The sequence below is a fragment of the Achromobacter marplatensis genome (assembly GCF_049060505.1).
In the GTDB taxonomy this organism is placed as follows: domain Bacteria; phylum Pseudomonadota; class Gammaproteobacteria; order Burkholderiales; family Burkholderiaceae_B; genus Achromobacter; species Achromobacter marplatensis_A.
On the sequence record NZ_JBMGRB010000013.1, the window covers coordinates 1 to 115343 of the forward strand.

Here is a 115343-nt window from a genome sequence, read left to right on the forward strand (position 1 = left end):
ACGTCTGTGAAAGTAGGTCATCGTCAGGCTTTTATTACGCAAAACCCCACAGGTGATCCTGTGGGGTTTTGTCTTTGGGCGAACGGATTGCGATGCACGCAACCCGGGGCTGCGGCTAACGATCAGCGGAATTTATCAGCGCGGTCAGCACGTGATCGCACCAAGCGCCGTTTATTTGTAGATAAGACCGAGCTTCTCCTTCTCGCTGGAATCCCAAGCGGGATAGCAAGCGGGCGCTGCGCGTATTCTCCGGGCGGTAGTTCGCCATGATCCGGTGCAACTTCATGTTTTGGAAGACGTGCGCAATTGCGGCGGCCAGACCCTCGTGCATCAAACCCTGGCCTTGGCATCGTTGGGCAATTGAGTAGCCCAGATGGCACGCTTGGAACGCGCCCCGGACGACATTGGTGAAGTTGCAGACGCCAATGAGTTCGTCGGAATCTGGGCCAAACATCAACAAGTGAAGCGCGTCTTCGTTTATGTTTCGCTGGGCCATCGCTTGTAGCCGTTCGGCGACCGCATAGGGTTCAAAAAAAGCCGCATGGCGCAACGGTTCCCAGGGTTGCAGATAGTTTTGATTTTCCAGCAAATAGGTCCGAACGCTGGCGGCATGGGACACCGCTGCGGGGACTAGGCGTAGCCTTGGCGTGCTGAACTCAGTGAGCGACAAGCGCGGCCTTGGCGTAATGGCCCTGCTGGAGAAAGCGGTGGGAAGGGGAATCATGATGCCTTTTCGGTGGGGAGCGGGCAGCCCTGCTCAATCCTGGCCGCGCAAGTACTGTTGGCGATCGATGCCGTGGCGCTGGAGTTTGTCGTAGAAAGTCTTGCGGGGAATGCCAAGCGCCTCAAGCGTGGCTTTGATGTCGCCTTGGTGCGTGGAGAGCGCATCGCGTATGAGTTGCGCTTCGAAACGCTCGATCCGCTCCGGCAGGCTTTGTGCGGCATCGTGCGCGGTGGGGGTGTCGAAAGCCGGGCTGCCCAATACGCCGAGGACCACGCGTTCAGCGAAATGGGCGAGTTCCCGGACGTTCCCCGGCCAGTCGTGCGTCATGACGTACTGCCTGATCGAGGGAGGCATGTCCGGAATATCGCGGTTGAAGCGGCGCGAGGCATGGCCGAGATAGTGCGCAAAGAGCAGGGGGATGTCGTCTCGGCGTTCGCGCAACGGCGGAATCCGGATCGTGACGACATTGAGTCGGTAGAACAGGTCTTCGCGGAACTTGCCCCGGATGGCGGGGCTGCCCAAGTCTTCCTTGGTGGCCGCCACGATGCGCAGATCCAGATTCCGGACGTCATTGCTGCCTAGTGGCGTGATCTGGCGAGATTCCAGCACACGCAGCAGCTTGACCTGCACGGACAAGGGCATGCTTTCGATTTCGTCCAGGAATAACGTGCCGCCGCTGGCGTGTTCGATGCGGCCAATGCGTTTTTTATGCGCGCCGGTAAAGGCGCCGGGCTCATGTCCGAATAGCTCGCTTTCGATGACGCTTTCAGGCAAGGCGCCACAGTTGATCGCGACGAGCGCACGATGTCGACGGCGGCTGAGGCGATGGAGCGCGGTGGCCACGACTTCCTTGCCTGTGCCGGTCTCGCCTTCGACCAGTACGTCGACATCCGCGTCTGCGATGTGCCGCAGCGTCTGTTTGATGCGTTGCATGGCCGGCGTGGCGCCAATGAAGGGCACGTCGTCGGCTTCCAACGCGAACGCGGCTTCGCGCAGACGGCGGTTCTCGAGGACCAGATGCCGTTTTTCGGTGGCATGGGTGATGGCGGTCAGGAGGCGGTCGGGCGGATAGGGCTTGGCCAGGAAATCGTAGGCGCCGTCACGCATGCACTGCACGGCGGTGGCGATATCGCCATGGCCGGTAATGAGGATGACGGGGAGTTCGGGGTCGATATCGCGCAATCGATGGAATAACTGCAGGCCATCGATATCGGGCATGCGGATGTCAGTCACCACTACCCCGTCGAAATCCCGGTCCAGACCGGAGAGCGCGGCGCGGGCGGAACCGTATGCCTCCACCGCCATGCCGTGCAGTTTCAGGGTCTGGACGTTTGCCCGCCGTAGGTCTTCGTCGTCATCGATGAAGATGACACGCGGAGCGGCAGGTGCGCTGGGCCGATGCTCTAGCGATGCGCGGGCTACGGGTGCGGATGCGGGGAAGTCAGGAGCGCGGTTCATGGCGTCAAGGCCCGAAGAGAGGTTTCGGGGGCTGCCTTTTGCAGCGTTAAGGTGAACATGGCCCCCTGCTGAGGACCGTGCGGGGTCGGGAAGTCGGGATCGCTGGGATGCGCCGCGCGCAATTCACCACCGAATTCGGTGACGATGTCTCGGCAAATAACGAGTCCCAGGCCCAGGCCTTCCGGTTTGCTTGTATGAAATGGCGTGAACAGCCGCGCCCGGGCGTCTGGCGACAGGCCCGGGCCGTTGTCGCTGACGTGCACTTGTACCGTTGCGCCCAGGTCTTGCAGGGCGACGATGACGTGGCCGTTCGGTCGACCCTCCAGCGCTTCCAGGGCGTTCTGAAGCAGGTTGACAAGCACCTGCTCCAATCGGACGCGGTTAGCGCGGACCAGGAAGTCCTGTGTTTCCGGTGGCCGCTGAAGGGTGACGCCCTGTCGACGGGCCCGCGGACCGACCAGCAACAAGGCGCCGTCCAGCGCTTCTTTCAGGCGGGTGGGGCCAACCGAGGCGCCGGCTTTGCGCGAAAATGCGCGCAGTTCGCCGGTTATTTGCCCGATGCGTTCGGTCAGCGTGGCGATGGTGCCGAGGTTCTCCTGTGCGGAACCGACGTCCTGGCGTCGAAGAAACTCGGTTGCATTGTCTGCGTAGGCGCGAATGGCGGCGACAGGTTGATTGATTTCGTGCGCGACGCCGGCGGCCACCTGGCCCAGCAAAGCAAGTTTGCTGGCTTGCACGAGTTCATCCTGCATGGTGTGCAGCCGGGCTTCGGTACGCTGGCGCTCGTCCATTTCGGCTGTCAGTTGCTCGTTCACGTTCAGCAACTGGGCCGTGCGTTCGTCCACCAACGCCGCCAATTGCGCCTGGACGGCCGCATGTTGTTCGGCGCGTTCGCGGTGGCGCTGCCGCCTGACCACCGCGATGCCGAATGCCGCCGCCAGCAGGCTCAAGGCTAGCAATGCACCCAATTGAGCGTTGGCGCTGGCCTGAGCCATGGCCGTTTGCACGGGCGACAACAGATGCAAGGTCCAGCCGGGCGATTCCACGATGGGAAGCGTCGTGTGCAACAACGGTGCGCCCTTGGGCAACGGCGGCACGGGGCCGTCGGTGCGCACCAGGTTGCCGGTGCTGACCGGCGTGAGCGGCGGCGATAGCGGCAGGGGCCGGAATTGGGCGTCGCCGAATTGCAGGCCGGTGCGCAGGCTTTGCGCCAAACCGGGCGCGAGCGGCGCCAGGACATCGAAGCGCCAGTTGGGAATGCTGCCCAGCAGCACCACGCCGTGGTCGTCGGTAACGAAGATCGGGGCCGTGGACTGGCGCCAGTCGGACTCGAGGTCGCGGAAATCCACCTTCAGCACGATGACGCCCAACAGGTTGCCATGGGTATCGTCGATTCGCCGCGACAGGTACAGGCCGGCTTCGTGGCTGACTGTGCCCAGCGCGAAGTGCTCAGCGAAACCGTGGGTGAGCGCGCCCTTGAAGTATGGCCGGAACTGGTAGTCGACACCGACGAACGTGGCCGGTTCGCGCCAGTTGCTAGCGGCGATGGCCAAGCCCTGCTTGTCGAGCAAATAGATGGCCGACGCGCCAACGCCGCGGCTAAGCGTGTCGAGCTTTTCGTCCAGCGATTCGATCTGGGCGGCAGAGGCGCCCTGCAAGGCAGCCCGCACGTCGACGTCTCGAGTCAACACGAAAGGCAGCGCCCGGAATTTGTCGAGGTTGTTGCGCAGCAACGCGGCATTGATCTGGCCGGCAGCCCGCGCTTGCACGGCCGCCGTCTTGACGGCTCCTTCGCGCGCCCACTGCGTGGCGACGTGCAGCACGCCGAATACAACGCCAAGGGCCATGAGGATCATGGTGGCCCGGCCCAGCCACGACCCGTTAGCCGGGGGCTGCCGATGTGGTGGCCGAGGGCTGGCATTCCAGCCGGGTCGGCCGGACGAAGACGAAGAGACGGGGCTAGGCATGATGTGTGCGATTTTTCGCACATTTTATCTGGTTTTGTGCGGATTTCCGCCTTCCGCTGCTTGCGAAGCCGCCGGGAAATCGAAGAAACAGCGATATATCAATGGCTTGGCGGTGTGGCCAACGTTTTTCTTATCTGGCACGGCGTTTGCATATATCGATGCAAGCCGGACATCGACCGTTCGGTGAAATGGCCTTGCGGCGATAACGCAGGGCCACAAAACAGATAACGCTCCGTCGCCCGTCGCGCTCGATCGCCCGGGGCAGGGGCATTGGTGGGGACAAACCCAATGATCGACGTGGATCACGGCGCGCCTGCGCGCAAGCTCAAGTTTTATCAAATTCTCTACGTGCAGGTGATTTTCGCCATTGTGGTGGGCGTTTTGCTGGGCGCGTTCAAGCCTGAACTCGGGCAGCAGATGCAGCCACTGGGCGACGCCTTCATCAAGCTGGTGAAGATGATCATCGCCCCGGTGATCTTCCTGACCGTGGCATCCGGCATCGCCGCCATGAGCGACCTGAAGAAGGTCGGCCGCGTGGCGGGCAAGGCCATGCTGTATTTCCTGACTTTCTCGACGCTGGCGCTGATCATGGGCATGCTGGTCAGCCATCTGGTCCAGCCGGGCGCCGGCATGCATATCGACCCCAGTACGCTGGATCAGAAGGCGGTGGCGAGCTACGTGGCGAAGGCCCACGATTCGACCATCACCGGCTTTCTGATGAACATCATCCCGACGACGATCTTCAGCCCCTTCGTGGGGGGTGACATTCTTCAGGTGCTGTTCGTGGCGGTGCTGTTCGGCATTGCGCTGGCGATGGTGGGCGAGCGCGGCAAGCCCATCCTGAACTTCATGACGGCATTGGCCCAGCCTATCTTCAAGCTGGTCGCCATCTTGATGAAGGCCGCGCCGATTGGTGCTTTTGGCGCAATGGCGTTCACTATCGGCAAGTACGGCATCAAGTCGGTCGTGAACCTGGCGATGCTGGTCGGCACGTTCTATGCCACGTCGGTGCTTTTCGTGGTGGTGGTGCTGGGCCTGGTTGCTCGCTATAACGGCTTCTCGATCCTGAAGCTGGTACGTTACATCCGTGAAGAGCTGCTGCTGGTGCTGGGTACGAGCTCGTCCGAAGCCGCGCTGCCTACTTTGATGCAGAAGATGGAGCGCGCGGGCTGTTCGAAGTCCGTGGTGGGGCTGGTCGTGCCTACGGGATATTCGTTCAACCTGGACGGTACCAACATCTACATGACGATGGCGGCGCTGTTCATCGCGCAGGCTTGCGATATTCCCTTGTCGCTGGGCGATCAGATACTGCTGTTGGCCGTCGCGATGTTGAGCTCCAAGGGCGCCGCGGGCGTCACCGGCGCGGGTTTCATCACCTTGGCCGCGACGTTGTCGGTCGTGCCGTCCGTGCCGATCGCCGGTATGACGCTGATCCTGGGCGTGGACCGCTTCATGTCGGAATGCCGGGCGCTGACGAACCTGGTCGGCAACGCGACGGCTGCCGTCGTGGTCGCCCGCTGGGAAGGCGAGTTGGATCAGGAACAGTTGCACGCGGCGCTTGATGGCCAGGCGCCCGCACTACCCGAGATGCCTCAGGCCGCTGCGCCGGCCCGGACGCCGCTGAGCCACACGGCCTGATTCGCGGGGCCAGTCGCTTCAGGGCGTCTGGATGCCTGCGGCCCGCAGCAAGTTGGCGGTTTCAAACAGCGGCAAGCCCATCACGCCGGTGTAGCTGCCCGAGATATGTGCGATGAAGCTGCCGGCCAAGCCCTGGATGCCATAGGCGCCGGCCTTGCCGAAGGGTTCGCCGCTGTCGCAATAGCGGCCGATTTCATCGTCGGTCAGTTCGCGCATACGGACTTGCGTGATGGAAACGGCTTCCAGCAATTGGTCGCCAGCCCAGAGGGCGACGGCGGTATGGACGTCGTGCGTGGCGCCGGACAGCGCGCGCAGGATGCGAATGGCGTCGTCACGGTCGGCGGGTTTGCCCAACACGACGCCATCCAGGACGACCGTGGTGTCCGCCGCCAAGAGCGGCAGCGTCGGCAATGCCTGGCTGCGCATCCAGTCGCGCCCACGCAAAGCCTTGTCGCTGGCGGTTCGCCGCACGTAGTCGGCGGCGCTTTCGCCAGGATGCTGGGGTTCGTCTTCGCCAGGTGGCGCAGGCACCCGCAAGACTTCGTGGGTCAGGCCGATCTGCGTCAGCAGTTCGCGTCGCCGCGGACTGGCAGAGGCAAGATAGAGGCGGGCGGGGGACTCGGAGCCGATGGTCTGGGACATGCGGGAACAGGATGGGCGTCGGCCCGACCAGCGGTCAGGCGCGGTGGTAGGGATGGTTGGTCATGATGGCCCAGGCGCGGTAGAGCTGCTCGGCCAGCACCACGCGCACCATGGGGTGGGGCAGCGTGAGGGAGGACAGGCGCAATTGCCCGCTGCACGAGGCCTTCAGGTCGGCGTCCAGGCCATCCGGCCCGCCAACAAGGAAAGCGACGTCTTGTCCGCCTGCTCGCCACTGCTCCAGCTTTTGCGACAAGGCCATCGTCGTGAGGTCGCGGCCGCGTTCATCCAGCGCCAGGCGTAATGCGCCGGCGGGCAACGCGGTTTCGATGCGCTTGGCTTCCGCCGCCATCATCTGCGCCGGCGTCTTGCCGGTGGTGCGGGGTTCTGGCTTGATCTCGCGCAGTTCCAGCGCGCAATCGGCCGGAAGGCGTTTGGCGTAGTCGGCCCAGGCGGTCTCCACCCAGTCCGGCATCCGCGTGCCCACGGCCGCAACGATCAGTTTCACGGCAAGACTCAGCTTTCGGCGTCGTCGTAGCCGCTGTCGGTGGGGATCGGCGCCGCGCGGGTGGATTCGGGCAGGAGCTTCACGCGCACCGGCTTGCCGCCCCAGATCTCTTCCAGGTTGTAGTACTGGCGGATGGCGGGCTGCATGATGTGCACGACGACGTCGCCCAAGTCGACGACGACCCATTCACCGGTGTCCTCGCCTTCGATGGTGATGCCGGACAAGCTCAGGGCGCGGCCGCTGTCTGCCACGCTGGAGGCGAGGGCGCGGGTCTGGCGGTTGGAGGTGGCGCTTGCAATCACGACGCGATCGAACAGGCTCGTCAGATGCGTGGTGTTGTAGACCTTGATGTCTTGCGCCTTGACGTCTTCGAGGGCATCGATGACGGCGCGTTGGAGTTTCGTTATATCCATAGCTGCAAATATAACCCGCGGACGGACGGCGGATGCCGGCTCCGTGGCGCTTTGGGCGCCCGGCGGGTGTGGGTTTATCGGTAAAGCTGGTGCGCCGCAATATAAGCAGCGACAGCGGGAGGCAGCAAACCATCGGTGGATTCGCCGGCGGCGAGGCGCCGGCGGATCTCGGAGGCGGATACCGCCATGGGGGCAAAGGGCAGTTCTTCCAGGCGGCGCCCATGTTGGTCCAGCCAGGTGGCCAGCTCTGCCGGGGGCGCGAGCGGGGTGCCGGGGCGGGTCGCCACCGCCAAATCCACCAGGCTGGCGATGTCTTGCCAGTTGCGCCAGGTGCAGAAATTGGCCAGTTGGTCGGCGCCCAGCAACCAGGCATAGCGCGCGTCGCGGGGCAGGGCGCGCAACGTGTCGATCGTGTAAGTGGGGCCGCCGCGTTCGATTTCGATTGGGTTGACGACCAGGCCGTCGTGACCGGCAATCGCCAGTTCAAGCATGTCGCAGCGTTGTTCGCCGGTGGCGTGCAAGGCCGCGCGTTGCCAGGGATTGGCGGCGGGGATCAGGTGGACCGCTGCCAAGCCGAGCGTCTGCAGGGCATTTTGCGCCAAGGCGAGGTGCGCGACGTGGACGGGGTCGAAACTGCCGCCCAGGAGGCCGATGCGCTTCAAATCCAGTCCCGTGGTGTCAGGTAGGCGGCAAGTCCCGCTTCCGGGGTGCCGGCTTCCGGCTGCCAATCGTAACGCCACTGCGCCAGCGGCGGCATGGACAGCAGGATCGATTCTGTGCGGCCGCCCGACTGCAGCCCGAATAGCGTGCCGCGGTCGAATACCAGGTTGAATTCGACGTAGCGGCCGCGGCGGTAGGCTTGAAAGTCGCGCTCGCGTTCTGTGTAGGCAAGCCCCCGGCGGCGTTCGACAATAGGCAGGTAGCTGGGCAGGAACGCATCGCCGACCGAGCGCGTCAGGGCGAACGAGGCGTCGAATCCGGGGGCATTCAGGTCGTCGAAGAAAATACCGCCAATACCGCGGGTTTCATTGCGGTGCTTCAAGAAGAAGTACTCGTCGCACCAGCGCTTGTAGCGCGGATAGTATTCGGCGCCGTGCGCTGCGAGCGCGTCCCGGCACACCGTATGGAAGTGCCGGGCGTCTTCTTCGAAGGGGTAATAGGGAGTCAGGTCGATGCCGCCGCCAAACCAGAAAACGTCGGATTCGTCATGACCGGGGCGGGCCGCCGCCATGAACATCCGCACATTCATGTGCGTGGTGGGCACGTAGGGGTTGCGGGGGTGCAGCACCATCGACACGCCCATCGCTTCCCAGCCGCGCCCCGCCAGTTCAGGGCGGTGGGCGCTGGCGGACGGGGGCAGCTTCGTGCCCTTGACGTGGCTGAACAGCACGCCAGCCCGTTCGAACAGCTTGCCGCCTTCAAGCAGGCGCGACAAGCCGCCGCCGCCTTCGGGCCGGACCCATTCATCGGCACGGAAGGCGCTGCCTTCCGCCGCTTCCAGGGCGCCGACAATGCGGGCCTGCAAGCCGGTGAAGTAGTCGCGGACGGTGGCGACGGGCAAGACGTTCATCTATCGCTTTCCGTTCAGGCTTGGGACTTGGGCTTTTGCTGGGACGGCTTGAGCGCGCGCCAGCCGATATCGCTGCGGTACTGGCGGCCATCGAAATGGATGCCATCGATAGCTTCGTACACGCGGTCGCGCGCCATCTTGACCGAGTCGCCCAGCGCCGTGACGCAAAGCACGCGGCCGCCGGTGGTTTTGGTTTCGTCGCCGTCGAGTTCGGTGGCAGCGTGAAAGACCATGCAGTCTTCGGCGTCGGCGGGCAGGCCGCGGATCACGTCGCCCGTGCGTGGGGTGTTCGGGTAGTTGTGCGAAGCCAGCACCACGCCAAGCGCCGTGCGGCGGTCCCAGACGATGTCGGCCTGGTTCAGCGTGCCTTCCACGGCGTGCTCAAGGGCGTCGAGCAGGTCGCTCTTGACGCGCATCATGATGGGCTGCGTTTCCGGATCGCCCATGCGGCAGTTGAATTCCAGGGTCTTGATGGCGCGGTCGGGATCATCGCCGGGGGCGATCATCAGGCCGGCGTACAAAAAGCCCGTATAGGGGATGCCGTCGCGCGTCATGCCCTGCACGGTCGGCAGGATGATTTCGCGCATGATGCGGTGATGGAGTTCGGGCGTGACCACCGGGGCAGGAGAATAGGCGCCCATGCCGCCCGTGTTGGGACCCTGATCGCCATCCTGCAGGCGTTTGTGGTCCTGGCTGGTTGCCAGCGCCAGCACGTTGCGGCCGTCGCACATGACGATGAAGCTGGCTTCTTCGCCCACCAGGCATTCTTCGATGACGACGCGCGCGCCGGCGGCGCCCATCGAGCCGTCCCCCAGCATGGCGTCGACGGCGGCATGGGCCTCTTCCAGCGTGGCGGCGACCACGACGCCCTTGCCGGCGGCCAGGCCGTCGGCCTTGATCACGATCGGGGCGCCTTCCTTATCGATATAGGCGTGGGCCAGGGCCGGATCGGTGAAGGTCTCGTAGCGGGCGGTCGGGATGTTGTGCCGGACCATGAAGGCCTTGGCGTAGTCTTTCGAGCTTTCCAGCTGCGCGGCGGCCTTGGTGGGGCCGAAGATCTTCAGGCCACGGGCGCGGAACACGTCCACGACGCCTGCCGCCAGCGGCGCTTCCGGGCCGACGACCGTCAGGGCGATACCTTCGCGCTGGACGAAATCAGCCAATTCCTCGGCATTGGTGAGCGCGATGTTTTCCATCTGCTCGGCCCGTTGCGTGCCGCCGTTGCCCGGAGCGACGTACACCTTGTGTACGCGCGGGGAGCGGGCCAGCCGCCAGGCGAGGGCATGTTCGCGGCCGCCCGAGCCAATAACCAGGAGTTTCATGTTGCGTGAGTCTGAAGGTTGCCACTGGCGCGCGGGCGGCCCATGCCGGCCGCGCGCCAAGAGGGGGATTTACTGCGCTTCGTCGAAAATGACGGTCGTATAGACTTCCTGCACGTCGTCCAGGCCTTCCAGGGCGTCGAGCAGTTTCTGCATCTTGATGGCGTCTTCGCCGGCCAGCTCGGTTTCGTTCAGGGCCTTCATGACGATGCCGTCGACTTCGGCCTTCAGGCCGGCGTCGTCGAATGCCTTGCGGACGGCGGCGTAGTCTGCCGGCGCGCACACGACTTCGATCACGCCTTCTTCGTCGGTCAGGACGTCTTCGGCGCCTGCTTCCAGCGCGGCTTCCATGACCTTGTCTTCCGGCGTGCCGGGGGCGAACACGAATTGGCCGCAGTGCTTGAACATGAAGGCCACCGAGCCTTCCTGGCCCAGGTTGCCGCCGTTCTTGGCGAAGGCGTGGCGGACTTCCGCCACGGTGCGGGTGCGGTTGTCGGTCATGCAATCGACGATGACCGCCGCGCCGCCGATGCCGTAGCCTTCGTAGCGGACTTCCTCGTAGGCGTCGCCGTCGGCGCCGCCCGCGCCACGCTGGATGGCGCGCTGGATGTTGTCCTTGGGCATGTTGGCGTCGGTCGCCTTGTCCCAGGCCATGCGCAAGCGCGGATTGCTGTCCGGGTCGGGGCCGCCGGCGCGCGCCGCCACGGTGATTTCACGAATGATCTTGGTCCAGAGCTTTCCGCGCTTGGCGTCTTGACGGCCTTTGCGGTGCTGAATATTGGCCCATTTGCTGTGTCCGGCCATGGCTTCCCAGGATAAATTGTCTGCAAAAACGGCATTTTACCGTGCCGGCGGTCCGCGCGCCCGGGAGGGGCGCGCGTGTGTCCTTATTGCCACGCGCACAAGCCGCGCGGCAGGCTCTACACTTGGGCATCCCACTGATTCTCTGGTCCGGAGCGTTGCGCATGCCCAACCCCATCGTCATTGCTAAAAATGCACAGGCCGAGTTGGCGCTGCTGCCCGCCCTGGCCAACCGGCATGGCTGCATCACCGGCGCCACCGGCACCGGCAAGACCGTCACGCTGCAGGTCCTGGCCGAGTCGTTCTCGCGCATCGGCACGCCGGTCTTCATGGCCGACGTGAAGGGTGACCTGACCGGTATTTCCCAGGCGGGCTCGGCCAGCCCCAAGCTGGCCGAGCGCCTGAAGAGCCTGGGCCTGGCCGAGCCCGCCTGGGCCGCCAGCCCGGTCACGCTATGGGACGTCTTCGGCGAGCAAGGGCTGCCGGTGCGCGCCACCATCACCGACATGGGGCCGCTGCTGCTGTCGCGCATCCTGGAATTGAACGACACGCAGGAAGGGGTGCTGACCCTGGTTTTCAAGGTTGCGGACGACGAAGGCCAGTTGCTGCTGGATTTGAAAGACCTGCGGGCCATGCTCCAGAACGTGGCCGACCGCTCCGCCGAGCTCAAGACCCGCTACGGCAACGTGTCGTCGGCCAGCGTGGGGGCCATCCAGCGCGGTCTGCTGGCGCTGGAGTCGCAGGGGGCCGAAAAATTCTTTGGCGAACCCATGCTGGATGTGGCCGATCTGATGCGCACGGACGCCCAGGGGCACGGCATGGTCAATGTGCTGGCTGCCGACAAACTTATGCAGGCGCCGCGCCTGTACGCCATTTTCCTGCTGTGGCTGCTGGCGGACCTTTACGAAAAGCTGCCCGAAGTGGGAGACATGGACCAGCCCAAACTGGTTTTCTTCTTCGACGAGGCGCACCTGCTGTTCAACGACGCGCCGCCGGCGCTGCTGAACAAGATCGAGCAGGTCGTGCGCCTGGTGCGGTCCAAGGGGGTGGGCGTTTACTTCGTTACGCAGAATCCGTTGGATATTCCCGATACCGTGCTTGGGCAGTTGGGTAACCGGGTGCAACACGCCTTGCGGGCGTTCACGCCACGCGACCAGAAGGCCGTGAAGACGGCGGCGCAGACGATGCGCCCGAATCCGGGTCTGGATGTCGAAGCGGCCATTACTGAACTGGGCGTCGGGGAAGCGCTGGTGTCGCTGCTGGACGCCAAGGGCCGGCCCATGCCGACCGAGCGCGCCTTCATCGTGCCGCCGGCCAGCCGGATTGGCCCGGCGACGGATGCCGAGCGCCAAGTATTGCGCCAGGGCAGCCCCATGGCGGCCAAGTACGAAAAGGCCATCGATCGGGAGTCCGCCTACGAGGTCTTGGCGGGCCGCGCCGCCACGCCGACGGACGCCGCGCCAACCTCGGGCGCGCCGGGCAGGCCAGGCAAGCCGGTGGACGCCGAAGCGCCAGCCGAGACGTCGGGCGGCGGTCTGATGGACAGCCTGAACGACGTTCTGTTCGGATCGACCGGGCCGCGGGGCGGCAAGCGTGACGGCGTTGTCCAGACCATGGCCAAAAGCACCGTCCGTTCGATCGCCCGGGAACTGACTCGAGGCATATTAGGGTCGCTGCTGGGATCCAAAAGCCGGCGCTGATACGGCCGCGTTGCCATTCACAAAATGCAACACCACCGTTTTGTAACGGGGGGTGTTGCGGCGCGCCCGTTTATGCCTATGATTCTGGGCAGTCTATCAAAGGAAAACTAAGGAAACGTGGTGGCTAAGAAACACAAAATTGCGGTGATTCCAGGAGACGGGATTGGCAAGGAGGTCGTGCCGGAAGGGTTGAAAGTGCTGGACGCCGTTGCGGCGCGCTTCGGCATTGATTTCCAGTGGGACCATTTCGACTGGAGCTGCGACCATTACGCCAAGCACGGCAAGATGATGCCGGACGACTGGAAGGCGCAGATCGGCCAGCATGAGGCGATCTTCTTCGGTTCGATCGGTTGGCCGGCCACGGTGCCGGATCACGAAGCCCTGTGGGGCTCGCTGTTCAAGTTCCGCCGCGAATTCGACCAATACATCAATTTGCGTCCGGTGCGGCTGATGCCCGGCGTGCCGTCTCCGTTGGCTGATCGCAAGCCCGGCGATATCGACTTCTTCATCGTCCGCGAGAACACCGAAGGCGAATATTCCAATAGTGGCGGCCGCCTGTTCGAGGGCACCGAGCGCGAAGTGGTCATCCAGGAAAGCGTGTTCACGCGCATCGGCGCCGAGCGCGTCCTGAAATTCGCGTTCGAACTCGCCCAGAAGCGCGGCAAGCACTTGACGGCCGCCACCAAGTCGAACGGCATTTCGATTTCCATGCCCTGGTGGGACGAGCGCGTGGCCGACATGGCCGAAAACTATCCGGACGTGCGTTGGGACAAATATCACATCGATATCCTGTGCGCCCATTTCGTGCAGCATCCCGATTGGTTCGATGTGGTGGTGGCGTCCAACCTGTTCGGCGACATCCTTTCCGACCTGGGGCCGGCGTGCACCGGGACGATCGGCATCGCCCCGTCGGCGAACCTGAACCCCGAGCGCAAGTTTCCGTCGTTGTTCGAGCCGGTGCACGGCTCGGCGCCCGACATCTATGGCAAGGGTATTGCCAACCCGATCGGGCAGATCTGGAGCGGTGCGTTGATGCTTGATTTCCTGGGGTATCCCGAGGCGTCGGCCGCCGTGGTGAAAGCGATCGAATCGGTGCTTGCCGACGGTCCGCGCACCCGGGACATGAAGGGCAATGCTTCGACCGTCGAGGTCGGCAACGCGATTGCGTCGCTGATTTCCGCGGGATAAGTGCGCTGCGCGGACAGGGCCGGCCAAGGCGACTCGATGGAAAACTCAATCTCGCCCTTGCCCGCCCCGCCCGTCGGTGGCGGGCGGGCCGACCGCTTCGTGCGCAAACTGTTCCGCTTGCTGCGTTCGCGCACGCAAAGGCACAACCAGCATCTGTGGCCGTTCGTGCGGATATGGCGGGACCGGTCGGGGGCGATTTGCGGTTTTCGCGCTTTTGGCCGGTCGCTGCCCATTACGCCGCTGGTGCAAGGGTACGACCCCGTCGACGAAACCGTGCATCTGATCCTGAGCGGCCCGTCGGTCGCGCAGATTCCCTATGACCAGTTGGACATTCGTGCCGCGATGGGCGTCAACGGCGCGATCGCGCTGGCGCGCAAGTTCGATCTGCCCTTCAAGTACTACTGCATCATCGACCAGAACTTCGTGCGCGATCGCATTGACCTGGTGCGCGAGATCGTCGGCCGCGACCTGACGCTGTACGTGTTCCCCGAAGTGCTGCGCTACATCATGCAAGGCATTCCTCAAGCCGAGATCCGTTGCCGAATCTGCATCATCGAACTGATTTCCGAGCGCGCCTATCAACGCAGCGCCGCACCCGCCATGCTCAAACGGATCGCCGCGGCGACGCCGGACGTGCAGCTGCTGGATGCCAAGCAGGGCCTGGGCTATAGCTTCGACGCCTCGCTAGGGGTGTTCGACGCGGATACGGTGGCCTATGCGGCGTTGCAGGTACTGATGTCCGGCGGGGCGCGCCAGGTGTATGTGCATGGGCTGGATCTGACCGTGCAGCACGGCCTGCGGTTCTATGACGAAGGCGCGCAACCTCAGTCCAGCCGCTTGGCGCGCAAGTTCGAGAATCTGATCGAACCTTCGTTCCGCTTCGCGGCGGCGCAGTGGCGAGCCCGCGGCGTGTCGGTGTTCAACCTGTCTCCGGTCAGCGCCTTGTCGGCCGATATCATCGAGCGCAAGGATTGGCAGGTGTTGTTGAAAGAAGAGTCACCCATGCAAAAGGGCGCCTGATCAGGCGCCCTTTTTTTACGATGCGAGAAGTGGCGTTGCCGGCCTCAATGCGCGCCTGCCGCCGCTTCCGCCGCACCTCCACCGCCACCGCCGGCCTTGGTGGAGCGTGGGCGGGCGAACCAGACCAGTCCCGTCAAGAGCAGGAAGATGATCGCCGAGCCATAGAACACGTCTATCGCGGACATGGTGAACGCCTGCGCATTGACCAGTCCGTCCACCATGCTCAGCGCCTGCTGATGCGACATGCCCATCCCGTTCTGCAAGGTGTTCAACGTCTGGTCGAACGCCTGCTGGCCGGGTTTGGCGATCTCCGTCAGTTGCGCGTGGTGCATCGTGGCGCGGTTTTCCCACAGGGTCGTGGCGATCGAGGTGCCGAACGCGCCTGCGGTCAGACGCAGGAAGTTCGACAGCCCCGAGGCGGCGGGGATGCGCCACGGTTCAATGCTGGATAGCGTGATGGAGGTCAGCGGGACGAAGAACGCCGCCATCGCCGCGCCCTGGATGATGGTCGGCAGCATCAGCGTGCGCACGTCGGTCTGGGTATTGAAACCCGACCGCATAAAGCAGACCAGCGCGAAAATCAGGAAGGCGACGGTCACGATTTGGCGGGGGTCGCGGGTCGCCAGCATCTTGCCTACCAGCGGCGTCAGCAGGATGGCCAGCAGGCCGACGGGCGCCGTCACCAGGCCCGCGTAGGTCGCCGTATAGCCCATATTGCTTTGCAGCCACAGGGGCAGCAACACGACGTTGCCAAAGAAGACGCCGTAAGCCACCGCCAGCGTCAGCGCGCCGACCGTGAAGTTGCGGATCTTGAACAGGCGCAGGTCCACGACGGGGTGGGCATCGGTCAGTTCCCAGATCAGAAAGAAGACGAACGCAACGAAGGCGGTCGCGGCCAACGCGATGATGGTCGGGCTGGCGAACCAGTCAAGCTCCTTGCCCTTGTCCAGCATAATCTGCAAGGCGCCGACCCAAACGACCAGCAGTACCAGGCCCAATTTGTCGATGGGCAACTTGCGGGTCAACGATTCCCGGTTGCCATAGATGCGCCAACTGATCCAGGCGGCCAGCAGGCCGACCGGCACGTTGATGTAGAAGATCCACGGCCATGTGTAGTTGTCCGATATCCAGCCGCCCAGCAAGGGCCCCGCCACTGGCGCGACCAGCGTGGTCATGGACCAGACCGCCAGCGCCATGCCCGCCTTGGACTTGGGGAAGCTGGCCAGCATCAGCGTCTGGGACAGCGGGATCATCGGGCCGGCCACCGCGCCTTGCAGCACGCGGAAGGCGATCAGCGCTTCCAGCGACGGCGAAAAGCCGCACAGCCATGACGCCAGCACGAACAGCAGCGTCGAAATCAGGAACAGCCGGACCTGGCCGAAGCGCTGCGTCAACCAGCCGGTCAGCGGCACGGTGATGGCGTTGGCGACGGCGAACGAGGTGATCACCCAGGTGCCCTGGCTGGAACTCACGCCCAGGTCGCCCGAGATAGTGGGGATGGATACGTTCGCGATCGACGTGTCCAGCACGTTCATGAACACCGCGGTGGACAGCGCGATAGACCCGATGATGCGGGTCGCGCCTTCCAGCGGCGGGTAAGTGCCTGCCGGCAGGACCGGCGGCACGTCGGGCGCGCCAGCGCCCGCGGGCTGGGCGGTCGTGCTCATGATGCCAGGTTGTCCTGGATGATTTTGGTGATCATGGTGTCGACTTCATCATGCGCGGGCTCGAAGGCGCGGGTGGACCAAGCCGGTTCCTTGCGGGAAGCCTGCGTCAACGGTTCGCCTTCCTGCGTGCCCACATCGACTTCGACATCCATGGACAGGCCGACGCGCAACGGATGGGACTTCAGGTCCTCCGGGTCCAGCGTGATGCGCACGGGCACGCGCTGCACCACCTTGATCCAGTTGCCCGTGGCGTTCTGTGCCGGCAGCAGCGCGAAAGCGCTGCCCGTGCCGGCGTCCAGGCCCGAAATCTTGCCGTGATAGGTCACCGCGCTGCCGTACAGGTCGGCCACCATCTTGACCGGCTGGCCGATGCGCATCTTGCGCAACTGGCCTTCCTTGAAGTTGGCTTCCACCCAGACCTGGTCCAGCGGAACCACTGTCATCAGCGCGTTGCCGGGGGCGACGCGTTGGCCCACCTGCACGCTGCGGCGGGCGATGACGCCGCCCACCGGCGCCGGCAGCACGGTGCGCGACTGCGCCAGCCAGGCGTTGCGCAAGCCGGCTGCGGCTTGCAGCACGTCGGGGTGGTTGGCAACGGTCGTGCCCTGCGTCAATGCCTGGTTGGTGGCCAGTTTGGCGCGCGACGCCGCTAACGAGGCGCGGGCTTGCGCCAGGCCGGATTGGGCGGACTTCAGCGCGGCTTCGGCGTGCAGGATTTCTTCGCCGCTGACACCGCCGGATTTGGCCAGCTGTTGCCGACGGCTGACGTCGCTTTGTGCGCGGGTCAGTTCGGCCTGGGCGCGCATGATGTCGGCGTTGCGCAGATCGACATCGGCGGCCAATGCGTCATTTTGTACGTAATAGGTGCGGACCTGCCGCACCATCTGCGCCAGTTTGGCCTGGGCCTGTTGCAGGGCGACGTCGGTATCGGCCGGGTCCAGGCGCACCAGCGGCTGGCCGGCAACGACGGTTTCGGTGTCGTCGGCTTCGATGGCGATGACCGTGCCGGGCACTTGCGGCGTGATCTGCACCAGGTTGCCGTGCACGTAGGCGTCGTCGGTGCTTTCGAAATGGGCACCGAACAAGGCCCACCAGATGCCATAGGCAATGGCGACAAGAATGAAGGCGCCGGTGGCCAGCAGCAACAGGCGTTTACGAGCGGGATTGGTCGTGGGGGTGGCAGCGTTCATGACGTCTGGATCCGGGGATCGTTCAATGGATAGAGTTCGTGGCGGGAGCGGACGGCGCGTCGGACACATACGCCGGCTTGGGCCCTGACGTGGACCCAGGCTGGGCGTCTGGGGCGTAGCCGCCGCCCAGCGCATTGGCCAGATTGGCGTCCAGTTGATAGGCGCGGATGCGCAAGTCGGTGTCCAGGCGGGCCTGGGTCAGCACGCCAGTCTGCGCGATGAGCACGGTGATGTAGTTGCCCAAGCCGGCCTTGTAGCGGTTCACGGCCAAGTCGTAGGCAGCCTCGATCGCTTCGCGGGCCTGGCGCTGCTGGGCCCGTTCCTGATCCAGCAACCGCAGGCCGTCCAGTGCGTCCGCCACTTGGTGCACGGCGTCCAGCACGGCCTGGTTGTAGTCCGAGACGGCCAGGTCGGCGTCGGCGCGGCGGCCCGCCAGGTTGGCGTTCAGTTCACCGCCGTGAAAGATGGGCAGCGTGATGGCGGGCCCGAAACCGGCGGTGCGGGCCGCGGAGCCCAACAGATTGCCGGTGCCCAAGGCCTGGAAGCCCGCGAACGCGGTCAGGTTGACGTTGGGGTAGAACTCGGCCTTGGCGGTGTCGATGGCGCTGCGGGCGGCCTCGGCGCGCCAGCGGGACGCGACGACGTCGGGGCGGTGGCCCAGCAGGTCCAGGGGGATCGCGGCCGGCACGACCCCCGCCGGGGCCGTCAAGTCCACGGCGACGAGCGATTGGCCGCGTTGCGGGCCCGCGCCGGTCAGTGCGGCGACCTGGTTGCGCAGTTGCGCAAGCGTCGTCTCGGTCTGCGTCAATTCCACCTGGCCCGCGGCAAGCGACGATTCCGCCTGCTTCACCTCGACCTGGGTGTCCAGGCCGGCACTGTAGCGTCCCTGCGTCAGCGACAGCACGTCGGCGCGTTGCGCGATCACGCGCTTGAGCACGTCGCGCTGCGCGAAGGCGTTCTGCAGATTCAGGTAGGCGCGTACCGTTGCGCTAGCCAACATGTTGCGGGCGGCTTGCGCGTCGGCGACGGCGGCTTCGCGTTCGGACACGGCCGACTTCAGGCGCGACCGGTTCTTGCCCCAGAAATCCAGCTCGTAGCTGAAATCCAGCGCCAGCCGGTTGTCGCTGACGACCGTGCCGCCCAGCGGAGCCGGGTAGATGTAGTCCGACGACAGGTGTTCGCGGTTTAGCGAGTAATCGGCATCCACCCGCGGCAACAGCGGCGCGCGGGCGGTGCTGACCGCGGCGTTGGCCTTGGCCAGGCGGGCTTGGGCGGCGCTCATCGACGGGCTGTTGGCCAGGGCTTCGTCCATCAGCGCGTTAAGTTGGCTGTCGCCGTAGCGTTGCCACCATTGCGTGTTGGGCCAAGCCGTATCCTGGCCGGTCAGCCCCAGCTTTGCCGCGTCCAACGCCACCACGGGCGCCGGCCCGGAGTCCATCAACGCGCAACCGCTCAGGGCCAGCACCAATACGGTAGAAAGAAGGCGTTTCATCCTGACTGTTTGCTGAAAGTAATTGATTAATCTGTATTTGCCTAGGCAAATATTATGCCAAATAAAGCCCCAGGTCAGTGGGGCCGTTGCGTAAAGGGAGCGGGCGTCGTCAGCGTTCTGGGGCGGCGCTGGAAGCGGAACCGTTGGCGATCATGCGACGCATGAAGTGCATCAACTGGGTGACCTCGTCGGTGGAAAAGCCGCGAAGGTGATGATTCAACGACCGCGCGATGTTAGGCGGAATTTCACGCGCTTTGGCTTCGCCCAGTTCCGTCAGTTCGATCTTCACAACACGGCGATCCGTCTGGCAGCGGGTACGGCGCAGCAGGCCTTTCGCTTCCAGGCGATCAAGCGCGCGAGTCATTGCGCCCGTGTCCATGTCGTTCAGGCGGGCCAGTTCTGCGGGGGTGTCGGCGCGGCCCAGGAAGACCATGGCCAGCGGACGCCATTGCATGGCGGTCAGGCCCAGCGGAGCCATTTCCTGGTCCAGCATCCGGGTCAGGGAATGATAGGCAAGCTTGATCAGATAGCCGGCATTCTCTTCCGCCATGCAGCGGGTGTCGCTGCGGTAGTGGACAGGGGTATCGGACGACGGTGGGGAAGTTTCGGCATTCATGCGCCGAATTTTACTGACTAGTCAGTTATTGTCAAGGCTGCGTTTCGGGAGGCGCGCCGACGTCCGTCGCCGCACTCTTGCGCAGGCCGGACCACACGATGGCGGCCACGATCAGGGCGGCGCCCGCCATCATGCGCGGCGTGGGTTCCTGGTTGAACAGCGCCCAGGCGAAGGCGATGGCGTAGACCGGTTCCAGGGCAATCACCAAACCGGCGCTGCGCGCATTCAGCCGAGTCAGGCTGGAGACGAACAGGTAGTGCGACAGTCCCGTGCAGAACACGCCCAGCAAGGCCAGCCAGAGCCAGTCCATGGCGGGCAGGGCGGGCAACTGGCCGACGGCGAACGGCACCATCACCAGCGCCACCACCACGTTTTGCCAGCAGGCCACCTGCATCGGGTCCATGCCGGAGGCAGAACGCCGGTTGCTTAGCGCCAGCAGGGCGAAGGTCAGGCCCGACAGCAGCCCCCATGCCAGGCCGATCGTGCCCTGGTCGGCGAAGTCGAACGACGGGGTGACCAACACCAGGCCGGCGGTGACCAGTCCCAGCAGCATCCATTCGGCCGCCCGGATGCGCTCGCGGAAGATCAGGCCTTCGAACAGCGTGATGAAGGCGGGGAAGCTCGCGAAGCCCAGCGTGGCGATGGCGATGCCGCCTACTTTGACCGAAATGAAGAACGTGACCCAATGAGCGGCCAGCAGCGCGCCGGCGATCACCAGCACGAACAGTTGCGCGGGCGTCAGCACACCCAGCAGCGGCTTGCGCCGCATGCGGGCGAACACGCCAAGCGAAATCACCGCGAACACCGCCCGCCCCAGCGTGATGACGGCGGCGCTGGCCTGGATCAGCTCTCCGAAGACGCCGGTCAGGCCGAACAGCACGGCGGCGATGTGGATGTGGGTCAGAGCGCGTTGTCGGGTCATGCGATGGGGAATTTGATGCCAAAAAGCGGGGATGGGCGTGCAAATCGGTTTGCACTGAATCTAAAATCATCGCATGAATCGTCTTGCCAAGTTTTTGCCGCCTTCCTTGCCGTCCGGCCGCGCGGCCGGCATCCTTATGGCGACGCTAGGCGCGGTCCTGTTTTCCGCCAAGGCGATTGTCGTCAAATTCACCTACCGCTACGGTATCGACGCGGTCACGCTCATCGCTTTCCGCATGCTATTCGCCATGCCGTTCTTCGCGGCCGTGGCCTGGCATCAGTCGCGCCGCGCCACGCGCGGCGAAATTGTGGTGATGACGGGCAAGGAACGCGCGCAGGTCATTGTGCTGGGCCTATTGGGCTATTACCTGTCCAGCTTTCTTGATTTCCTGGGGCTGCGCTATATCACCGCCAGCCTGGAACGCCTGATTCTGTTCCTGTCGCCCTCGCTCGTCGTGCTGCTGTCCGCGTTCTGGTTCAAGCGGCCGGTCGAGCGTCGGCAATGGCTGGCCATGGTCTTGTCCTATGCGGGCGTGGTGCTGGTGTTCGCCCATGACCTGTCCTTCGGCGGCGGTGGCGAGGTGCTGTTAGGGTCTTTGTTCGTTTTTGGCTCGGCGGCAAGCTATTCTGTCTACCTGATTTGTTCTGGCGAACTGATCAAGCGGGTCGGACCGACGCGCCTGGTGGCTTATGCCATGCTGGTGTCGTGCGTGGCCTGCATCATCCAGTTTTTCGTAATTCATCCGCCGTCGATGCTGATTCAACCGGCCGGGGTCTACGGATATTCCGTGATCCATGCCACGCTGAACACGGTGGTGCCGGTCTTCATGCTGATGTGGGCGGTGTCGCTGATTGGCGCGCCCACGGCGTCGCTGCTGGGCATGGTGGGGCCGGTGTCGGTGCTGTTCCTGGCGTCGTGGTTCCTGAACGAGCCCATCACCGTATGGCAGATGGCGGGGACCGCGTTGGTGTTGGCCGGCGTGCTCGCCCTGATGGGCGTCGGCGCCGGCAAGCAGGCGTCCGCCACGCCGCGCGAGGCCCGCCCGCCGCGCTGAAGTCTGGTTTTTCCGGTTACACCCCAAATATTTCCAATGAAAGGAGGCCCGCATGGCCAGCAATCTCGTCAAGGCAATTCGTATCGAGCAGCATGGTGGTCCTGAAGTCCTGAAGCTGGTCGAGGTGGAAGTCCTGCCGCCCGCGCCCAATGAAGTCACGATTGAACAACACGCCGCCGGCCTGAATTTCATCGATATCTATTTCCGCACGGGCCTGTATCCGCATCCGTTGCCGCACGGCCTGGGCTTTGAAGCCGCCGGCGAGGTCACGGCGGTGGGCGCGGACGTCAAGCATTTGAAAAAGGGCGACCGCGTCGCCTACGGCCAAAGCCCCATCGGCGCATACGCCAAGGCGCGTAACGTGCCGGCCAATCAAGTCGTCAAGGTGCCCAAGGGCATCGGTTTCGATGAGGCCGCCGCATTGATGCTCAAGGGCCTGACGGTGCAGTATCTGTTCCGCCAGACCTACCGCTTGCAAGGCGGCGAGACCATTCTGTTCCACGCCGCCGCTGGCGGCGTGGGCCTGATCGCCTGCCAATGGGCCAAGGCCCTGGGCGTGAAGCTGATCGGTACGGTCTCCAGCCCGGAAAAGGCGGAACTGGCCCGCGCCAACGGCGCCTGGGAAACCATCGACTATTCGCGCGAAAACGTCGCGGAGCGCGTGCTGGAACTGACGGGCGGCAAGAAAGTACCGGTGGTGTATGACGGCGTGGGCAAGGACACGTGGGAAACCTCGCTGGACTGCATCGAACCGCGCGGCCTGATGGTCAGCTTTGGCAACGCGTCCGGCCCGGTCGCCGGCGTCAACCTGGCCGTGCTGAACCAGAAGGGAAGCTTGTACGTCACGCGTCCGTCGCTGGGCGTGCATGTGAACACGCTGGAAAAGCTCCAGGCCGCGTCGGAAGAAGTGTTCGACCTGGTGCTGAAGAAGAAGATCAAGGTCCGTATCGACCAACGCTACAGCCTGGAGCAAGTGGGCGAAGCCCAGACCGCGCTGGCCTCGCGCAAGACCACTGGCGCCACGGTGCTGATGCTGGACTGATCGGCGATACCCGCCGCGCGGGCTCCCGAGCGAGCCCGCAACGGGCCAGGCAAGACCGCCAAGCGCGGTTTGCCTGGCCTTTTTCTTGGGGCAGGCCCGTCGTCGATAAAAAACCTGGGGCGTGCGCAGAATGACAAATCGCCATGCACGGCCCGACAAGCCAGCCTGGCATGCCGTTGCTATTCTGGCTTCCACACTTTCCGTGGGAGCTTCAGATGTCTTCAGCAAGCGTTTCGACCGTGGGCCCTGCGGGGGCCGACCGTCCGGAATTGGGCGCGATCCGGGAATTCATGCTGATCGACGGCAAGCCGATGCACGAAGGGCGGGGCAAGCCCATCCCCGTCTATGACCCGGCCACCGGGCAGGTCATCGCGCATCAGCCGGATGCCGGCCCCGTACAAGTGGACCTGGCGGTGCAGGCCGCGCGCCGCGCGTTCGCCTCTGGGCCCTGGCACGACATGCTGCCCGCCGGCCGTGAACGGCTGCTGCTGAAACTGGCCGACCTGCTGGAGCAGCACGGCACCGAACTGGCCCGCCTGGAGACACTGAACAACGGCAAGCTTCTGGGCATCGCCCAGGGCCTGGAAGTGGGCGCCGGTGCGCAATGGCTGCGCTACATGGCCGGGTGGGCCACCAAAATCACGGGCGACACCCTGTCCTTGTCGATTCCTTTCCCGCCGGGCGTCCAATACAGCGCCTACACGTTGGCGCAGCCCGTCGGTGTGGTCGGCGCGATCATCCCGTGGAACTTCCCGTTGCTGATGGCGGTGTGGAAGATCGCGCCGGCGTTGGCCACGGGCTGCACCGTGGTGCTCAAACCTGCCGAGGAAACGCCGCTGACCGCCCTGCGGCTGGCGGAGCTGGCCCTGGAAGCCGGCTTTCCGCCCGGCGTCGTCAACGTGATCACGGGACGGGGTGAAACGGCCGGCGCGGCACTGGTGGCGCACCCGGGCATCGACAAAATCGCGTTCACGGGTTCCACCGAGGTCGGCAAGCTGATCGGGCGGGCGGCGATGGACGACATGAAGCGCGTCTCGCTGGAGCTGGGCGGCAAGTCGCCAGTGATCGTGCTGGACGATTGCGATGCCGACCGCGCCATTCAAGGCGCCGCCGCAGCCATCTTCTTCAATCAAGGCCAGGTTTGCACGGCCGGATCGCGGCTATACGTGCAGCGGGGCTTGTATGACAAGGTCGTGCAAGGGCTGGCGGATGTGGCGGCCGGGTTGACGCTGGGGTCCGGTTTCGATGCGGCCACGCAGGTCGGGCCGCTGGTGTCGGCCCGGCATCAACGGCGTGTCCTGGACTACATCGGTATTGGCCGGGCGGAAGGCGGCCGCGTGTTGGCGGGGGGCGGCGCGGGCGACGGGCCGGGCTACTTCGTGCGGCCCACGGTATTCGCGGATGTCCCGCAAGACGCCCGCATCGCTCAGGAAGAGATCTTTGGGCCCGTCGTCGTGGCGCAACCATTCGACACGCTGGATGACGCCGTGCGGCTGGCCAACGACAGCGCGTTCGGGCTAGGCGCCAGCCTCTGGAGCAACGACCTGTCCCGCGTGCAACGCCTGATTCCGCGCATCGACGCGGGCACGGTCTGGGTCAATACCCACAACATGCTGGATCCCAACATGCCGTTCGGCGGATTCAAGCAATCCGGAATCGGCCGCGAACACGGCCGCGCCGTGATCGAGATGTACCTGGAGAAGAAGTCCGTCTGCATCGCGTACTAGAACGTGGCGATGCGCTGGCCAAGCCGGGAGATACCGGCGGCGGCGCGTTCGCGAGACCAAGGGGAAGTGCATGGCAAGTAAGACACATGGCCGCGCCCGGACGGGCGCCGCGCTGGTGCTGGCATGGCTGGGCGCCGCGCAGCCGGCATGGGCGGGCGACCCCAGCGCACGCGACTGGATACCTGCGCCCGTGGGCACCAACATCGTGGCCGGTTACTTGGCGGGCCTGCGCTCGTCAGGGCTGTATTCCGAGGGCAAGCGGGTGGACGGCGCGTCGCTGGACGTCAACGCGTTGATCTACCGCCAGATGCACTACCGCGACTTCTATGGCAAAACCGTGCAGCTGGAATTCATCGTGCCCATGTACCGGACGTCGCTGGACCTGCCAGGCGCGCCGGGCGACCACCAGACCGGCATCGGCGACGTGACGCTGGGCTCGGCGATCTGGCTCTACAACAATGAGCAGACCAAGACCTGGTTCGCGTGGGAGCCATTTATCGTGGCGCCCGTGGGCCGCTACGATCGGTCCCGCCCCGACGTGTCGCCCGGCAAGAACCGCTGGTCCACCATCCAGGACTTCTCGTTCGTCAAGGGCGTGGGCGAATCCACGTTCCTGGAGGCCATCGCCGAAGTGGAAATCTACGGGCGCAACACCGATTGGTACGGCCAGACGCTGAAAAAAGACCCGTCGTTCCGCTTCTTCGCGCTGGCGTCGACCAACCTGACCCCCGACACCTACACGGGCATCCGCTACCGGTACGAAACCGGTGGACGTGAAACGTCCTCGGGCGAAACCGTCGCCACGCGGGCACGCAACCACCAACTGGCCGTCGAACTGACGCACCAGATCAACGACGCCAACCAGATTCAGATGCAGTACATCCACGACCTGAAGGTCGAGAACGGGCCGCGGATGCGTGGCGTGCAGTTGCGCTACGTCTACGCGTTCTAGGAAACCGGATCATGAGAGGAGAACATCGATGATTGCGCTTCGAGCCACATCACGCGCATCGCGGGCCGGACGGTGGGCGTTATGCGCCGCCCTTGCCAGCGCCACGGGCCTGGCCTGGGCGGACCTGCCCGTGGAAGAACTCAAGGGCGGCGCCCGCTTGCCGCCGGCCACGCCGCACCGGCTGTACGTGATGGATGCGGTCTTCAACCACCTGGTCGACAGCCGGGTCAACATCTACGACGGCGACTCCGGGAAATTCCTGGGCTTGGTGCCCACGTCGTTCAACGGCCACATGACCGTGTCCGCCGATGGGCGCGACCTCTATGTCATGACGACCTATTACGAACGGCTCAATCGCGGCAAGCGCACCGACGTGATCGAGGCCTGGGACGCCGAGACGCTGACCCCCAAGTATGAAGTGCCGATCCCGCAGAAGCGCGCGCAGGCGCTGAACTACCGCAACTACCTGCGCCAGAGCACCGACGGTGGTCTGTTGTTCGTGCAGAACGCCACGCCTGCGACATCCGTCACGGTCGTGGACCTGAAGACCCGGCAGTTCACCGACGAAATCACGGCCGCCGCGGGCTGCTGGAGCATCATTCCATTACCCTCGCGCCCGCGCAGTTTCGCCACCATCTGTGGCGACGGCGCGTTGCTGACCATCGACCTGGACGCGGCCGGGAAACCGGCCGGCCAGCAGCGCAGCAAACCGATGTTCGAACTTGAGAAAGACCCCATCTTCACGCACACCGAGAACCTGGGCGACACCTTCTATTTCGTGTCCTACAACGGCAACGTCTACAGCGCCGACTTCAGCGGCAAGGAAGTCAGCTTCGGCGCGCCGTGGTCGCTGCTGGACGCATCTGGCAAGGATCGCGGCTGGCGGCCCGGCGGCTACAACTTGCTGGCCATCAACCGGGCCACAAAGCGGCTATACGTGGGCATGCATCCGAACGGCGCGGAAGGCACGCACAAGACGCCCGCGGCCGAGATCTGGGTATATGACCTGGCCACGCACAAGCGGCTGGCGCGGGTGCCCGGCAAGAATGCCTTGTCGATGTCGGTCTCGCAGGACGACAAGCCGCGGCTGTTCACCATCGATGGGGGCAACGTCAACATCTACGATGCGGCGCCCGTGGCCCCGGTGTTCAAGACCACGATCCAGGCGGCAGGCGAAACGGCGCTGCAAGTTGAACCGCAACCGGCGGGAGGCTCGAAATGAACGATCCGGTCCTGCTTTATGGCGCCAGCGCCGCATTGGCCTGCGTGCTGCTGTTGGGGGCGCTTGAAAAACTAAAAGACCTGCCGGGGTTTTCGCGCGCCGTGGCGGCCTACGACATCCTGCCCGCCGCCTGGAGCGGTGCATTCGCGGGGGCCTATGCCTTGATGGAAGCCGCCGCTGGCGCCATGCTGCTGATGCCGTCGGTCCAGGTGGCGGGCGCGGCACTGGCGTTGCTGGTGCTGGGCGTGGCGACGCTGGCGTTGGCATTCAACCTGGCGCGCGGGCATCGCGACATCGATTGCGGCTGCGGGGGGCCCGCGTCCCTGGGCCGAGGCGGACGCGATGCCGCGCAGGGCGGCGGGCTGTCATGGTGGCTGGTGCTGCGCAACGCGGTGCTGGCGCTATGGACCGCGCCCGTGCTGATCGCCGCGGCCGGGCAATCGCGCAGCCTGCAATGGGCGGATGCCGCCGCCGTCTTCGGCCTGGCGATGACCGCCGTGGGCCTGTACTTCACCGCCAATCATCTTTTGGCTTCGCATCTCAAGCTGCGAAATCTCTGAAGGAGTGTCATATGGATGCCTTGATCATTTCCAATTTCCTGCTGTGGGGCGTGGTGCTGTGCCTGGTGTTGGTCATCCTGGCCCTGTCTCGCCAGATTGGCGTGCTGTATGAGCGCGTGGCCCCGATGGGGGCGCTGACCATGGATAAAGGACCGGCCGTGGGCGAGGCCGCGCCGCGATTCGAACTGCCCGACCTGTTGGGCCGCCGGATCACTATCGGCGAACGCGGCCAACACAGCCAGCTGCTGTTCTTCCTGTCGCCCACGTGCCCCGTGTGCAAGAAGTTGTTGCCCATCCTGAAATCGGTCGCCAGCACGGAAAGCGCCTGGCTGCGCATCGTGCTGGCCAGCGACGGCGACATGCCGGAACATCTGGCGTTCTACAAGCAGGCCGGGTTGGAACGGTTCCCGTATTTGCTGTCGACCGAACTGGGCATGAAATTCCAGATCAGCAAATTGCCGTATGCGGTGCTGCTCGACGAGTCGGGCGTGTTGCGCGCCAAGGGCCTGATCAATTCCCGCGAGCAGCTGGAAAGCCTGTTCACTGCCAAGGAACTGGGCGTGGCATCGGTGCAGGATTTCCTGGCCGGCGGCACGCTGGACGAGACCCGGATTTCCAGGAAGGAGAGCGGCAATGCACTGGCTGGATAAATTGGGTGAGCGCGCCGCGCGCTCGGTCGCGCACGCCACGTCGCGTCGCAGCGTCCTCAACCGCATCGGCAAGCTGCTGGTCGGGACGGCTTTCCTGATGCCCGTGCTGCCGGTGGCCCGTTCGGCCCCCGCTGCCGGCAAGAAGCCGCAGATGGACGATACGGCATGCGATTACTGGCGCTATTGCGCGGTGGACGGGTTCTTGTGTTCCTGCTGCGGCGGCAGCATGACGTCGTGCCCACCCGGCACGTCGCCGTCCGCCGTGTCGTGGGTAGGGACATGCCACAATCCGCTGGATGGCAAGGACTACCTCATCAGCTACAACGACTGCTGCGGCAAGGCCGCGTGCGGCAAGTGCATGTGCGCGTCGGCCGAACGCGAACGTCCGGGCTATCAGATGTTCCTGCACAACGACGTGAACTGGTGCATGTCCAACGAGTCATCGGTCTTTCACTGCACGACCTCGGTGATCGTGGGCTTAGCCAAACCTCAATTGCAACCCAAGGCGGCGCCAAAGCCATGAGGCCCTGGGGGCGGCGGCTGGCGGGATGGCGCGAGGGCGTTGCCCTGGCCATCCTGCTGTGCGGGATGCAAGGCGCGGCGGCGCAGGAGGGCGTTCTGCAACAGGCGCGGCAGCCGCCAGGGCAGCAGGATGCGGACATCGCCGATGCCAGCCGCCTGCGGCAAGGCGTGCGCGCCGACTACGTGCTGCAGTGCGCGGGCTGCCACCGCGTGGACGGCCGGGGCAGCAGCCCGCACGGCATTCCGGATTTCCGCCACTCGGTCGGCGCGTTCACGCATCTGCCGGCTGGCCGCGAGTATCTGATCCGCGTGCCGGGCGCCGCCCATTCGCAATTGAGCAACGCCGAACTCGCTGCGGTGTTGAATTGGGTGGTGGGCGAATTCAGTCCCGCTCAGTTGCCGGCCGATTTCACCCCCTATACCGAAGAAGAGGTCGCGGCGGCCAGGCCGAACCGCTATGACGACGTGGTGCCAGTGCGCCATCAATTGGCCGAAACGCTCTCGTCGATGGGCTTCTCGTTGTCCGAATATTCGTATGGACGCGACAGGAAACCGTAATCCGGCAGGCAGTTAGGGGTTGTCACCGATACTCCCCTCTGGCGTGCAGTGCTAGAAATAGGCAGCACCGGAGTCGCCATGTCATCATCCCTTTTGCGCAGCGCGCCCAGGCACTTCCTGGATTGCGCCAGCTGGCAGGAAAGCATCAGCAGCACCTTCGTGCCTCTGGAAGTGTCGGCCGTGTTTCCCACGCGTTTTCGCAACAGCGTGGCGGTGGGCTGCCTGGGCTGGATGCAGGTCAGCGAATTGCACAGCAGCGCGCAACGTGTACGCCGCAGCAAGCTGCTGGCCGCCCGCGCCGAGGAAGCCGGCTACAAGGTCACGCTGCAACTGGCGGGCCGCAGCGAAATCCGCCAGTCCAATCGTACCGCCTTGCTGATGCCCGGGGAATGGAGCATCTACGACACCACCCGGCCGTATGAGGTCGACGTGGACGACGGCGCGCATTTCCTGGTGATGCAGGTGCCCGGCAAGCAAACCGAAGCCTGGCAGCCCTATATGCAGAACGCCGTGGCCCGGACCTTCAGCGGTCAGCACGGCTGCGGCCGCATGGCCATGGACCTGCTGCGCGTCGCGTTGGGCGAACAGGCCCATTTGTCCGAAAGCGCGGCGCGCGATGCGGCCAATGCGGTATTGCAGATGATGGGGCTGGATATCAGCGAGCGGGCAGGGGGGCTGGCCGAGCAAGACCAGGCGTGCCTGAAGCAGGCGCAGTTGCGCCGCGTCCAGCAGTACATTCTTGAAAACCTGCACGATCCGGACTTGTCGCCAGCGTCCGCGGCCACGGCGTTCCGGATGTCGCGGCGCTATCTGTACAACCTGTTCGCGCTGGCGGCCACCACGCCCGCCGATTTCATCCTTAGCGCCAGGTTGGAGCGCAGCCGGGACGCACTGTGCGACGCCACGCAATCCGTGCGGCAAATCGGGGATATTGCGTACCGGTTCGGGTTTTCCGATGCGGCGCGTTTCAGCCACGCGTTCCGCAAGCGTTACGGCGCATCGCCGTCGGAATACCGCCGCCAGGCGCGTTAGCGCGGCCCGGGAATCAACGCTGCTTCAGGATCAGAGCAGCTCTTCGTTGATCAGGTCTTCCTTGCCGTAGAACTTCACACCGATGTGGATGCGGTCGCGGCCTTGCGAACGGCGGTGGCGGTTGGTGTCGCGCAGGGAATAGACGCAGCCGCAATATTCCTGCTGGTAGAAGTTCTCGCGCTTGCTGATTTCGATCATGCGGGCAGAACCGCCGCCCTTGCGCCAGTTGTAGGTCCAATAGACCAGATCGTCGTAGCGGGCTGCCGCGCGTTCGCCGCAACCGTTGATCTGGTTCATGTCTTTCCAGCGCGAAATGCCAAGCGAACTGGTAATGGTGTCGAACCCGTGCTCGTGCGCATACAACGCGGTGCGTTCAAAGCGCATGTCGAAGCAGGCGGTGCAGCGTTCGCCGCGTTCCGGGGCGTTTTCCATACCCTTCACGCGGTCGAACCAGTTGTCCATGTCGTAGTCGGCATCGATGAATTCGATGCCGTGCTGTTCGGCGAAGCGGATGTTCTCCTGCTTGCGGATCTCGTATTCCTTGACCGGATGGATGTTCGGGTTGTAGAAGTAGATCGCGTAATCGATGCCGGAGGCCGTCATGGCTTCCATGACTTCGCCGGAACAGGGCGCGCAGCACGAGTGCATCAGCACCTTGCTGCGGCCGGCGGGGAGGTCAAGCTTGGGGCGGACGAGTTCGGACATGGCTTGCGGGTAAAAAGACGGAAAACCCCTTATTTTACCGCGAGTTGCCGTCCGCCGGGCAAGGGCTGGGGCCGCTTGACCCGCCCTAGCCCAGCACCGCGTCCCATAGCTCGCGCACCGCCGTGCGTTCATCCACCAGTTGTTCCGGCCCCACGCGCGCTTTTTCCACGCCCTGCATGCGCAGTTGATGCTGGACGCGGCGCAAGACACGGTAGGCGTCGCCGGCGCGCGCGGCCAGCTCGGGCGGGATCAGCCCGGCTTCGCCGGCCAGCCGCAACAGGGTGATGTTGCCCAGGTTGCGCACCAGCACCGGATGGGTGCCCGCATAGCACAGCACCAGGTATTGCGTGACGAATTCCACGTCGACCATGCCGCCGCGGTCGTGCTTCAGGTCGAACTTCTGGCTGGTGTTCGGATGGCCCGCGTTGATCTTTTCGCGCATGGCCAGCACTTCGGTACGCAGCGCGGCCGGGTCGCGGGGCTGCACCAGGATGGTTTCGCGGATATTCTCGAAGCGGGCGCCCACATCGGCGTCGCCCGCGGCATGCCGCGCACGGGTCAACGCCTGGTGTTCCCAGGCCCAGGCATGCTTGTTCTGGTATTGCTCGAAGGCTTCCACCGACACGGCCAGCAGCCCGGCGTCGCCGTCCGGCCGCAGGCGCAGGTCTACCTCGTAGAGCCGGCCGGACGACGTCATGGTCGACAACCACGAGGTCATGCGCCGGCCAAGTTTCGCGTAGACCTCGGCGGCATCCTCGCGCGGATCGTCGAACAGAAACACCAGGTCCAGATCCGAGGCATAGCCCAGTTCCTTGCCGCCCAACTTGCCATAGGCGATGACGGCGAAATGGGGCAGGGCGCCGGGCACCTTGTTCACCAGCGGCCAGGCGCGCCGGATGGTTTCGGTCAGCAGCAGGTCGGCCAGCGCCGACAACTGGTCCGCCAGCTTTTCCACCGTGAGCTCGCCTTCCAGATCCTGCGCCAGCAACTGGAAGCTGGCCTGGCGCTGCACGTCGCGCATCAGGTTCATCTGGCGCTCGATGTCGGGGTCGCCATCGGGCAGCCGGCAGGCGTCCAGGTCGGCGGTCAGTTGCCGGGCGATCTGCGCGAAATCCAGCGGTTCGAACAGCGTGCGCCAATCGATCAGGCTGTCCAGCAGCAGCGGGTGCTGCGTCAGGTATTGCGCGGCCCACGGGCTGGCGGCAACCATTCGCGCCACGCGCGCCAGCGTGTCCGGGTATTCGGCCAACAGCGCCAGATAGGCGCTGCGTTGCGCGATTTTTTCGATCAGGTCGAACAGGCGCACGGCGGCGTCCAGCGGCGCCGGCGTCTGGCGCGCGGCGCGCAGGGCGGCCGGCAACAGGACCTCCATGCGGCGGCGGCTGCTTTCGGGCAGGCTGCGAACGCGATGGCTGCCCAGCAAGGTTTCAGTGCGGCGCAGCAAGTCTTGCGCCTCGTCGCCAAACGCCTGCCGGATCTGTTCGGCCAGCTCGCATTCATTGTCGGGCGTTTCGGGCGCATCGTCGGCCGGCGTGCTGGTGTCTTCCGCATCGCCCATGCCCACCATGCGGAACACGTTGCGGAACGTCTGCGATACGAACTTGCGGTGCGCGGCAAGTCTGCTTTCGAAGTCTTCCGGGCTCATGCCCAGCGCAGCCGCCAGCGCGGCGCGTTGCGCCGGATCGCCGGGCAGCAGATGGGTCTGCTCGTCTTCCCGATACTGCAAGGCATGCTCGGTGCGGCGCAGATAGCGGTAGGCCTCTTCGAGCCGCAGGGCGTCGTCTTCCGGCACCAGGCCCGCCAGTTGCTCGGCGTGCAGCGCTTCAAGCAGGCCGCGCTTCTGCAGCGCGGGCATGCGGCCACCGCGGATCAACTGGTTGAGTTGCACCACGAACTCGATTTCGCGGATGCCGCCGTCGCCCAGTTTGATGTTGTTGGCGCTGTCGATGCCGTTGCGCGCCATGGCGCGGCGCTGCCAGTCCTGGCGGATGCGCTCGCGCAGGGCGCGTAACGCGGCCAGCGCGTCAAAGTCGAAATACTTGCGATAGACGAAAGGCACGCGCAGGCTTTCCAGCTGTCGGGCCTGCGGCCCGCTGTCGCTGCCTTCGAAAGCCTGGGCGGGCATCAGCCGGGCTTTCAGCCAGGCATAGCGCTCCCATTCGCGGCCCTGGCCAATCAGGTAATGCTCAAGCGCGTCCAGGCTCCAGGCCAGCGGGCCGGCATCGCCGTCGGGCCGCAGGCGCAAGTCGGTGCGGAACACCTGGCCGTTGGCGTCCACCTCGGAAATAACCGGCATCATGCGCCGCGTCAGGCGGCCGTAGAACTCGTGGTGGCTGATCCGGCGCGGCCCGTCCGTTTCACCTTCCTCGCCGTACAGCATGATCAGATCGATGTCGGAGGATACGTTCAGTTCGCAACCGCCCAGCTTGCCCATGCCGACGATCAGCATTTCCTGCGGCTTGCCGGTGGCCGGATCGCGCGGCACGCCATGCGCGGCCGCCAGCTCCGCCGCAACGCTGCGGTAGGCTGCCGCCACCGCGATGTCGGCCAGCGCGGTCATGGCGCCGACCACTTCCTCAAGATCGGCCTGGCCGGTCAGGTCCCGCACGATAAGCGCGCTGAATACCCGTTCGCGCAGCTTTCGTAGCACCATGCGGCAGGTGTCCACCGGCAGCGTGGCGGGGGCGTCGGCTCCCGCCAGTTCAGACTGCCATTGCGCCAGGCGGGCAGGCGTGACCGGTTGCCGCACGGCATCGGCCAGCCACGCGGCCAGGTCGGGGTGGGCGTCCAGGCGGCGGCGCAAATGACCGGACCAGGCAAGGGCGGGGGCAAGCAGAGGGGACGATGACATGGCGTAAGGGCGGCAGACGAATGAGCGCGTTTCAGGTATAAGTGGGGACGATACCGCAAGACCTCTTCTCCTGCCCACCCACACGATCCGTGTCCGTTTCAAATACCGCTCCCACGCCGCACGCGCGTCGCGTGCTCTGCTTCCTGTTTTGGGTCGCGCTGACAATTTATGGCGTGGTGGCCATCGGGCTCCTGGGCGTGCGTTACTGGGTGTTGCCTCGCGTGGACCAATGGCGTCCCCAGATCGAGGCCTACGCCAGCCAGGCGTTGGGCGCCCGGGTTGCCATCGGCGGCATCCAGGCCAACTGGCAGGGGCTGAATCCCAAGCTTGATCTTACCGCCGTCCAGGTGTTCGATGACGAGGCTGCGCCGGTTTTGACACTGCCCTCCGTGTCGGCCGTGCTGGGGTGGCGCAGCATTCTGGCGTTGTCGCCCACCCTGGTGCGCCTGCGGGTGGAAAAACCTGAATTGACGCTGCGGCGCGATCCCGCGAACCATCTCTGGATCGCCGGGCAGGACATTGACCTGAACGCCAGCGACCACCAGTCCGACTTGAATCATCCGACATTGCGCTGGTTGGTCGCCCAGCGGGAATTGTTGATCCGCGATGCGACCATCGTCTGGCAGGACGATCTGCGCCAGGCGCCGGCGCTGACGCTGACCGGCGTCGATTTCCTGATGCGCAACGGCAGCCTGTCGCACCGCTTCGTGCTGCGGGGCTCGGCGGGCGACGCGTTGGCACGCAAGGTGGAAGTGCGCGGGGAATTCAACCGCAGCCTGTTCTCGGCCAATGCCGCAAATGCCGCAAACTGGAGCGGGCAGCTCTATGCCGAAGTGGATGACGTCGAACCGTTGGCCTGGTCGTCGTGGGTGAAACCGCCGCCGGTCGCGGGCCGGATAGCGGGCCGCGCGTGGTTGCAGCTGGATCGCGGCAAATTCACCGAACTGACGTCGGACGTCGCCGTCCGTGGCGTGGACTGGTCGGCCGGCAATGAGGGGCCCGCCGTCCGCGGCGGCTCGGCACAGTTCCGCATTCAGGGGCTGCCGGGAGACTTCATCCAGATTGACGACGTGCCGCTGGCGCGCAGCACGGGGGCGGCGGACGTTTCGGTCAAGGGGGCGGTGCAGCAATTGCGGGTCACGCTGCCCGGTGTGTTCGAAGAACCCACGCTGGCGGCGCGCGAACTGGCGCTGGATGCCCAGATCAAAGGCCCGAACGCGCAAGACTGGTTCGTGGACGTGGCCCAGCTGCACGTCGTCAACGACGACCTGGACGTGCGTTTGCAGGGCCAATGGCAGCGCGAAGGCAAGACGGCGGCGGGCAGCGTGGACATGCGCGGCACCATGGTGCGCGGCGCCATGCCCGCCATACATCGCTATTTGCCGCTGGAGGTTAATGCAGACGCCCGCGAGTGGTTGGCCACCGGCTTGCCGGCGGGGGAAATGCAGTCCGCCGCCATCACGCTTAAAGGCGACCTGGACGACTTCCCCTTCAATTCGCCGGGCGTCGGCGGGGAATTCGTCATTGCGGGCGCCTATGCCGGCGCCAAGGTCGATTACGCGCCGGCGCGTCCGCATCGCAAGGGGTGGCCCATGCTGGAAAACCTGTCGGGCAGTTTCCGTATCGACAAGGTGAGCCTGACGCTGGATAGCCCGGGCGGCGCCATTGCGCACACCGGGCCGGGCCAGACCGTCACTCTGGGCACCGTGACGGCGACGATTCCCGATATGGACCATAACGCCGAATTGCGGCTCGACGGCGAGATCTCGGGGCCCGTGCCGGCCTATCTGGCGATGGCGGCGAATTCGCCGTTGGGCGGGCTGCTGGATGGCGCCCTTGACGAGGCCCACGGCACAGGCGATTGGCGCATGCCGCTGAAGCTGAAAGTGCCGTTGCTGAACACGGACGATACCCAGGTCCAGGGACGTATCGTGTTCGCGGACAATGCCTTCACCTTCATGCCCGAAATGCCTTTGCTGAGCCAGATGCGCGGCGACCTTGAATTTTCGGAAAAGGGCGTGCAGGCAAAGGATATCCGCGCCCAGTTCCTGGGAGGTCCGGTCAAGATATTCGGCACGCTGGCGCAAAGTTCCGACGCCCTGCGTTTCGACGGCACGTTGACCGGCTCGGGGTTGTCGCAACTGAGCCATGCGCCCTCCATGTCGCGCTTTAGCGGCAAGGCGGCTTACCGGGGCCGGGTGGGCTACCAGAAAGGGGGAGCGGTCGAGATTTCGATGGAGTCCGACTTGGCCGGCATGGCGATCGATATGCCGGCGCCGGTCGGCAAGCCTGCGTCGTCGTCTCAGTTGCTGAAGCTGCAATGGGCCGCGGCGCAAGACCGCGGCGCCAAGGACCGCCGCTGGCTCACGGCCAGCCTGGGGGACAACGTCAATGCGCTGTTCGAACGCGATCCTGGCGATGCGGCGCCCTCCTACTTCGCGCGCGGCGCGCTAGGTATTGGCCGTCCTGCCAGCCTGCCTGAACGCGGGATGAGCCTGAACGCCAGCTTGCCGGAACTCGACCTGGACCGGTGGGAAACCGTGCTGGATGGGTTCGACACGCCTGCGGGCAAGGGCGGCGCCAAGAAGCCGGCGGCGAAAGCCGTTTTTCCGCAACCCGAACGCATCAGCCTGGCAGCCAGTTTGCTGCGCGCCAACAACTACACATTGAACGACCTGACGTTGTACGCCACGCGTCCGGGGCCGGCGCAGTGGCGCGTGGACATCGCGTCTCGCCAGGCGACGGGCGCATTGGAATGGCGAGAGGCATCGGGCGCGATCGCGGGCCAGATCACCGCGCGCATGAAGCACCTGTCGTTCGGGGGCGCCGATGACACCAACGAGGCGGACAAGGCCCTGGCCTCCAGCAACGACTTGTCTGATATCCCGGCGATCGACCTGCAAGCCAAGGAGTTCTTCCTGTACGGCAAGAATATGGGCGAACTTCAAGTGATTGGCACCAATCTGGAACGCGGCCGGCAATGGCGTCTGGACAAGCTGTCCATCACCAACGACGCCGCGAACCTGAACGCCACGGGCAATTGGCACCTGGAAGGACCCAACCGGGGGCTGTCCGTGGACGCCACGGCCAAGTTCGTCGACCTGGGAAAATTCATGACCCGGATCGGTTTCGAGAACATGGTGTCCGGCGGTGAAGGCTCGGCGGTCGGCAAGGCAACATGGCGCAATCTGCCATGGACCCACAATATCGCGGACGTGGCGGGCGAGGTCGATATCAGCCTGGACAAGGGCCGTTTCATGCATGTGAATTCCCGCACGGCGCGGCTGCTGGAGCTGCTATCGCTGCAATCGTTGCAGCGGTTGGCGCGCTTGGATGTGAATCCGACCAATCTGCTGCGCGACGGTTTCCCGTTCGACACCATCCGCGGGCGCGTGAAGATGGCGGACGGGCTGATGTCCACCGAAGGCTATAAGATCACCGGTCCCGTGGCCGCGATCGTCCTGGCGGGCGGCGTCAATATCATCCGCGAACGATGGGACTTGAAAGCGGTGGTGATCCCCAACCTGGACGCCAGCGGCGCGGCCATGGTGACGGCGCTGGCCGTGAACCCGCTGATCGGCCTGGGCGCGTTTGTCACGCAATGGCTGCTTAAGCAGCCGCTGGCGCGGGCCATGACCATGGAGTATTCGGTGACGGGCAACTGGGACGATCCCCAGATCGAGCCAATCGACGGGTCGGGCAAGGCGCCGGATAAACAGACGCCGCGGCCGGCCGGTTCGGAGGCGCCCCGCAACCGCATCCCCCAACATATCGAGCACTGAAGCCACTTACTTTTTGCCCATGAAAAAACCGCCTGACGGCGGTTTTTTCATGGGGCAAGACCGGTCTTACTTCTTCTTCATCATGTCGAAGAATTCGGCGTTGGTCTTGGTGGCGCGCATCTTGTCCAGGATGAATTCCATGGATTGCACTTCATCCATGTCGTGGATGAACTTGCGCAGCACCCAGACCTTTTGCAGCAGGTCGGGGGCGATCAGCAGTTCTTCGCGGCGGGTGCCCGACTTGTTCAGGTTGATCGACGGGTAGACGCGCTTTTCAGCCAGACGGCGCTCAAGGTGGACTTCGGAGTTACCCGTACCCTTGAACTCTTCGTAGATGACTTCGTCCATGCGGCTGCCGGTTTCGATCAGCGCCGTACCCAGGATGGTCAGCGAACCGCCTTCTTCCAGGTTACGGGCCGCGCCGAAGAAGCGCTTGGGGCGTTGCAGGGCGTTGGCGTCCACGCCGCCGGTCAGCACCTTGCCGGAGGCCGGCACCACGGTGTTGTAGGCGCGGGCCAGACGGGTGATCGAGTCCAGCAGGATCACGACGTCTTTCTTCATTTCGACCAGGCGCTTGGCCTTTTCGATGACCATTTCAGCCACTTGCACGTGACGGGTAGCGGGTTCGTCGAAGGTCGACGCCACCACTTCGCCGCGCACCGTGCGTTGCATTTCGGTCACTTCTTCCGGGCGTTCGTCGACCAGCAGGACGATCATGACCGCGTCGGGGTAGTTGGTGGTGATGGCATGCGCAATGTGCTGCATCATCACCGTCTTGCCCGACTTGGGGCTGGCGACGATCAGGCCGCGCTGGCCCATGCCGATCGGGGCGAAGACGTCCAGGATACGGCCGGTGAGGTTTTCTTCGCTCTTGATGTCGCGTTCAAGGCGCATCGTGCGGTTCGGGTGCAGCGGCGTCAGGTTCTCGAACATGATGCGATGCTTGATCGCTTCGGGCGCCACGCCGTTGACTTTGTCCACCTTGACCAGGGCGAAGTAGCGTTCGCCATCCTTCGGCGTGCGGACTTCACCTTCGATCGAGTCGCCGGTGTGCAGGTTGAAACGGCGGATCTGCGACGGCGAGATGTAGATGTCGTCCGTGCTGGCCAGATACGAGGTCTCGGGCGAGCGCAGGAAACCGAAGCCGTCGGGCAGGACTTCCAGCACGCCGTCGCCAAAAATCTGCTCGCCTTGCTTGGCGCGCCGTTTCATGATGGCGAACATCAATTCCTGCTTGCGCAGGCGGTTGGCGTTCTCGATTTCCAGGCCAGCGGCCATTTCCAGCAGCTGCGAGACATGCAGCGCCTTCAGTTCGTTGAGGTGCATCGCGGTGATTGGTGGGGGAAAAGTAAAGGAGGGCTCTGGCGGCGCGCCACGGACGGGCTCGCGCGGTCTTGAATGAGCGCCGCCTCCAGGGCGGCGCCTTCGTTCACAGCACGCAGTTTACAACGCGCCGTCCAGGAATGCGGTGAGTTGCGACTTCGACAGCGCGCCAACTTTGGTGGCGGCGGCTTGGCCGTCTTTAAAGAGCATAAGGGTCGGGATGCCGCGGATGCCATATTTGGTGGCGGTACCCTGGTTTTCGTCCACGTTCAGCTTCGCGATCGTCAGGCGACCCGCGTACTCGGTGGCGACTTCTTCCAGGATCGGGGCAATCATCTTGCAGGGGCCACACCAGGCAGCCCAGTAGTCCACCAGCACCGGCTGGCCGGATTTCAACACATCGGCATCGAAGCTTGCGTCACTGACGTTCTTGATTTGGTCGCTCATGATGGTGATTCTCGGTTCGGCAGCAAAAGGCGCGTAAAAAGGGACGCGCCTTGCCGTTGTTCTTGTATGTGGAATGGATTAAAGCATACCACTGTCAATAACAACAGGCATACCACTGTTAATAACAACAGGGTTTGCTGGTTTTGTGTAGGATGTTGCGGCGCAGTCGTCGTGATCCGGGTGATTGAACCCGGGCGCGCTGGCTGTGACTGTCATCATCCTACCGAATTCGGAGCTGGTCAGGTCGTGCGCATCCCACTGGGAGCCGCGCAGAATCTAGGCTTATCCGTAAAATGTCGGTTTTTTTCCACAGATGTTGGGGATAACTTGGCCACTCCACGTTACACCGAGGCGTCCATTCGCGTCCTGAAGGGGCTGGAGCCCGTGCGCCAGCGCCCGGGCATGTACACCCGCACCGAAAACCCGCTGCACGTCGTGCAAGAGGTCATTGATAACGCCGCAGACGAGGCCCTGGCCGGTTACGGCAAACAGATACAGGTCACGCTGCATATTGACGGCAGCGTGTCCGTCGAGGACGACGGGCGGGGCATTCCCGTCGGCCTGCACCCCGAAGAAGGGGCTCCCGTCGTGGAGCTGGTCTTCACGCGCCTGCATGCGGGCGGCAAGTTCGACAAGGCGGGCGGCGGGGCCTATGCGTTTTCCGGCGGCCTGCACGGCGTGGGCGTGTCCGTCACCAATGCGCTGTCCACCCGGCTCGAAGTGGTGGTGTGGCGCGACGGCGCGGTCAACCGGCTGGTATTCAAGGGCGGCGATGTCGCCGAACCGCTGGCGCCGTATGACCAGGGCGGGCGCAAGAAGTCGGGCACCCGCGTGCGTGTCTGGCCAGACGCGAAATACTTCGACAGCCCGAACATTCCGTTGGGCGAACTGACGCACCTGCTGCGCAGCAAGGCCGTGCTGCTGCCCGGCGTCAAGGTCACGCTGGTCAACGAGAAATCCGGCGACACCAAGACCTGGCAATACCAGGACGGCCTGCGCGGCTACCTGGCCGAGGCGCTGACCGGCGCTGAACTGATGGTGCCGTTCTTCGAAGGCCAGCAATACGCGGGCGCCGACCACGAAAACTTCGCCGAAGGCGAGGGCGCGCAATGGGTGGTGGCCTGGACCGAAGACAGCAACGCCGTGCGCGAGTCATACGTCAACCTGATTCCGACACCGGCCGGCGGCACCCACGAATCGGGGCTGCGCGAAGGCCTGTTCGGCGCGGTGAAAGGCTTTGCCGAATTGCACAGCCTGCTGCCCAAAGGCGTGAAGCTGCTGCCTGAAGACGTGTTCGCCCGCGCCAGCTTCGTGCTGTCGGCCAAGGTGCTGGACCCGCAATTCCAGGGGCAGATCAAAGAACGCCTGAACAGCCGCGACGCGGTGCGCCTGGTAGGCGGCTTTTCCAAGAGCGCGCTAGACCTGTGGCTGCACAGCAATGTGGAGTACGGCAAGAAGCTTGCTGAATTGGCGATCCGCCAAGCCCAGGCGCGCCAGCGTTCCGCGCAAAAGGTCGAAAAGCGCAAGAGTTCCGGCGTGGCGGTGTTGCCCGGCAAACTGACCGATTGCGAATCCAGCGACGCGACCCGCACCGAGGTCTTTCTGGTCGAGGGCGACTCTGCGGGCGGTTCCGCCAAGATGGGCCGCGACAAGGAATTCCAGGCCATCCTGCCGCTGCGAGGCAAAGTGCTGAATTCGTGGGAAGTGGATCGTGACCGTCTCTTCGCCAACAATGAAATCCACGACATTTCGGTCGCGATCGGCGTGGATCCCCACGGCCCCGGCGACACGCCGGACCTGTCGGGCCTGCGCTACGGCCGCATCTGCATCCTGTCGGACGCCGACGTCGACGGTTCGCACATCCAGGTCCTGCTGCTGACCTTGTTCTACAAGCACTTTCCCAAGCTCGTCGAAGCCGGAAACGTGTATGTGGCCAAGCCGCCGCTGTTTCGCCTGGACGTGCCGGCGCAGGGCAAGCGCCCGGCCCGCAAGATCTACTGCCTGGACGAAGGCGAGCTTGAAGCCGCGCAGGACAAACTGCGCAAGGAAGGCGTGCGGGAAGGCGCCTGGGCGGTCAGCCGCTTCAAGGGCCTGGGCGAAATGAACCCCGAGCAATTGTGGGAAACCACGATGAACCCGGACACGCGCCGCTTGCTGCCTGTGGGCTATGGCGACCAGACCCCCGAAGACACCACCCGCATGTTCGACATGCTGATGGGCAAGGGCGAATCGTCGCAACGCCGCGCCTGGATCGAAGAAAAGGGCAACCTGGCGGAGCTGGATATCTGATGACGTCCGCCATACCCGGCCAAACCCGGATGACCGTCGACATGACCGCCGACGACTACGCGGAATTCGCGGCCTACGTGTACAAACGGCCTGAATTGCGCCGCCGCCGGTACCGGTCCCATCTGCGTTTCGCGGTCCTGATGATCGTGGCCTTGCTGGCCTACCTGATCTGGCAGACCTGGGACGGCAAAGGGCCGGACTGGGGGCGGATACTGCCCGTGTACTTCGAGGGGCTGGCGGTGGGGCTGGGCATCCTGGCGCTGCTGGCGCTGGCCTACGAGTTCGCGCTGCCGCCGCTGGTCAAGATGAACACGCGGCGGATGCTGAAAAAGCAGCCCGATGACCTGTTTCTGGGCCGGCATCAGCTGGACTTCGGGGCCGAGGGCATCCTTGACACGACCGCCAGCGCCTCCGGGCGCATGGACTGGTCCGATATCCGTCGGGTTGAAGAAACCCCGCAGCATCTATACGTCATCCTGGGCACCTTGCAGGGCGTGATCATTCCCAAGCGCGGCCAGGACGCCGCTACGTTGGAGGCGGTGCGCGCGCAGTTGCGCGCGCATGTCGCCGATACGCAGCTGGCGCCGTCCGCTTGAGGCGCACTGACGCCGTTTCGATGAATTTGTCTACCTGAACCATCATGACCGACAGCAATCAACCCGGCTTATTCGACCCCACTCCGCCTGACGGCGATGGCGACGCCAACGCGGCCATCACGCTTGCGCGCTACGCCGAGCAGGCCTATCTGGACTACGCGGTTTCCGTTGTGCGCGGCCGCGCCTTGCCTGATGTAGGCGACGGGCAGAAGCCCGTGCAGCGCCGCATCCTGTTCGCCATGCAGGCCATGGGCCTTGCCGCAGGCGCCAAGCCCGTGAAGTCTGCGCGCGTCGTGGGCGACGTGCTTGGTAAATATCACCCGCACGGCGACCAGGCGGCCTACGACGCCATGGTGCGCATGGCGCAGGATTTTTCGCTGCGCTATCCGCTGATCGACGGCCAGGGCAACTTCGGTTCGCGCGACGGCGACAACGCCGCCGCGATGCGATACACCGAGGCCCGCCTGACGCCTATCGCCAAGCTGTTGCTGGACGAGCTGGACGAGGGCACGGTGGACTTCGTGCCCAACTACGACGGCAGCCAGCAAGAGCCGCAGATGCTGCCGGCCCGCTTGCCGGTGATGCTGCTGAACGGCGCGTCCGGTATCGCGGTCGGCATGGCCACTGAAATTCCGTCGCACAACCTGCGTGAAGTGGCCCAGGCGTGCGTGGCGCTGATCAAGCACCCGCAATTGCCGGACGCGGAGCTGCACGCCATGATCCCGGGCCCCGACTTCGCCGGCGGCGGCCAGATCATTACGCCCGCTGCGGATATCGCGCAGATCTATGGCGGGGGGCGAGGCTCGCTGAAAGTCCGCGCGCGCTGGCAGTTCGAGGAAATGGCGCGCGGCCAATGGCAACTGGTGATCACCGAACTGCCGCCGGGCACGTCGGGCCAGAAGGTCCTGGAAGAGATCGAGGAAATCACCAATCCCAAGGTCAAGTCGGGCAAGAAGAGCCTGACGCCCGAGCAGACGCAGGCCAAGGCGGTCATGCTGAACCTGCTGGACGCCGTTCGCGACGAATCCGGCAAGGATGCCGCGGTGCGTCTTGTCTTCGAACCGAAGACCTCGCGCGTGGACCGCGACGAATTCGTCAACACGCTGCTGGCGCAGACCAGCATGGAAAGCAGTTCGTCGATCAACCTGGTGTGCATTGGCACCGACGGCCGGCCGCGCCAGAAAGGCCTGCGCGACATCCTGGTCGAATGGGTGGCATTCCGCACCAACACGGTCGTGCGCCGCACGCGTTTCCGCCTGGACAAGGTCACCGACCGCATCCACGTGCTGGAAGGCCGCATGCTGGTCTACCTGAACGTGGACGAAGTCATCCAGACGATCCGCGAATCCGACGAGCCCCGCGCCGCGCTGATGGAACGCTTCAAGCTGTCGGAGCGCCAGGCCGAGGACATCCTGGAAATGCGCTTGCGCCAACTGGCCCGTCTTGAAGGCTTCAAGATCGAGCAGGAATTGGCCGATAAGCGCAAAGATCAGATCTCGTTGCAAGAGCTGCTGGACAATCCGGCGACGCTCAAGCGCCTGCTGATCAAGGAAATCGAGGCCGACGCCAAGCAGTACGGCGATGACCGCCGCACGCTGATCGAGACGGCCGAACGCGCCGTGCTTGAAACCAAGGTGCTGGACGAACCCGTCACCGTCGTCGTGTCGCAAAAGGGCTGGCTGCGCGCGCGCCAAGGCCACGGCCACGACGCCTCGCAATTCGGCTTCAAGCAGGGCGACGATCTTTACGGCGCCTTTGAATGCCGCACTACTGACACGCTGATCGCGATGGGCGACAACGGCCGGGTGTATTCCGTGCCGGTCGGCGGGCTGCCCTCGGCGCGTGGCGACGGCCAGCCGGTCACCACCATGATCGACCTGGAATCCGGCACGCGCATCGTGCATACCATCGCCGCGGCGCCCGATACGCGTTGGCTGCTGGCCACGCGCGGCGGCTACGGCTTTGCGGCGAAGCTGTCCGACATGGTCAGCCGCCAGCGCGCCGGCAAGCAATTCATCACGCTGGAAGCGGGCGATGAAATGCTGCGCCCGGTGCCGCTGTTCGACGGCGCCACGCAGTTGGCGTTGCTGTCGGCCAAGGGCAAGTTCCTGGTCTTCGGCCTGGACGAGTGCAAGTCGCTGTCCGGCGGCGGACGCGGCACGATCCTGATGGGCCTGGATGCCTCGGACAAATTGGACCAGACAGTGCCGATCGGCGCCCGTGGCCTGCGCGCCACGGGTATCTACCGCAACAAGGTCACCGAGGATATCTTGGTTGGCGATGCGCTGGCCCCTTATGTGGGCAAGCGCGCGCGCAAGGGACGCCAGTTGGATGTGCGCCCCAAACAGCCGGTGTTGTCGCCTGTGCTGGGGTGATGGCGCTTCAGAGACGCGATCGGGCCTTCGCCGATTGCGCCGATGGGCGATCAGGAAAGGGCGGGCCGGATGGCCCGCTTTTTTCTTGACCGGATTCGGGACATTGATATTTAATAGATAGATCAATCAGTCTATTAATAATCGATGCGCAAAACCGATCCCATCAAGCAGCAGGAACGCCGCCTCCACATCCTGGAGGCCGCGGCGCACTGCTTTGCCGAACACGGCTTCCATGCAACCTCGACCGCGCAGATCTGCAAGCGGGCCGCGATGAGCCCGGGCAACCTTTTCCATTACTACGCCAGCAAGGCCGACATCATCGAAGCGCTGATCGCCTCGGACACCGACGACATCCGGTCGCGGATGCGGGCTGCGGGCGCGGCGCCGGATGCGAGTCAAGCGCTGCGGGAGTGGGTGGACGGGCAATTGGCCCTGTATCAGGATCCCGCCTTTGTGCGCCTGGGGATGGAAGTGCTGGCCGAGGCAGTGCGCAACCCCCGTGTGCATGCTTTGGTGATGGCGAACGAGGCCGAGCGCAAGGCCGGCCTGTTGTCCTTGCTTGCGGCGGTCTGGAAAGGGCAGGACGCCCCAAGGCCGTTGGCGCAGATGGCGGACGCGCTGTTGCTGCTGCTTGATGGCGTCTACAGCCGGTCGGTGGTGGACCCCGCTTTTGGCGCCGAGGCTGCCGCCAGTTTGCTGGACCAGGCCCTGGAATGCAGTCTGCCTTCCGCCGCGACACCGCAAAACTCCGCGCCCCGGCGCCGCCCCGCCGCGAAGGGCCGCGCATGACCGCCGCCGTTCAATCCCATGCCGTCCCTCAAGCCCCCGACCGCCTGGCCCATGTAGACGCGTTGCGCGGCTTTGCGCTCTTCGGCATCCTGATCGTGAACATCGGTGTGTTCTCGTCGCCGTTCTATGGCGCAGGCATTACCGACCCGGCCTATTCCCGTCCGTTGGACGTGGCTGTGCGCTGGGTGATCGCATGGCTGTTCGAGACCAAGTTCTATCTGCTGTTTTCCTTCCTGTTCGGCTATAGCTTCACGTTGCAGATGGCGGCGGCCGAGCGTAGCCGGGCGGCCTTTGCGCCGCGCTTCCTGCGGCGGTTGGCCGGACTGGCGTTGTTGGGCGCGGCGCATGCCGTGCTGTTCTACCAAGGCGATATCCTGCTGACCTATGCGCTGCTGGGCCTGGGGTTGCTGCTTTGCCGCGGGATGGCGCCCAAGCGCGCGCTGCGCGTCGCGGTGTGGCTGATCGTACTGGCCGCGGCGGTTTGGGCCATTCTGGGGTTCTTGAGTTTCGTGGATCCCGTGCCCGCCGGCTACCAGGCGCTATACAAAGCGGAAGCGCTGGCTTCCATCGAAGCCTACCGTGGCACCATCGGCACGACGATCGCGCAGCACATCAAGGAATTGACCGAGACCGTCTGGTTCACGATCCTGTTCGTGCAGGGGCCGTTCGTCTTTGCGATGTTCCTGGTCGGCTATGCGCTGGGCAGGCGGGAGGCGTTGGCGAATCCTTGGCGGCAGCCCCGCGTGCTGGGTCTGCTGTGCGCCTTGGGGCTGCTGCCGGGGTTGGCCGGTTCGGCGTTGTATGCCACCGCGTCGCTACCCTTTGCCGGCGCTGCCTGGGAACTTCCCGGCTTGGCGGCGGACTTGCTGACCGCGCCGCTGCTAAGCATGTCTTACGCCGCCGCCTTCCTGCTGGCCCTGCGGACGCGGGCGCTTGGGTTCGTGGGTGTCTGGCTGGCGCCAGCGGGCCGGATGGCGCTGACCAACTATCTGATGCAGTCGGTCGTGTGCGCCGTCCTGTTCACGGGGTGGGGCTTGCGGCTGTTCGGGGCGGTGTCGCCGCTGACCGCCACCGGCATCGCGGTGGCCATTTTTGCGGCGCAGCTGCCGTTGTCCGCCTGGTGGCTGCGCCGGCATGCCTATGGCCCGGTGGAATGGTTCCTGCGCGCGCTGACCATCGGGGCGTTGCCGCCCTGGCGCCGGCCACGCGCGCAGTGATCACGCCGATCGGGCGCGCAGCCGCCCGATCGCGGCGCCGCCGTCCCGCCTGCCTTGCCGCATCCACATCCCGGCCAACAGCAGTAACGCGGGCAGGTAAACCCAATGGTCCGACCAGCGCTGCGGATTCGGCGCTTTCACTTCCAGCACGTCCCAGCCTTGCTCCCAGCCCGAGCGTTGGGCGCGGCTGCCGAACCGGACGCCGCCGATCTGGGTCTGGTCGCCCAGGCTCATCAACGTCACTCCGGCCTCGGCCAAGCGCCGGCGTCCGGCGTCTGGCGCCTGGGCGCCCGTCTCCAGCGCCGGCAGGGCGACGGCGACGGTCTTGGTCAGCTCATCGCCTTCCAGATTGATTCCCCGCAACACCACGGTCAGGCGGCCGTTGTCCGGTAGTGCGCCGGCGATGGCCAGCATGTCGGTGGCGGGACGGCTTTCGTATTGCGGCGCCAGGTGGTCCATGAACCAATCGGGACGGAACAGCATGAACGTCGCAAGCAGCAGTACGCCTACTTCGGCCCAGGTGCAGCGCGTGCGGAACCACCGCATGGTGGCCGCCGCGAAGGTCAAGGAGGCCAACGTCGCGCCCGCCACGACCAGCGCCAGTTCCCAGCCGTAGTTGACGTCGATCAGCAGCAGGGTCGGATTGAACACGAACATGAACGGCAAAATGGCGGTGCGCGCGGCGTAGGTCACTCCCTGGATGCCGGTCTTGATGGGGTCTTCCCCCGATATTGCCGCCGCCGCGAACGTGGCCAGGCCTACGGGCGGCGTGATATCGGCCATGATGCCGTAATAGAACACGAACATATGCACGGCGATCAGCGGGATGACCAGGCCGTTTTGCGCGCCCAGTTCCACGACGACCGGCGCCATCAAGGTCGCCATCAGGATGTAGTTCGCGGTCGTGGGCATGCCCAGGCCCAGGACCAGGCAGACCAGCGCCGTGAAGATCAGCATCAGCAGCACGTTGCCCATCGACACCAGTTCGACGAAGGCGGTCATGCGCAGGCCCAGGCCGGTCAACGTGATGGCGCCGACGATCAGGCCGGCCGTGCCGCACGCGATCGCGATGCCGATCATGTTGCGCGCGCCATCCTGCAGGCCGCCGATGGCGTCACGCCAGCCCTGGCGCCATGCCGGGGCCGCTTCCTGCTTGCGGAACCAGGCGATCAGTGGGCGCTGCGTCACCATCTGGAACAGCATCGCCATTGCCGCCCAGAAAGCGGAGAGGCCTGCGGACAGTTCCTCCACGCTCAGGCACCACACCAGGATGCCGATCGGGATCAGGAAATACAGCCCGGCGCGCACGGTGGGCCAAGGCTGGGGCCGCACGGGATGATTGACGTCGATGTCCTGCGGCAGGTCAGGATGCGCCGCGGCGACGCGCAGCAGCCACAGGTAGAGCGCCGCCAGTATCGCCAGCAGCACCCAGATGGCCGCGGCGCCCGCCAGCGCCTGCACGCCGGTGCCAATCCAATAGGCCGCACCCATCACCAGCAGCGTGCCGCTGATGCCCATGCCCCATCCCGCCAGTTTCTGCAGCGGCGTGCGCGCGGGCCCTGCGGCCATCATCGGTTGGATGCCCAACTTCAGCGCTTCAAGATGGACGATGTAGAACAGTGCGATGTAGGAGATCGAGGCTGGCAGGATCGCGTGGCGGATGATGTCCGTGTAAGGGATGCCGACGTATTCGATCATCAGGAAGGCGGCCGCGCCCATGACCGGAGGCATGATCTGGCCGTTGACGGATGATGCGGTCTCGATCGCGCCGGCCCGCACGCCGCCATAGCCGGCCTTCTTCATGAGGGGGATCGTGAAGATGCCGCCGGTGACCACATTGGCCACCGACGATGCAGACACCAGGCCGTTGACCGCGGATGACACGACGGCCACCTTGGCCGGCCCGCCTCGCAGATGACCCAACAGCGCGAACGAGACCTGCATCATGTAATTGCCCGCGCCGCACTTGTCCAGCAGTGAGCCCAGCAGCACGAAAATGAAGATGTACGAGACCGACACGCCCAGCGCCACGCCATACACGCCTTCGGTGGTCAGCCACATGTGCGACATCAGGCGTTCGAGCGACGCGCCGCGGTGGGCCAGCACGTCGGGCAGCCAGGGGCCCGCCAGGGCATAGGCCACGAACACCAGTCCCAGCACGGTCATGGGCAGGCCGAGCGCGCGACGCGTCACTTCCAGCAGCAGCGCCAGGCCGATCACCGCCGTTGCCACATCCATCGGCGTGGGCTGTCCGGGGCGGCCGGCCAATTCGTTATAGAAGACGTACAGATAGCTGCCGCAAAAGCCGGCGGCCAGCGCCAGGACCCAGTCATACCAGGGCATGCGGTCGCGCGCGGACCGTTTGCTGGCCGGATACGCCAAATAGCCCAGGAACATCGCAACGCCCAGATGCAGCGCGCGCGCCTCGGTGTCGTTGAAGATGCCCCAATTGAACGAGAACGGCAGCGGCGACGCATACCAGAGTTGGAAGAAGGACCAGATCAGCGCGCCCGCGGCCAGCGTGGCGCCGGCGACACCGCCCACGTTGCGGCCGCCGCGGTCGGCGTCGGCGACAAGCTGTTCCAGGTCCGGGGCCGGCGTGTGCGGCTCTTTTGTCATGAAATTCCCCTACGTATCATGGCGCGCGCCGGCAGAGCGGCGCGCGATGCGTCCAAGCGCGCAGCGCGCGCGCTGGCCGAAGGCTTTACAGCAGGCCCTTTTCCTTGAAGTACTTTTCAGCCCCGGGATGCAGCGGCGCCGACAAGCCGTTCTTCACCATGTCCGCCGGCTTCAGGTTGGCGAATGCCGGATGCAGCTTCTTGAAGTCGTCGAAGTTGTCGAACACGGCTTTGACCACCGTGTAGACCGTAGCGTCCGGCACGTCGGCCGACGTGACGAACGTGGCCGTGACGCCATACGTCTTGGTTTCGGCGGGGTTGTTCGGATACAGCCCGGCCGGGATCGTGGCGTGGGCGTAGTACGGGTACTTTTCGACCAGCTTGTCCACCGCCGGGCCGGTCAGCGAGACCAGCTTGGCGCCGCAGCTGGTGGTGGGGTCCTGGATGTTGGCCGACGGGTGGCCCACGCCGTAGAAGAAGCCGTCGATCTTGCCGTCGCACACGGCGGAACCGTGTTCGTCGGGGCGCAGTTCCGAGGCCAGCGAGAAGTCCTTCAGCGTCCAGCCCATGGTGGCCAACAGCTCCTCCATCGACGCGCGCGTGCCCGAGCCCGGGTTGCCGACGTTGAAGCGCTTGCCCTTCAAATCCTCGAAGCGCGTGATGTTCGCGTCTTTGCGGGTGACGACGGTGAAGGGTTCAGGGTGAAGAGAGAATACGGACCGCAATTTCGGATAGGGCCCGGCTTGCTTGAATTGGCCTTCGCCGTTGTAGGCGTTGAAGCCGACGTCGGATTGCACGACGCCCAGGTCGAGTTCGCCTGCCTTGATGGTGTTGGCGTTGAACACCGAGCCGCCGGTGGATTCCACCGAACAGCGGATGCCGTGCGTGGCGCGGTCCTTGTTGACCAGGCGGCAAATGGCGCCACCCGCGGCATAGTAGACGCCGGTGACGCCGCCTGTGCCGATGCTGACGAACTTTTGTTGGGCGGCGGCGGGCGCCGACGCCATGGACAGCAATGCCGTGGCCAAGCCTGCCGCAGCAAGCGTCCAGGCGTTGCGATGGCCCAAGGGATGTTTGACGGACGTGGTCATGCAAACTCCTTATGGGGTTTTTCCCCGTGATTTGCCGGTCTTTGCCGGCGGTCGGGCCGCCCCGCGAGCCTGCGGGACGTCCTGTGCGAATCATCACGTGCCCGCAAGGCGGGCGGCGCGCGGCGGATCCCCCCGCCGCGCGTGCAGGCGGGCGCTAGGCGCGGGCCTGCGCAATGGCGGCGTCGATGGCGCCAGCCAGGCGTTCGGTCAGTTGGTCCAGTTCGTCGTCGGAGATGATGAAGGGCGGAGCCAGCAACACGTGGTCGCCCTGGCGGCCATCGATGGTCCCGCCCATCGGGTAGACCATCAGGCCGCGGGCCATGGCTTCGCGCTTGATCCGCGCGTGCAGCGTCAAGGCGGGGTCGAATGTCTGCTTCGTGCCACGGTCCTGCACCAGTTCGATACCCATGAACAGGCCGCGGCCGCGGATATCGCCCACGTGCGGATGCTCGCCCAGGGCGTGTTCCAGCCGCTGGCGCAAGCCCGCGCCTTGTTCGCGCACCCGCGCCAGCAGGTTGTCGCGCCGAATCACGTCCTGCACGGCGAGCGAGGCGGCGCAAGCGATAGCGTGGCCCAGATAGGTGTGGCCATGTTGGAAGAACCCGCTGCCTTGCTGCATGGCGTCCACGATGCGCTGCTGCGCCATCACGGCGCCAATCGGCTGGTACCCGCCGCCCAGGCCCTTGGCGATGGTGATCAGGTCGGGGACGATGCCTTCCTGCTCTACGGCGTAGAGCGTGCCGGTGCGGCCCATGCCGCACATCACTTCATCGGCGATGAGCAGCACGCCGTGGCGGTCGCACACTTCGCGGATCCGGCGGAAATAGCCGGGCACGGCCGTCACGGCGCCAGAGGTTGCTCCAACCACGGGCTCGGCCACGAAAGCCATCACCGTGCCGGCGCCCAGTTTTTCAAAGGTCTGGTCCAGTTCGTCGGCCAGGCGCTTGCCGTATTGCTCGGCGCTTTCGTCCGGGCGCTGGTCGCGGTAGGCGTAGCAGGGCGAGACGTGTTCCACGTCGATCAGCAGCGGCGCGAATTGCGCACGGCGCCAGGCGTTGCCGCCCACCGCCAATGCACCCAGCGTGTTGCCGTGGTAGCTCTGGCGCCGCGCCACGATATGACGGCGTTCCGGCTGGCCGGTTTCCACAAAGTACTGGCGCGCCATCTTCAACGCCGCTTCCACGGCTTCGGAGCCGCCCGACACGAAATAGGCGTGTGAAATGCCCTCGGGGGCATCGGCCACCAGGCGGTCGGCCAACTGCTCGGCGACTTCAGTCGTGAAAAAGCTGGTGTGGGCGTAAGCCAGCGCGTCGATTTGCGCGTGCATGGCGGCCTGGACGTCGGGGTGATTGTGCCCCAGGCAGGAAACCGCCGCGCCGCCTGATCCGTCGAGATAGGCGCGGCCGGCGCTGTCGTGGATCCACACGCCCTGGCCGTGGACGGCGACGGGCGGCGTTTGGCGTAACGATCGATGCAAGACGTGGGTTGGGCTCATGGCAATTCCGCGATGCGTGGTAGAGGGGGATGGAAGGGCGGTGAACCCGGACGCCGCGAGGCGGGAGCGGTCCAGTAGACGTTGTCGGTGCGCAGCCGTGCTTCGACTTCCGTCAGGCGATTCAGGACGTCGGCGCCGCCGCGGGCTGTCAGGCGCGCAATCAGGTGTTCGGCCAGGCCCAGCAGGCCTGCGGTGGTGTGGAAGAACGACCCCGGCCCATGCCGCGCGGGCCGCGCCTGGACGCCGTCGCGGTCGGGCGGCGCAAAGCGCAGCGTGTGCCGGGCTTCGACAGCCAGCGGCGACAGCGGGTCGTCGGTCAGCGCGATCAGCGCGACGCCGCGTTGGGCGGCTTGGCGCGCCAGTTGCACCGTGGCCGTGGGGTAGGGGGCCTGCGAGATAACGATCAGCGCGTCGCCAGCGTCCAGATTGTCGGCCTGCTCGGCAGGCGCGCCGCCCAGGCCGTCGATAAGCACGCTGTTGCGGCGCACCAGCTGATACGCGTAGCGCATCTGGAACGCGATGCCAAACGCCGACCGGGTGCCCAGGAATCCGACCTGGCGGGCGTTCAGCAGGGTCTGCACGGCAGCGTCGAACGCGCCCGGCGGATTCAAGGTGCAGACCGAACTCATGGCCTGAATCTGGTAGTCGGTCAGTACGTCGTGGCCAGGGGCGCCGGGCGAATCCGGGGCGTCGGCGGCGGCCTGCAGGGCCGCGGCGCGGTCGCGCAGCCCGGGATTGGCCGGACTTGCAAGCGCCTGCTGGAACGGTTGCCGGAAATCCTCGTAGCTGGCATAGCCAATCGCGCGCGCCAGACGCAACATGGTGGCGGGCGCCACGCCCAGCGCCTGGGCCTGCCGGCGCATGGACCACAAGCCGACTTCGGCGGGGTGTGCCACGACCCAGTGCGCCGCGCGTTGCAGTTCGGGCGGCAGCGACTCCAGTTTTTCCTGGAGTATCTGGGCGATATGGGAGGGCAGGGGCATGGCTTACCGGGTCATAAAAAACAAATGATAGATCCTGTTCTTTGTAAAAAACATATGTTTTATATCGGGATTTACACTAAGAGGCGCGATGGGCGCCATCCCGGGGGAAGCCACGTCAAGTCCGCCAATCCTGCGGTCATCTTCTGCAATTCCGTGTTTATTTATTTACATCATGCAGGGCGATTTTTGTTTGACTCGAATAAATCGTGCGCATATCATTCGTGTAGAAATCAATTTGACCGAACCCTTATTTCCATGAACAGCCCCGCGCATTCCGATCCGACACAGCAGTACGACCTGCGTATCTTGCGAGCCCTGCGCCGCATTACGCGTTCGATCGCACTGCACTCGCGCCAGTTGTCCGCGGTCAGCCACATCACCGCGCCCCAACTGATGTGCTTGCGCACGGTGATGGCCAACGGCCCGATGACGGCCACCGCCATCAGCCGCGAGATGCACGTCAGCCCGAGCACGGTGGTCGGCATCCTGGATCGCCTGGAAGACAAAGGGTTCATCCGCCGGGAACGCGGGCGTGAAGACCGCCGCATCGTCTTTGTCACGGCCACCGACGCCGGCCGCGAATTGGCGCAGGGCGCGCCGTCGCCGCTGCAGAAGCATCTGGCTGACGCGCTGAACGCCTTGCCGGAACTCGAGCAAGCCACGATCACGTTGTCGCTGGAACGCATCGTGGCGCTGATGGAGCAAGAAGGCCAGGCCGTCGCCGCGGAACCGCATGGCGACGTGTCGTCGCCCATCCTTGAAGTGCCCACGGGCGGGGCACCCCCAGAATCGGGAATCGTTGCATGAAGACAGTCGAACTGGATACACCTACTCTCTCAAGTGCCGTGGCGCCGGCGGTTCGCGCGCAGACCCATACGATGCGTCTGCCCAATCGCAAAGACGGCGCCGCCATTCACCGCCTCATTGCCGAGTGCCCGCCACTCGACCTGAATTCCCTCTATGCCTATTTGCTCCTGTGCGAGCAATTCAGCGACACCTGCGTTATCGCCGAAAGTGCCGGCGGACGTATCGACGGTTTTATCTCCGCTTATGTGATCCCGGCCCGGCCCGACGTGTTGTTCGTCTGGCAGGTCGCGGTGCACGCCCGCGCACGCGGCCACCGGTTAGGCCGCGCCATGCTTCGCGAACTCTTGCAACGCAAGCAGCTCGCGCATGTTCGTCATCTTGAAACCACGGTGGGGCCTGACAACCAGGCATCGCGCCGCAGCTTCACCGGCCTGGCCGGCGAGCTTGGCGCCCACGTATCCGAGCAGCCGTTCTTCGACCGGCAACTGTTCGGGGGCGCGGACCATGACGACGAGATGTTGTTGAGGATAGGCCCGTTCGCATTGCCTGCCCCGTAGGGCGGCGCAACCCCAGCGGACTTATCGAAATACCGGGATGGCTTTGCCGATCCGAATGCGCCAACGCATCCGGAGGGACGCTGGCCGTCTGTCGACTTATGAGATGAAAAGGGAGGATTAATCATATGGACTTGAAAATCTTTGACCGGATGGAATCAGAGGTGCGGGGCTACATTCGGTCGTTCCCCGTGATATTCAGCCAGGCCCGAGGCTCGACGCTGATTGATGAGGACGGCACCGAGTACATCGATTTCTTCAGCGGCGCCGGCACGCTGAACTATGGCCACAACAATCCTGTTCTCAAGGAAAAGCTGCTGGAGTATGTGCAGTCGGACGGCGTCGTCCATGGCCTGGACATGGCCACCAGCGCGAAGAAGCGTTTCCTGGAGACGGTGGATCGCGTGCTGCTCAAGCCGCGCAACTGGCAGTACACGTTGCAGTTCACCGGCCCCACCGGCACCAACGCCGTGGAAGCCGCGCTGAAGATCGCGCGCCAGGTCAAGGGCCGCCCTAATGTGATTTCGTTCACCCATGGCTTCCATGGCGTCAGCGGCGGTTCGCTGGCCGTGACGGCCAACATGAAGTTCCGCGAGGCCTCCGGCTACGCGCTGGGCAACACGACGTTCATGCCCTATGACGGCTACTTCGGTCCGGACGTGGACACCATGGCGTATCTGGAACGCATGCTGGAAGATCCCAGCAGCGGCATGGACAAGCCGGCCGCGGTCATCGTGGAAACGGTGCAAGGCGAGGGCGGCGTCAACGTGGCGACGCTGCGCTGGCTGAAAGAACTGGACAAGCTGTGCAAGCGGCACGACATGCTGCTGATCGTGGACGATATCCAGGTTGGCTGCGGCCGTACCGGCACGTTCTTCAGCTTCGAGGCCGCGGGCATCCGTCCGGACATCATCACCCTGTCGAAGTCGCTTTCCGGTTTCGGACTGCCGATGTCGCTGGTGCTGATGAAGCCCGAACTGGACATCTGGAAGCCCGGCGCGCACAGCGGCACCTTCCGCGGCAATAACCTGGCGTTCGTCACGGCGACACAGGCGCTGGAAACCTACTGGGCCAACACGGCGTTCACCACCGAGATCCAGCGCAAAGAGCGCCTGGTCCGCGACTGGCTCGAAAACCTGGTCCACAGCTATCCCAATGCCGGTTTGTCGGTGCGCGGCCGCGGCCTGATCCAGGGCCTGGTGTGCAACGCCACGCCCGCGCTGGCCAACCGCATCGCGCAGAACGCTTTCAAGAAGGGCGTCGTCATCGAAACCTCGGGCGCCCACGACGAAGTGCTGAAGCTGCTGCCGGCGTTGACGATCGAGGAAGAGCTGCTGAGCAAGGGCCTGGACGTGATCGAGGCCAGCGTGGCCGAAGCGCTGGCAGAAGAGGGGCAGTCTGCCCGAATCCTGAAATTTGGAGGAAAACGCCAATGATCGTACGCAACGTCAAAGATGTGATCGGTACCGCCGATGAAGTCCGCACCGACACCTGGGTCAGCCGCCGCGTGCTGCTGAAGAAAGACGGAATGGGCTTTTCCTTCCACGAGACCACCATATTCCCGGGCGGCCGCACCCACATCCACTACAAGAACCATCTTGAAGCGGTGTGGTGCATTGAAGGCGACGGTTCCATCGAGACCATCGCCGACGGCAAGAAGTACGACCTGGGCCCCGGCGTGGTCTATGCCCTGAACGAAAACGACGAACATTGGCTGTGCGGCGGCAAGGAGCCGCTGCGCGTCATCTGCGTCTTCAATCCGCCGCTGACCGGGCAGGAAGTGCATGACAAAGAGGGCGTTTACGCCCTGCCCGAAGCCCACGCCAAAGCGGCCTGAAACCAGACAAAGGAGGTTCGCATGATCTCACCTGCACAGGATCCGTACGCCTCACGTACGGATCGAAGTTCCGCCATCATCGCCCGTCAGGACCCGGTGGTCTATGACGACGGCAAGTACGCCAGCGCGTTGTCCGGCGAGCAAGTCGGACAGTACGAACGCGACGGTTTTCTCTTGCTGGAAAATCTGTTCACGGAAGCCGAGGTCCGCGCCTTGTCGACCGAGGTCGAGCGCATGACGCGCGACCCGTCGATCGTCCGCCGCGAAGAATCCATCACCGAGCCCGGTAGCAACGCCGTGCGCTCCATCTTCATGGTGCACGTGCTGAACCCCGTGCTGTCGCGCCTGGTGCGCGACCCCCGGCTGGTCAATGTGGCGCGCCAGATCCTCGGGTCCGAGGTCTACATCCACCAGTCGCGCGCCAATATGAAGCCGGGCTTCAAGGGCAAGGAGTTCTACTGGCACTCCGATTTCGAGACCTGGCATGTCGAAGACGGCATGCCGTCGATGCGCGCGCTCAGTTGCTCGGTGCTTTTGACTGACAACAATGAATGCAACGGCCCGCTGATGCTGGTGCCCGGTTCGCACCGGCAGTTCATTTCGTGCGTGGGCGAGACCCCGAACGAGCACTACAAACAATCGCTGAAAAAGCAGGAATACGGCGTGCCGGATCCGGTCAGCCTGCAACTGTTGGTCGAGCAAGGCGGCATCCGCTCGATGACGGCGAAGGCCGGTTCGGTGGTGTTCTTCGACTGCAATACGATGCACGGCTCGAACAGCAATATCTCGCCGTGGCCGCGCGCCAACGTGTTCATGGTCTACAACAGCATGGAAAACACCTTGAATCCGCCCAAGTACGGGCTGACGCCGCGTCCCGAACACATCGCGACGCGCAAGGGGTTCAAGGCGGTGACGCCGCTGGATACCTTGAAGCTGGTGGGCGGCTAGCCGACCTGCTGGCGGCGCCTTCCAAACCCGGGCCTGGCCCGGGTTTTTTCATGCCGGCGCCGGGAAGCGTGCCGCGAGGGAAATGGCCGCGCTGTCTGCTATTCTCTCGCGGACCCTTTCGCCGACTTTCGCCGACCTTCCGCCGCCATGTCCGCCCGTATCCTCAGCTTGCATATCTACCCCATCAAATCCTGCGCAGGCATCGACCTGACGGAGTCCCCCATCGATCGTGCCGGATTGGCGAACGACCGCCGCTGGATGCTGGTCGGGGACGACGGCCAGTTCATGACCCAGCGCCAATGGCCCGCGATGGCGTTGATCCGCACGGCGCTCACGGCCGACGCGCTGCGTCTGTCCGCGCCCGGCATGCCGGATCTGGATGTGCCGTTTGACGAGTCCGGCCTTGAGCCGGGGGCGGACACCGTGGCGGTCTGGAGCGACACCATTTCCGCCAGGCGTGAAAGCGCTGCTGTCGGGCAATGGTTTTCGGACTTCCTCAAGACGCCTTGCCGCTTGCTGAAGGTGGATGCCGCCGCGCGGCGCAACGCCAAGCCCGACTGGGTGTCCCGCTGGGCCGACGCGCATCCCGATCTGGCGGAGGCGTTCACCGGCGAGCATCACTTCGGTTTCGCCGACGGTTTCCCGTTGCTGATCGCCAATCAGGCGTCGCTTGACGACCTGAACGCCCGCTTGCAGGTCAAGGGCGTGGCGCCCGTGCCGATGGACCGTTTCCGGCCCAATATCGTGGTCGAGGGCGAATGGGAAGCCTTCGAGGAAGACCATACCGCCATGATCACGGCGGCCGGCGTCCGGATGGCATTCGTCAAGCCGTGTACCCGGTGTTCGATCCCCGATATCGACCAGCGCACGGCGTTGCAGCACGACGAGCCCGGCCGCACGCTGGCGGGTTACCGGAACTTGGAGATCGGGGTGGTATTCGGCCAAAACGCCATTCTGGACGCGCCGGCTGGCGCCCGTCTGAAAGTCGGCGACGCAGTCGAGATCGAACTGGATTTCTAAGCTGCGGCGGCAGCCTGGCCGCCTGCGGGCCGTCTGTGGGCGGCAAAAATTATAGAATACCCGGTTCCAACGGCAATACCGGATGCCGGGCATCACTTTAGCAACGCTTCGCGGACCGGGCCGCGAACCAGGATATTTCTATCATGCAACGCATCATGCTGCGGGCAAAGCTGCACCGCGTCACGGTCACCGAAGCCGACCTTCACTACGAAGGGTCTTGTGGCATCGACGAAGACCTGCTGGACGCTGCCGGCATGCGCGAGTTCGAACGCATCGAACTCTACAACGTCACCAACGGTGAACGTTTCGACACCTACATTATCAAGGCGGCCCGCGGCAGCGGCGCCATTTCGTTGAACGGCGCCGCGGCGCGCCGGGCCCAGGTCGGCGATTTGCTGATCATCTGCACCTACGGCCCCATGTCCGAAGAGGATTCCGCCACGCACAAGCCGCAAGTGGTATTGGTGGATGACGCGAATCGCGTCAAGGAAATCCGCAAGTTCCCGGCCTGACGCCGGGCCGGGCGCAGCGCCGCCCTCGGCCAAGCCGGACGACGCTGCGTCAACTTAGAACCGTTTCATCATGAGCTTCCAGGTCACCATCCAACCCAGCAAGCATCAATTCCCGGTCGAGCCCGGCCAGACCGTGCTCGACGGCGCCTTGGCGGCCGGCATCGTGCTGCCCTATAGCTGTCGCAACGGCGCGTGCTCCACCTGCAAGGGCAAAGTGGTGTCCGGTGAGTTCGACGCCGGGCAATATCCCGCCCAGATCCTGTCGCCCGAGGAATTGGCGGACGGCTACACGCTGTTCTGCCAGGCCCGTCCCGCGTCGGACATGGTGGTCGAATCCACCGAGGTCCGCCTGGCCAGCGACATCCAGATTCGCAAGCTGCCGTCGCGCGTGCAGACGCTTGAGCGCGTGGCGCCCGACGTCACCGTCATCAAGCTGCAATTGCCCGCCTCGGAACAGTTCCGCTATTACGCGGGGCAATACATCGAAGTCATTCTGAAGGACGGCCGCCGCCGCAGCTATTCGATGGCCGGCGCGCCGCATACCGGCAGCCCGCTGGAACTGCATATTCGCCACATGCCGGGCGGGCTGTTCACCGACCACGTCTTTGGCGCCGGCGACACGCAGATGAAAGAGCGCGAGATCCTTCGCCTGGAAGGGCCGTTCGGTTCGTTCTTCCTGCGCGAAGACAGCGACAAGCCGATCGTCCTGCTGGCCAGCGGCACGGGTTTCGCGCCGGTGAAGGCCATCGTGGAACACATGATTCACAAGAACATCAAGCGCCCCGTCACCCTGTACTGGGGCGGCCGCCGTCCGCGCGACCTGTACATGGACGCACTGGCGCAGTCCTGGTCGAGCCAGCTGCCGGGTTTCGCCTATGTTCCGGTCGTGTCCAATGCGCTGCAGGAAGACGAATGGACGGGCCGCACCGGTTTCGTCCACGAGGCCGTCATGCAGGATATCGCCGATCTGTCCGGCCACCAGGTCTACGCCTGCGGCACGCCCCTGATGGTGGATGCCGCCCGGCGCGAGTTCAGCACGCAGAATGGCCTGCCGCCGGAAGAGTTCTACGCGGACGCGTTCACGTCCGAAGCCGACCTGGCGAAAGCCGCGTCGTAAGCGGAACGGCACAGGCATGGGGGCGGAATTCACAAGCGGAAAAGCTTCGTGACTTCCGCCCCTTTTTTAGACATAGGCGAAGCCAAATCGGCGGGGTAAACTGCCTTGGCAGCGGCTTGCCAGGGGGGGCGGACATCGGGTCCGCGGACCGATTTGGCACGCAAGGAGCAATGCGGGCATGAAAGTAGCGGTATTGGGTAGCGGCATTATCGGAATCTCCAGCGCCTGGTGGCTAAGCCAGGCCGGCCATGACGTCGTGGTCATTGATCGCTGCACCGGTCCCGCGCAAGAAACCAGCCTGGCCAATGGCGCGCAGATCTCCGTGTCGTATGCCGAACCCTGGGCCAATCCGCAGGCTCCGTTCAAGCTGCTCAAATGGATGTTCCAGGACGACGCGCCGCTGCTGTTCCGCCCGCAGCTGGATTGGCGGCAATGGATGTGGGGCTTGTCGTTCCTGCGCGAATGCCTGCCCAGCCGCCTGGCGCCCAACATCCGCGCCATGGTCCGCATGGCGGAATACAGCCGCGCCACCCTGCGCGGCATGCGTGCCGAACTAGGCATTGAATACGATCACCTCGAACGCGGCATCCTGAATTTCTACCGGGACCCGCACGAATTCGAAAACTCCCAGCGCGCCGCCGGGTTGATGCGCGATTTCGGCGTCGAACGCCGGGTGGTCACGGCCGACGAGGTCATCGCTATCGAACCGGCCTTGGCGCCGCACCGGCAAACGATTGTGGGGGGCGACTACACCCCCGAAGACGAAAGCGGCGACGTGCATCTGTTCACGGTCGCGCTAGCCGAACGTTGCGCCCGCGCTGGCGTGGAATTCCGCTACAGCACGCGGGCCACGCGCCTGTTGACGCAGGGCGGTACCGTGCAGGGCGTTGAAATCATTGAACCTGATGGCCAATACGGCTCGGTCGCGGCCGACGCCTATGTCGTCGCCATGGGCAGCTTCAGCCCGAATATGCTGCGTCCGCTGGGCATCCCCTGCAACGTCTATCCGGCCAAGGGCTATTCCGCGACGTTCCCGGTGCTGAAGCCCGATGCCGCGCCCACGGTCAGCCTGACGGACAGCAGCCACAAAATTGTGTTCTCGCGCCTGGGCGACCGGCTGCGCATGGCTGGCACCGCAGAGCTCTCGGGGTACTCCCGGGGCCTGAACACCAGCCGCTGCGAAGCCCTGACCCGTCTGGCGCAAGAACTCTTTCCCGACGCGCTCGATTTCGGACGCGTCAGTTATTGGTCGGGCTTGCGCCCGTCCACTCCTTCGAATGTGCCCATCATCGGTCGTAGCCGTATCCCTAATTTGTATATCAATACGGGACACGGTACGCTCGGCTGGACGATGGGTGTTGGCTCGGGCCGGGCACTGGCCGATCTGCTTAGCGGACGGCGGCCGGAACCGGAATTCCCTTTTCTTGGTCTATGAACCTATGAAGAATCTGCAATTGGCGGGCGTTGCCCGCGCGATGTTCGCCAGCCGGCGTGCATGGGTATTTGGCGCCGCCATGGCAATGGCGGGGGTGGCGAATGCCGCTCCAGTTGAAATCCAGGTCTGGCATACGCTGTCGGACGCGAACAAGGCCGAGTTCGAAAAATTGGCCAAGCAGTACAACAAAGAGCAGGATCAGGTCAGCGTCAAGCTGCGCGGGTTCGCCTCGCAGGACGCGCTTGAGCAAGAGGCCGTCACGGCGGTCAAGGCGAAAAAGGCGCCCAATCTGGTCCAGCTGACGGATAACCATTCGCCTGAAGTCGTGGCGCAGCACAAGGCCATCCTGCCGATGTACGAATTGCTGGCCAAGTACCCGATCAAGGACCTGAACTGGTTCGTGCCGGCTACCAGCAGCTTCACGCGCGACGGTAAAGGCCGCCTGTTGGCCTTCCCCTGGATGGCCGAAGTGCCCGTGATGTTCTATAACACCGCGGCCTACAAGAAGGCCGGTCTTGATCCCAACAATCCGGCGCGCACCTGGAACGGCTTGCAGGCCGAACTGCTGAAGCTGCGCGACGTGGCGGATATCGATTGCCCTTACGCCTCCAGCGATCAGGTCACCGTCCACCTGGAGAACCTGGCGCCGATCAACGGCCAGCAGTTCACCAGCAATAACAACGGACTGGACGCCATCACCAAGAAGAGCGCGGCGCCTGCGATGCAGTTCGACACGCTCTACATGCGCCACATCTCCTTGATGGTCAGCTGGAAGCGTTCGTTGCTGTTCATGGCGCATACCGGCGACGCTTCGGCCGACAAGCTGTTCGCCAAGGGCGAGTGCGCCGTGCTGACCGCCAATTCCGGCGCCTTCGGCACATTCCTGACCACCAAGTCGCTGTCGTTCGGCGTCGCGCCGGTGCCTTACTACGATCAAGCCACCAAGGCCGCTGGCCAGCCGTTCGTCAGCGGTTCTGCCCTGTGGGCGCTTGAGGGCCGTCCGCAAGCCGAAGAGAAGGCAACCGCGCAATTCCTGGCCTGGCTGTCCAAACCCGTCGTCGCCGCAGAATGGCACCAGCGCACCGGTTTCCTGCCGCTTACCGAAGCGGCGTTCCGCGCCTCGGACGTGTCGTTCTACAAGAGCATCCCGGGCGCGCAAGCCGTGATTGCTTCGATGAGCTCGCGTCCCGCCAGCAATAGCCGCGGCTTCCGCATGGCGAACTACAACCGCATCGAGCCCGTGCTGAACCAGCAACTGAACGATGCCTTCGAAGGCAAGGTGCCGCCCGTATCGGCGCTGAACAACGCCGCGTCGCAAGCACGCAGCATCGCCGCGCAACGTTGATCTTCCAGGCCTGAACCGGCGGCGCTGACGCCCGCCGGTTCCGCCCGCAAGAACCCGGTCCCAGGACCGGGTTTTTTTTCGTCCGCTGATCGCGCCGTCGAGAGAGGCGGATCAAAGCATCCATGCGTACATGCCAGTCTGGCGGCGCGCCGACCCCTCGTCCACCATGCCGTTCATGCGTGCCGCTTCCGGTGCGCCCTTTGCTCGCGGTGAGGCATGGTTCGAATTCTCTTCCTGGTGGCAAGCTTGTCCGGCCTGGGCGCTTGCACAAGCTGGCCGGCAAAAGGCGGCCCCGGCGCTTCGTGGCAGGCGGCCGAGCCTGCCGCCGGCGGCTTCCGGTTTGACTGGCGCCTATCGGGGGACCCCGCTGTGGCGCCTATGCAGGTGTTCGATAACGGCCGGGAAGTCTGGCTGCAATTCGCGCCCGGGCAGGCATTGCCCGCGGTGTTTGGCGTGCGCGGCGATGGCGAACATGCCTTGCCCTATGTGCGCCGCGATCCGTATGTGGTGGTCAAGGGTGAGTGGGGAGTGTTGCGCTTTCGTGGCGGGCGTTTGGCGGCAAGGGCAGAACGCGGGGACGACATGGCCCGCATCGCGGACGTCTCGACGCAATCGATGCCGCTGGCGGCACCCGGCGTCGGGGCGCTGGCGGCCGGCGGGCCGTTGACGGTGAGCGGGCGCTTGACGTCCGAAGGCCCGGCCAGTGTCGCCGCCCCGGCGCAGCCCCGTGCACCGCTGCCGCTGCCCGCCGCGCCGGTTGAAACGTATCGGGCCGCGCCGCCGGACGCCACGTTGCGCGCAGTGCTGGCGCGGTGGGCGGACGGATCCGGTTGGACATTTCAACCGCAGCATTGGGCGGTGGATGTGGATATTCCGTTGTCCGCGTCCGCGGACTTTCCGGGCGACTTCAAGTCCGCCGTCCGCGGCCTGCTAGCCGCGACCGAACTGGCCGAAAAGCCGTTGCAGCCGTGCTTCTACGGCAACCAGGTGCTGCGCGTCGTGCCGCTTGCCCAGTCTTGTTCGCGCACGGCATCGCCGCAAGGAGGCGGAGCATGACGATCAAACGCGTGATGAGCATGGTGGCGTGCGGGGTGCTGGGCGGTTGCGCGGCATCGCAGCAGGCGGCGAACCTGAACCGCATGGCGAACGAACGGCAAGCCGTGCTGGCGAATCGCCATCAGGCTTTTGCCGAAGGGTTGTCGGACCGACAGGCGCGCATCGCGGCGCAAGACGTCGCCGCGCCATGGATCGCCGGCAAACCGCAGCCGCTGGCACGTGCCGTGTCGCTGCCCCCCGCGCTGCGCGAGAACGTGCCGACGACGCTGATGCTCGCCGACGAGGCCGACCTGCCCGCGATGGCCCAGCGCCTGGGCGCCGCCACCGGCATTCCGGTTCGGGTGCGTCCCGACGCCTTGCTTCCCCTTGAGCAGTTTCTGCCGCGCCTTGCCGTGGATACCGGGCTATCGGCGCCATCCGCCGTCCGTTTCGAAGTGCGCGACGGGCCCTTGCCGCTGGCGGATCTCCTGGATGCGCTGGCCGCCCGGTTTTCAGTGCATTGGCGCTACGTGCGCGACGCGCTTGAGTTCTATCGCACCGAAACGCGGGTGTTCGACGTGCGGGCGCTGTCGCTTGCCAGCACGGTCGATGTCCGGTTGGGCCGGTCGGGTAGCGCGGAGGGAGAGGGCTTCGAAAGCACGTCCAACACCACCCTGTCCGCGAAGGAGCACAACGCGTTGGCCGTTCTGCGCGCCAGCATCGTCCCGTTCCTGACTCGGTCGGGCCTGGTGGCGGACGCGGTGGATGGCGCATCGTCGCTGGTGGTCACCGACACGCCCGAGGCGCTGGAGCGCGTTGCGCACTATCTAGAGCGCGAAAACAAGGTGTTGACGCGCCGCGTGCGGCTGGTCTTCGAAGAAATTACCGTCATCGTCAGGCAATCGGCGTCCGGCGGCATGGACTGGAACGCGCTTTACGCGGCGGCAAGCACCTCGGCGCGCGTGGCTTTCCCCGGGACGGCGTCGATCGGGGCCGGCCTGCTCGAAGCTGGCGTTAGCCAGGGGCCGTTCGACGGGTCGCGCGCGGTCGTCTCGGCGCTAAGCACGATGGGCGCGATCGTGCGGCATCGCAAAGTGCCAGTCCTGACCTTGAACCGCCGCCCGGTCACCCATGCGATCCGCACCACGTTCTCGTATATCGATCGGGTGCAGAGCACCGCCGTTCCGGGCACGACAGCGGGTGGGGCGAACGGGTCGTTGCCTGCGGTATCCATCAGCCAGAAGGAAGAAACCGTGGGCTCCTTCCTGACGCTGTTGCCGGATATCCAGGAAGATGGGCAAATCCTCTTGTCCGTTGCCTATGACAATGCGGTTGCGCAGCCGCTGAAGACCATTACCTTCGGAGAGCGCGGCAATCAGGTACAAGTCCAGCAGATCACGATCGACGGCAACGGCACGGTCCAGCAGATCGAATTGCGGCCTGGCCAGCCTGTCATCCTGTCCGGCTTTGATCGCAGCCAGGATGAGCACGATCGCCAGCGCCTGGCGCCAGGCCTGCCGCTGGTCACGGGCGGGCAGGACAGCGCCGCCCAGGAACGCGAGACCACGCTGGTGCTAGTCACGGCGCAGGTCGAAGAAGGGTACTGAGGCCTCGTGATGAACCGAGCTCCCCATCTTCTTCTACTCGACTGCGCGGGTGCCGATCGCAAGCTGGCGTTCGGGCTGCGCTGGCTGGTGCTGATTGGCTCCGACGTGTCCGGATTGGCTCGCGCCCGGGGGCGGCGGTTGCGAGCGACCCATGTCGTCGTCGGCGGGTCGCTGGCCACCGTGGCGGGCTATGGCCGGCTGCGTTCGAGTTGGCGCCGAGGCCCGCATGCGACCGCGTCGCGCCGGCGCAGTGCGCCCCATATCCAGGCTGCCGCGCAGCTTTATGCCCTGTTGTATCCGGAGGGCGGCCTGTGCCTGATCCCGCTTCCGGACGGGCGCTATTGGCTGGTCGCGGCGCAAGAGGGTTCGGTGTTGTCGCAGGCGGACAAGCTGTTCGATTCGCACAGCGAAGCGCTGCATGCGCTGGCGCGCTTGCGGGAACAGCGCGCCGCCTTGGTCGAGCATGACGCCGATTCGGTATGGGCGGCGTTGTCGAACGCCGTCGAGTCGGGCGCGCGCTTGAGCGTGCTGCCGTCCCGTTGGGCCGCCATGCCGCTTGCCCTGCGCCTGTTCCTGATATGCGTGGGACTGTCCGCCGCCGCGCGGCCGCTATGGCATGGCCTGTCGTCGCAAGTCTTTCCATACACGCCGGAAGCCCCTGCCCAGGAAGCACCAGACCGGTTGGATCCCTATCTGGCGATGCTGGAAGGCACGCCTGCGCATGCGCCCGCCGCTCTTTTCGGTTTGTTGCGCGCGCTGGGAAAGCTCCCGATTCAGGTGCAGGGGTGGGCGTTACGCCATGCGCAGTGCGATGCCGGCCCAAGGGGGTGGAATTGTTCAGCCCGCTATGCGCGGGCGCATCCGTTCGCAACGAACCAGTTGCTGTATGCACGGTTGCCCGAAGGGTGGAAAGTGGCGTTCAAACCTCTGGACTCTGCCGCGCTGTCTTGGCGCGTCGCAACCGATGACGTGCCCCTGGCCCGTTTGACGCTGCCAACCGCGCTGCGGGTGGATACCGAGCTGGTCGCCACGCTGCAGCGGTTGCAGCCGGCGTTTGTTTCGGTTGCGTTGGATCCGGCCGTGGCCGTGCCGCTGCATACGTCGCCGGTGGCGCAACCCGCTGCGTCGTCCGTGGTTGCCCGGCCGACTGTCCGGCGCCGGGCCCTGCGCCTGGCCGGGCCATTGCGTTCCTTCGCGCTATTGCCCGGCGTCCTTCCCGCAGTGCGCTGGTCGCGCCTGACGCTGGATGTGCAGCCGCAACCCCAACCCAGCCTGGCCGCCAGCACGCTGGTCGCCGAATTGCATGGAGAACTGTATGAGCAAGAATAGGTTCGCACCGGGACGCACGGCGTTCTCCGCAGGCATCGCGTGGGTGTTGGCTGCGGGCATTGCATCGGCGTCCGTGACGCCGGCGCATGATTCGCCATCGCCCGACGAAGTGCAGGCGTGGCCCGAGGTAGAGACGGTGCGCACGTTGCTGCGCGCCGATGCCGCCGCTGCCCTGGCCGATTGCCGGATGCCGGGCATTTGCCAATCCGGCCCGTCGTCTATCGCGTCGACGGACGCCATCATCCCGCCGCCGGACGACATCCGCGTGGCCGCGATTTTCGGGGTCGCCCGGCGCCTGATCGCCGACGTGGTCGTCAATGGCGCCATGCTGCGCTATCAGGCGGGCCGCGCGGCGCCCGTCGCGGGGGGCGTTTCGGCAACCGCTGCCGGCTACCAATTGCTAGCCATCGAAGGCGCTTGCGTGCGTTTGCGCAGGGACGCCAAGATCCACACCGCGTGCTTAAGCGCGGAAAGGGCCACGCCATGAATCGCGTCCGGACGCCCGCGCCGGCATCGCTGCCGCGCGAACTGCATTCCGCCGACGACATCTTCGCGCTGGCTCCGGCCTTTTCCCGAGCATTAAGCCGGGAATTCGATCTGGCCTCGTTGGCCGGCCGGCTATGTCCCGTGCTGTTGGATAGCGGCGATGCCGTCATCTTCGCCGTGAAGGAATACCTCCAGGGCGATGCCATCGACGAGGTCGAACGCCTCGTCCGCGCGGGAGGATACCGCTTGGCGCAGCCGTCCCGCTACGCGCTGCCGGCGCCCTTGCTGCTGATGGTCTCGCGCGGGCAATTGACGGCGGGCGGCGCGCCGCGCGGCGGCAGGCAGGCCGAACGTGCGTCCGCCCTTGCCGCGCTTTTCCTGGACATCGTGCGGTGGGGCGTGTCGCAAGGCGCAAGCGATGTGCACATCAACGTGAACCGGCGCCACGAGGCCTGCGACATCCGCTACACCATCAACGGGGAATACGTCACTACCGAGCGGTTTTCAGGCCTGTCCAACGCGACATTGCTGGAGGTGCTGGCGGTGGCATGGATGGATGTGCGCGGCGGTAATGGCGCGGTGTTTGATCCGGCGCTGGAACAACAGGGGCGCATCGCGCTGACGGTGGACGCCGCGCCGCTGGTGCTGCGGTGGGCATCGCTGGCCACCGACGTGGGGCCGTCGGTCTGCCTGCGCATCCTGCGCCTGGATGCCACGGCCGATGGCGACTTGCACGCGTTGGGGTATCTGCCCGCCCAGATCCAGACCCTGCTGCGCGCCCGTGAGCGCGAAGGGGGCGCCATCGTGCTGGCGGGCGTCGTCGGATCGGGAAAGTCCACCACCATTGCGACGTTGATGCGCGGCATTGCCGCCACCCGCAAGGTCATCACGCTGGAGGATCCGGTCGAGTACGTCATTGCCAACGCCTTGCAGAATACGCTGGGCAGCGCGCTGGCCGAATCCGCGTGGCCCGCGTTTGATGCCAAGCTCAAGACCATCAAACGCTCGGCAATGAACGATCTGCTGATCGGTGAAATCCGGGATGTCGACACCGGCCGCGCCTTCATGGACCTTGCCGGGTCGGGCGTCAGCCTGTATGCCACCACACACGCGGGTTCCGCGGCCCTGATTCCCGAACGTCTGGCGTCGGATGCGATAGGTGTGTCGCGCGATTTTCTCGCGACACCGGGCATTCTGAAGCTGCTGGTCTATCAGACGCTCCTGCCTCGCTTATGCGCAGCCTGCGCATTGCCGCTGGAAAGCTTGTGGCAGGGGCGCGCGTCACATCCGGATGCGGCGCCCGATTGGCAGGCCTGGGCCCTTCGGATGCAGCGGGCGTACCGGCTGGAAACGCAGGCGGCCAAGGTCAGGAACACGGCGGGGTGCGAGGCGTGTCGCAGGCCTCAATTGCCGGAACTCAATGGCATCGCGGGGCGCAGCGTCGCGGCGGAACTGATCGAACCCGACCGGGTGCAGGGGTTCCTGGAATGCGTGCGCCTACGCGACAATCTCGCCCTGGCGCGGGGAGCGCAATCGGCGGACGCCGAAGCAGGGCAAGGCGATGCGACCGGCCGTGGCATACGGGCGCTGGACTGCGCCTTGCATAAAGTGAATGCCGGGCAAGTCGATCCCAGGGCCTTGCTGCGCCGATTCGACCTTGCGATCTCGCCGCACGATTGGCGCGCGACACCCGCCCGCACCGGCATCGGGATGCGGGGGGGCGCATGATCCGCCATTTCCCGCGCCTTGATGGGCTGCGCTTCCGGTCTGGGCGCGCGGACTACTACGAGTATCTGGCGGATCTGGTCGAAGGGACGCAGGGCCGCAAAAATCTGCGTGATATTTTCGCCGACGATGCGCGCCGTTATGGGCTGCGCACGGTGCGCGGACGCCTGTCGCATTACTGGGCGGGCGCGTATCCGGAAGCGGGCGGAGACCTCGGCGTCGCGTGGTCCGGCACGCTGCCCTCCGAAGAATGCCTGCTGCTGACCTGCGTCCAGGAAGAGGGCGGCGACCTTGCCGAGGCGTTGCGCGACTTGGCCCGCGCGGTGCGGCTGGGTGGGGAGGCCTGGATGGCCGTGGTGTCGGCGGCGGCGGCCGGCGTGGCGGCGACAGCGGTGGCCCTTGCCCTGTTGGGCGCCATCCCGTTCTTCAGCGTGCCGCGTCTGCAGCAGGTCTTCCAGATGGTGCCTGCGGAAGACTACGGGCGCCTGACTCGCGGGCTGTTCGCCCTGGCTCAGGTGCTGCGGCAATGGCTGCTGCTGTGGCTGGTGGTTGGCGTCGGTATCGCGCTGCTGAGCTTATGGTCGCTGCCTAACATGACGGGGCCGTTCCGTGCCGGACTCGACCGCTGGCTGCTATGGCGGTTGTATCGCGATTTTCAGGCAATCCGCTTCCTCTGCCTGCTTTCAGTGCTGGTTCGGCAGCATGGCGCTGCCGATACCCGCTTGCGTCACGCGCTGGCGGTGCAGGCGCGGCATGCGCGCCCGTGGATGCACGCGCACCTCCAATCCATGTTGGGCCGTCTCGACGGCGGCGCGATCGGCCCCGAGATATTCAGCACAGGGCTGCTGGATGACGAAACGTGGTGGTACATGGCCGACATGACCGATGCGTTGGGGTTGGAGATCGGTCTGGCGCGGGTCCGCGAGCGCGTCGAATCGCGGTTGCTGGCAAGGGTGCGGCGGCAGGCGGCCGCGCTGCGCTGGGCGCTGCTGATTGCATCGCTGGCGACCGTATTGGGCGTCACGCTTTGGCATTACGCCGTCATCGACGAACTGCGACGTGCGCTCACCAATTTTTATGCAAGCCAATAACGTTGCCGCGCGCCGCCGCATTGGCGGATCCCGCCGCGCACGCGTGTCCTATTCATTCAACGGAGGATTTGATGCAACAGGTTCTGAAATTTCAATCCGGCGCCAAGCGCCAGCGCGGATTTTCATTGATGGAAGTGTCGATCGTGACGGCCATCGTCTTATTGATCGCGATCGTGGGAATCCCCGCTATCGGGGCTTATGTCATCGAGAACAAAGTGCCAAAAGTCGGAGAAGAGCTTCAACGCTTCATCGCCAGCATGAAAATCAATGCGCAGGGCGGAGGCGTTACGCCTTATACGGGGCTGGACACCGGCGCCTTGGCCAATGCGCTGCGCGATTCCAGCGTGCTGGCCGTTCAGGGCAGCGGGGCGTCGGCGCGCGTCGTGCACGGACTGGGCGGCAGCGGAACCGGCCGCAATGGCATTGTCGAAGTGGTTGCCACTGCCTTGGGCGGGGCCGGGCTAGGCTCGGCGTTCACGGTCACGCTCACCAACGTCAGTCATGCCGCCTGCCCGGCGTTGGCTTCCGTGTTGCAACGCGTCTCCGAAACAATATCCATCGGAGGCAATTCAGGCGCCAAGATCGTGAAAGACGCGCTGGCAACGCCGCCTGTGCCGTACCGGGCTGCATTGGCCCAGGCCCAATGCAGCCAAGGCGAAGTCAACACTTTCGCCTTCACCGCGAAATGAGGCGCCGCTCCTTGCCGGAACGCGCGGCGCCTGGGCGCTGCCGTCAGGGCGGTTTCTCGCTGGTGGGCTTGGCGTTGGCGCTGGCATTGATTTCCGTCACCGCGATCTGGGCTTCCAATCAACTCGTTCATCGAATCGAGGATGCGGCGGCGCGTTCGGCGGGGGTGTGGATGGCGCAGGTTCGGCAGGCGGCTGCCGGGATGCTGGCGCGGCATTTCGACACGCTGGCCAAGGGGCTGACGCCCCAAGATGCGACGGGCGCGCCACTGTTCGCGGACCCGCAAGCGCCCACGGTGGCGGAATTGCGCGCCTTGGCGCACCTGCCGGCCGACTTCCCCGAACATTCCGCGCTGGGGTTTGGCGTGCAGGTCCGGGTGCAAAAGGGAGGGGCTTGCCCGGGCGAGCGTTGCAGGTTCGATGCACTGATCTACAGCGCCGCGCCGCTATTGAAACGGGGGACGGAGTTGCCTGACCTGGTCGGCATCGCGTCGGTCATCGAAGCCGCTGGCGGCTATGGCGGGGCCATCTGGCCTGACACGCCGCGGCAGGCCCGAGGGGCGGCATTCCGGTTCGACAACCCCCTCACGCCAGGGGCACCGACGTATCCACCCGGCACGCTGGCGCTGTGGGCGGGGGCGGGGGCCGAGCTGGGGGCGGATAGCCCGCCCGCATTCCCAGACCTGGAGCCATACGTCCGCATTGGCGACGCCCGCGACCCGGCGTTGAGCGGATCGCTGACCGTCGCGGCGTCCATCTCGACCGGCGCCTACCTGAGCGTGGGCGGGCGCGCCCAGTCAGGGCTGGCCTGCGGTCTGGCCAACGGAACGATTGCCAGCACGCAAGCCGGCGACCTGCTGGCATGCCAGTCCGGCGTCTGGCAACCCGCCAGCGGTGGGTTCGGGGGGGCGTTCAGCAGCAATAACCGATTCGGATGCCGGCATTATTCCGGCCAGTCGACGGCGAATCCACGTACCGGGGATTGTTCGTGTCCGGCAGGGTATCAGCCGGTCATCGTCTCGGCGGGCGGAAAGTGGACCGAAACCGAGGGCTGGACCACCGGATACGTGTGCGTCCGCTAGAAGCGGCTATTCCTCGGCTCCGCGCTTTTTCGCCAACCCTCTATAATCAAAGATTCGCCTAAATCCTGCGTCATCCACGATGAAATCCTCTGAGATTCGCCGCCAGTTCCTGCAATTCTTCAAGTCGAAGGGGCATACCATTGTTCCTTCGTCGTCGCTCGTCCCCGGTAACGACCCGACCTTGCTCTTCACCAATTCGGGCATGGTTCAGTTCAAGGACGTCTTCACCGGCAAGGAATCGCGGTCGTACACGCGCGCCACATCGTCGCAGCGCAGTGTGCGCGCCGGCGGCAAGCACAACGACCTTGAGAACGTGGGCTACACCGCCCGCCACCATACGTTCTTCGAAATGCTGGGTAACTTCAGCTTCGGCGACTACTTCAAGCGCGACGCCATCCAGTACGCCTGGGAACTGCTGACACAGGTCTACAAGCTGCCGGCGGAAAAGCTCTGGGTCACGGTGTATCAGGAAGACGACGAAGCCTACGACATCTGGGCCAAGGAAGTCGGCGTGCCCACCGAGCGCATCATCCGCATCGGCGACAACAAGGGCGCGCGCTACGCCTCCGATAACTTCTGGCAGATGGCCGATACCGGCCCTTGCGGCCCTTGCTCGGAAATCTTCTTTGACCACGGCCCGGAGATCTGGGGCGGCCCCCCGGGATCGCCCGAAGAAGATGGCGATCGCTACATCGAGATCTGGAATCTGGTGTTCATGCAGTTCGAGCGCGACGCCGCTGGCAACATGCCGCGCCTGCCGCGTCCCTGTGTCGATACCGGCATGGGACTGGAGCGCATTGCCGCCGTCTTGCAGGGCGTGCATTCCAACTACGAAATCGACCTTTTCCAAAAGCTGATCCACGCCGCCGCTCGTGAAACCGGCATCAAAGACCTGGAAAATAATTCGCTGAAGGTCATCGCGGACCACATCCGCGCGTGCTCTTTCCTGATCGTCGACGGCGTGATCCCCAGCAACGAAGGCCGCGGGTATGTGCTGCGCCGCATCGTGCGCCGCGCGCTGCGCCATGGCTACAAGCTGGGCCAGACCAAGCCGTTCTTCCACCGCCTGGTGCCGGATCTGGTCGCCGAAATGGGCGAGGCCTATCCGGAACTGGCCGCCATGGCCGACCGCGTGGCCCAGGTGCTCAAGCAAGAAGAAGAGCGCTTCGGCGAAACGCTCGAACACGGCATGCGCATCCTGGACACGGCCCTGGCCAACGTGGCCAAGGGCGGCGTGCTGGACGGCAACACGCTGTTCACGCTGTACGACACCTACGGTTTCCCCGTGGACCTGACCGCCGACATTTGCCGCGAACGCGAAGTCGACATCGACATGGCCGGCTTCGAGGTCGCCATGGAGCGCCAGCGCGACCAGGCTCGCGCCGCCGGCAAGTTCAAGATGGCGGAAGGCCTCAGCTATGAAGGCGCCGAGACGCGCTTCGAAGGCTACGAAAAGCTGGAACTGGACAACGTCAAGGTCACCGCCCTGTACGTCGACGGCACCCAGGTGCAGGAAGTAAAAGCCGGCCAAAGCGCCGTGGTCGTGCTGGACGCCACCCCGTTTTACGCGGAGTCGGGCGGCCAGGTGGGCGACACCGGCTTGCTCGAAGCGGATGGCGTGCGCTTCGCCGTCGGCGACACCCTGAAGATCCAGGCCGGCGTGTCCGGTCACCACGGGCTGCTGGAATCCGGTTCGCTGTCGGTGGGCGACACCCTGCTGGCCCGCGTTGACGCGGTTCGTCGGGCCCGCACGATTCGCAATCACTCGGCCACTCACTTGATGCACAAGGCCCTGCGCCAAGTGCTGGGCTCGCACGTGCAGCAGCGCGGCTCGTTGGTGGATCCCGACAAGACCCGTTTCGACTTCGCGCAGGACGCGCCAATGACCGCCGAGCAGATCGCGCGCGTCGAAGCCATCGTTAACGCCGAGGTCCTGGCCAACCAGCCCACCGTGGCCCAGGTCATGGCCTACGACGACGCGGTCAAGGGCGGCGCCATGGCGCTGTTCGGCGAAAAATACGGCGATACCGTGCGGGTGCTGGACATCGGCTTTTCACGCGAACTCTGCGGCGGCACGCACGTCAGCCGCACGGGCGATATCGGCCTGTTCAAGATCATCTCCGAAGGCGGCGTGGCCGCCGGGGTGCGTCGCATCGAGGCCATCACCGGCGACAACGCCCTGGCTTGGGTGCAGAACCAGAACGCCTTGCTGACCCAGATCGCGGGCATGCTGCGCAGCACGCCGGCCGATGTGCCTGCGCGCATCGCGCAGGTGCAGGATCAGGTCAAGGCGCTGGAAAAAGACCTTGAGCAATCCCGCAACAAGCTGGCCGCCAGCGCGGGTAACGACCTTGCCGCCAGCGCGGCAGTCGACGTCAAGGGCATCAAGGTTCTCGCCGCCAGCATCGGCGATGTGGATCCCAAGGCGTTGCGCGGCATGGTCGACAATCTGAAAGACCGCCTGAAGCCGGCTGTCGTGCTGCTTGCCACCGGCTCCGCCGACGGTAAGATCAGCGTGGTGGGTGGCGTTACCGCTGATCTTACCGACCGCATCAAGGCCGGCGACCTGGTGGGCTTCGTGGCCGGCCAGGTGGGTGGCAAGGGCGGTGGCCGCCCCGACATGGCCATGGGCGGCGGCACCGACCTCGCTGCCTTGCCTGCGGCGATCGCCGGTGTGCAGAAATGGGTGGAAGAGCGTCTCTGATGGATGCCGACACCAGCCTCGATGCAGGCGCGCAAGCGCCTGCTTTCGAGCAGGAAGTGGATGCCAGCGGCCTGACGTGCCCCTTGCCCATCCTGCGCGCCAAGAAGGCCCTGGCGCAGATGGCAAGCGGCGAAGTCTTGCGCGTCATCACCACGGACCGCAACGCCATCCGCGACTTCCAAGCCTTCGCACGGCAGACCGGCAACACGCTGGTTCTGCAGCAAGAAGACGGCGGCCGGGGCGTGCACTACCTGCGCAGGCGCTGACGCGCCCGACCGTCCGCGGCGCGTTCGCTGCCGCTCACGAAAAAGCCCGCTTTCGCGGGCTTTTTTACGTCGTCACAGGCGTGCTTACTTATGGATGGCAGCCGCAACCGCCTGGGTGATGGTGAAGTCGACCAGATCGCCTTCCTTGAGCTGCTGCAGGCGTGCCTGCATGGCGGGGTCCTTCACCTGGATGGTGCGCATGCCGCCTTGCGGCCCTTTCAGCGTGACCAGGTTGGCGCTTTTGTTGATGTGCCAGATCGCAGCGGTAATGGTGGTCTGGCGGCCCATCGCGCCGCCCGGCTTGGCGCCCTTGGCGCTGCGGTTGGCGGCGGTCTCGGTCACCACTTCGGGGGCGCCCGAACCGGCAGGGCGCACATCGACCGCGACGGACTCGTAATAGTCCAACGTCAGCGTGTCGCCCGGCTTGATCTGTTGGAAATTGCGAACCTCGGGGCCTGCCAGCACGTCCACGGTGTTGCCGTTGGCGCCTTGCAGTGTGATGGTGCGCGTGGCGGGGTCGACGGCGGTGACCTTGCCCGACGCGGTGGTCAATGCCGCGCCCACGACGCGGGCAGAGGCCGCCAGCGGCATCGCCAGCGTGCCCAGTAATAGGCCGGTCAGAGCCAGGCGCGCGACGGGGTTGAAGACGGATTTCGGGTTCTTCATGGTGTGGCACCTCTCCAAGAGGAAGTGTTGGGAAAAAACACGGAAAATACGCGGGAAAAAACCGGGGGTAGGGCGAAAAACGGGGATTGTTCCGCCCTCAGGACGAGGGCTTGAAAGCAGCAGAAGGGCGGCGCCGTTGCGGCGTAGCCGGGGGGAGCAAAGCGTCGGGTCTTGCGCAGGTCGACATAAAACCGATCTCTCCAATCGGGTTATTCTTCACACGCACTCAGGTTCAACCGCACGAAATGCAGACGCGAAGCGCGGCTGGGGGCTACACTTTCGTCTGCGGCGGGCTCCGGCCCGTATTTGTAGAATACCCGGATGCGGTGTTTTAGGATACAAATTGCGCCGCCACGACTGATTCAGCACCTGCATTTGCCAGCCGGCTTGTTTAAGTGCTAGAATTTCCCGTTTTTCACAACTAATTCAAGGGATTACCTATGGTGGTGATTCGCCTGGCCCGCGGTGGGTCCAAGAAGCGTCCGTTTTACAACCTGGTGGCCACCGATTCGCGTAACCGTCGCGACGGCCGCTTCATCGAGCGCGTGGGTTTCTACAACCCCGTAGCTAGCGAAGGCACGGAAAACCTGCGCATTGCGCTGGATCGCGTGCAGTACTGGACCGGCACTGGCGCGCAACTGTCGCCCGCTGTCGAGCGTCTGGTCAAGGACTACTCGGCCAAGGTTTCCGCCGCAGCTTAATTGCCTGCGTCGTGCCCAAGCCGTTAGTTCAGCTGTAAAGCTACCATTCTTAGCTGTTTCATCATTACGAAGAGCGCGATACATGTCTGATGCCGCAACCTCTAACGCGGCGCCTACGGATTTGATCGAGCTGGGCCGCATCAGTGCAGCCTACGGTGTGAAAGGCTGGGTTAAGGTGCAGCCACATTCGGCCAATGCCGAAGTGCTGCTCTCAGCGTCTCAATGGTGGTTGACTCGCCCTGTGCCTGAATTGGCGCGGGGCGCTGTCGCGTCTGCGCCTGTCGCAATCAAGGTTTTGCAAGTCCGTTCGCAGGGCTCCACGGTCGTGGCCCAGCTGGCAGGCATTGCGGATCGCGATCAGGCGGAAGCCTTGCGCGGATATTCCGTGCAAGCGCCGCGTGGTTCTTTTCCCGCGCCCAAGGAAGACGAATACTACTGGGTCGACCTCATCGGTTGTTCGCTGTACACCAGCGCCAACGGTGAACCCGCGCTGATTGGCGTGGTGGACGAAGTCCTTGATAACGGCGCTCACGCCGTCTTGAAGGTCTTGTGCCAGAAGGTGGAGGCCGAAGGGCCCGAGCCTATCCTGAATGCCAAAGGCCGACCCGCCGAAATGCTTGTTCCGTTCGTACGCGCGCACATACACGCCGTCGATCTGGCTGCTCGCCGCATAGACAGCGACTGGCCGGCGGATCTTTGATGCGATTCGACGTCATTACGCTCTTTCCCGAGATGTTCGGGGTGGTGCGCGATCTGGGTGTCACCGGCCGGGCGCATGCCCAAGGTCGGTGGTCCCTGCATGCCTGGAATCCCCGTGATTTCACGCAGGACGTCCATCGCACCGTGGACGACCGTCCTTACGGCGGTGGCCCCGGAATGGTAATGATGGCGGCCCCTTTGGAAGCCGCTGTCAATGCCGCCCAGCAAGCGCGCGCAGCGCTTGGCCTGGGGCCCGCTCCGGTTGCGCTGCTGGCGCCCGTCGGCCAGCGCTACGACCAAGCCGGCGCCGAAACACTGGCCGCAAGCGACGGGATCATCCTGATCTGCGGCCGCTACGAAGGCGTGGACCAGCGGTTCATCGAACGCTGCGTAACGCATGAGATCTCGCTGGGCGACTTCGTGTTGTCCGGCGGAGAGATCGCCGCGCTGGCAGTGATCGATGCCGCCGTGCGCTTGGTGCCAGGCGTGTTGAACGATGGTGATTCCGCGCTGCAGGATTCGTTCAACGACACCTTGTCAGGTTTGCTGGACAGCCCGCATTACACGCGTCCCGAAGTGTACGAAGGCGAGTCCGTGCCTGCGCCGCTGCTTAGCGGCCATCACGCCAACATCGCGCGCTGGCGACGCGAGCGTTCGCTTGCGCTGACGGCAACCCGACGCCCCGAGCTCATCGAATCGGCCCGTGCGAAAGGGTGGTTGAATAAGGCGGACGAGCGTTACCTGGCCGAATTGGCCGGCACCTACGACCCCGCTGCCGACGCGCCCAAGCGCAGGCGCAAGCCGTCGGCCAAGCCTGCCCAGCCCCCGAAGACGCCCGACGCGTCCTAAGTCATTCCCCTCCTCATTCACGGTTCCGCAAGCGTAGGGATGTTCCTAGGTTGTGGGCGTTTCGGCTGCTCTTTAGTATTGAAAATTACATGCAAATGAAATTTTCATATGTCGAACTCCCCCTCTGACCGGGCCGCTTCCGGCCGATCCGCTGCCGCCCTATCCGCGCCCGAGCGCCGCGTCGCCTCGCCGTCGGCCAGCGCCATGGCGGGTAGGCCAGAGTCGGCCGTCGACTTATGGCTTGGCCAGCAACTGCGCCAACTGCGCAAGCAGCAGAAACGCTCGCTGGCCGAGGTTGCCCGCGCTTGCGGCATGTCATTGGGTCTGTTGAGCCAGATCGAGCGCGGCTTGAGTTCCGCGTCGGTAAAGGTCCTGCACATGCTGGCGCGCGAATTCAACGTGTCCGTGAATTCCCTGCTGCGCAACGCCGAGCACACGCAAAGCGAAGATGGTGGCCGTGTCGCGCGTGCCGGTACGCATCGCTATATCGACCTGAGCGAAAAAGGCATCAGCAAAGAGATGTACACACCGCCCGCATGCCGCAGCATGGATCTGTGCCGCGCCACCATCGAGCCTGGCGGCTCGACCGGACAAGAGCTCTTCGTAACAGGACAGGGTGAGCAGATCGGCGTGGTGCTTAAAGGCTCGCTCGAGTTATGGGTGGGCGATCGCGTCATGCTGCTCAATGAGGGCGACAGTTTTTGCTATGCCAGCAGCACGCCGCGCCGCTGGCGTAATCCCGGATCGCAGACCACCGAGGTCATCTGGGCCATCTCCAACATCACTCAAGCCGCGGGGGACGACACGCAACGGGCGCCCTAAGCGCACAGCTTCCATACCGGCGCGGCGACTCAGGGGATAGCCGCGCCACCGGGCGCGCAGCGCGTCGTCCGGGTTTCTTTGCCACGATGAGGATATGTCATGAAATTCAAGACTTTGGTTGTCTCGGTATTCGCAGCATTGTCCATGGCCGCGGGCGCGCAAGCCCAGACGGTGTTGAAAGTGGGGTCCACACCCACCGGCAGTCCTTTCACCTTTCTCGATACCAAGACCAATAGCATCGAAGGCGTGATGGTCGACATCGTGAAGGCCGTCGGCAAAGAAGCGGGATTCGAGGTGCAGATCGAACCCATGGCGTTTTCGGCGCTGATTGGCTCGCTGACTTCCAAACGGATCGACATCGTGTCCGCGGCGATGTTCATCACGCCGCAGCGCCAGCAGGTTGTCAGTTTTTCCGAGCCCGTTTACCGCTACGGCGAAGGGCTGATGGTGCTGAAGACCGACAACAAGGAATACAAGTCCTTCGCCGACATGAAGGGCATGACCGTTGGCGTGCAGGTCGGCACCGCATTCGTCGAGCCGATCCAGAAAAGCGGCATGTTCAAGGAAGTGAAGCTCTACGATAATCCGCCCGATATGATGCGCGACGCCAACGCCGGCCGTATTCAAGGCGGTTTCATGGACTACCCCATCGCGGCCTATATCCTGACCCAGGGCAACTATCCCAACCTGAAGATGGCGTCGTCCTACCAGCCGACCATCATGGGCAGCCTGGGCCTGGCCACGCGCAAGGAAGATACGGCCTTGCTTGATCGCATCAACAAGGCGCTGACCAAGCTGAAGGCGAACGGCGCCATCGACGCCATCCTGAAAAAGTGGGGCCTGTCCGGCGCGTGATGCCGGCCAGACCGCAAAGCAACCAAGCGTTATCGCATCAGCCTTGCCGGCGCGCACTCGCGCGCTGGCGGGCGGTACGCATCCGGCGTGCCCGTGGGCTGTCTTGTCGGGGTGGGTGAAGTCATGACGGAATTCTTCAAGGACTCGGCGGAATACCTGCCGATATTGCTGCAAGGCGCGAAGTTGACGATCCTGGTCACGTTGGGCTCGCTGGCCTTATCGACGGTGCTGGGCTTGGTATGGGCGCTGATGCGCGTCTCTGGCAACACATTCCTGTCCAAGCTCAGCGGCGGAATCATCAACCTGCTGCGCGGCATCCCGATCATCGTGCTGCTGTTCTACATCTACTTCGTGATGCCCGACATGGGTGTGTCGCTGACGGCCGTGCAGGCCGCCATCATCGGGTTGGGCGTGGCCTATTCGGCGTATCAGGCCGAGAATTTCCGCGCGGGCATCCAGGCCATCGACCGTGGCCAGATCGAAGCCGCGATGGCGATGGGCATGAGCTGGAGCATGACGATGCGGCGCGTGGTGCTGCCGCAAGCCGTGAAGATCGTGCTGCCGCCTTACGGCAACATCATGATCATGATGCTCAAGGACTCGTCGCAGGCGTCCACGATCACGGTGGCCGAACTGGCCTTGCAGGGCAAGCTGATCGCCGTGTCCACCTTCAAGAACGCCACCGTGTTCTCGCTGGTGGCGCTGATGTACCTGATCATGTGCGTGCCGCTGATCCTGCTTGTCCGGCATCTGGAGAAAAGGAGCGCCACGAAATGATCGAACTCAAGGGAGTCCGCAAAAGCTTCGGTCCGCTAGAGGTGCTCAAGGGCATCGATGCCGAGGTCACCAAGGGCGAAGTCGTATGCGTGATCGGCCCGTCCGGCTCTGGAAAATCCACCATCCTGCGTTGCATCAATGGGCTGGAGCGCTACAACGCCGGGCGCATCACCGTGGATGGCGAGCTGGTCGACGCCGACGCGCCTTCCATCGTGTCGATCCGCACGCAGGTGGCGATGGTGTTCCAGCGCTTCAACCTGTTTCCCCACCGCACCGCGCTGGAAAACGTAATTGAAGGGCCGATCTTCGTAAAGAAAGAGCCGCGCGCGCAGGTGCTGGAGCGCGGCCGCGAATTGCTGGCCAGCGTGGGTTTGGCAGACAAGGCGGATGCGCATCCCAACCAGTTGTCGGGCGGGCAGCAGCAGCGCGTGGCCATTGCGCGCGCCCTGGCGATGCAGCCCAAGGCCATCCTCTTCGATGAGCCGACTTCCGCGTTGGATCCGGAACTGGTGGGCGACGTGCTGGGCGTGATGCGCAAGCTGGCCGAGGCGGGCATGACCATGGTTGTCGTGACGCACGAAATGAGCTTCGCGCGCGAGGTCGCCGACCGTGTCATGTTCTTCGACGGTGGCGTCATGGTGGAGCAGGGCGCCGCCCGAGAGCTTCTGAATCATCCGCAGCACCCCCGCACGCAGGATTTCCTGCGCCGTGTGCTGCATCCCATGTAGGAAGGAATCATCATGCAGCCAGTGCCGTTTCCGCTTTCTCCGTCCTTGTGGGCAGCGACCGCTTCGGCCCCGCCGCCCACCCAGCCGCTTTCGGCGTCCTTGCAAGCGGATGTGCTCGTCATCGGTGGTGGCTACGCCGGACTGAGCACCGCGCTGCATCTGGCCGAGCGCGGTGTGAACACCGTGGTGCTGGAAGCGCGCGAGATCGGTTTCGGCGGCTCAGGCCGCAACGGCGGGCAGGTGATTCCAGGGCTCAAGTACGACCCGGATGCCTTGATGTCGATGTTCGGCCAAGAGCGCGGCGAAAGGTTGTTGCGATTCGCGGGGGCGACGGCCGACTCAGTGTTCAATCTGATCGACCGCCATGCGATGGACGTGCCGCATGTCCGCAAAGGCTGGGTCCAGGGCGCCCACAATGCCGAGGCGCTGCGCACCGCGCATGGCCGCGCGGCGCAATGGGCGCGCCACGGCGTGGACGCGCAGCCGTTGGACGGGGCGCAAGTTGCCCGCCTGCTGGGCACGGACCGCTATCTGGGCGGCTGGGTGGACAACCGTGCCGGCGCGGTGCAGCCCCTGAGCTATGCGCGCGGATTGGCGCGGGCCGCGCTGAACGCCGGCGCTTCCATTTATACGGACACGCCCGTCACTGGCCTGACCCGCAGCGATGGCAAGTGGATGGCGGCGACGGCTCGCGGCGCGACGGTCACGGCCGACCGTGTCGTGATGTGTACCAACGCCTACGGCGGCGACCTGTTGCCGGGCTTGAAGACATCCATCATCGACGCCAATACCTTCCAGGTCGCCACCGCGCCCTTGCCGGAGCGGGTGCGCGCGGGCATTTTCCCCGAAGGGCATGTCACCTCGGATACGCGCAACCTGCTGCTGTATTTCCGGTTGGATCACCAGGGCCGGCTGTTGATGGGCGGGCGCGGGCCGTTCCGTGAACCCAAGGGGCCGGAAGACTGGGCGCATCTGGAACGGGTCATGCTGAAGCTGTTCCCGCAGGTGGCGGGCACGCCGTTCGAATACCGTTGGTGCGGGCGCGTCGCGGTCACCCGCGATTACCTCCCGCATTTGCACGAGCCGCAGCCCGGTCTGCTGGTGGATATTGGGTGCCAGGGCCGCGGGGTGGGGCTGCAGACCAGCATGGGCCGCGCCATGGCCGAATACGTGGCGACGGGTGACGCCAATGCGTTGCCGGTGCCCTTGTCCCCGGTTGTTCCGTTTCCGCTGTATGGCTTGCGGCGGCTCTACGTCAATGCGGTCGTGACCTGGTATCGAATGACCGACGGCGGTGTCTGACTTCCTCGGCGGTTGCCGCCATGAAAAAACCCCCGAGGGTTGGATCAATGTCCAACTTTCGGGGGGCAGTTCAAACCAGTCCGGGGTTTTTCGTTTCAGCGGGGCGGGGCCGCCGCTCAGTCGCCCAGCTTGGCGCGCTGTTCGCGCACCTTCTGCAGGGTTTCACCGAACTGCGCCATGCGGGCCTTTTCCTGCTCGACGACCGCCGCCGGGGCGCGTTCGACGAAGCTGGCGTTGGACAGCTTGCCATTGGCCTTGGCGATCTCGCCTTCCAGGCGTGCGATTTCCTTGTCCAGGCGAATGCGCTCGGCCGCCACGTCGATCTCGACGTGCAGCATCAGGCGGCTGGCGCCCACAACCTGGACCGGCGCGCCGGCGTCGGGCAGGGCGTCCAGCACGTCGACCTGGCTCAGCTTGGCCAGCGCGGCCAGGTACGGCGCGTTGCGCTTGAGCGTGGGCGCGTCGCCCTGGGCGCACAACGGCACCTTCTGGGCGGGCGACAGGTTCATTTCGCCGCGCAGCGCGCGCACCGCTTCTACCTGGGCCTTGAGTTCGGCCACGTCGGCCTCCGCCGCCACATCGACTGCGTCCGGGTTGGCTTGCGGGTAGGGCTGGACGCTGACGCTGTCGGCTACGCCTTCCTTGCGCTTGCCGGCCACCACCGACACCTTTTGCCAGAGTTCTTCCGTGATGAACGGAATGATCGGATGCGCCAGGCGCAGCACGCATTCCAGCACGCGGATCAATGTGCGGCGCGTGCCCAGTTGCTGGGCGGGCGTGCCGGTCTGGATCTGCACCTTGGCCAGTTCCAGGTACCAGTCGCAGTACTCGTCCCACACGTAGCGGTACAGGGCATTGGCGATGTTGTCGAAGCGGTAGTCGGCGAATCCGCGCGCCACGTCGGCTTCCAGCGTCTGCATCTGGCTGATGATCCAGCGGTCGACGAACGAGGTCTCGCCGGCGTCCGTGCCAGTCAGGTCGTGGCCTTCGGTGTTCATCAGCACGAAGCGCGTGGCGTTCCACAGCTTGTTGCAGAAGTTGCGATACCCCTCGCAGCGCTTCAGGTCGAAGTTGATGTTGCGGCCCAACGTGGCATAAGCGGCCATCGTAAAGCGCAGAGCATCGGTGCCGAAAGCGGGGATGCCGTCCGGGTACTGGCGGCGCGTGGCCTTTTCGATGGCGCCCGCTTGTTTCGGGTTCATCAGGCCATAGGTGCGCTTGGCGACCAGGCCGTCCAGGTCGATGCCGTCGATCAGGTCGACCGGGTCCAGCGTGTTGCCCTTGGACTTGCTCATCTTCTGGCCGTCGGCATCGCGGATCAGGCCGTGCACGTAGACGTGCTTGAACGGAATCTGGCCGGTCAGGTGCGTGGTCAGCATGACCATGCGGGCGACCCAGAAGAAGATGATGTCAAAGCCCGTGACCAGCACGCTGGAGGGCAGGTAGCGTTGCAGGTCGGGCGTGTTTTCCGGCCAGCCCAGCGTCGTGAAAGGCACGAGGCCCGACGAGAACCAGGTGTCCAGCACGTCCGGATCGCGCGTGAGCTCGCCCGTGACGCCGGCGGCGCGCGCCTGTTCGATGGCGCCGGCTTCGTCGTGCGCCACGAAGACCTGGCCGTCTTCCGAATACCACGCCGGGATCTGGTGGCCCCACCACAGTTGGCGCGAAATGCACCAGTCCTGGATGTTGTTCAGCCACTGGTTGTAGATGACGGTCCAGTTGTCCGGATAGAACTTGATGCGGCCATCGGCCACCACTTCCAGCGCGACCTCGGTGATGCTCTTGCCGGGGTTCAGCGTGCCTTCCGGGGCCGGCTTGCTCATCGCGACGAACCACTGGTCCGTCAGCATGGGCTCAAGCACGACGCCAGTGCGGTCGCCCTTGGGCTGCATCATCTTGTGCGGTTCGATCTTGACCAGATAGCCTTCGGCATCCAGTTGGGCGACGACCGCCTTGCGCGCTTCGTAGCGCTCCAGCCCCTGGAATTGCTTGGGGCCGTTTTCGTTGATGTGGGCATCCAGCGTGAAGATCACGATCAGCGGCAGATCGTGGCGCATCGCGCAGGCGTAGTCGTTGAAATCGTGGGCGCCGGTGATCTTGACGCAGCCCGTGCCGAATGCGGGGTCGACGAAATCGTCCGCGATGATGGGGATGTTGCGATCGCACAGCGGCAGTTCGACTTCCTTGCCGATCAGATGCTGGTAGCGCGGATCGTCCGGATGCACGCACAGGGCGCCGTCGGCCAGCATCGTCTCCGGGCGCGTCGTGGCGATCGTCATGCCCCGTAGCGTGACGGTCTGGCCATCCTTGTCGACAATGGTCTGCGGCCCGTCGACGAAGGGATACAGGATGTGCCACATGTGGCCATCGGTCTCTTCGGACTGCACTTCCAGGTCGGATACGGCGGTCAGCAGCTTCGGGTCCCAGTTGACCAGGCGCTTGCCGCGGTAGATCAGTCCCTGTTTATGCAGGCGCACGAAGGTCTCCACCACGCCGCGCGACATGCGGTCGTCCATAGTGAAGTACTCACGGGGCCAGTCGGCCGACGCGCCCAGGCGGCGCACCTGCTCGGTGATGGCATTGCCCGACTTTTCCTTCCATTCCCAGACCTTTTCCACGAATTTTTCGCGGCCGAGGTCGTGGCGGGAAACCTTCTGGGCGTCCAGCTGTCTCTCAACAACGATCTGGGTGGCGATCCCGGCGTGGTCCGTGCCGGGAATGAACACGGTATCGTCGCCTGCCATGCGGCGGTAGCGAACCAGGCCGTCCATGATGGTCTGGTTGAACGCGTGGCCCATGTGAAGGGTGCCCGTGACATTGGGCGGCGGGAACTGGATGACATACGGCTGGCTTTCCGTCCCCGTTTTTACGTGCTGGCCCGCCGCGAAGTAGCCGCGCTTGTCCCACTCGGCATACCAGCGGGACTCCAGTTCGGAGGGTTCGAAGCTCTTTGAGAGTTCCGGGGTGTCGCCCGCGGGATTCGCGGCGTTCGGGGGAGCAGCTTGAGTCATTACAGGGTTCCGGCAAACAGGGCGCCCGGCGTAGGGATACGGGCAGCAAACCGCTCATTTTAAGATGTAATGCGGTCTTCTCAGCGTGTTAGAATACCGGGTTACTGTAAACCTTTTAGAAGTCCCTGAATTCATTAAGGATTCCTTCGGAAATGCGCACGGAAAAGTCCGCGTTTCAGAAATCCGGAGCAGAATTGAGGGCGCGTCCGATCGGTCGGCAGTGTCGAATCCCTGCCTTGGCCATGTGGCTCAGGACGGCCCGGAGCGTTCAGCAGAACTGTTCAAACAATCCGGACCGCCTGTGCGCCAATCGCGCGATGACACTTCAAGGGTGACACCGACAAGTGCAGAGCCACGCCAGGCAATTCATCAGAAACCAGTCAGAAATCAGCTTTCGGAGTTCTTATGTCCATCCAACGCACCCTCTCGATCATCAAGCCCGACGCCGTCGCCAAGAACGTCATCGGCCAGATCGTCGGCCGTTTCGAGCAAGCCGGCCTGAAGGTCATCGCCGCCCGCCTGGCCCAACTGTCGCGCGCCGACGCCGAGCGTTTCTACGCCGTGCACTCGGAACGCCCCTTCTTCAAGGACCTGGTCGATTTCATGATCTCGGGCCCGGTCTTCGTGCAAGTGCTGGAAGGTGAAGACGCCATCCTGAAGAACCGCGACCTGATGGGCGCCACGGACCCGAAGAAGGCTGCTCCTGGCACCATCCGCGCCGACTTCGCCGACAGCATCGACGCCAACGCCGTGCACGGCTCGGACGCTCCGGAAACGGCTGCTGTCGAAATCGCTTTCTTCTTCCCCGAAATCAACATCCACAGCCGTTGATTTTCCCGGAAGCACTGTTTTAGTTTTTTAGCGTTACCCAGGTCATGGAATCCGTCGAACGAATCAATCTGCTGGGGCTGGATGGCTCCGCCCTGTCCGAACTTGTCGGGCAGTGGGGCGGCAAGCCGTTTCGCGCTCGCCAGCTGCAGCGCTGGATGCACCAGCGCGGCGCCGATTCATTCGACGCCATGACCGACCTGGCCCGCGAGTTCCGCGGCCAGCTCGCGTCCAACTGCCGCATTGAAGCCTTGCCCGTCAATATCGAGCAGCGCTCGACCGACGGCACGCGCAAGTGGCTGTTCGACGTGGGGCAGGGCAATGCCATCGAAACTGTCTTCATCCCCGAAGACGATCGCGGCACCCTTTGCATTTCCAGCCAGGCCGGCTGCGTGGTGAACTGCCGCTTTTGCTCGACCGGGCACCAGGGCTTCAACCGCAACCTGAAAACCAGTGAAATCATCGGCCAACTTTGGTGGGCCAAGCGCGTGCTGGAGGCCGATATCGGCACCGCCCGCCTGGAAAGCGCCAAGACCACCGAAGATACGCGCGTCATCAGCAACGTGGTAATGATGGGCATGGGCGAGCCCCTGCTCAACTACGACCAGGTCCTGCCGGCGTTGCGCCTGATGCTGGACGACAACGCCTACGGCTTGTCTCGCCGCCGCGTGACGGTGTCCACGTCGGGCGTCGTCCCCATGATGGACCGCCTGTCGCAGGACTGTCCGGTGGCGCTGGCCGTCTCGCTGCACGCGCCGAACGATGCGCTGCGCGACGAACTGGTGCCGCTGAACAAGAAGTACCCGTTGAAAGAGTTGCTGGCGGCTTGCGAACGCTATCTGGCATTCGCCCCGCGCGACTTCATCACGTTTGAATATTGCATGCTGGACGGCATCAACGACACCGACCAGCACGCCAAGGAACTGATCCAAATTGCACGCCAGTTGCGCTGCAAGCTCAATCTGATTCCGTTCAACCCCTTCCCCGAGTCGGGCCTGAAACGCTCCAACTCAGCGCGCGTCAAGGTGTTCGCGCAGCGTCTGATGGACGCAGGCATCATCACGACCGTGCGCAAGACCCGGGGCGACGATATCGATGCAGCTTGTGGTCAACTGGCCGGAGAAGTGCGGGACCGCACTCGGATTACCGAGCGTAATGCCGCACAGCGCCAGACCATACCAATTAAACAGGTGCATGCATGACGCAGGATTTCGCTTCTGCAGTTTCTGATACGCCCGCAAGCGCTGCGGGCAACGTGGGCTCGGCATTGCGCGCGCTGCGCCAGTCCAAAGGTTGGTCGCTCGATGAGGTGTCCAGCCGCATCAAGTTTTCCACGAAGCAGATCGAAGCCCTTGAAAACGAAGCGTGGGCAGACTTGCCCACAGGCGTTTCCCTGCGCGGTTTGGTCCGCAACTACGCGCGCCTGCTGGGCGCCGATTCGCAAGCCATCGTCGATTCGCTGGATCCCAAGGCCCGCGTCACCGGCCCGGTGAAGCTGAGCCCGGGCGCCCTGCATTCGGCCCATTCCATCCCCCAATCCAGTGCCGATGACGACCGTTCGTCCTCGACCTCCTGGGGGTGGCTCATCGCCATCGTGCTGGTGTTGGCCGCCGGCGTGGCGTATGCCTTCTGGCAAGGCTGGTTGCCGCAGCAATGGCTGCCGTTCGACTGGCTGCAGAAGCCGACCAAGTAACCCGGTTCCACCAATGCAAGATTCTTCTCTGCCTTGCCAGGATGCGCCGCCTCCCTCCGTCGGGGCGGCGATGCGCCGCGCCACGCGTTCGGTCGCGGTGAAGTGGGGTGAGCGTGTCGTGATGGTGGGCGGCGACGCCCCGGTCGTGGTGCAGTCCATGACCAACACCGACACCGCGGACGCCATTGCCACGGCGATCCAGGTCAAAGAGCTGGCGTTGGCCGGCTCAGAGCTGGTGCGCATCACGGTGAATACGCCCGAGGCGGCGCGTGAAGTGGTTGCCATCCGCGAACAGCTCGACCGCATGGGCGTGAATGTACCGCTGGTGGGCGATTTCCACTACAACGGGCACAAGCTGCTGACGCAGTTTCCCGAATGCGCGCAGGCGCTGTCCAAGTACCGGATCAACCCCGGCAACATGGGCGGCGGCAAGCGGCGCGACGATAACTTCGCGCAAATGATCGAGGTGGCTTGCCGCTACGACAAGCCCGTGCGCATCGGCGTGAACTGGGGCAGCCTGGACCACGAGCTGATGGCGCGCAAAATGGACGAAAACAGCCGTCGCGCGCAGCCCTGGGAGGCCCAGGCCGTGATGCGTGACGCGCTGGTCGTGTCGGCCATCACCAACGCGCAGCGCGCCGAAGAACTTGGCCTGCGGCGCGATGCCATCATCCTGTCCTGCAAGGTCAGCCATGTGCAGGATTTGATCGCGGTTTACCGCGATTTGTCCGCACGTTGCGACTATCCCCTGCATCTGGGCCTGACCGAAGCCGGCATGGGCAGCAAAGGCATCGTGGCGTCCACCGCCGCGCTGGCGGTGTTGCTCCAGCAAGGCATCGGCGACACCATCCGCATTTCCCTCACGCCGGAACCCGGCGGCGACCGCAGCCGCGAAGCCATCGTGGCGCAAGAAATCCTGCAAACGATGGGCCTGCGCGCGTTCACGCCGATGGTGGTGGCGTGCCCCGGCTGCGGTCGTACCAGCAGCACGTTCTTCCAGGAACTTGCTGATAGCATCCAGTCCTACTTGCGCCGCCAGATGCCCGTCTGGAAGGCGCAGTATCCGGGCGTCGAAAGCATGAACGTCGCGGTCATGGGCTGTGTGGTCAATGGGCCGGGCGAAAGCCGCCATGCCGATATCGGAATCAGTCTGCCGGGAACGGGCGAAGTGCCCGCGGCGCCGGTATTCGTGGACGGCGAACGCACGGTTACGCTCAAAGGCGACTATATCGCCGAAGAGTTCCAGGCCATCGTCGAAGACTACGTGGCGCGCCGTTACGGCGCGCTCGCCTCTCATTAAAAGAAAGGGTGTAGCCGCGCGCGCGCCGCTAGGCGCGTGATGCGGCATGATCAAGATGACTCAAGCTTTCCAGAAAGTGGCCGCCATACGCGGCATGAATGACGTGTTGCCCGGGACGAGCGCCCGCTGGGAACAGTTCGAGGAAATCGTGCGCGGTTGGCTGCGCGGCTATGGCTACCGCAATGTGCGTACGCCCGTGCTTGAGCATACGCGCCTGTTTACGCGCGGCATCGGCGAAGTGACCGACATCGTCGAAAAAGAGATGTACACGTTCACCGACGCGTTGAACGGCGAATCGCTGACGATGCGTCCCGAAATGACGGCCGGTATCGTGCGCGCCTCCATCGAGCACAACATGCTCTATGACCGTCCGCAGCGTGTCTACTCGATCGGCCCCGTGTTCCGCCACGAGCGCCCGCAGCGTGGCCGCTACCGTCAATTTCATCAGATCGACGTCGAAGCCCTGGGCTTTGCCGGCCCCGACGTGGATGCCGAACTGATCGTCATGCTGGCCCGCTTGTGGAAGCTGCTGGACCTGAAGGACGTGCGCCTGGAACTGAATTCGCTGGGTCAGCCCGCCGAGCGCGCCGCCCACCGCGCCGCCCTGATCGAGCACCTGGAAAAGCACCGCGACATTCTGGATGAAGACGGCCAGCGCCGCTTGTACACCAACCCGCTGCGCGTTCTGGACACCAAAAACCCCGCCATGCAGGAAATGGCCAACAGCGCACCACGCCTGTTCGATTTCCTGGGCGATGAATCCCGTGCGCACTTCGACGGCGTGTGCCAGCGCCTGACGGACGCCGGCATCGAATACAGCCTGAACCCGCGCCTGGTGCGCGGCCTTGACTACTACAACCTGACGGTGTTCGAGTGGGTCACCGACCGCCTGGGCGCTCAGGGTACGGTCTGCGGCGGCGGCCGCTACGACGGCCTGGTCGAACTCCTGGGCGGCAAGCATGCGCCCGCGGTCGGCTTCGCGATCGGCATGGAACGCCTGCTGGACCTCTGGGAGCAAAGCGTGCAGCTCGAGGCACAGGCCGAATGCGACGTCTATGTCGTGCACCAGGGCGAAGAGGCCCAGCGCCTGGCCGCGCGGGTTGGCGAAGACCTGCGTGACGCCGGCCTGTCGGTGATCGTGCATGCCGGTTCCGCCGGTTTCAAATCCCAATTCAAGCGCGCGGATGCCAGCGGCGCCAGGGTTGCGGTTATTCTTGGCGCCGATGAGGTCGCGTCGCAGACCGCCAGCGTCAAATATTTGCGCGCGGACGCCCAGGGCGACGCCGCCCAGCAGCAGGTTCCGCTGAAGGATCTGGCTGCGGTACTGAACAACAAGGGTTAAGGCATGGCATACGATCTCGAAGAACAGGAAAAACTGGACGCAATCAAGGCGTGGTGGGCCCGTTACGGCACGCTGATCGTCACGCTGGTTGCCGTCGTGGCGCTGGCGTGGGGCGGCTGGTGGGGCTGGAAGGCCTATGAGTCGCATCGCGCCAATCAAGCCATGGGGTACTTCGAAGCGTTGGAAGATGCCGCTCGCCTGGGCGGCGCCGATTCCTCGGTGCGCATCAAGACCGCCGCCGCCACGCTGCGTGAACAGTATCCGGCCACCGGCTACGCCGCGCGCGGCGCGTTGGTCGCGGCGCAAGCCCTGCAAGCCCAGAAAGACGAGGCTGGCGCCCGCGAGCAGCTGGAATGGCTGGCCGCACAGGGTAAAAACCCCGCCATGCAATCCGTGGCGCGCCTGCGCCTGGCCGGCATGCTGCTGGATCAAAAGCAATATGACGCGGCGCTTGCGCAATTGAACAACCCGCCGGCCGCTTTCGCCGCTTTGTTCGCGGATCGTCGTGGCGATATCCTCGCTGCGCAAGGCAAGCGCGACGAGGCGCGTGCGGCATGGCAAAGCGCCATTGATGGCCTGGGCACGTCGAACCCGATGACCCAGGTTGTGCAATTGAAATTGGATGCCTTGAGCGGAGCGTGACTGTAATGCGTAAATTTGCACCTGGTCGTACGTGGCGTGGCGCCGTTTGCCTGGCAAGCTTGCTTGCCCTGGGCGGATGCGGCTTGTTTTCGCACGATGACGGTCGCTACGATCCTGCCCCGCTGACCGAATACAAGGCCGGCATGTCCGTGCACCAGATCTGGTCGACGTCGATCGGCAGCGGAGCCGGCCTGGGCTTCGCGCCTACGGTGCTGGGCAGCGCCGTCTACGCTGCCACGCCGGATGGCTCCGTGGGTAAGTTCGACCTGCAAAGCGGCCGTCCGCTCTGGAAGGCCAAGACCGACGGCAAACTGTCGGCCGGCGCCGGCAGCGACGGCACCACTACCGCGGTCGCCTCGCCCGACGGCGACGTGATCGCCTTTGACGACAACGGCAAGGTGAAGTGGAAGGTCCGCGCCACCAGCGACGTCACGATCCCGCCCGTGGTCGGCTACGGCATCGTGGTGGTCCGCAGCGGCGACTACCGTATCCAGGCGTTCGACGCCAATAGCGGTGAACGCGTCTGGAACGTGCAGCGTCCCGGCCCGTCGCTGGCTTTGCGCAGCGTGTCGCAGATGGTCCTGGCTGAAGGCCTGGTGATCACCGGCCTGCCGGGCGGCAAGCTGATGGCGATCGCCTCCAACAGCGGTAACGTGCAGTGGGAAGGCACCGTGGCCACCCCGAAGGGCGCAAGCGACCTCGAACGCCTGACCGACGTGGTCGGCGTTCCGCGCATCGCCGGTAATCTCCTTTGCGCAGTCGCCTATCAAGGGCGTATCGTCTGCTTTGACGTCACCGCAGGCGGCCGGCCGTTGTGGGCCAAGGACTTTTCCAGCGTCAGCGGCTTGACGCTGGACGAGCGTTTCGCCTATTCGGCGGACCAAAACAGCGTCGTCAGCGCGTTTGCGCTGGATAATGGCGGCAACGTCTGGAAGCAGGCGGCCCTGAAAAACCGCCAAGTCACCGCACCGGCTATGCTGGGCGGTGCGCTGGCAGTGGGTGACCTGGAAGGTTACCTGCACTTTCTGTCGCGTAGTGATGGCAGCCTGATGGCGCGGCTGTCCGTGGGTGGAGGCGCCGTCGTTTCGCCGCCGCAAACCACCCCACAAGGTGTGCTGGTCCAGACGGGCAATGGCAATCTCGTCATGATCGGCGCCAACTAAAACCTATAGAACAAAGCCTTACACCGTGTCTTTCAAGCCTGTCGTTGCCCTGGTCGGTCGCCCCAATGTGGGGAAGTCGACCCTTTTCAACCGCCTGACGCGATCACGCGCCGCGTTGGTGGCCGATTTTTCCGGCCTGACCCGCGATCGCCATTATGGTGAGGGCAGGGTAGGCGAGATCCCGTTCATCGCTATCGATACCGGCGGTTTCGAGCCCGTCGCCAAGGACGGCATTCTGCTGGAAATGGCCCGTCAGACCCGGCAGGCCATCGCCGAAGCGGACGTGGTGGTGTTCCTGGTTGACGCCCGTGCCGGCCTCAACGCGCACGACCACGAAATCGCCCAGTTGCTGCGCAAGTCCGGGCAGCAGCGCGTGTTGCTGGCCGTGAACAAGGCGGAAGGCATGGGCTTGGGCCCGGCTATCTCCGAGTTCCACGAACTGGGATTGGGCCAGCCCTATCCGATTTCGGCTGCGCACGGCGACGGCATCGTCGACTTGATCGAGCTGGCGCTGAAAGACCTGGCCGAGCCGCCCGCCGAAGACGAGATTGTCGAGGAAGGCGAACACGACCACCGCATCAAGCTGGCTATCGTGGGCCGCCCGAACGTTGGCAAGTCGACACTCATCAACACGCTGATGGGTGAAGAGCGCGTGATCGCGTTCGACTTGCCCGGCACCACCCGCGACGCCATCGAGATCGACTTCGACCGCGATGGCCGTCGCTACACGCTGATCGACACCGCGGGTCTGCGCAAGCGCGGCAAGGTGTTCGAAGCCGTCGAGAAGTTCTCCGTCATCAAAACGCTGCAGGCTATCGAAGCCAGCAACGTCGTGCTGCTGATGCTGGATGCGCATACCGAGATTTCCGAGCAGGACGCCCACATCGCGGGTTTCGTGCTGGAAACCGGCCGGGCCGTGGTGGTTGCCATCAACAAGTGGGATGGTCTGGACGGCGAAGAAAAGGAACGCATCGAACGCGAATTCCAGCGCAAGCTGCGCTTCCTGTCGTTCGCGCGCATGCACACCATTTCGGCGCTGCGCGGGCAGGGCATCAAGCCGCTCTTGAAGTCCATCAATTCGGCCCACGCCGCGGCGTTCGCCAAATTGTCCACGCCTAAGCTGACCCGTGAACTGCAAGCCGCCATCGAGCAGCAGCAGCCGCCGCGCAAGGGCATCTTCCGCCCCAAGATGCGCTATGCGCACCAGGGCGGGCAGAACCCGCCGCTGGTCGTCATCCACGGCAATGCGCTGGACGCCATCCCGGACTCGTATCGCCGCTATCTGGAAACGCGTTTCCGCAATGCGTTCGATTTGGCCGGCACGCCGTTGCGCATCGAATTCAAGTCGTCGCACAACCCCTACGCGCAGGAAAGCTGATCCATGAGCCGTTTCTGGAGTCCCGTGGTAGGGACGCTGAGTCCGTATGTCCCGGGCGAGCAGCCCAAGCTTCAGAACCTGATCAAGCTGAACACCAACGAGCACCCTTACGGCCCGTCGCCCAAGGTGCTCGACGCCATTCGCGCGGCATGCGATGACACGCTCAAGCTGTATCCGGACCCGTCCTCGGATCGTCTTCGCCAGACGATCGCCAAGACGGTGGGTGTGCAGCCGGGCCAAGTGTTCGTGGGCAACGGTTCCGACGAAGTGCTGGCGCACGTTTTCCTGGCATTGCTCAAACACGAGCGTCCGCTGCGCTTTCCGGACATCACCTACAGTTTCTATCCGGTCTACTGCGGCCTGTACGGCATCGAATACGACACGGTGCCGCTGACGGCAGACTTCCGCATCGACGTGGACGATTACCTGCCTCGGGCCGACAGCCGGGCGGGCGCGATCATCTTCCCGAATCCCAACGCACCCACCGGCCGCGCGCTGAGCGTGGCCGAAGTCGAACGCATCGTCGCAGGCAACCCCGACGCTGTCGTGGTCGTCGATGAGGCCTATGTGGATTTCGGCGGAGAGTCGGCGGTTGGGCTGGTCGCGCGCTATGACAACCTGCTCGTCGTGCAGACGCTATCCAAGTCACGCTCGCTGGCCGGCTTGCGTGTCGGCTTCGCCGTGGGCAGCGTCGAGCTCATCGATGGGCTTGACCGCGTAAAGAACAGTTTCAACTCCTATCCCATCGATCGCCTGGCATCGGCCGGCGCAGTGGCGGCATTGGAAGATACAGAGTACTTTGAGAAGACTCGCCAAGCCGTGATCGAAACCCGGTCGCGGATGACGGCGGGCCTGGAGGCGCTAGGATTTGAGGTGCTGCCGTCGGCTGCGAATTTCGTGTTCGCGCGGCACCCCTCCAAAGACGCTTCGGGCCTTGCCGCCGCCCTGCGCGAGCGCAGCATCATCGTGCGTCATTTCCGTCATGCGCGCATCGATCAGTTTCTCCGCATTACCGTGGGCACGAACGAGCAAGTGGACGTGCTTTTGAAGGGGCTCGCAGAGGTCCTGCAAGCGTGATGGTCAGGGGCTTTTCAGCTTGAAAACTCTGGTGTCACTTTTGCTTCCCAGCCAAGTAGCACGGGCCGGGAAAACCCTGTAGAGTACGTATTTCGGTGTGCTCCACCAGTACAAAAAAGCACATCATCACTCAATAACAAACAAATGGAGCCTGGCCAATGAGCAATAAAGGGCAAACTCTGCAAGATCCGTTCCTGAACACGCTGCGCAAGGATCATGTGCCCGTGTCGATTTACTTGGTGAACGGTATCAAGCTTCAAGGGCAAATCGAATCTTTTGATCAGTACGTGGTGCTGCTGCGTAATACGGTCACGCAAATGGTCTACAAGCATGCCATTTCCACCGTTGTCCCCGCCCGCGCCGTGAATTTCCAGGTGGAAGTCCCTGCTGAGTAATCTCGCTCCAGCTGTACCTTTTTTTGCCCGCCAGACGGATGACGTCGGCGGGCATTTTCGCTTTGGCTCCAATATGGTGCATGTATGCGCGCTCTGATTATCAGCGTGGATCTGGGTGATCCGGACTTCACGGCCCATGCCGAGGAATTTGCCATGCTGGCCAAGGGCGCGGGCGCGGAAGTCGTCGGCACCTTGACCGCCCGGCGCGACCGGCCCGACGCCAAGTTCTTCATCGGTTCCGGCAAGGCCGACGAAGGCGTCGCGATGTCGCAAGCTTTGCTGGCTGACATCGTCCTGTTCGATCAGCCTTTGTCGCCTGCCCAGCAGCGCAATCTGGAGCGCGTCTTCAATCTGCGTGTAGTGGACCGCGTTGCCCTTATCCTGGATATCTTCGCGCTGCGCGCCAAAAGCCATGAAGGCAAGCTGCAGGTCGAGCTTGCGCAGCTGCAGCATCTGTCCACGCGCCTGACGCGCATGTGGAGCCACTTGGAACGTCAGCGCGGCGGTATTGGCATGCGTGGGCCGGGTGAATCCCAGCTTGAAATGGATCGCCGCATGATCGGTGCCAAGGTCAAGACGCTGCGCGAGCGGCTGGATCGCGTTGAGCGCCAACGCGTGACCCAGCGCCGCGCGCGGGCCCGAGGCGGCGCGCTGTCGGTTTCGCTTGTGGGTTACACCAACGCGGGCAAGTCGACGTTGTTCAATGCCATGACCCGGGCAGATACCTACGCAGCCGACCAGCTATTCGCCACCCTCGACACAACCACGCGACGCATTTGGATCGAAGGCGCCGGGAACGTTGTGATATCGGACACGGTCGGATTCATTCGCGACCTGCCTCATGACCTGATCGCGGCGTTTCGCGCGACGCTGGAAGAGACGGTGCACGCGGATCTGTTGCTGCACGTGGTCGATGCCGCCAGCCCGCAGCGCGACGAACAGATTTTCGAAGTGAATAAAGTCCTCGCTGAAATCGGTGCCTCCGCCGTTCCCACCATCCTGGTATACAACAAGATTGACCGGGCTGGATTGGAACCCCGGGTGGAGCGCGATGCACATGGTACGATTGCGCGAGTATTTGTAAGCGCCACCGAGCGCGCCGGTCTGGATGCGTTGCGCGGGGCAATTGCGGAGACCGGACAGATTGTGGGAAACAATGCCGCGAATTATCAAACTCTTCAATCTGAATGACCCTGGTTGGGGTCGTGGGAATAACAATGGCTCCGAGCCGCCGCCAAAGCGGCCTCAAGGCAATGGAGACGGCCCTCCCGACCTGGACGAGGTCTGGCGCGATTTCAATAATCGCATCGGATCCCTGTTCGGTCGCAAGGGCGGTGGCGGTGGCAATAACCGCCCCGGCAACCGTGGCGGCATGACGCCGCCTTCGCCACGCGGTGCGCGCATCGGCCTGGGCGTCATTGCCCTGGTCGCAGTGGGCATCTGGGCGGCCAGCGGCTTCTACATCGTGCAAGAAGGCCAGGTCGCGGTCGTGACCCAGTTCGGCAAATACAAAAGCACGTCGCAGGCCGGTTTCCAATGGCGCCTGCCGTACCCGATCCAAAGCCAGGAAATCGTCAACGTGTCGCAGCTGCGCACGTTTGAAGTCGGTTTCCGCGGTGGTTCGCGCAACAAGGTGCTGCCTGAAGCGCTGATGCTCACGACGGACGAGAACATCGTCGACATGCAGTTCGTCGTCCAGTATCGCCTGCGGGCCGATGGCGCGCCGGACTACCTCTTCATGACGCGCGATCCGGACGAATCCGTCCGCCAAGCGTCTGAAACGGCCATGCGCGAGGTCGTGGGCAAGCAGTCGATGGACTTCGTGCTGTACGAAGGCCGCACGATGGTCGCCACCCAGGTTCAGGCGCTGATGCAACAGATCCTGGACCGCTACCAGAGCGGTGTCCAGGTCAGCACGGTGGCTATTCAGAACGTTCAGCCGCCCGAGCAAGTGCAAGCCGCCTTTGATGACGCCGTCAAGGCCGGTCAAGACCGCGAGCGCCAGATCAACGAAGGCCAGGCCTATGCCAACCAGGTCGTGCCGCTGGCCAGTGGCCAAGCTTCCCGCATGACCGAACAGGCCGAAGGCTACAAGGCCAAGGTCGTGGGCGACGCGCAGGGTAATACGTCGCGCTTCACCAGCATTTTGGGTGAATACGAGAAAGCGCCGCAGGTCATGCGCCAGCGCATGTACCTGGAAAGCATGCAGGACATCTTCACGCGCGCCAGCAAGGTCATGGTCGACACCAAGAGCAACAACAACATGTTGTACCTGCCCTTGGACAAGATCATGCATCTGGCTGCCCAAGATGGCAGCAAGTCCAGCGTTGGCAACCCGGGTTCGCCTGCGTTGATCAGTCCGCCGGTCCAGCCGCCGTTGCGTAGCGGCGCGGTTCCGGTGCCTCAGTCTTCCGGCAGCAGCAATAGCAACACGCTGCCCCGCGACCGTACGTCGCGCTAACACGGAGGAGTCCTGATCATGCAACGTTTTATGCCCATCCTGGTCGGCCTGCTCATCGTGCTGGCCGCCCTGTCTTCCTGCGTCTTCGTCGTGCGCGAGCGCGACTACGCCCTGGTGTTCTCGCTGGGTGAAGTGCGCAAGACCATTAGTGAACCTGGCCTGTATTTCAAGGCCCCGCCGCCGTTCCAGAACGTCGTAACGCTGGACAAGCGCGTTCTGACCATCGAGACCAACGAAGCCGAGCGTATCCAGACTTCCGAAAAGAAGAACCTGCTGATCGATTCGTACGTCAAGTGGCGTATTGCCGATCCCCGTCAGTACTACGTTTCGACGGGCGGCAACGAGCGCGTGGCGCAAGAGCGCCTGCAAGCGCTGATCCGCGATGCACTGAACGCGTCGGTCAACGTGCGCACGGTGCGTGACGTGGTCTCGACCGAACGCGACAAGATCATGGCCGAGATCCTGACCAACGTGGCCAAGCGCGCCGAGCCCCTGGGCGTGCAGATCGTTGATGTGCGTCTGCGTCGCATCGAATTCGCCCCGGAAATCTCGGAATCGGTGTATCGCCGCATGGAAGCGGAACGTACGCGCGTCGCAAACGAGCTGCGTTCCATCGGTGCCGCCGAAGGCGAAAAGATCCGTGCCGAGGCCGACCGCCAACGCGAAGTGATCGTGGCCCAGGCGTATGCCAAGGCCCAAGGCATCATGGGCGAGGGCGATGCCGCCGCGGCATCGATCTACGCGCAGGCCTACGGCAAAAACCCGCAGTTCTACACGTACTACAAGAGCCTGGAAGCCTACCGCGCTTCGTTCTCGAAGCCGGGCGACGTGCTGGTGGTCGACCCCAGCTCCAGTTTCTTCCAGTTCATGAAGGATCCGGCGGGCGCAGCATTGGCGCCGGTCACCGTGCCGGCCAAGTAAGGCGGCACGTGTAGCCAAACGGAAAGCCCCTTGGAAATCCAAGGGGCTTTTTACTAGCGCGGCGCTTGGTCAAACAGGGTGGGGCGGCAATAGGGGACAGCTTTGCCTGCCTGCAATCCTGGCTGGCGCGGCCCGCTGACTCATGTACAATACCGCGTAAGCTAGAAAACATTCCGCAGCGGCTGAGCGGGCTTACGCCCCCTCAGCCGCTTTTTCGTTTGGGCGACGCCCACGCATCACTTGGCGTTCTTCAGGTAAACATTCATGGGTAACTGGTTGCTGCCCGAGAGCCTTGCCGACGTACTTCCGGCAGAGGCCCGGCGCATCGAGGAACTGCGCCGCGAACTTCTCGATCTGTACCGTACTTACGGCTTCGAGCTGGTCGCGCCGCCCCTGGTCGAATACATCGATTCATTGCTGTCCGGTACCGGTAGCGATCTGGATCTGCGCACGTGCAAACTGGTCGACCAGTTGACCGGACGCACGCTGGGCGTGCGGGCGGACATGACTCCTCAGGTCACGCGCATTGACGCGCACTTGTTGAATCGCGCCGGCGTGACCCGCCTGTGCTATTGCGGCAACGTGTTGCACGCCCGCCCGGCGGACTTGTTGTCCAGCCGCGAACTGTTGCAGATCGGCGCCGAGATTTACGGTCATGCCGGTTTCGAAGCCGATCTGGAAATCATCCAGCTCGTGCTTGAAACGGTGGTGATTGCCGGGGTGCGTAACCCCCGTCTGGACTTGTGCCATTCGGGCGTGGTGCGCGCCATCCTGGAGTCGGACCCGGCTGCGGTGGCGGTTTCGCAAGAGATCATCCGCTTGTTGCGCGAGAAAGACGTGCCGGGTCTGGGTGAGCTGGCTCAGCGCGCGCCGGGCATGCGGAATGAAACGTTGAAGGCGTTGCAGTTGCTGCCGACGCTGTATGGCGGGGCTGAAGTGCTGAAGTCGGCGCGTCGGGATCTGCCCCTGTTGCCGGGTGTCGCGGTGGCGCTGGATGCTTTACAGGTAGTGGTGGATGCGATGCCGAATGTCGCATTCAGTGTTGATCTTGCCGACGTGGGCGGCTATGGCTACCACTCCGGCGTGAAATTCGCGCTGTATGCGGAAGGCTGGCACGACGCCTTGGTAAGCGGTGGTCGCTATGACGACGTCAGCCGGGCCTTCGGCCGGGCGCGTCCGGCTACCGGTTTCAGTCTGGATTTACGCAAACTGGCGGCGGGTTTGCCGCCAGCGGAACGGGCGCGTGCGGTTCGCGCGCCATGGGGGCAGGCCCCCGCTCTGATCGAGGCGGTTCGCCGCCTGCGCCGGTCAGGGGAGATTGTCGTTCAGGTATTGCCCGGTCACGAGCAGGATCAGGACGAATTCGTTTGCGATCGCGAGCTGGCGCTGCAAGATGGCGCCTGGACGGTCAGAACGCTGTGACTAACTCCCTCTTGGAAACAAGAGGGCCGCGGGGAGATTTCCGGATTTCCCGAGAAACTCGATATTGATTCGTAACATGAGCAAGAACGTAGTCGTAATCGGCACCCAATGGGGTGACGAGGGCAAAGGCAAGATCGTCGATTGGCTGGCGGAATCCGTCCAAGGCGTGGTCCGCTTCCAAGGCGGTCACAATGCCGGCCATACGCTGTGGATCAATGGCAAGAAGACGATTCTTCGCCTGATCCCGTCCGGCATCATGCATCCCGGCGTCACCTGCTTTATCGGCAACGGCGTCGTGCTGTCCCCGGAAGCCCTGCTCAAGGAAATCGAAGAGCTGGAGGCTGCCGGCCTGGATGTGCGCTCGCGCCTGCAGATTTCCGAAATTTGCCCGCTGATCCTGCCGTACCACGTGGCCATCGACAAGGCGCGCGAAGCGCGCAAGGGCGAAGGCAAGATCGGCACGACCGGTCGTGGCATCGGTCCGGCCTACGAAGACAAGGTCGCCCGCCGCGCGTTGCGCGTGCAGGACCTGTTCAATCCTTCGTTGTTCGACGAGAAGCTCGCCGAAGTGCTGGATTACCACAACTTCGTGCTGACCAAGTACCTTGGCGCCGAAGCGGTTTCCGCCAACGAAGTGCGCGATCAGGCCATGGCCCTGGCGCCCGCCATCGCACCGATGGTCAAGGACGTGTCCAGCAATCTGTACGCCATGCAGCAGGAAGGCAAGCGCCTTCTGTTTGAAGGCGCGCAGGGCGCTTTGCTGGATGTCGACCACGGCACGTACCCCTTCGTCACCAGCAGCAATTGCGTGGCTGGCGCGGCGTCGGCTGGCGCTGGCGTGGGTCCGCAGCAGTTGGACTACGTCCTGGGCATCACCAAGGCCTACACCACCCGCGTTGGCTCGGGTCCGTTCCCGACCGAACTGGTCGACGAGATCGGTACGCGTCTGGCCACGATCGGCAAGGAATTCGGTTCGGTCACCGGCCGTCCGCGCCGTTGCGGCTGGTTCGATGGCGCCGCGCTGAAGCGATCGGTTCGCCTGAATGGCATTTCCGGCCTTTGCATCACCAAGCTGGACGTGCTGGACGGCCTGGAAACCATCCAGTTGGGCGTGGGTTATCGCGTCAACGGTGAATTCCGCGATGTACTGCCCTACGGCGCCCATGCTGTCGCCCAGGCGCAGCCGGTGCTGGAAGAGCTGCCGGGCTGGTCGGAATCGACCGTCGGCATCACCGAGTACGACAAGCTGCCCGAGGCGGCCCGTCGCTACCTGGAGCGCGTTGCCGAAGTCTGCGGCGTGCCGATCGACCTGGTGTCGACCGGTCCCGACCGCAATGAAACCATTGTCCTGCGTCACCCCCTGAAGGGCTGACATCGGGTTAATATTCCAAAGGCCGCCGCCGGTCTCATACCGGCGGCGGCCTTTTCGTATCTTTAAGCAGGAGATGCTTGCCTATGAGCACGCCGACCAATGATGACAGCCATCTGTGGGTGACGTGGGACGATTACAACCGCTTGATTGAGCGCCTTGCTTTGCAGGTGCATCAATCGGGATGGAAGTTCGACAAGATTCTTTGTCTGGCGCGCGGCGGTATGCGCGTCGGTGACGTCATGTCCCGCATTTTCGATGTGCCGCTGGGTATCCTGGCGACGAGCAGCTACCGCGAAGCGGCCGGCACGAAGCAGGGCGACATGGATATCGCCCAGTTCATCACCATTACGCGTGGCACGTTGTCCGGGCGGGTGTTGCTGGTAGACGACATGGTCGATACCGGCAAGACCTTCAGCAAGGTCTATGACCACCTGAAGAGCCAGTTCTCGGATATCACCGAACTGCGCAGCGCGGTGCTGTGGTGGAAGGGGCATTCCCAGGCAACGCCCGACTACTATGTCGAGAAGCTGCCGACCAACCCCTGGATCCACCAGCCGTTCGAAGATTACGACAGCCTGCGTCCGCATCAGCTCGAAGCTTGGATCCGCAAGGGTTCCCAGGGCTGAAACCCCGCGTAGGCCATGGGAGGGGCGCCAGCAGGCCTCCAGGCGTCAAGTGTCCCTCCTAGTAGTCAAAATGGGCATGACCATGCTAGAATCGCTGGTTATCGCTAAACCGAACTTGGCTTGTTACTCTTTGGGTAGTCTTTGGGTAACGGAAACAGCCAGCGCAAATCCGGGTAATGGAGGATTGCGCTCCAAGGTTCCTCGTTTCCGCGGTACTCCCTTTGTGTTGTGGTTGCGTGCCTGGTCTGCCAGCGCATGCCCATAGGGCGAAGGGGTGTTTTCGCGGACCTGGACCCGCGGCAGCGTTGCTGGTAAGCAAGCCAGGTTTGTCATCAACTTTTGTTACCCTACAAGCAGGCCAATCACTTTATGCCTATCGTTCGACTGAAGGAAAACGAACCGTTTGAAGCCGCTCTGCGTCGCTTCAAGCGCACCATCGAAAAGACCGGTTTGCTCACCGAGCTGCGTTCGCGCGAGTTCTATGAGAAGCCCACGGCCGAGCGCAAGCGCAAGCATGCCGCCGCTGTGAAGCGCCACTACAAGCGCATCCGTAGCCAACAACTGCCCCCGCGCCTGTATTGATTTTTGATTCCCGAATCTATTGATTCCAGAATCATTCATCCAGGATCTACTCGCCCGAGTCGACGTTGTCGACGTAGTCGGGCGATATGTGCAGTTGCGAAAGGGTGGGGCCAACCTGCTTGGCCTGTGCCCCTTTCATAACGAAAAAAGCCCGTCCTTCACTGTCAGCCCCACCAAGCAGTTCTATCACTGCTTCGGTTGTGGAGCACACGGCAGTGCCATCACTTTCCTGATGGAACATACGGGCACCAGTTTCCCCGAAGCCGTGCGCACGCTCGCGGCTTCGGCGGGAATGACGGTCCCCGAAGAAAATCGCAGTCCACGCCAGCAGCAGGAATCCGTGCGCCGAAAGGCCGAGGAATCCCGTCATACGCAGGTGCTGGATGCTGCTCAGGCGCATTATCTGAAGCAGTTGCGTGCATCGCCAGCGGCGATCCGTTATCTGAAGCAGCGCGGCCTGACCGGTGAAATCGCGGCGCATTTCGGCTTGGGGTGGTCGGGTACCGACCGCCATGGCCTGTCGCAGGTTTTTCCCAATTACGATGACCCCACATTGGTGGAGTCTGGGCTGGTCATTGAGTCTGAAGACGGTCGTCGCTACGACCGTTTCCGCGAACGCGTCATGTTTCCCATCCGCAACGTGCGGGGCAGCCTGATCGGATTCGGCGGACGCATCATTGGCAAAGGCGAGCCCAAGTATCTGAATTCCCCCGAAACGCCCTTGTTTTCGAAGGGCCATGAGCTCTACGGCTTGTGGGAGGCGCGCCAGTCCATCCGCCAGGAAGGGCAGGTGATCGTGGTCGAAGGCTATATGGACGTGGTCGGCCTGGCGCAGCAAGGCATCGCGAACGCGGTGGCCACGCTGGGCACGGCTACTACGCCCGATCACGTGAAGAAGCTGCTGCGCGCCAGCGACAAGGTGATTTTCAGTTTTGACGGCGACGGAGCCGGCCGGCGCGCCGCCTGGCGAGCGTTGCAGGCGTGCCTGCCCGTCCTGCGGGACGATATTGCAATTCGGTTCCTGTTCCTGCCATCCGAGCACGACCCGGATTCCTATGTGCGCGAATTGGGTGCCGAAGCGTTCCGAGCTTGTCTTGCCGATGCCGTGGCGTTGTCGCGCTTCCTGCTGGATGAGCTGGCATCGCGGCACAACATGAACGAGGCCGAAGGGCGCGCAAGTTGCCTGCATGAAGCCAAGCCGCTATTGGCGGCGATTCCCGAATGTGCGCTGCGTGTGCAGATCGAGCGGGAAATGGCCAAGCTGGTGCAACTGACGCCCGAAGAAATGGCGCAGATCCTGGCGCAGCAGCCGGCCAAGCCGTTTGCTCCCGCGGCCGCGCCCAAACCGGCAGGCGAGGTAGCAGCATCTTCCGGGCCGGACCACGAGGGTGGTCACCCGGATATGGGCTATGACTTTGCCGGACATGATTTTCATGACATTCCTGCCGACGAGCCGGATTTCCCCGATTACGGCCAATTCGCGTCGCAAGGCGGCGGTGAATTCGCGGGTGGCGGTCAGCGCGCTGGTGGCAAACAGGAATGGAAGGGCAAGAGCGACTGGAAAAGCAAAGGCGACTGGAAAGGCGGCAAAGGCAACTGGAAAGGGCGTCGAGACAACGACGTCGGGGGCTTTGAAGGCCGCCGCACCATGCCGTCGTTGGCCAAGCGCTTGCTTGGCTTGTTGCTGGCTCATCCTGAATTGGTCGACTCCATGGGAGACCAGCAGCTTGAAGTCATTGACCATGGCCCCCATCTAGGATTGGTAAGGGACTTGATCATGCTTGCGCAATCCAGCGGCGCGCGCCATGTCGGCGCCTTGCTGGAAGCGGCCGAGCCGGATTCGGACCTGGCCACGGTGCTAAAGGGATTGCGCGCGGATATTCTGTCCCAGGAAGACCTTCCAGACCCCCAGACCGAGTGGGATGATGCGCTGCGACGCATTGAATTCGATTCGGCCAAGCTTGAAATGGCCAAGTTGGCGGCCGCCGGATTGTCGACGGACGAGGCGCGCAAGCGCTACCTGGAGCTATCCAGCCGCATGGCAACGCTGAAAGGTGCCGGGATACGCTAAATGCGCTAAAATCAAAGGTTGTCCGCTAGCCCAGGGTTGCTAGATGGTGGGAGAAACCCCGGAGAAACCCGAGGGAAATCTGGAAGAAACCTGGAAGAAATTCGAGAAAACCCGCTGGGGGATCCGGCTGGGGGGTCCGGCTGGGAAAGCTCGCTGGGAAAACCCCCGGGGTGCCCCGGGTTCCGTTTGCCTCTATGCTTCATTGGTGCGTTTTCAGTTGATTGCAGCTTAATTATTCCTGAATTTGCTGATAGTCCTGGCGCGAATGTGGAGTTGGCGCAATAGATCATGGAATCTATTGCAGCGGGCGGAATCTAACCCAGTAGTAGATGCTTAAAGACGTGTTTGAAGACGTGCTTGCAGGCCTTTGTGCAGGCGGCACGCTGCGGTTGAAGATTTTGAAGATGTGTAGTGCCAGATTTGTAGTGCCATATTTGTAGTGCCATTTGATCCGCAGAAATTATCAGGTCCGCGCGTCAAAATTGTTACATAGTTAATTAATATAGCTGATAGCTGAGCGGTGAGTCAGGCAGTTCAACGGCGTGTCGTTTCGCGTAGCGTTAGTGGTCTGGGTGCTGTGTCTACATAAGCTGCTAGGGGCAAGTCCCCATAAGCAAGCAAAGCCTATTTATAGGCAGGCAGCCCCCCCAACGCCCGAAATCCGCCGCGGAATGAGGTCATGCACGTCAGGCGTCCCAACGGTATTGCACCGCTACGACGTCAAGCGGGCTCGCAAGAGCTGGCGCTGCGAACAACGCAGCCGCATGAACTCCGCCGATTCACCAGTTTTACCCGTATTTGCGCCGCGCCGGGCCACCGTCCAGGGCGGCTTTATGCGGTGCAACATGCCCAAACGGGTTGCGACGACCACGGAAGCGACTATGACCAAATCCACCGGCAAATCCTCCTCTGCAATTGATGCGGCTGAACTCAAGGCCCCTGCGGCCAAGCGCGCCGTAAGCATGGCGGCGGAAAAAGCGCCCGCCAAAACGGCGGTGAAGGTCGCCAAGCCCGCTGCCAAGACGGCTGCCAAGAAGGCAACCAAAACGGCTGCGGCTGATAAGCCCGAAAAAGTGACGAAGGCTCGCGCCAAGAAGGCTGAAGATAAGCTCGCCGACTTGGTGGGCGGCAGCGCGCCCCGTTCGGGTCCGGTGCCCAGCGGTCGCCGCCCGGGCCGCCCCGCCAAGAACGCCAATAACGACGGCGATGGTTTCGACGACACGATGGACGGCGAAGGCGAAGTGCTGCCTGACCTGAAGCCGCCCAAGCGCGGCGGCAAGCGCGGCAAGGCGGATCCCAAGGATCTGATCGCCCGTGGCCCCGTCACGCCGGAAGAGTACGAAGCACGCCGCAACCGCCTGAAGCAGCTGATCAAGCTGGGCAAGGACCGCGGCTACCTGACCTACGGCGAAATCAACGATCATCTGCCTGACGACCTGGTTGACGCCGAAGCGATCGACGGCATCATTAGCACGTTCAGCGACATGGGCATCGCGGTCTACGACCAAGCTCCCGACGCCGAAACGCTGCTGATGAGCGAAAATGCGCCGGTCGCGTCCAACGACGACGACGTCGAAGACGAAGCCGAAGCCGCGCTGACCACCGTCGACTCCGATTTCGGCCGCACCACCGACCCCGTCCGCATGTACATGCGCGAAATGGGTTCGGTCGAACTGCTGACCCGCGAAGGCGAAATCGAAATCGCCAAGCGTATCGAAGACGGTCTGAAGCACATGGTCATGGCCATCTCGGCCTGCCCGACCACCATCAACGAGATCCTGGCCCACATCCTGCGCGTGCGGGAAGGCCAAGCGCAGATTGATGAAGTCGTCGATGGCCTGGTGGATCCGGAAGACGGCGAAGAATACGCCGGCGCCGGCGTTACCGCCGACGAAGACGAAAGCGACGACGGCCCCGCGGGCGGTATGTCCAGCAAGCAGCTGGAAGACCTGCGCGTAAAGGCGTTGGCCAAGTTCGACGAGGTCAGCAAGCAGTTCGACAAGATGCGCCTGTCGTACGAGAAGGACGGCTACAAGTCGGACATCTACGTGCGCGCCCAGGAATCCATCCAGAACGAGCTGATGGGCATCCGCTTTACGGCCAAGATGGTCGAAAAGCTGGCCGACACGTTGCGCAACCAGGTTGAAGAAGTGCGCCAGCTTGAGCGCGCCGTTCTGCACACGTGTGTGGACCGTGCCGGCATGCCGCGCACGCACTTCATCAAGGTCTTCCCGGGCAATGAAACCAACCTGCAGTGGGTGATGGACGAAGTCGCTGCCGGCCATCCCTACGCCGAGACGCTGGAACGCCAGATTCCCGCAGTGCAGGAATTGCAGCAAAAGCTGATCGACCTGCAAACGCGCGTCGTGCTGCCGCTGAAGGATCTGAAAGACGTCAACAAGCGCATGGCCACCGGCGAAGCCAAGGCCCGCAAGGCCAAGCGCGAAATGACCGAGGCCAACCTGCGCCTGGTGATCTCGATTGCCAAGAAGTACACGAACCGTGGCCTGCAGTTTCTGGATCTGATCCAGGAAGGCAACATCGGCTTGATGAAGGCCGTGGACAAGTTCGAGTACCGCCGCGGCTACAAGTTTTCGACGTACGCCACGTGGTGGATCCGTCAGGCCATCACGCGTTCGATCGCCGACCAGGCGCGCACCATCCGTATCCCGGTTCACATGATCGAAACGATCAACAAGATGAACCGGATCAGCCGTCAGATTCTGCAGGAAACCGGCGCCGAGCCGGATCCCGCGACCCTGGCGCAGAAGATGGACATGCCGGAAGACAAGATCCGCAAGATCCTGAAGATCGCGAAAGAACCGATCTCGATGGAAACGCCGATCGGTGACGACGACGACTCGCACCTGGGCGATTTCATCGAAGACACGTCCACCCTGGCGCCTTCCGACGCGGCTCTGCACGGCTCCATGCGTGATGTGGTCAAGGAAGTGCTAGACTCTCTCACCCCGCGTGAAGCCAAGGTTCTGCGTATGCGTTTCGGCATCGAAATGAGCACCGACCAGACCCTGGAAGAAGTGGGCAAGCAATTCGACGTCACGCGTGAGCGCATTCGCCAAATAGAGGCTAAAGCGCTGCGTAAGCTGCGTCACCCCAGCCGGGCCGACAAGCTGAAGAGCTTCCTGGAAGGGCAGTAATCATTTCCTGGGCCTCTAGCTCATGCCTGGTTAGAGCAGCGGACTCATAATCCGTTGGTGCCGAGTTCGACTCTCGGGGGGCCTACCAAAAAGTCCTGAGAAATCAGGCAACTACAGCCGCCAGCAATGGCGGCTGTTTCGTTTCCAGCGCCGACATTGACGTAATCTTGACGTTCTCGGCGTGGTGGGCCAGATGGGTCGGGGCGAGTTGAGCGTACTTCTGCACCATCTCGATCCGTTCCCAACCGCCCAGTTCTTTCAAGACCATCAAAGGGGTTCCGGCCTGCACATGCCGTGAGGCCCAGGTATGGCGGAAATCGTGGAAACGAAACCCGGTGATACCAACCTGTTTGCAAGCGCCCGAGAGAATCGACGAGTCGATCTGACTAATTTGGGTGGGCTCACGACCAGGCCGCGGACGCCGGCTGACCGCCGGCTTTTTCTTTGGTCACCACCCTTCCAAAGGAAGTGATGACCAAAGCCGCTTAGTTCACTAGGCGGTTCAACCTCACTGGGAATTGCGACAGAGGAGGAGACGGCGTTGTTGCGTCAGTGGGAGATGTACCGAGTGCTTCTAAACCGCGCAGAGGACCAAGAGGGGCATCCAGCGGGGGTTCAGTGGCCTGTATCCCCCTCTTAATACGGCTGCGAATTCACCGAGCGGCCACGCCGTGATAGACGTTTGAAAAGATCTGCTGAGCAACGATGGACGAACCATATACAGAAAGATGGTTGTCATCTCGGTAGGCAAGCTTCCCATTCCTTATGGCCCAGCAATATTCGTCGTCGCAGAGGGTCCGGCTAGGGTCGACAACCTTCACAGTTGGGAAGTTCGCCGCGACTTTTTCGACGACGGCCAGATAGGCAGCGTTTCGTTGATCGTATTCGGACCTTTGAATAGCACACGGTTCCTTGGCTTTGCCCGTAATCGACCATGGGCGGGCGGGCACACAAGCGCGAGGGTCGAACCCCATTTCAGGAACGTCAATCACAAAAATGATCGTCTTGCCGGACTTCGACAGGCGCGAGAAGGTCTTGCGCATCCCAGCTTCAAACACCTCGCTGAAGTTCGCAGCCTTGGGCGCGTCCGGTGACGTCAGTACCCAATCATATCCCTCGTTGTAGCCCTTTCCCGTGGTGTACAAGGGGCCCCGGGAAGAGAGGACTATCGTACGGACGGATGGGTGGCTTTCGCTAAACGCCAGTGCGCGATTCGTATAGTCCGCGCAATAGTCCGTCTTGCCTCGCTCGAAGGAGGATACGTCGAAGAAGGGAGTGCAACCTCCCCTGGCGAAATTGACAATCACTTCATCATTGGAATCCGCAACTTTGGCGAGCCCTGGATAGAGTGCATTGCTATGCGAGTCTCCCAAAAGGGCGATCGTTGGTTCAGCGCGCTTCGAGAGATTGCAGTGCTCGCCGGCCAATTGCGGAAATGCATTGGCGCAATCTTGGTTGAAGATCAGGCCGTCCCAGCCAAACTGGGAGTTGGCTTCAATCAATCGCTCTTGCCGGAAGCTGAACCCGCCATTGAAATTTGTCGCGTAGCCAACACCAGCGACAACGATCATCAGACCGCAAAGTGCAGGTGTGGCAAACGACTGGCGGTCGCCGTAGCGGATCGGCCGTTCAATGAACCTGTAAGTCAGCCAAGCCAACGCTATGGCAATGACCACCGCGCTTGCCCGGATGGCTGGGCTAGGAGTGGAGGATTCAACGATGCGGGCAAACGAAAGTAGTGGCCAGTGCCAAAGGTACAACGGGTAGCTGATCAAGCCGAAGAACACGGCGAGCCGGTGCGACAGTATCGTCCGGTTGACCAACGCTTGAGGGCCGGCGGCAATTAGAAGACACGCACCAACAACCGGAGGTAGTGCCCACCATCCGGGGAACAGCACCTGTTTGCTGACCGCGCCTGCTGTAGCGAGGATAAGGAAAAGTCCCCCCAGCGAGGCGAGGTCATTAAGTCTGCCGCCTTGCTGGCCCGTTGGCACATGTTTACGACAAGCCCGTACTAAGGCGGCAGTCCATGAATTCCGAAAGACTTGGATATAACTCAAGATGCAACCCGCCATAATTTCCCAGAAGCGGTACTGCGGGGAAAAGAAAACCCTGACCGAATCTGTGGAGATGGTTGTCACATTGAGTGCGAATGAGACAAAAGCAATGGCAAGGATGCTGACAAGTAAGTTGATTCGTGCTCGCCAAAGCAACCAAATCAATATGGGGTAGGCGATATAGAACTGCTCTTCGACGGCGAGCGACCAGAGGTGCATCAGTGGTTTGAGCTCGGACACCGTGTTGAAGTAGCCGTCTTCAAACCACAAGGCAAAATTCTGGACGAATCCTGCGCCAGTGGCGATATGTTTGCCAAGCTGGGTGAACTCCTGCGGGAGCAGCACGAACCAGCCCGCGACGAACGAGGAGGCCAATACCAGAAGCAAGGCTGGGAAAATCCGCTTAACCCGGTGGCCATAAAAGGTCGCAAAGTTGAAGTTCCCATTCTGCAGGCCGCGGAAGATGATTCTGGAGATCAGGTATCCGGAGATGACGAAAAACACATCTACGCCGACAAAGCCTCCTCTCAGCAGGCTGGGGAAGGCGTGAAAGACTACTACGGCAAGTACGGCCACCGCGCGGAGGCCATCAATATCGGCTCGGTATTCTCGTTTTTGTTGTGGTAACGCCATTGCAGAACTGCTCCTACGCTCCGTATGACGAATAGGAAAATTGTCACGATCCAGGATTGTAAGAGAACTTCGCAAAACTCATAGCCCGTTTCTACGGGCCTTTTTTTGTCTATAGGGGACGCGATTGAACATCCAAGACTTCGACGCCCTCGCGGCAAAGTTCGCCGGCGTGCTGGGCGCGGCGGTATCCATGCGCTACCTGCAAGGTTTCTGGCCAGCACGCGTAAGCATGGCCGTCAGTGGGGCGCTGGTCGCCTACTACGTCTCTCCGTACCTGTCGTTAGTGCTGGGGATCCCGAGGGACTGGCCGGGTTCTTGATGGGCATGTTCGGCATGGCCATCGTCTCGCGCGCATGGGAAGCGGTACAGGCCGTGCCTATCCCTGCGCTCTGGCAGGCCGTCATCGACCGCGTTCGCGGCAAAGGGGCATGACCATGGACAGCATCATCTATCTCACGCTTTGGGCCGTGCTGGCGATGCCTCGCTCGCCGCGTCGGCCGCTTGCTACGTGGCCGCGGTGACGGCCAAGCGCATCAGGACACCGAAGCAATGAACGTTTCCGAAATCACCAAGACCGTCATCAAGCCGGCGCTGGCACTACTGCCCGCCAAGATGGACACGCCGGCTGCGCGCGTCAAGCTGCCGGCGATCGGTCTACAGGAAAGCCGGTTCCTGCACCGCCGGCGGATCGGTGACGGGCCTGCTCGCGGCCTGTGGCAGTTCGAACGCGGCGGAGGCGTGCGCGGTGTGCTGACCCACCCCGCCAGCCGCGAATATGCCTATCGCGTCTGCACGGTCCAGGGAGTTGGTCCCATTGCCGCGGCCGTTCATCCGGCGCTGGAGGTGGACGATGTGCTGGCGGCAAGCTTCGCGCGCCTGCTCATGTGGACCGATGCTCGGAACCTGCCGGCCGTGGGAGATGCCAAGGGCGGATGGGAACTGTATGCCCGCACTTGGCGGCCCGGAAAGCCTCATCCGCAGACCTGCTGCAACGGCTGGCTGAAATGCGTGGCCTGCCGCGATCTATTACCGTGGACAACGGGCCGGAGTTCGCCGGAAGAGCCTTGGATGCCTGGGCCTACCAAGCTGGCGTAAAGCTGTCGTTTATTCGACCGGACAAGCCGGTGGAGAACGCTTATATCGAAAGTTTCAACGGCAAGTTCCGGGACGAATGCCTTAACGAGCACTGGTTCTTGTCCCTGCGACAGGCCAAAGACTTGATCGAAAACTGGCGGGTCGAGTACAACACCGATCGGTGACCCTAACCCAGTTTTTAGTACCGATCTAAATTAGAGAAATCCGGCATGATTTCACCATATGGAATAGGAGCCATGCCGTGAAGAGATCGAAATACACCGAAGAGCAAATCGCCTTTGCGCTGAAGCAGGCCGAACTGGGAACGGCCGTACCCGAGGTCTGCCGCAAGATGGGCGTGAGCGAAGCGACCTTCTACAACTGGAAGAAGAAATTCGGCGGGCTTGGCCCCTCGGAGTTGCGACGGCTGCGCCAGCTTGAAGAGGAGTGCAATCGCCTTAAGCGCCTGGTCGCGGACCTGTCGCTGGACAAGGCAATGTTGCAGGACGTTCTGGCAAAAAAGCTCTGAAGCCTTCGCGGCGCCGCGTACTCGTGGATGATCTGATGAAGCGCTACGGCGTCGGCGTGACCAAGGCATGCGCCGCAGTCATGATTTCCCGGTCGTTGTATCGCTACGAATCGTGCCGACGAGACAGTGGCGCGCTGGTCATGCGAATCCACGAGATAGCGCATACGCGCGTTCACTACGGATACCGGCGTGTACACGTGATGCTGCGCCGCGAAGGCTATCGAGACAACCACAAACGGGTCTACCGTTTGTATCGAGAACAAGGCTTGTCGTTGCGGCACAAGCGCCCCAAGCGCAATAAGTCGGCGCAACGTCGCCAACCCAAAGCGGTCGCGCAAGCCATCAATGACATCTGGAGCATGGACTTCGTCATGGACCAATTGTTCGATGGTCGCCGCCTGCGTGCGTTGACTCTGGTCGACAATTACACCAGAGAGTGTCTGGCCATCGACATTGGGCAAAACCTGCGGGGTGGCGATGTGGTGGCGACGCTCGGGCGCGTATGCGCACTGCGTGGCTTGCCGCGCGTCATCAAAACCGATAACGGCAGCGAGTTCATCTCCAAAGCCATGGACAAATGGGCATACGAAAACGGGGTGGAAATCGACTTCAGCCGGCCCGGCAAGCCGACGGACAATGCGCAGTGCGAATCCTTCAATGGCCGCTTCCGTCAGGAATGCCTGAACAGCCACTGGTTCTTGTCATTTGCCGACGCCAAGGAGAAAATCGACGCCTGGCGGACGTACTATAACGAGGTTCGTCCCCACTCCGCGCTGAAGTGGCAGGCACCTGCTGAATACGCGCGCCAGCACTTGGCCAGCGGCCAAAGTACTAACCTCAATGAGCCGGAAATCTCTACTTCTGATCCGGACTAATTCGGGGTTAGGGTCACTAGCCGGAAATCTCTACTTCTGATCCGGACTAATTCGGGGTTAGGGTCAGTCTATTCCCGGCGTTTGAGTTGAGCACTGATCGAATCGGGGTCGACCCGGTTAGTGCCTCTTTGATAGGATTCCAGCCGCAGATTAAAGGGGAGTTGGCCCTTCGCTACAGCCGCTACGCCGAGTCGTTCTGAGCCTGCAAGACTTAGGTGGATGCCGTCAAAGTACGCTGATTGGTTGAGAAACCGGGGCGTACAGCTCCTCTCATCGCATAGATAGTCGCGCGCATCCAAAACAGTTACGTTGGGATATTTCCTTGCCATGGTTGAAAGAAATCGGTTGATGCTGACTTCAAACCCGACGTCTCTCTCTCGCTCCAAGTGGCAGTCTATGCCGGGGATCATGAGAGCCTTGCGGTCACACTGACGATCGAACGTGGGGAAAATTGGAATGTTTAGTGCCACGATTACCTGGCGAACACGTGCGCTCACCTCTGCCACGGTAGCTTCAATGTCCGAGCGTGCGTTGCCAGAGTCAATTCCGAACCAATGGCTGCCGAGGATGATAGTGTCGTAAGAGTCGAGATCCCTTTCAATGGCATCGTTGAAATCCGCGCAAGTCTGCCTAATCGCGGCGATTGTGTAGCTGCGTGAATTTTTGAATATGGGAGGGCAACTCGATACGGACGCATTTCGTATCGCGACGTGCTGCTGTTCAGCGACCGCCTTGAAGAATCCAACGAAATGCGCTGCGTGCGAGTCTCCCCATAGAAGGGTTTTAACAGGAGCGCTTTTGTCGCCCAGAATGCAGCGTGGCTCTCTTAGGACTACTGGAGCGAAGGTTGCCATCTGGCAATTGAAGGCGTAGTTTCCTGCGGGCTTTGTATCTTGGTCCAGAGCATTAAGCCTGGCTACGTAGTCGACTGGTTTGGCGAGAGTGCTGGCCCCACCCGTCATGAATACATAGAGCGACACTGAGGCGAGGAAGGCAGTAACTGCTGCGAACTTGAGTGATGGCCTCAAGAAAGTCACACTACGTGCTGTGCGAAATTTGCGTTCGACAAAAAAGTACGAGACCAGCGTCATGAACGCCATTAGAAGGACGCAGGTAATGTAGCCCTTGGGGGTTGGCGCACCGTACGCATAGCGGTAGAACGCCATGACTGGCCAGTGCCAGAGATACAAAGAGAACGAAACGAGGCCCACTGCGACGAGCGGGCGTAGGCCCAAGACGCGGCTTACCAATGTGGGCCGCGTCGTCCCGCCCAAAATCACTAAACCGGCGCCAAGGGTCGGTGGGACAGCAGCGTATCCGGGAAATCCGTTGCTTTCACTCAGAAAGACGACGGAGAACGCCACAAGTGCCGCGCCAATGATAGCCATGACTTCGGACAACGCATGGGGTAGACGGCCAACCCGGTTGACCGAAAAATATGTCAGCGCACCTATGATTAGCTCACCCGCTCGGGCGGGGAGCATGTAGTAGGAAAACGAGGGGTCAGTCTGTAGGAAAGCCTGCCCAACGTAAAAACTGGCCGCCATCATTACGACGAAGATGATGATTCGTGTGGCTGGTTTCGTCCAATGGAAGGCTGCCAATAGCACTAGAGGCCAAAACAGATAGAACTGCTCTTCCACGGCGAGGGACCATAGGTGCAAGAGCGGAATAGTCTCGGACGGGGCCGCAAAATAGCTGGTGTCCAGGAACTTCCAGAAGTAGAAATTTGCCGCGGAAATCGTGCTCAGACCGGCCGAGGCCGCGAGCGTGGTCGCATCAGCAGGCAACATGAAAATGGTGCCCATCAGGAGCGTGATGGCAATGCAGAAATACGCTGCGGGCAGGATTCGACGAGCGCGGGACAAATAAAAGTCCGCAAACGAAAACGACCCACTTTCGATCTTTCGCGACAGAATTCCTGTAATTAGAAATCCTGAAATTACGAAGAAGATATCGACTCCAACGAACCCGCCAGGCAGCCAGGATTTGTTTAGATGGAACACCACCACAGCGAGAACGGCGACTGCCCGAAGGCCGTCTATATCCGCTCGGTATCCCGGCTTTTCTTGTGGCAATGCCATTGCTGAATTTCTCCTGACTCTTCCAAAGGCTTTCGGGACGAGTGGTCACGATGACGGATTGTAAGAGAAGTCCGCGAAAGCCAAGTCAACCAGCCCGCTTCAGTGGTTTTTTTCGTCTATAGGGACGCGATGTTGTCGCTTCAAAGGAAATGCCATGACTGACGAACATCTGTCCGATGCGCTCATCAAGTCATTGCACGCGCGCGTCGTGCAAATGGAGCAAGACATGGCCCACAACGCGGAAGCAACCGCGCGGAATACGTCGACCATCGGAAATATCTTAAGTGGGTACGCAAGGCTCTTCCCGCAACGCCTGCATGAAGTCGTCGTAGATGCTTCCGGTGATGCCGGCCGGCCGCTTGAAGTCGCCAGACAGCTGGTAGGCGCGCCGCACGACCGAGCGCAGACGTTCGACTTCCCATAGAAGGGTGATCACGTCGGCGTTCCATGACTGGCGCTCACGGATGACGCGCAGCAAAGCCTCGCCAGCTTCCACGAAGGTCGAGAACGCGATGCCGGCCAGCGCGCTAGGTTCTGTTACAGTTCGAGACAAATGCCCACCGCAAGTAAACGAGGCAAAACCATGAACCAAGGTCATAGGGCCGCAGCGGCAAGGGGGGAGTGCGGAACCCGCCATACTTGACCGATATAACGGCGGTGCCGGTGCGGTACCAGATGGCAGCAACGTCGTTCCCGCTGCTCAGGCCGTCCACTACATTCGGCAAATCAGGTAGGCGCCCACCGTCGACCCTTCCAAGCGATCATCGCCTAGTCACCGTTTAGCGGGAGGGGCGACGGCTGAGGGCGAGCGGGGGCCGTGGCACTCGCCGCGGTTACAGATGCCTGACATCAATTTGAGCCTTCTGCCCCCAGGCTCTACTAACGCTCCTTAATAACAATTGAATCCAGGATTGTCGATGGCATCAGAGCGTCTATATCCCTTGCCGTTGAC

The 115343-nt window shown here is 63.6% G+C and carries 99 protein-coding genes, 1 tRNA gene and 2 pseudogenes; 73 read left to right on the forward strand and 29 right to left on the reverse strand.

The window, feature by feature from the left end:
- Positions 1-115 precede the first annotated feature (115 nt).
- Genes rimJ through ACI0FO_RS26215 form a run of 3 tightly spaced genes read right to left on the reverse strand, consistent with a single transcriptional unit; the run spans position 116 to position 4029 of the window.
- Positions 116-724, reverse strand: coding sequence for a ribosomal protein S5-alanine N-acetyltransferase (gene rimJ, locus ACI0FO_RS26205; protein WP_416031569.1), 609 nt, complete (start codon positions 722-724; stop codon positions 116-118).
- Between the two features lie 33 nt (positions 725-757).
- Positions 758-2182 carry a sigma-54-dependent transcriptional regulator gene (locus ACI0FO_RS26210; RefSeq protein ID WP_416031570.1) on the reverse strand — a complete coding sequence of 475 codons (1425 nt, stop codon included), beginning with the start codon at positions 2180-2182 and terminating at the stop codon, positions 758-760.
- Positions 2179-4029: a sensor histidine kinase gene (locus ACI0FO_RS26215; protein WP_416031571.1), complete on the reverse strand. Its 1851-nt coding sequence runs from the start codon at positions 4027-4029 to the stop codon at positions 2179-2181. The genes ACI0FO_RS26210 and ACI0FO_RS26215 overlap by 4 nt, the downstream gene beginning before the upstream one ends.
- 408 nt (positions 4030-4437) lie before the next feature.
- On the opposite strand from ACI0FO_RS26215, the gene ACI0FO_RS26220 reads away from it, so the two are divergent.
- On the forward strand, positions 4438-5787 hold the full coding sequence (locus ACI0FO_RS26220; RefSeq protein ID WP_416031572.1) for a dicarboxylate/amino acid:cation symporter: 1350 nt from the start codon (positions 4438-4440) through the stop codon (positions 5785-5787).
- 18 nt (positions 5788-5805) lie between these two features.
- Here the strand turns inward: ACI0FO_RS26220 and ACI0FO_RS26225 are convergent, their stop codons facing one another.
- The 7 genes from ACI0FO_RS26225 to ACI0FO_RS26255 all read right to left on the reverse strand — a co-directional run bounded on the left by ACI0FO_RS26225 (position 5806) and on the right by ACI0FO_RS26255 (position 11040).
- The gene (locus tag ACI0FO_RS26225; RefSeq protein WP_416031573.1) at positions 5806-6429 is read right to left on the reverse strand and encodes a Maf family protein; all 624 of its coding nucleotides are present in this window, start codon (positions 6427-6429) and stop codon (positions 5806-5808) included.
- A gap of 34 nt (positions 6430-6463) precedes the next feature.
- A complete protein-coding gene (rlmH, locus tag ACI0FO_RS26230; protein ID WP_416031574.1) occupies positions 6464-6934 on the reverse strand; it encodes a 23S rRNA (pseudouridine(1915)-N(3))-methyltransferase RlmH in 471 nt (156 codons plus the stop codon).
- Positions 6935-6942: 8 nt separating this feature from the next.
- Positions 6943-7347, reverse strand: coding sequence for a ribosome silencing factor (gene rsfS, locus ACI0FO_RS26235; RefSeq protein ID WP_105560033.1), 405 nt, complete (start codon positions 7345-7347; stop codon positions 6943-6945).
- 74 nt (positions 7348-7421) lie between these two features.
- On the reverse strand, positions 7422-8009 hold the full coding sequence (gene nadD / locus ACI0FO_RS26240) for a nicotinate (nicotinamide) nucleotide adenylyltransferase (protein WP_416031575.1): 588 nt from the start codon (positions 8007-8009) through the stop codon (positions 7422-7424).
- On the reverse strand, positions 8006-8917 hold the full coding sequence (hemF, locus tag ACI0FO_RS26245; RefSeq protein WP_416031576.1) for an oxygen-dependent coproporphyrinogen oxidase: 912 nt from the start codon (positions 8915-8917) through the stop codon (positions 8006-8008). Before hemF ends, nadD begins: the two co-directional genes overlap by 4 nt.
- A gap of 14 nt (positions 8918-8931) precedes the next feature.
- Positions 8932-10239 (reverse strand): phosphoribosylamine--glycine ligase, encoded by a 1308-nt coding sequence (purD, locus tag ACI0FO_RS26250; protein ID WP_416031577.1) that lies wholly within the window; start codon positions 10237-10239, stop codon positions 8932-8934.
- A 69-nt stretch (positions 10240-10308) separates the two neighbouring features.
- Complete coding sequence (locus ACI0FO_RS26255) at positions 10309-11040, reverse strand: YebC/PmpR family DNA-binding transcriptional regulator (RefSeq protein ID WP_006227564.1); 732 nt, start codon at positions 11038-11040, stop codon at positions 10309-10311.
- Positions 11041-11201: 161 nt separating this feature from the next.
- On the opposite strand from ACI0FO_RS26255, the gene ACI0FO_RS26260 reads away from it, so the two are divergent.
- The 3 genes from ACI0FO_RS26260 (at position 11202) to ACI0FO_RS26270 (ending at position 14945) form a co-directional block, all read left to right on the forward strand.
- Positions 11202-12737, forward strand: coding sequence for a helicase HerA-like C-terminal domain-containing protein (locus ACI0FO_RS26260; RefSeq protein ID WP_416031578.1), 1536 nt, complete (start codon positions 11202-11204; stop codon positions 12735-12737).
- 120 nt (positions 12738-12857) lie between these two features.
- Positions 12858-13925 (forward strand): tartrate dehydrogenase, encoded by a 1068-nt coding sequence (locus ACI0FO_RS26265; RefSeq protein ID WP_416031579.1) that lies wholly within the window; start codon positions 12858-12860, stop codon positions 13923-13925.
- A 36-nt stretch (positions 13926-13961) separates the two neighbouring features.
- Complete coding sequence (locus tag ACI0FO_RS26270) at positions 13962-14945, forward strand: hypothetical protein (protein ID WP_416031580.1); 984 nt, start codon at positions 13962-13964, stop codon at positions 14943-14945.
- 44 nt (positions 14946-14989) lie between these two features.
- Here the strand turns inward: ACI0FO_RS26270 and ACI0FO_RS26275 are convergent, their stop codons facing one another.
- From ACI0FO_RS26275 to ACI0FO_RS26295, 5 genes are all read right to left on the reverse strand, one after another.
- Positions 14990-16612, reverse strand: a complete 1623-nt coding sequence (locus tag ACI0FO_RS26275) for a DHA2 family efflux MFS transporter permease subunit (RefSeq protein WP_416031581.1) — start codon at positions 16610-16612, stop codon at positions 14990-14992.
- Positions 16609-17802 (reverse strand): efflux RND transporter periplasmic adaptor subunit, encoded by a 1194-nt coding sequence (locus tag ACI0FO_RS26280; RefSeq protein ID WP_416031582.1) that lies wholly within the window; start codon positions 17800-17802, stop codon positions 16609-16611. Before ACI0FO_RS26280 ends, ACI0FO_RS26275 begins: the two co-directional genes overlap by 4 nt.
- A gap of 22 nt (positions 17803-17824) precedes the next feature.
- Positions 17825-19294 (reverse strand): efflux transporter outer membrane subunit, encoded by a 1470-nt coding sequence (locus ACI0FO_RS26285; RefSeq protein ID WP_416031583.1) that lies wholly within the window; start codon positions 19292-19294, stop codon positions 17825-17827.
- 109 nt (positions 19295-19403) lie between these two features.
- Positions 19404-19910, reverse strand: coding sequence for a MarR family winged helix-turn-helix transcriptional regulator (locus tag ACI0FO_RS26290; RefSeq protein WP_416031584.1), 507 nt, complete (start codon positions 19908-19910; stop codon positions 19404-19406).
- A gap of 31 nt (positions 19911-19941) precedes the next feature.
- Positions 19942-20832: a DMT family transporter gene (locus ACI0FO_RS26295; RefSeq protein ID WP_416031585.1), complete on the reverse strand. Its 891-nt coding sequence runs from the start codon at positions 20830-20832 to the stop codon at positions 19942-19944.
- 73 nt (positions 20833-20905) lie between these two features.
- On the opposite strand from ACI0FO_RS26295, the gene ACI0FO_RS26300 reads away from it, so the two are divergent.
- The 10 genes from ACI0FO_RS26300 (at position 20906) to ACI0FO_RS26345 (ending at position 30151) form a co-directional block, all read left to right on the forward strand.
- Entirely contained in the window at positions 20906-21886 is a 981-nt protein-coding gene (locus tag ACI0FO_RS26300) for a DMT family transporter (RefSeq protein WP_416031586.1), read from the forward strand.
- Between the two features lie 52 nt (positions 21887-21938).
- Positions 21939-22928 (forward strand): quinone oxidoreductase family protein, encoded by a 990-nt coding sequence (locus tag ACI0FO_RS26305; RefSeq protein ID WP_416031587.1) that lies wholly within the window; start codon positions 21939-21941, stop codon positions 22926-22928.
- A gap of 215 nt (positions 22929-23143) precedes the next feature.
- Positions 23144-24655 (forward strand): phenylacetaldehyde dehydrogenase StyD, encoded by a 1512-nt coding sequence (styD, locus tag ACI0FO_RS26310; protein ID WP_416031588.1) that lies wholly within the window; start codon positions 23144-23146, stop codon positions 24653-24655.
- 70 nt (positions 24656-24725) lie between these two features.
- A complete protein-coding gene (locus ACI0FO_RS26315; protein ID WP_416031589.1) occupies positions 24726-25607 on the forward strand; it encodes a transporter in 882 nt (293 codons plus the stop codon).
- A 28-nt stretch (positions 25608-25635) separates the two neighbouring features.
- Positions 25636-26829, forward strand: coding sequence for an amine dehydrogenase large subunit (locus tag ACI0FO_RS26320; protein ID WP_416031590.1), 1194 nt, complete (start codon positions 25636-25638; stop codon positions 26827-26829).
- Positions 26826-27389, forward strand: a complete 564-nt coding sequence (locus tag ACI0FO_RS26325) for a MauE/DoxX family redox-associated membrane protein (protein WP_416031591.1) — start codon at positions 26826-26828, stop codon at positions 27387-27389. The genes ACI0FO_RS26320 and ACI0FO_RS26325 overlap by 4 nt, the downstream gene beginning before the upstream one ends.
- Before the next feature lie 11 nt (positions 27390-27400).
- Positions 27401-28039, forward strand: coding sequence for a methylamine dehydrogenase accessory protein MauD (gene mauD, locus ACI0FO_RS26330; RefSeq protein WP_416031592.1), 639 nt, complete (start codon positions 27401-27403; stop codon positions 28037-28039).
- Positions 28023-28562, forward strand: coding sequence for a methylamine dehydrogenase light chain (locus ACI0FO_RS26335; RefSeq protein WP_416031593.1), 540 nt, complete (start codon positions 28023-28025; stop codon positions 28560-28562). Before mauD ends, ACI0FO_RS26335 begins: the two co-directional genes overlap by 17 nt.
- Positions 28559-29119, forward strand: coding sequence for a cytochrome C (locus ACI0FO_RS26340; protein ID WP_416031594.1), 561 nt, complete (start codon positions 28559-28561; stop codon positions 29117-29119). Before ACI0FO_RS26335 ends, ACI0FO_RS26340 begins: the two co-directional genes overlap by 4 nt.
- A gap of 78 nt (positions 29120-29197) precedes the next feature.
- Positions 29198-30151, forward strand: coding sequence for a helix-turn-helix domain-containing protein (locus ACI0FO_RS26345; RefSeq protein ID WP_416031595.1), 954 nt, complete (start codon positions 29198-29200; stop codon positions 30149-30151).
- A 30-nt stretch (positions 30152-30181) separates the two neighbouring features.
- Here ACI0FO_RS26345 and ACI0FO_RS26350 read toward each other — a convergent pair whose 3' ends face one another.
- Together ACI0FO_RS26350 and glnE are read right to left on the reverse strand one after the other, a co-directional pair.
- Positions 30182-30856: an epoxyqueuosine reductase QueH gene (locus ACI0FO_RS26350; RefSeq protein WP_006227543.1), complete on the reverse strand. Its 675-nt coding sequence runs from the start codon at positions 30854-30856 to the stop codon at positions 30182-30184.
- Positions 30857-30941: 85 nt separating this feature from the next.
- On the reverse strand, positions 30942-33707 hold the full coding sequence (glnE, locus tag ACI0FO_RS26355; protein ID WP_416031596.1) for a bifunctional [glutamate--ammonia ligase]-adenylyl-L-tyrosine phosphorylase/[glutamate--ammonia-ligase] adenylyltransferase: 2766 nt from the start codon (positions 33705-33707) through the stop codon (positions 30942-30944).
- Between the two features lie 89 nt (positions 33708-33796).
- On the opposite strand from glnE, the gene ACI0FO_RS26360 reads away from it, so the two are divergent.
- Entirely contained in the window at positions 33797-37489 is a 3693-nt protein-coding gene (locus ACI0FO_RS26360) for a YhdP family protein (RefSeq protein WP_416031597.1), read from the forward strand.
- A gap of 66 nt (positions 37490-37555) precedes the next feature.
- On the opposite strand, the gene rho is transcribed toward ACI0FO_RS26360, so the two are convergent.
- Together rho and trxA are read right to left on the reverse strand one after the other, a co-directional pair.
- Entirely contained in the window at positions 37556-38815 is a 1260-nt protein-coding gene (gene rho / locus ACI0FO_RS26365) for a transcription termination factor Rho (RefSeq protein ID WP_006218533.1), read from the reverse strand.
- A gap of 117 nt (positions 38816-38932) precedes the next feature.
- Complete coding sequence (trxA, locus tag ACI0FO_RS26370; RefSeq protein ID WP_006218534.1) at positions 38933-39259, reverse strand: thioredoxin TrxA; 327 nt, start codon at positions 39257-39259, stop codon at positions 38933-38935.
- 327 nt (positions 39260-39586) lie between these two features.
- On the opposite strand from trxA, the gene parE reads away from it, so the two are divergent.
- The 5 genes from parE to ACI0FO_RS26395 all read left to right on the forward strand — a co-directional run bounded on the left by parE (position 39587) and on the right by ACI0FO_RS26395 (position 46525).
- The gene (gene parE, locus ACI0FO_RS26375) at positions 39587-41548 is read left to right on the forward strand and encodes a DNA topoisomerase IV subunit B (protein WP_310033256.1); all 1962 of its coding nucleotides are present in this window, start codon (positions 39587-39589) and stop codon (positions 41546-41548) included.
- Positions 41548-42144, forward strand: a complete 597-nt coding sequence (locus ACI0FO_RS26380) for a YcxB family protein (protein WP_416031598.1) — start codon at positions 41548-41550, stop codon at positions 42142-42144. The genes parE and ACI0FO_RS26380 overlap by 1 nt, the downstream gene beginning before the upstream one ends.
- 44 nt (positions 42145-42188) lie before the next feature.
- Positions 42189-44519: a DNA topoisomerase IV subunit A gene (gene parC / locus ACI0FO_RS26385; RefSeq protein ID WP_416031599.1), complete on the forward strand. Its 2331-nt coding sequence runs from the start codon at positions 42189-42191 to the stop codon at positions 44517-44519.
- Positions 44520-44663: 144 nt separating this feature from the next.
- A complete protein-coding gene (locus ACI0FO_RS26390) occupies positions 44664-45308 on the forward strand; it encodes a TetR/AcrR family transcriptional regulator (protein ID WP_416031600.1) in 645 nt (214 codons plus the stop codon).
- Entirely contained in the window at positions 45305-46525 is a 1221-nt protein-coding gene (locus ACI0FO_RS26395; protein ID WP_416031601.1) for a DUF418 domain-containing protein, read from the forward strand. Before ACI0FO_RS26390 ends, ACI0FO_RS26395 begins: the two co-directional genes overlap by 4 nt.
- On the opposite strand, the gene ACI0FO_RS26400 is transcribed toward ACI0FO_RS26395, so the two are convergent.
- From ACI0FO_RS26400 to ACI0FO_RS26415, 4 genes are all read right to left on the reverse strand, one after another.
- On the reverse strand, positions 46526-49144 hold the full coding sequence (locus tag ACI0FO_RS26400; RefSeq protein ID WP_416031602.1) for a TRAP transporter permease: 2619 nt from the start codon (positions 49142-49144) through the stop codon (positions 46526-46528).
- A gap of 85 nt (positions 49145-49229) precedes the next feature.
- On the reverse strand, positions 49230-50234 hold the full coding sequence (locus tag ACI0FO_RS26405; RefSeq protein ID WP_416031603.1) for a TAXI family TRAP transporter solute-binding subunit: 1005 nt from the start codon (positions 50232-50234) through the stop codon (positions 49230-49232).
- A gap of 154 nt (positions 50235-50388) precedes the next feature.
- Positions 50389-51729 (reverse strand): aspartate aminotransferase family protein, encoded by a 1341-nt coding sequence (locus tag ACI0FO_RS26410; RefSeq protein ID WP_416031604.1) that lies wholly within the window; start codon positions 51727-51729, stop codon positions 50389-50391.
- A complete protein-coding gene (locus ACI0FO_RS26415) occupies positions 51726-52712 on the reverse strand; it encodes a MurR/RpiR family transcriptional regulator (protein WP_416031605.1) in 987 nt (328 codons plus the stop codon). Before ACI0FO_RS26415 ends, ACI0FO_RS26410 begins: the two co-directional genes overlap by 4 nt.
- Before the next feature lie 255 nt (positions 52713-52967).
- On the opposite strand from ACI0FO_RS26415, the gene ACI0FO_RS26420 reads away from it, so the two are divergent.
- From ACI0FO_RS26420 to ACI0FO_RS26515, 20 genes are all read left to right on the forward strand, one after another.
- The gene (locus ACI0FO_RS26420) at positions 52968-53519 is read left to right on the forward strand and encodes a MarR family winged helix-turn-helix transcriptional regulator (protein ID WP_416031606.1); all 552 of its coding nucleotides are present in this window, start codon (positions 52968-52970) and stop codon (positions 53517-53519) included.
- Positions 53516-54076, forward strand: coding sequence for a diaminobutyrate acetyltransferase (gene ectA, locus ACI0FO_RS26425; protein WP_416031607.1), 561 nt, complete (start codon positions 53516-53518; stop codon positions 54074-54076). The genes ACI0FO_RS26420 and ectA overlap by 4 nt, the downstream gene beginning before the upstream one ends.
- A gap of 125 nt (positions 54077-54201) precedes the next feature.
- Positions 54202-55509, forward strand: a complete 1308-nt coding sequence (ectB, locus tag ACI0FO_RS26430; protein WP_416031608.1) for a diaminobutyrate--2-oxoglutarate transaminase — start codon at positions 54202-54204, stop codon at positions 55507-55509.
- A complete protein-coding gene (locus tag ACI0FO_RS26435; protein ID WP_416031609.1) occupies positions 55506-55910 on the forward strand; it encodes an ectoine synthase in 405 nt (134 codons plus the stop codon). Before ectB ends, ACI0FO_RS26435 begins: the two co-directional genes overlap by 4 nt.
- Positions 55911-55931: 21 nt before the next feature.
- Complete coding sequence (gene thpD, locus ACI0FO_RS26440; RefSeq protein WP_416031610.1) at positions 55932-56858, forward strand: ectoine hydroxylase; 927 nt, start codon at positions 55932-55934, stop codon at positions 56856-56858.
- A 147-nt stretch (positions 56859-57005) separates the two neighbouring features.
- The gene (locus tag ACI0FO_RS26445; protein WP_416031611.1) at positions 57006-57878 is read left to right on the forward strand and encodes an MOSC domain-containing protein; all 873 of its coding nucleotides are present in this window, start codon (positions 57006-57008) and stop codon (positions 57876-57878) included.
- A 143-nt stretch (positions 57879-58021) separates the two neighbouring features.
- Positions 58022-58390, forward strand: a complete 369-nt coding sequence (gene panD / locus ACI0FO_RS26450) for an aspartate 1-decarboxylase (RefSeq protein WP_050446262.1) — start codon at positions 58022-58024, stop codon at positions 58388-58390.
- Between the two features lie 70 nt (positions 58391-58460).
- Entirely contained in the window at positions 58461-59507 is a 1047-nt protein-coding gene (locus ACI0FO_RS26455; RefSeq protein WP_416031612.1) for a CDP-6-deoxy-delta-3,4-glucoseen reductase, read from the forward strand.
- A 178-nt stretch (positions 59508-59685) separates the two neighbouring features.
- Positions 59686-60942, forward strand: coding sequence for a D-amino acid dehydrogenase (locus ACI0FO_RS26460; protein WP_416031613.1), 1257 nt, complete (start codon positions 59686-59688; stop codon positions 60940-60942).
- Between the two features lie 4 nt (positions 60943-60946).
- On the forward strand, positions 60947-62287 hold the full coding sequence (locus ACI0FO_RS26465; RefSeq protein ID WP_416031614.1) for an extracellular solute-binding protein: 1341 nt from the start codon (positions 60947-60949) through the stop codon (positions 62285-62287).
- A gap of 216 nt (positions 62288-62503) precedes the next feature.
- On the forward strand, positions 62504-63343 hold the full coding sequence (locus ACI0FO_RS26470) for a TcpQ domain-containing protein (RefSeq protein WP_416031615.1): 840 nt from the start codon (positions 62504-62506) through the stop codon (positions 63341-63343).
- Positions 63340-64929 carry a hypothetical protein gene (locus ACI0FO_RS26475; protein WP_416031616.1) on the forward strand — a complete coding sequence of 530 codons (1590 nt, stop codon included), beginning with the start codon at positions 63340-63342 and terminating at the stop codon, positions 64927-64929. The genes ACI0FO_RS26470 and ACI0FO_RS26475 overlap by 4 nt, the downstream gene beginning before the upstream one ends.
- Positions 64930-64938: 9 nt before the next feature.
- Positions 64939-66258, forward strand: coding sequence for a hypothetical protein (locus ACI0FO_RS26480; RefSeq protein ID WP_416031617.1), 1320 nt, complete (start codon positions 64939-64941; stop codon positions 66256-66258).
- On the forward strand, positions 66245-66745 hold the full coding sequence (locus ACI0FO_RS26485; protein ID WP_416031618.1) for a hypothetical protein: 501 nt from the start codon (positions 66245-66247) through the stop codon (positions 66743-66745). Before ACI0FO_RS26480 ends, ACI0FO_RS26485 begins: the two co-directional genes overlap by 14 nt.
- Positions 66742-68472: an ATPase, T2SS/T4P/T4SS family gene (locus ACI0FO_RS26490; protein WP_416031619.1), complete on the forward strand. Its 1731-nt coding sequence runs from the start codon at positions 66742-66744 to the stop codon at positions 68470-68472. Before ACI0FO_RS26485 ends, ACI0FO_RS26490 begins: the two co-directional genes overlap by 4 nt.
- The gene (locus ACI0FO_RS26495; protein WP_416031620.1) at positions 68469-69560 is read left to right on the forward strand and encodes a hypothetical protein; all 1092 of its coding nucleotides are present in this window, start codon (positions 68469-68471) and stop codon (positions 69558-69560) included. The genes ACI0FO_RS26490 and ACI0FO_RS26495 overlap by 4 nt, the downstream gene beginning before the upstream one ends.
- A 71-nt stretch (positions 69561-69631) precedes the next feature.
- A complete protein-coding gene (locus tag ACI0FO_RS26500) occupies positions 69632-70249 on the forward strand; it encodes a type 4 pilus major pilin (RefSeq protein WP_416031621.1) in 618 nt (205 codons plus the stop codon).
- 11 nt (positions 70250-70260) lie between these two features.
- On the forward strand, positions 70261-71328 hold the full coding sequence (locus ACI0FO_RS26505) for a prepilin (protein ID WP_416031622.1): 1068 nt from the start codon (positions 70261-70263) through the stop codon (positions 71326-71328).
- 79 nt (positions 71329-71407) lie between these two features.
- On the forward strand, positions 71408-74032 hold the full coding sequence (gene alaS, locus ACI0FO_RS26510) for an alanine--tRNA ligase (RefSeq protein WP_416031623.1): 2625 nt from the start codon (positions 71408-71410) through the stop codon (positions 74030-74032).
- Positions 74032-74298: a sulfurtransferase TusA family protein gene (locus ACI0FO_RS26515; RefSeq protein ID WP_416031624.1), complete on the forward strand. Its 267-nt coding sequence runs from the start codon at positions 74032-74034 to the stop codon at positions 74296-74298. Before alaS ends, ACI0FO_RS26515 begins: the two co-directional genes overlap by 1 nt.
- A gap of 84 nt (positions 74299-74382) precedes the next feature.
- Here ACI0FO_RS26515 and ACI0FO_RS26520 read toward each other — a convergent pair whose 3' ends face one another.
- Positions 74383-74964: a hypothetical protein gene (locus ACI0FO_RS26520; protein WP_416031625.1), complete on the reverse strand. Its 582-nt coding sequence runs from the start codon at positions 74962-74964 to the stop codon at positions 74383-74385.
- Positions 74965-75404: 440 nt separating this feature from the next.
- On the opposite strand from ACI0FO_RS26520, the gene rpsP reads away from it, so the two are divergent.
- The 8 genes from rpsP (at position 75405) to ACI0FO_RS26560 (ending at position 81697) form a co-directional block, all read left to right on the forward strand.
- Complete coding sequence (rpsP, locus tag ACI0FO_RS26525) at positions 75405-75665, forward strand: 30S ribosomal protein S16 (protein WP_006224007.1); 261 nt, start codon at positions 75405-75407, stop codon at positions 75663-75665.
- A gap of 82 nt (positions 75666-75747) precedes the next feature.
- The gene (gene rimM, locus ACI0FO_RS26530) at positions 75748-76365 is read left to right on the forward strand and encodes a ribosome maturation factor RimM (protein WP_416031626.1); all 618 of its coding nucleotides are present in this window, start codon (positions 75748-75750) and stop codon (positions 76363-76365) included.
- A complete protein-coding gene (trmD, locus tag ACI0FO_RS26535; RefSeq protein ID WP_416031627.1) occupies positions 76365-77213 on the forward strand; it encodes a tRNA (guanosine(37)-N1)-methyltransferase TrmD in 849 nt (282 codons plus the stop codon). Before rimM ends, trmD begins: the two co-directional genes overlap by 1 nt.
- Before the next feature lie 204 nt (positions 77214-77417).
- The gene (locus ACI0FO_RS26540) at positions 77418-78035 is read left to right on the forward strand and encodes a helix-turn-helix domain-containing protein (RefSeq protein ID WP_416031673.1); all 618 of its coding nucleotides are present in this window, start codon (positions 77418-77420) and stop codon (positions 78033-78035) included.
- Positions 78036-78134: 99 nt separating this feature from the next.
- Positions 78135-78890, forward strand: coding sequence for an ABC transporter substrate-binding protein (locus tag ACI0FO_RS26545; RefSeq protein WP_416031628.1), 756 nt, complete (start codon positions 78135-78137; stop codon positions 78888-78890).
- 123 nt (positions 78891-79013) lie between these two features.
- Positions 79014-79667 carry an amino acid ABC transporter permease gene (locus tag ACI0FO_RS26550; protein WP_105559760.1) on the forward strand — a complete coding sequence of 218 codons (654 nt, stop codon included), beginning with the start codon at positions 79014-79016 and terminating at the stop codon, positions 79665-79667.
- Positions 79664-80395 carry an amino acid ABC transporter ATP-binding protein gene (locus ACI0FO_RS26555; protein WP_006224000.1) on the forward strand — a complete coding sequence of 244 codons (732 nt, stop codon included), beginning with the start codon at positions 79664-79666 and terminating at the stop codon, positions 80393-80395. Before ACI0FO_RS26550 ends, ACI0FO_RS26555 begins: the two co-directional genes overlap by 4 nt.
- 12 nt (positions 80396-80407) lie before the next feature.
- The gene (locus ACI0FO_RS26560; RefSeq protein WP_416031629.1) at positions 80408-81697 is read left to right on the forward strand and encodes an NAD(P)/FAD-dependent oxidoreductase; all 1290 of its coding nucleotides are present in this window, start codon (positions 80408-80410) and stop codon (positions 81695-81697) included.
- Positions 81698-81813: 116 nt separating this feature from the next.
- Here the strand turns inward: ACI0FO_RS26560 and ACI0FO_RS26565 are convergent, their stop codons facing one another.
- Positions 81814-84708, reverse strand: coding sequence for a valine--tRNA ligase (locus ACI0FO_RS26565; protein WP_416031630.1), 2895 nt, complete (start codon positions 84706-84708; stop codon positions 81814-81816).
- Positions 84709-85113: 405 nt separating this feature from the next.
- Between ACI0FO_RS26565 and ndk the strand changes: the two genes are divergently transcribed.
- The 20 genes from ndk to ACI0FO_RS26665 all read left to right on the forward strand — a co-directional run bounded on the left by ndk (position 85114) and on the right by ACI0FO_RS26665 (position 107227).
- Entirely contained in the window at positions 85114-85539 is a 426-nt protein-coding gene (gene ndk, locus ACI0FO_RS26570) for a nucleoside-diphosphate kinase (protein ID WP_006223997.1), read from the forward strand.
- A gap of 44 nt (positions 85540-85583) precedes the next feature.
- Positions 85584-86738 carry a 23S rRNA (adenine(2503)-C(2))-methyltransferase RlmN gene (rlmN, locus tag ACI0FO_RS26575; protein WP_416031631.1) on the forward strand — a complete coding sequence of 385 codons (1155 nt, stop codon included), beginning with the start codon at positions 85584-85586 and terminating at the stop codon, positions 86736-86738.
- Complete coding sequence (locus ACI0FO_RS26580; RefSeq protein ID WP_416031632.1) at positions 86735-87229, forward strand: helix-turn-helix domain-containing protein; 495 nt, start codon at positions 86735-86737, stop codon at positions 87227-87229. The genes rlmN and ACI0FO_RS26580 overlap by 4 nt, the downstream gene beginning before the upstream one ends.
- A 13-nt stretch (positions 87230-87242) precedes the next feature.
- Positions 87243-88529, forward strand: coding sequence for a flavodoxin-dependent (E)-4-hydroxy-3-methylbut-2-enyl-diphosphate synthase (ispG, locus tag ACI0FO_RS26585; RefSeq protein WP_416031633.1), 1287 nt, complete (start codon positions 87243-87245; stop codon positions 88527-88529).
- A 55-nt stretch (positions 88530-88584) separates the two neighbouring features.
- On the forward strand, positions 88585-89871 hold the full coding sequence (hisS, locus tag ACI0FO_RS26590) for a histidine--tRNA ligase (protein WP_416031674.1): 1287 nt from the start codon (positions 88585-88587) through the stop codon (positions 89869-89871).
- A 3-nt stretch (positions 89872-89874) separates the two neighbouring features.
- On the forward strand, positions 89875-90513 hold the full coding sequence (locus ACI0FO_RS26595) for a YfgM family protein (protein ID WP_416031634.1): 639 nt from the start codon (positions 89875-89877) through the stop codon (positions 90511-90513).
- 5 nt (positions 90514-90518) lie between these two features.
- On the forward strand, positions 90519-91676 hold the full coding sequence (bamB, locus tag ACI0FO_RS26600) for an outer membrane protein assembly factor BamB (protein ID WP_416031635.1): 1158 nt from the start codon (positions 90519-90521) through the stop codon (positions 91674-91676).
- A 25-nt stretch (positions 91677-91701) separates the two neighbouring features.
- Positions 91702-93054, forward strand: coding sequence for a ribosome biogenesis GTPase Der (der, locus tag ACI0FO_RS26605; RefSeq protein WP_105559768.1), 1353 nt, complete (start codon positions 91702-91704; stop codon positions 93052-93054).
- A gap of 3 nt (positions 93055-93057) precedes the next feature.
- Positions 93058-94131, forward strand: coding sequence for a histidinol-phosphate transaminase (hisC, locus tag ACI0FO_RS26610; RefSeq protein ID WP_416031636.1), 1074 nt, complete (start codon positions 93058-93060; stop codon positions 94129-94131).
- A 158-nt stretch (positions 94132-94289) separates the two neighbouring features.
- Positions 94290-94526 carry an RNA chaperone Hfq gene (gene hfq / locus ACI0FO_RS26615; RefSeq protein ID WP_006218585.1) on the forward strand — a complete coding sequence of 79 codons (237 nt, stop codon included), beginning with the start codon at positions 94290-94292 and terminating at the stop codon, positions 94524-94526.
- 84 nt (positions 94527-94610) lie between these two features.
- The gene (hflX, locus tag ACI0FO_RS26620) at positions 94611-95717 is read left to right on the forward strand and encodes a GTPase HflX (RefSeq protein ID WP_416031637.1); all 1107 of its coding nucleotides are present in this window, start codon (positions 94611-94613) and stop codon (positions 95715-95717) included.
- A complete protein-coding gene (gene hflK, locus ACI0FO_RS26625) occupies positions 95683-96987 on the forward strand; it encodes an FtsH protease activity modulator HflK (RefSeq protein ID WP_105559770.1) in 1305 nt (434 codons plus the stop codon). The genes hflX and hflK overlap by 35 nt, the downstream gene beginning before the upstream one ends.
- Positions 96988-97005: 18 nt before the next feature.
- On the forward strand, positions 97006-97908 hold the full coding sequence (gene hflC, locus ACI0FO_RS26630) for a protease modulator HflC (protein WP_105559771.1): 903 nt from the start codon (positions 97006-97008) through the stop codon (positions 97906-97908).
- A 264-nt stretch (positions 97909-98172) separates the two neighbouring features.
- A complete protein-coding gene (locus ACI0FO_RS26635) occupies positions 98173-99330 on the forward strand; it encodes an ATP phosphoribosyltransferase regulatory subunit (protein WP_416031638.1) in 1158 nt (385 codons plus the stop codon).
- A 76-nt stretch (positions 99331-99406) separates the two neighbouring features.
- Complete coding sequence (locus tag ACI0FO_RS26640; RefSeq protein WP_310033299.1) at positions 99407-100702, forward strand: adenylosuccinate synthase; 1296 nt, start codon at positions 99407-99409, stop codon at positions 100700-100702.
- Between the two features lie 83 nt (positions 100703-100785).
- Positions 100786-101328: a phosphoribosyltransferase gene (locus ACI0FO_RS26645; protein WP_416031639.1), complete on the forward strand. Its 543-nt coding sequence runs from the start codon at positions 100786-100788 to the stop codon at positions 101326-101328.
- Positions 101329-101697: 369 nt separating this feature from the next.
- Positions 101698-101910, forward strand: a complete 213-nt coding sequence (gene rpsU / locus ACI0FO_RS26650) for a 30S ribosomal protein S21 (protein WP_006218592.1) — start codon at positions 101698-101700, stop codon at positions 101908-101910.
- Between the two features lie 19 nt (positions 101911-101929).
- Positions 101930-103981 carry a DNA primase gene (gene dnaG / locus ACI0FO_RS26655; protein WP_416031640.1) on the forward strand — a complete coding sequence of 684 codons (2052 nt, stop codon included), beginning with the start codon at positions 101930-101932 and terminating at the stop codon, positions 103979-103981.
- Positions 103982-104862: 881 nt separating this feature from the next.
- Positions 104863-107139, forward strand: a complete 2277-nt coding sequence (gene rpoD / locus ACI0FO_RS26660; RefSeq protein WP_416031641.1) for an RNA polymerase sigma factor RpoD — start codon at positions 104863-104865, stop codon at positions 107137-107139.
- A 9-nt stretch (positions 107140-107148) separates the two neighbouring features.
- Positions 107149-107227 (forward strand) — tRNA-Ile (locus tag ACI0FO_RS26665).
- 15 nt (positions 107228-107242) lie between these two features.
- Here the strand turns inward: ACI0FO_RS26665 and ACI0FO_RS26670 are convergent.
- A complete protein-coding gene (locus ACI0FO_RS26670; RefSeq protein ID WP_416031675.1) occupies positions 107243-107530 on the reverse strand; it encodes a tyrosine-type recombinase/integrase in 288 nt (95 codons plus the stop codon).
- A 111-nt stretch (positions 107531-107641) separates the two neighbouring features.
- On the opposite strand from ACI0FO_RS26670, the pseudogene ACI0FO_RS26675 reads away from it, so the two are divergent.
- A pseudogene (locus ACI0FO_RS26675) lies at positions 107642-107779 on the forward strand (tail fiber assembly protein); the annotation flags it as partial.
- A 13-nt stretch (positions 107780-107792) separates the two neighbouring features.
- Here the strand turns inward: ACI0FO_RS26675 and ACI0FO_RS26680 are convergent.
- Entirely contained in the window at positions 107793-109829 is a 2037-nt protein-coding gene (locus tag ACI0FO_RS26680; protein WP_416031642.1) for an acyltransferase family protein, read from the reverse strand.
- A gap of 124 nt (positions 109830-109953) precedes the next feature.
- On the opposite strand from ACI0FO_RS26680, the gene ACI0FO_RS26685 reads away from it, so the two are divergent.
- From ACI0FO_RS26685 to ACI0FO_RS26700, 4 genes and pseudogenes are all read left to right on the forward strand, one after another.
- Entirely contained in the window at positions 109954-110148 is a 195-nt protein-coding gene (locus tag ACI0FO_RS26685) for a hypothetical protein (protein WP_416031643.1), read from the forward strand.
- Positions 110149-110378: 230 nt separating this feature from the next.
- Entirely contained in the window at positions 110379-110924 is a 546-nt protein-coding gene (locus tag ACI0FO_RS26690; RefSeq protein ID WP_416031644.1) for a hypothetical protein, read from the forward strand.
- Positions 110816-111085, forward strand: a pseudogene (locus ACI0FO_RS26695) (integrase core domain-containing protein); the annotation flags it as partial. The gene ACI0FO_RS26690 and the pseudogene ACI0FO_RS26695, both read left to right, overlap by 109 nt.
- A gap of 80 nt (positions 111086-111165) precedes the next feature.
- Positions 111166-112307 (forward strand): IS3 family transposase gene (locus ACI0FO_RS26700; RefSeq protein ID WP_416031645.1). Its coding sequence is split into 2 segments (ribosomal slippage): positions 111166-111418 and positions 111418-112307, totalling 1143 coding nucleotides; the frame shifts between segments, so codons are not numbered across the junction.
- Positions 112308-112375: 68 nt separating this feature from the next.
- Here the strand turns inward: ACI0FO_RS26700 and ACI0FO_RS26705 are convergent.
- Together ACI0FO_RS26705 and ACI0FO_RS26710 are read right to left on the reverse strand one after the other, a co-directional pair.
- Positions 112376-114391, reverse strand: coding sequence for an acyltransferase family protein (locus ACI0FO_RS26705; protein ID WP_416031646.1), 2016 nt, complete (start codon positions 114389-114391; stop codon positions 112376-112378).
- A 280-nt stretch (positions 114392-114671) separates the two neighbouring features.
- The gene (locus tag ACI0FO_RS26710; RefSeq protein ID WP_416031676.1) at positions 114672-114887 is read right to left on the reverse strand and encodes a hypothetical protein; all 216 of its coding nucleotides are present in this window, start codon (positions 114885-114887) and stop codon (positions 114672-114674) included.
- Positions 114888-115343 lie beyond the last annotated feature (456 nt).

What these genes read in the sequence shown, in the direction of transcription:
- ACI0FO_RS26545 (WP_416031628.1), top strand. Translation starts at nt 78,135, where the DNA reads ATGAAATTCAAGACTTTGGTTGTCTCGGTATTCGCAGCATTGTCCATG.
- hflK (WP_105559770.1), top strand. Translation starts at nt 95,683, where the DNA reads ATGCCGCGAATTATCAAACTCTTCAATCTGAATGACCCTGGTTGGGGT.
- ACI0FO_RS26285 (WP_416031583.1), bottom strand. Translation starts at nt 19,294, where the DNA reads ATGAAACGCCTTCTTTCTACCGTATTGGTGCTGGCCCTGAGCGGTTGC.
- rpsP (WP_006224007.1), top strand. Translation starts at nt 75,405, where the DNA reads ATGGTGGTGATTCGCCTGGCCCGCGGTGGGTCCAAGAAGCGTCCGTTT.
- ACI0FO_RS26635 (WP_416031638.1), top strand. Translation starts at nt 98,173, where the DNA reads ATGGGTAACTGGTTGCTGCCCGAGAGCCTTGCCGACGTACTTCCGGCA.
- ACI0FO_RS26485 (WP_416031618.1), top strand. Translation starts at nt 66,245, where the DNA reads ATGAGCAAGAATAGGTTCGCACCGGGACGCACGGCGTTCTCCGCAGGC.
- ndk (WP_006223997.1), top strand. Translation starts at nt 85,114, where the DNA reads ATGTCCATCCAACGCACCCTCTCGATCATCAAGCCCGACGCCGTCGCC.
- ACI0FO_RS26460 (WP_416031613.1), top strand. Translation starts at nt 59,686, where the DNA reads ATGAAAGTAGCGGTATTGGGTAGCGGCATTATCGGAATCTCCAGCGCC.
- ACI0FO_RS26595 (WP_416031634.1), top strand. Translation starts at nt 89,875, where the DNA reads ATGGCATACGATCTCGAAGAACAGGAAAAACTGGACGCAATCAAGGCG.
- rpoD (WP_416031641.1), top strand. Translation starts at nt 104,863, where the DNA reads ATGACCAAATCCACCGGCAAATCCTCCTCTGCAATTGATGCGGCTGAA.
- ACI0FO_RS26410 (WP_416031604.1), bottom strand. Translation starts at nt 51,729, where the DNA reads ATGAGCCCAACCCACGTCTTGCATCGATCGTTACGCCAAACGCCGCCC.
- ACI0FO_RS26680 (WP_416031642.1), bottom strand. Translation starts at nt 109,829, where the DNA reads ATGGCGTTACCACAACAAAAACGAGAATACCGAGCCGATATTGATGGC.
- ACI0FO_RS26295 (WP_416031585.1), bottom strand. Translation starts at nt 20,832, where the DNA reads ATGACCCGACAACGCGCTCTGACCCACATCCACATCGCCGCCGTGCTG.
- ACI0FO_RS26435 (WP_416031609.1), top strand. Translation starts at nt 55,506, where the DNA reads ATGATCGTACGCAACGTCAAAGATGTGATCGGTACCGCCGATGAAGTC.
- alaS (WP_416031623.1), top strand. Translation starts at nt 71,408, where the DNA reads ATGAAATCCTCTGAGATTCGCCGCCAGTTCCTGCAATTCTTCAAGTCG.
- ACI0FO_RS26490 (WP_416031619.1), top strand. Translation starts at nt 66,742, where the DNA reads ATGAATCGCGTCCGGACGCCCGCGCCGGCATCGCTGCCGCGCGAACTG.
- ACI0FO_RS26260 (WP_416031578.1), top strand. Translation starts at nt 11,202, where the DNA reads ATGCCCAACCCCATCGTCATTGCTAAAAATGCACAGGCCGAGTTGGCG.
- rho (WP_006218533.1), bottom strand. Translation starts at nt 38,815, where the DNA reads ATGCACCTCAACGAACTGAAGGCGCTGCATGTCTCGCAGCTGCTGGAA.
- ACI0FO_RS26225 (WP_416031573.1), bottom strand. Translation starts at nt 6,429, where the DNA reads ATGTCCCAGACCATCGGCTCCGAGTCCCCCGCCCGCCTCTATCTTGCC.
- ectB (WP_416031608.1), top strand. Translation starts at nt 54,202, where the DNA reads ATGGACTTGAAAATCTTTGACCGGATGGAATCAGAGGTGCGGGGCTAC.
- ACI0FO_RS26705 (WP_416031646.1), bottom strand. Translation starts at nt 114,391, where the DNA reads ATGGCATTGCCACAAGAAAAGCCGGGATACCGAGCGGATATAGACGGC.
- ACI0FO_RS26255 (WP_006227564.1), bottom strand. Translation starts at nt 11,040, where the DNA reads ATGGCCGGACACAGCAAATGGGCCAATATTCAGCACCGCAAAGGCCGT.
- thpD (WP_416031610.1), top strand. Translation starts at nt 55,932, where the DNA reads ATGATCTCACCTGCACAGGATCCGTACGCCTCACGTACGGATCGAAGT.
- ACI0FO_RS26270 (WP_416031580.1), top strand. Translation starts at nt 13,962, where the DNA reads ATGGAAAACTCAATCTCGCCCTTGCCCGCCCCGCCCGTCGGTGGCGGG.
- rlmN (WP_416031631.1), top strand. Translation starts at nt 85,584, where the DNA reads ATGGAATCCGTCGAACGAATCAATCTGCTGGGGCTGGATGGCTCCGCC.
- rimM (WP_416031626.1), top strand. Translation starts at nt 75,748, where the DNA reads ATGTCTGATGCCGCAACCTCTAACGCGGCGCCTACGGATTTGATCGAG.
- ACI0FO_RS26390 (WP_416031600.1), top strand. Translation starts at nt 44,664, where the DNA reads ATGCGCAAAACCGATCCCATCAAGCAGCAGGAACGCCGCCTCCACATC.
- trxA (WP_006218534.1), bottom strand. Translation starts at nt 39,259, where the DNA reads ATGAGCGACCAAATCAAGAACGTCAGTGACGCAAGCTTCGATGCCGAT.
- ACI0FO_RS26305 (WP_416031587.1), top strand. Translation starts at nt 21,939, where the DNA reads ATGGCCAGCAATCTCGTCAAGGCAATTCGTATCGAGCAGCATGGTGGT.
- ACI0FO_RS26640 (WP_310033299.1), top strand. Translation starts at nt 99,407, where the DNA reads ATGAGCAAGAACGTAGTCGTAATCGGCACCCAATGGGGTGACGAGGGC.
- ACI0FO_RS26210 (WP_416031570.1), bottom strand. Translation starts at nt 2,182, where the DNA reads ATGAACCGCGCTCCTGACTTCCCCGCATCCGCACCCGTAGCCCGCGCA.
- ACI0FO_RS26540 (WP_416031673.1), top strand. Translation starts at nt 77,418, where the DNA reads ATGGCGGGTAGGCCAGAGTCGGCCGTCGACTTATGGCTTGGCCAGCAA.
- purD (WP_416031577.1), bottom strand. Translation starts at nt 10,239, where the DNA reads ATGAAACTCCTGGTTATTGGCTCGGGCGGCCGCGAACATGCCCTCGCC.
- styD (WP_416031588.1), top strand. Translation starts at nt 23,144, where the DNA reads ATGTCTTCAGCAAGCGTTTCGACCGTGGGCCCTGCGGGGGCCGACCGT.
- mauD (WP_416031592.1), top strand. Translation starts at nt 27,401, where the DNA reads ATGGATGCCTTGATCATTTCCAATTTCCTGCTGTGGGGCGTGGTGCTG.
- ACI0FO_RS26415 (WP_416031605.1), bottom strand. Translation starts at nt 52,712, where the DNA reads ATGCCCCTGCCCTCCCATATCGCCCAGATACTCCAGGAAAAACTGGAG.
- trmD (WP_416031627.1), top strand. Translation starts at nt 76,365, where the DNA reads ATGCGATTCGACGTCATTACGCTCTTTCCCGAGATGTTCGGGGTGGTG.
- rsfS (WP_105560033.1), bottom strand. Translation starts at nt 7,347, where the DNA reads ATGGATATAACGAAACTCCAACGCGCCGTCATCGATGCCCTCGAAGAC.
- ACI0FO_RS26345 (WP_416031595.1), top strand. Translation starts at nt 29,198, where the DNA reads ATGTCATCATCCCTTTTGCGCAGCGCGCCCAGGCACTTCCTGGATTGC.
- ACI0FO_RS26335 (WP_416031593.1), top strand. Translation starts at nt 28,023, where the DNA reads ATGCACTGGCTGGATAAATTGGGTGAGCGCGCCGCGCGCTCGGTCGCG.
- ACI0FO_RS26300 (WP_416031586.1), top strand. Translation starts at nt 20,906, where the DNA reads ATGAATCGTCTTGCCAAGTTTTTGCCGCCTTCCTTGCCGTCCGGCCGC.
- parC (WP_416031599.1), top strand. Translation starts at nt 42,189, where the DNA reads ATGACCGACAGCAATCAACCCGGCTTATTCGACCCCACTCCGCCTGAC.
- ACI0FO_RS26215 (WP_416031571.1), bottom strand. Translation starts at nt 4,029, where the DNA reads ATGGCCCTTGGCGTTGTATTCGGCGTGCTGCACGTCGCCACGCAGTGG.
- ACI0FO_RS26340 (WP_416031594.1), top strand. Translation starts at nt 28,559, where the DNA reads ATGAGGCCCTGGGGGCGGCGGCTGGCGGGATGGCGCGAGGGCGTTGCC.
- hisC (WP_416031636.1), top strand. Translation starts at nt 93,058, where the DNA reads ATGAGCCGTTTCTGGAGTCCCGTGGTAGGGACGCTGAGTCCGTATGTC.
- glnE (WP_416031596.1), bottom strand. Translation starts at nt 33,707, where the DNA reads ATGTCATCGTCCCCTCTGCTTGCCCCCGCCCTTGCCTGGTCCGGTCAT.
- ACI0FO_RS26420 (WP_416031606.1), top strand. Translation starts at nt 52,968, where the DNA reads ATGAACAGCCCCGCGCATTCCGATCCGACACAGCAGTACGACCTGCGT.
- ACI0FO_RS26350 (WP_006227543.1), bottom strand. Translation starts at nt 30,856, where the DNA reads ATGTCCGAACTCGTCCGCCCCAAGCTTGACCTCCCCGCCGGCCGCAGC.
- ACI0FO_RS26550 (WP_105559760.1), top strand. Translation starts at nt 79,014, where the DNA reads ATGACGGAATTCTTCAAGGACTCGGCGGAATACCTGCCGATATTGCTG.
- ACI0FO_RS26290 (WP_416031584.1), bottom strand. Translation starts at nt 19,910, where the DNA reads ATGAATGCCGAAACTTCCCCACCGTCGTCCGATACCCCTGTCCACTAC.
- ACI0FO_RS26500 (WP_416031621.1), top strand. Translation starts at nt 69,632, where the DNA reads ATGCAACAGGTTCTGAAATTTCAATCCGGCGCCAAGCGCCAGCGCGGA.
- hemF (WP_416031576.1), bottom strand. Translation starts at nt 8,917, where the DNA reads ATGAACGTCTTGCCCGTCGCCACCGTCCGCGACTACTTCACCGGCTTG.
- ACI0FO_RS26275 (WP_416031581.1), bottom strand. Translation starts at nt 16,612, where the DNA reads ATGAGCACGACCGCCCAGCCCGCGGGCGCTGGCGCGCCCGACGTGCCG.
- ACI0FO_RS26325 (WP_416031591.1), top strand. Translation starts at nt 26,826, where the DNA reads ATGAACGATCCGGTCCTGCTTTATGGCGCCAGCGCCGCATTGGCCTGC.
- ACI0FO_RS26515 (WP_416031624.1), top strand. Translation starts at nt 74,032, where the DNA reads ATGGATGCCGACACCAGCCTCGATGCAGGCGCGCAAGCGCCTGCTTTC.
- ACI0FO_RS26315 (WP_416031589.1), top strand. Translation starts at nt 24,726, where the DNA reads ATGGCAAGTAAGACACATGGCCGCGCCCGGACGGGCGCCGCGCTGGTG.
- ACI0FO_RS26280 (WP_416031582.1), bottom strand. Translation starts at nt 17,802, where the DNA reads ATGAACGCTGCCACCCCCACGACCAATCCCGCTCGTAAACGCCTGTTG.
- ACI0FO_RS26580 (WP_416031632.1), top strand. Translation starts at nt 86,735, where the DNA reads ATGACGCAGGATTTCGCTTCTGCAGTTTCTGATACGCCCGCAAGCGCT.
- ACI0FO_RS26465 (WP_416031614.1), top strand. Translation starts at nt 60,947, where the DNA reads ATGAAGAATCTGCAATTGGCGGGCGTTGCCCGCGCGATGTTCGCCAGC.
- hfq (WP_006218585.1), top strand. Translation starts at nt 94,290, where the DNA reads ATGAGCAATAAAGGGCAAACTCTGCAAGATCCGTTCCTGAACACGCTG.
- rpsU (WP_006218592.1), top strand. Translation starts at nt 101,698, where the DNA reads ATGCCTATCGTTCGACTGAAGGAAAACGAACCGTTTGAAGCCGCTCTG.
- ACI0FO_RS26320 (WP_416031590.1), top strand. Translation starts at nt 25,636, where the DNA reads ATGATTGCGCTTCGAGCCACATCACGCGCATCGCGGGCCGGACGGTGG.
- ACI0FO_RS26475 (WP_416031616.1), top strand. Translation starts at nt 63,340, where the DNA reads ATGACGATCAAACGCGTGATGAGCATGGTGGCGTGCGGGGTGCTGGGC.
- ispG (WP_416031633.1), top strand. Translation starts at nt 87,243, where the DNA reads ATGCAAGATTCTTCTCTGCCTTGCCAGGATGCGCCGCCTCCCTCCGTC.
- hflX (WP_416031637.1), top strand. Translation starts at nt 94,611, where the DNA reads ATGCGCGCTCTGATTATCAGCGTGGATCTGGGTGATCCGGACTTCACG.
- ACI0FO_RS26480 (WP_416031617.1), top strand. Translation starts at nt 64,939, where the DNA reads ATGAACCGAGCTCCCCATCTTCTTCTACTCGACTGCGCGGGTGCCGAT.
- hflC (WP_105559771.1), top strand. Translation starts at nt 97,006, where the DNA reads ATGCAACGTTTTATGCCCATCCTGGTCGGCCTGCTCATCGTGCTGGCC.
- ACI0FO_RS26455 (WP_416031612.1), top strand. Translation starts at nt 58,461, where the DNA reads ATGAGCTTCCAGGTCACCATCCAACCCAGCAAGCATCAATTCCCGGTC.
- ACI0FO_RS26555 (WP_006224000.1), top strand. Translation starts at nt 79,664, where the DNA reads ATGATCGAACTCAAGGGAGTCCGCAAAAGCTTCGGTCCGCTAGAGGTG.
- ACI0FO_RS26520 (WP_416031625.1), bottom strand. Translation starts at nt 74,964, where the DNA reads ATGAAGAACCCGAAATCCGTCTTCAACCCCGTCGCGCGCCTGGCTCTG.
- ACI0FO_RS26220 (WP_416031572.1), top strand. Translation starts at nt 4,438, where the DNA reads ATGATCGACGTGGATCACGGCGCGCCTGCGCGCAAGCTCAAGTTTTAT.
- bamB (WP_416031635.1), top strand. Translation starts at nt 90,519, where the DNA reads ATGCGTAAATTTGCACCTGGTCGTACGTGGCGTGGCGCCGTTTGCCTG.
- ACI0FO_RS26445 (WP_416031611.1), top strand. Translation starts at nt 57,006, where the DNA reads ATGTCCGCCCGTATCCTCAGCTTGCATATCTACCCCATCAAATCCTGC.
- ACI0FO_RS26400 (WP_416031602.1), bottom strand. Translation starts at nt 49,144, where the DNA reads ATGACAAAAGAGCCGCACACGCCGGCCCCGGACCTGGAACAGCTTGTC.
- ectA (WP_416031607.1), top strand. Translation starts at nt 53,516, where the DNA reads ATGAAGACAGTCGAACTGGATACACCTACTCTCTCAAGTGCCGTGGCG.
- ACI0FO_RS26645 (WP_416031639.1), top strand. Translation starts at nt 100,786, where the DNA reads ATGAGCACGCCGACCAATGATGACAGCCATCTGTGGGTGACGTGGGAC.
- hisS (WP_416031674.1), top strand. Translation starts at nt 88,585, where the DNA reads ATGACTCAAGCTTTCCAGAAAGTGGCCGCCATACGCGGCATGAATGAC.
- ACI0FO_RS26495 (WP_416031620.1), top strand. Translation starts at nt 68,469, where the DNA reads ATGATCCGCCATTTCCCGCGCCTTGATGGGCTGCGCTTCCGGTCTGGG.
- ACI0FO_RS26380 (WP_416031598.1), top strand. Translation starts at nt 41,548, where the DNA reads ATGACGTCCGCCATACCCGGCCAAACCCGGATGACCGTCGACATGACC.
- panD (WP_050446262.1), top strand. Translation starts at nt 58,022, where the DNA reads ATGCAACGCATCATGCTGCGGGCAAAGCTGCACCGCGTCACGGTCACC.
- ACI0FO_RS26565 (WP_416031630.1), bottom strand. Translation starts at nt 84,708, where the DNA reads ATGACTCAAGCTGCTCCCCCGAACGCCGCGAATCCCGCGGGCGACACC.
- ACI0FO_RS26560 (WP_416031629.1), top strand. Translation starts at nt 80,408, where the DNA reads ATGCAGCCAGTGCCGTTTCCGCTTTCTCCGTCCTTGTGGGCAGCGACC.
- ACI0FO_RS26395 (WP_416031601.1), top strand. Translation starts at nt 45,305, where the DNA reads ATGACCGCCGCCGTTCAATCCCATGCCGTCCCTCAAGCCCCCGACCGC.
- rimJ (WP_416031569.1), bottom strand. Translation starts at nt 724, where the DNA reads ATGATTCCCCTTCCCACCGCTTTCTCCAGCAGGGCCATTACGCCAAGG.
- ACI0FO_RS26470 (WP_416031615.1), top strand. Translation starts at nt 62,504, where the DNA reads ATGGTTCGAATTCTCTTCCTGGTGGCAAGCTTGTCCGGCCTGGGCGCT.
- ACI0FO_RS26405 (WP_416031603.1), bottom strand. Translation starts at nt 50,234, where the DNA reads ATGACCACGTCCGTCAAACATCCCTTGGGCCATCGCAACGCCTGGACG.
- ACI0FO_RS26690 (WP_416031644.1), top strand. Translation starts at nt 110,379, where the DNA reads ATGAACGTTTCCGAAATCACCAAGACCGTCATCAAGCCGGCGCTGGCA.